Annotated in this window: 73 protein-coding genes, 11 pseudogenes and 3 CRISPR repeat arrays (1 of these 87 running past the window's edge); of the genes and pseudogenes, 36 read left to right on the top strand and 48 right to left on the bottom strand. The window is 70.1% G+C overall.

Going from position 1 to position 83806, the window contains the following annotated elements:
- Window positions 1-228: 228 nt before the first annotated feature.
- Window positions 229-657, bottom strand: a complete 429-nt coding sequence (locus AC068A_RS19400) for an Hsp20/alpha crystallin family protein (RefSeq protein ID WP_478586402.1) — start codon at window positions 655-657, stop codon at window positions 229-231.
- Between the two features lie 170 nt (window positions 658-827).
- On the opposite strand from AC068A_RS19400, the gene AC068A_RS19395 reads away from it, so the two are divergent.
- On the top strand, window positions 828-1484 hold the full coding sequence (locus AC068A_RS19395) for an HSP18 transcriptional regulator (RefSeq protein WP_478586400.1): 657 nt from the start codon (window positions 828-830) through the stop codon (window positions 1482-1484).
- A 49-nt stretch (window positions 1485-1533) separates the two neighbouring features.
- Here AC068A_RS19395 and AC068A_RS19390 read toward each other — a convergent pair whose 3' ends face one another.
- Window positions 1534-1860 carry a MarR family transcriptional regulator gene (locus tag AC068A_RS19390; RefSeq protein WP_478586398.1) on the bottom strand — a complete coding sequence of 109 codons (327 nt, stop codon included), beginning with the start codon at window positions 1858-1860 and terminating at the stop codon, window positions 1534-1536.
- Between the two features lie 125 nt (window positions 1861-1985).
- Here AC068A_RS19390 and AC068A_RS19385 point away from each other — a divergent pair, with 125 nt between their 5' ends.
- From AC068A_RS19385 to AC068A_RS19350, 8 genes and pseudogenes are all read left to right on the top strand, one after another.
- Window positions 1986-2816 carry an STAS domain-containing protein gene (locus AC068A_RS19385; protein WP_478586396.1) on the top strand — a complete coding sequence of 277 codons (831 nt, stop codon included), beginning with the start codon at window positions 1986-1988 and terminating at the stop codon, window positions 2814-2816.
- A 521-nt stretch (window positions 2817-3337) separates the two neighbouring features.
- On the top strand, window positions 3338-3652 hold the full coding sequence (locus AC068A_RS19380) for a trypco2 family protein (protein ID WP_478586394.1): 315 nt from the start codon (window positions 3338-3340) through the stop codon (window positions 3650-3652).
- Window positions 3652-5817 (top strand): VMAP-C domain-containing protein, encoded by a 2166-nt coding sequence (locus AC068A_RS19375; RefSeq protein WP_478586393.1) that lies wholly within the window; start codon window positions 3652-3654, stop codon window positions 5815-5817. The genes AC068A_RS19380 and AC068A_RS19375 overlap by 1 nt, the downstream gene beginning before the upstream one ends.
- Window positions 5814-6809: an AAA family ATPase gene (locus AC068A_RS19370; protein ID WP_478586391.1), complete on the top strand. Its 996-nt coding sequence runs from the start codon at window positions 5814-5816 to the stop codon at window positions 6807-6809. Before AC068A_RS19375 ends, AC068A_RS19370 begins: the two co-directional genes overlap by 4 nt.
- A 4-nt stretch (window positions 6810-6813) precedes the next feature.
- Window positions 6814-8241, top strand: a pseudogene (locus AC068A_RS19365) (SAV_2336 N-terminal domain-related protein); the annotation flags it as partial.
- Between the two features lie 246 nt (window positions 8242-8487).
- Complete coding sequence (locus tag AC068A_RS19360; RefSeq protein ID WP_478586414.1) at window positions 8488-9183, top strand: response regulator; 696 nt, start codon at window positions 8488-8490, stop codon at window positions 9181-9183.
- 267 nt (window positions 9184-9450) lie between these two features.
- Window positions 9451-9729, top strand: a complete 279-nt coding sequence (locus AC068A_RS19355) for a hypothetical protein (RefSeq protein WP_478586389.1) — start codon at window positions 9451-9453, stop codon at window positions 9727-9729.
- Between the two features lie 175 nt (window positions 9730-9904).
- Window positions 9905-10099, top strand: coding sequence for a hypothetical protein (locus AC068A_RS19350; protein WP_478586387.1), 195 nt, complete (start codon window positions 9905-9907; stop codon window positions 10097-10099).
- Window positions 10100-10214: 115 nt separating this feature from the next.
- Here the strand turns inward: AC068A_RS19350 and AC068A_RS19345 are convergent.
- From AC068A_RS19345 to AC068A_RS19295, 11 genes and pseudogenes are all read right to left on the bottom strand, one after another.
- Window positions 10215-10370, bottom strand: a pseudogene (locus AC068A_RS19345) (IS5/IS1182 family transposase); the annotation flags it as partial.
- Window positions 10371-10419: 49 nt separating this feature from the next.
- Window positions 10420-10716 (bottom strand): DUF2087 domain-containing protein, encoded by a 297-nt coding sequence (locus AC068A_RS19340; RefSeq protein ID WP_478586385.1) that lies wholly within the window; start codon window positions 10714-10716, stop codon window positions 10420-10422.
- A 465-nt stretch (window positions 10717-11181) separates the two neighbouring features.
- A complete protein-coding gene (locus AC068A_RS19335) occupies window positions 11182-11745 on the bottom strand; it encodes a dihydrofolate reductase family protein (protein ID WP_478586384.1) in 564 nt (187 codons plus the stop codon).
- 301 nt (window positions 11746-12046) lie between these two features.
- Window positions 12047-12625, bottom strand: coding sequence for a recombinase family protein (locus tag AC068A_RS19330; RefSeq protein ID WP_478586382.1), 579 nt, complete (start codon window positions 12623-12625; stop codon window positions 12047-12049).
- Between the two features lie 101 nt (window positions 12626-12726).
- Window positions 12727-14967, bottom strand: a complete 2241-nt coding sequence (locus AC068A_RS19325) for a tetratricopeptide repeat protein (RefSeq protein WP_478586380.1) — start codon at window positions 14965-14967, stop codon at window positions 12727-12729.
- Between the two features lie 284 nt (window positions 14968-15251).
- Complete coding sequence (locus tag AC068A_RS19320) at window positions 15252-15623, bottom strand: hypothetical protein (protein ID WP_478586378.1); 372 nt, start codon at window positions 15621-15623, stop codon at window positions 15252-15254.
- Between the two features lie 164 nt (window positions 15624-15787).
- Window positions 15788-17440: pseudogene (locus tag AC068A_RS19315) on the bottom strand (Tn3 family transposase); the annotation flags it as partial.
- 45 nt (window positions 17441-17485) lie between these two features.
- Window positions 17486-18811 carry a DUF4158 domain-containing protein gene (locus tag AC068A_RS19310; RefSeq protein ID WP_478586376.1) on the bottom strand — a complete coding sequence of 442 codons (1326 nt, stop codon included), beginning with the start codon at window positions 18809-18811 and terminating at the stop codon, window positions 17486-17488.
- Between the two features lie 25 nt (window positions 18812-18836).
- On the bottom strand, window positions 18837-19118 hold the full coding sequence (locus AC068A_RS19305) for a hypothetical protein (RefSeq protein ID WP_478586374.1): 282 nt from the start codon (window positions 19116-19118) through the stop codon (window positions 18837-18839).
- A gap of 304 nt (window positions 19119-19422) precedes the next feature.
- Window positions 19423-19778 (bottom strand): annotated as a pseudogene (locus tag AC068A_RS19300) (hypothetical protein).
- Between the two features lie 423 nt (window positions 19779-20201).
- A complete protein-coding gene (locus AC068A_RS19295) occupies window positions 20202-21080 on the bottom strand; it encodes a helix-turn-helix domain-containing protein (protein ID WP_478586373.1) in 879 nt (292 codons plus the stop codon).
- 143 nt (window positions 21081-21223) lie between these two features.
- Between AC068A_RS19295 and AC068A_RS19290 the strand changes: the two genes are divergently transcribed.
- Window positions 21224-21988 (top strand): dienelactone hydrolase family protein, encoded by a 765-nt coding sequence (locus AC068A_RS19290; RefSeq protein ID WP_478586371.1) that lies wholly within the window; start codon window positions 21224-21226, stop codon window positions 21986-21988.
- Window positions 21989-22240: 252 nt separating this feature from the next.
- Window positions 22241-22726, top strand: coding sequence for a hypothetical protein (locus AC068A_RS19285; RefSeq protein WP_478586369.1), 486 nt, complete (start codon window positions 22241-22243; stop codon window positions 22724-22726).
- On the opposite strand, the pseudogene AC068A_RS19280 reads toward AC068A_RS19285, so the two are convergent.
- Together AC068A_RS19280 and AC068A_RS19275 are read right to left on the bottom strand one after the other, a co-directional pair.
- A pseudogene (locus AC068A_RS19280) lies at window positions 22719-23062 on the bottom strand (transposase); the annotation flags it as partial. The gene AC068A_RS19285 and the pseudogene AC068A_RS19280 overlap by 8 nt on opposite strands.
- Before the next feature lie 64 nt (window positions 23063-23126).
- Window positions 23127-23531 carry a hypothetical protein gene (locus tag AC068A_RS19275; RefSeq protein ID WP_478586367.1) on the bottom strand — a complete coding sequence of 135 codons (405 nt, stop codon included), beginning with the start codon at window positions 23529-23531 and terminating at the stop codon, window positions 23127-23129.
- A 221-nt stretch (window positions 23532-23752) separates the two neighbouring features.
- Here AC068A_RS19275 and AC068A_RS19270 point away from each other — a divergent pair, with 221 nt between their 5' ends.
- The gene (locus AC068A_RS19270; RefSeq protein ID WP_478586366.1) at window positions 23753-24925 is read left to right on the top strand and encodes a hypothetical protein; all 1173 of its coding nucleotides are present in this window, start codon (window positions 23753-23755) and stop codon (window positions 24923-24925) included.
- Window positions 24926-25023: 98 nt separating this feature from the next.
- Here the strand turns inward: AC068A_RS19270 and AC068A_RS19265 are convergent.
- The 3 genes and pseudogenes from AC068A_RS19265 to AC068A_RS19255 form a co-directional block, all read right to left on the bottom strand.
- Window positions 25024-25329, bottom strand: a pseudogene (locus AC068A_RS19265) (transposase); the annotation flags it as partial.
- 33 nt (window positions 25330-25362) lie between these two features.
- Entirely contained in the window at window positions 25363-25515 is a 153-nt protein-coding gene (locus tag AC068A_RS19260) for a hypothetical protein (protein ID WP_478586416.1), read from the bottom strand.
- An 835-nt stretch (window positions 25516-26350) separates the two neighbouring features.
- Complete coding sequence (locus AC068A_RS19255) at window positions 26351-26824, bottom strand: carboxymuconolactone decarboxylase family protein (protein ID WP_478586364.1); 474 nt, start codon at window positions 26822-26824, stop codon at window positions 26351-26353.
- 152 nt (window positions 26825-26976) lie between these two features.
- Here AC068A_RS19255 and AC068A_RS19250 point away from each other — a divergent pair, with 152 nt between their 5' ends.
- The gene (locus AC068A_RS19250; RefSeq protein WP_478586362.1) at window positions 26977-27327 is read left to right on the top strand and encodes a hypothetical protein; all 351 of its coding nucleotides are present in this window, start codon (window positions 26977-26979) and stop codon (window positions 27325-27327) included.
- On the opposite strand, the gene AC068A_RS19245 is transcribed toward AC068A_RS19250, so the two are convergent.
- The 3 genes from AC068A_RS19245 to AC068A_RS19235 form a co-directional block, all read right to left on the bottom strand.
- Window positions 27305-27541: a hypothetical protein gene (locus AC068A_RS19245; RefSeq protein WP_478586361.1), complete on the bottom strand. Its 237-nt coding sequence runs from the start codon at window positions 27539-27541 to the stop codon at window positions 27305-27307. The genes AC068A_RS19250 and AC068A_RS19245 overlap by 23 nt on opposite strands.
- Window positions 27526-29487 (bottom strand): WD40 repeat domain-containing serine/threonine protein kinase, encoded by a 1962-nt coding sequence (locus AC068A_RS19240; RefSeq protein ID WP_478586360.1) that lies wholly within the window; start codon window positions 29485-29487, stop codon window positions 27526-27528. Before AC068A_RS19240 ends, AC068A_RS19245 begins: the two co-directional genes overlap by 16 nt.
- 73 nt (window positions 29488-29560) lie before the next feature.
- On the bottom strand, window positions 29561-29959 hold the full coding sequence (locus AC068A_RS19235) for a WD40 repeat domain-containing protein (RefSeq protein WP_478586358.1): 399 nt from the start codon (window positions 29957-29959) through the stop codon (window positions 29561-29563).
- Window positions 29960-30100: 141 nt separating this feature from the next.
- Between AC068A_RS19235 and AC068A_RS19230 the strand changes: the two genes are divergently transcribed.
- The 5 genes from AC068A_RS19230 to AC068A_RS19210 all read left to right on the top strand — a co-directional run bounded on the left by AC068A_RS19230 (window position 30101) and on the right by AC068A_RS19210 (window position 35782).
- The gene (locus AC068A_RS19230) at window positions 30101-31195 is read left to right on the top strand and encodes a hypothetical protein (RefSeq protein WP_478586356.1); all 1095 of its coding nucleotides are present in this window, start codon (window positions 30101-30103) and stop codon (window positions 31193-31195) included.
- A gap of 49 nt (window positions 31196-31244) precedes the next feature.
- Entirely contained in the window at window positions 31245-31547 is a 303-nt protein-coding gene (locus tag AC068A_RS19225) for a hypothetical protein (RefSeq protein ID WP_478586354.1), read from the top strand.
- 563 nt (window positions 31548-32110) lie between these two features.
- The gene (locus AC068A_RS19220; RefSeq protein ID WP_478586352.1) at window positions 32111-33565 is read left to right on the top strand and encodes a C40 family peptidase; all 1455 of its coding nucleotides are present in this window, start codon (window positions 32111-32113) and stop codon (window positions 33563-33565) included.
- A 144-nt stretch (window positions 33566-33709) separates the two neighbouring features.
- Window positions 33710-35179: a peptidoglycan DD-metalloendopeptidase family protein gene (locus AC068A_RS19215; RefSeq protein ID WP_478586351.1), complete on the top strand. Its 1470-nt coding sequence runs from the start codon at window positions 33710-33712 to the stop codon at window positions 35177-35179.
- A 279-nt stretch (window positions 35180-35458) separates the two neighbouring features.
- Window positions 35459-35782 carry a hypothetical protein gene (locus AC068A_RS19210; RefSeq protein WP_478586349.1) on the top strand — a complete coding sequence of 108 codons (324 nt, stop codon included), beginning with the start codon at window positions 35459-35461 and terminating at the stop codon, window positions 35780-35782.
- 149 nt (window positions 35783-35931) lie between these two features.
- On the opposite strand, the pseudogene AC068A_RS19205 reads toward AC068A_RS19210, so the two are convergent.
- Window positions 35932-36040 (bottom strand): annotated as a pseudogene (locus AC068A_RS19205) (transposase); the annotation flags it as partial.
- 34 nt (window positions 36041-36074) lie between these two features.
- Here AC068A_RS19205 and AC068A_RS19200 point away from each other — a divergent pair.
- Window positions 36075-36284: pseudogene (locus AC068A_RS19200) on the top strand (IS630 family transposase); the annotation flags it as partial.
- A gap of 5 nt (window positions 36285-36289) precedes the next feature.
- On the opposite strand, the gene AC068A_RS19195 reads toward AC068A_RS19200, so the two are convergent.
- Entirely contained in the window at window positions 36290-39031 is a 2742-nt protein-coding gene (locus AC068A_RS19195) for an NACHT domain-containing protein (protein WP_478586347.1), read from the bottom strand.
- 251 nt (window positions 39032-39282) lie between these two features.
- Here AC068A_RS19195 and AC068A_RS19190 point away from each other — a divergent pair, with 251 nt between their 5' ends.
- Together AC068A_RS19190 and AC068A_RS19185 are read left to right on the top strand one after the other, a co-directional pair.
- On the top strand, window positions 39283-39600 hold the full coding sequence (locus AC068A_RS19190; RefSeq protein ID WP_478586345.1) for a hypothetical protein: 318 nt from the start codon (window positions 39283-39285) through the stop codon (window positions 39598-39600).
- A gap of 270 nt (window positions 39601-39870) precedes the next feature.
- Window positions 39871-40251 (top strand): annotated as a pseudogene (locus AC068A_RS19185) (ATP-binding protein); the annotation flags it as partial.
- A gap of 108 nt (window positions 40252-40359) precedes the next feature.
- Here AC068A_RS19185 and AC068A_RS19180 read toward each other — a convergent pair.
- A complete protein-coding gene (locus AC068A_RS19180) occupies window positions 40360-41577 on the bottom strand; it encodes an MFS transporter (protein WP_478586344.1) in 1218 nt (405 codons plus the stop codon).
- Between the two features lie 5 nt (window positions 41578-41582).
- A complete protein-coding gene (locus AC068A_RS19175) occupies window positions 41583-42932 on the bottom strand; it encodes a preATP grasp domain-containing protein (RefSeq protein ID WP_478586342.1) in 1350 nt (449 codons plus the stop codon).
- Window positions 42933-43159: 227 nt separating this feature from the next.
- On the opposite strand from AC068A_RS19175, the gene AC068A_RS19170 reads away from it, so the two are divergent.
- From AC068A_RS19170 to AC068A_RS19155, 4 genes are all read left to right on the top strand, one after another.
- On the top strand, window positions 43160-44314 hold the full coding sequence (locus AC068A_RS19170; protein ID WP_478586340.1) for an NAD(P)-dependent malic enzyme: 1155 nt from the start codon (window positions 43160-43162) through the stop codon (window positions 44312-44314).
- A gap of 101 nt (window positions 44315-44415) precedes the next feature.
- The gene (locus AC068A_RS19165) at window positions 44416-46881 is read left to right on the top strand and encodes a LuxR C-terminal-related transcriptional regulator (RefSeq protein WP_478586338.1); all 2466 of its coding nucleotides are present in this window, start codon (window positions 44416-44418) and stop codon (window positions 46879-46881) included.
- A 218-nt stretch (window positions 46882-47099) separates the two neighbouring features.
- Window positions 47100-47264 carry a hypothetical protein gene (locus AC068A_RS19160; RefSeq protein ID WP_478586336.1) on the top strand — a complete coding sequence of 55 codons (165 nt, stop codon included), beginning with the start codon at window positions 47100-47102 and terminating at the stop codon, window positions 47262-47264.
- Window positions 47265-47567: 303 nt separating this feature from the next.
- Window positions 47568-47933, top strand: a complete 366-nt coding sequence (locus tag AC068A_RS19155; protein ID WP_478586334.1) for a hypothetical protein — start codon at window positions 47568-47570, stop codon at window positions 47931-47933.
- 136 nt (window positions 47934-48069) lie between these two features.
- On the opposite strand, the gene AC068A_RS19150 is transcribed toward AC068A_RS19155, so the two are convergent.
- Both AC068A_RS19150 and AC068A_RS19145 read right to left on the bottom strand, forming a co-directional pair.
- On the bottom strand, window positions 48070-48840 hold the full coding sequence (locus tag AC068A_RS19150; protein WP_478586333.1) for a hypothetical protein: 771 nt from the start codon (window positions 48838-48840) through the stop codon (window positions 48070-48072).
- Between the two features lie 1156 nt (window positions 48841-49996).
- On the bottom strand, window positions 49997-50395 hold the full coding sequence (locus AC068A_RS19145) for a VOC family protein (RefSeq protein ID WP_478586331.1): 399 nt from the start codon (window positions 50393-50395) through the stop codon (window positions 49997-49999).
- 93 nt (window positions 50396-50488) lie between these two features.
- Here AC068A_RS19145 and AC068A_RS19140 point away from each other — a divergent pair, with 93 nt between their 5' ends.
- Both AC068A_RS19140 and AC068A_RS19135 read left to right on the top strand, forming a co-directional pair.
- Window positions 50489-51478: a helix-turn-helix transcriptional regulator gene (locus tag AC068A_RS19140; protein WP_478586329.1), complete on the top strand. Its 990-nt coding sequence runs from the start codon at window positions 50489-50491 to the stop codon at window positions 51476-51478.
- 737 nt (window positions 51479-52215) lie between these two features.
- The gene (locus AC068A_RS19135) at window positions 52216-52854 is read left to right on the top strand and encodes a hypothetical protein (protein WP_478586328.1); all 639 of its coding nucleotides are present in this window, start codon (window positions 52216-52218) and stop codon (window positions 52852-52854) included.
- Between the two features lie 50 nt (window positions 52855-52904).
- Window positions 52905-53360: direct repeats of the CRISPR family, unit length 29 nt; unit sequence CGAACCACCCCCGCGTCGGCGGGGAGGAC.
- A 20-nt stretch (window positions 53361-53380) separates the two neighbouring features.
- On the opposite strand, the gene cas2e is transcribed toward AC068A_RS19135, so the two are convergent.
- From cas2e to AC068A_RS19085, 10 genes and pseudogenes are all read right to left on the bottom strand, one after another.
- A complete protein-coding gene (cas2e, locus tag AC068A_RS19130; RefSeq protein ID WP_478586327.1) occupies window positions 53381-53704 on the bottom strand; it encodes a type I-E CRISPR-associated endoribonuclease Cas2e in 324 nt (107 codons plus the stop codon).
- Entirely contained in the window at window positions 53704-54630 is a 927-nt protein-coding gene (gene cas1e / locus AC068A_RS19125; protein ID WP_478586325.1) for a type I-E CRISPR-associated endonuclease Cas1e, read from the bottom strand. Before cas1e ends, cas2e begins: the two co-directional genes overlap by 1 nt.
- A gap of 68 nt (window positions 54631-54698) precedes the next feature.
- Window positions 54699-55355 carry a type I-E CRISPR-associated protein Cas6/Cse3/CasE gene (gene cas6e, locus AC068A_RS19120; RefSeq protein WP_478586323.1) on the bottom strand — a complete coding sequence of 219 codons (657 nt, stop codon included), beginning with the start codon at window positions 55353-55355 and terminating at the stop codon, window positions 54699-54701.
- Window positions 55352-56149, bottom strand: coding sequence for a type I-E CRISPR-associated protein Cas5/CasD (gene cas5e / locus AC068A_RS19115; RefSeq protein WP_478586321.1), 798 nt, complete (start codon window positions 56147-56149; stop codon window positions 55352-55354). The genes cas6e and cas5e overlap by 4 nt, the downstream gene beginning before the upstream one ends.
- The gene (gene cas7e, locus AC068A_RS19110) at window positions 56146-57276 is read right to left on the bottom strand and encodes a type I-E CRISPR-associated protein Cas7/Cse4/CasC (RefSeq protein ID WP_478586320.1); all 1131 of its coding nucleotides are present in this window, start codon (window positions 57274-57276) and stop codon (window positions 56146-56148) included. Before cas7e ends, cas5e begins: the two co-directional genes overlap by 4 nt.
- The gene (casB, locus tag AC068A_RS19105) at window positions 57273-57962 is read right to left on the bottom strand and encodes a type I-E CRISPR-associated protein Cse2/CasB (RefSeq protein WP_478586318.1); all 690 of its coding nucleotides are present in this window, start codon (window positions 57960-57962) and stop codon (window positions 57273-57275) included. The genes cas7e and casB overlap by 4 nt, the downstream gene beginning before the upstream one ends.
- Window positions 57959-59572 carry a type I-E CRISPR-associated protein Cse1/CasA gene (gene casA, locus AC068A_RS19100; protein ID WP_478586412.1) on the bottom strand — a complete coding sequence of 538 codons (1614 nt, stop codon included), beginning with the start codon at window positions 59570-59572 and terminating at the stop codon, window positions 57959-57961. Before casA ends, casB begins: the two co-directional genes overlap by 4 nt.
- 859 nt (window positions 59573-60431) lie before the next feature.
- Window positions 60432-60947: a CRISPR direct-repeat array (repeat unit 28 nt; unit sequence GTCCTCCCCGCCGACGTGGGGGTGTTCC).
- Window positions 60948-61486: 539 nt separating this feature from the next.
- A complete protein-coding gene (locus AC068A_RS19095; RefSeq protein ID WP_478586317.1) occupies window positions 61487-61960 on the bottom strand; it encodes a hypothetical protein in 474 nt (157 codons plus the stop codon).
- Window positions 61961-61973: 13 nt separating this feature from the next.
- Window positions 61974-62750 (bottom strand): hypothetical protein, encoded by a 777-nt coding sequence (locus AC068A_RS19090; protein WP_478586410.1) that lies wholly within the window; start codon window positions 62748-62750, stop codon window positions 61974-61976.
- 315 nt (window positions 62751-63065) lie between these two features.
- Window positions 63066-63425: pseudogene (locus AC068A_RS19085) on the bottom strand (helix-turn-helix domain-containing protein); the annotation flags it as partial.
- Window positions 63426-63571: 146 nt separating this feature from the next.
- On the opposite strand from AC068A_RS19085, the gene AC068A_RS19080 reads away from it, so the two are divergent.
- Window positions 63572-63727 (top strand): hypothetical protein, encoded by a 156-nt coding sequence (locus tag AC068A_RS19080; RefSeq protein WP_478586315.1) that lies wholly within the window; start codon window positions 63572-63574, stop codon window positions 63725-63727.
- Window positions 63728-64055: 328 nt separating this feature from the next.
- Window positions 64056-64529 (top strand): glycine-rich domain-containing protein, encoded by a 474-nt coding sequence (locus AC068A_RS19075; protein WP_478586314.1) that lies wholly within the window; start codon window positions 64056-64058, stop codon window positions 64527-64529.
- A gap of 431 nt (window positions 64530-64960) precedes the next feature.
- Window positions 64961-65294: direct repeats of the CRISPR family, unit length 29 nt; unit sequence GTACTCCCCGCCGACGCGGGGGTGGTTCG.
- Between the two features lie 150 nt (window positions 65295-65444).
- Here the strand turns inward: AC068A_RS19075 and cas3 are convergent.
- From cas3 to AC068A_RS19050, 5 genes are all read right to left on the bottom strand, one after another.
- Window positions 65445-68315 carry a CRISPR-associated helicase Cas3' gene (gene cas3 / locus AC068A_RS19070; RefSeq protein WP_478586312.1) on the bottom strand — a complete coding sequence of 957 codons (2871 nt, stop codon included), beginning with the start codon at window positions 68313-68315 and terminating at the stop codon, window positions 65445-65447.
- Window positions 68316-68609: 294 nt separating this feature from the next.
- Window positions 68610-69512: a DciA family protein gene (locus AC068A_RS19065; RefSeq protein WP_478586310.1), complete on the bottom strand. Its 903-nt coding sequence runs from the start codon at window positions 69510-69512 to the stop codon at window positions 68610-68612.
- Window positions 69512-71320 (bottom strand): hypothetical protein, encoded by a 1809-nt coding sequence (locus AC068A_RS19060; RefSeq protein WP_478586309.1) that lies wholly within the window; start codon window positions 71318-71320, stop codon window positions 69512-69514. The genes AC068A_RS19065 and AC068A_RS19060 overlap by 1 nt, the downstream gene beginning before the upstream one ends.
- A gap of 805 nt (window positions 71321-72125) precedes the next feature.
- On the bottom strand, window positions 72126-72395 hold the full coding sequence (locus AC068A_RS19055) for a helix-turn-helix transcriptional regulator (protein WP_478586307.1): 270 nt from the start codon (window positions 72393-72395) through the stop codon (window positions 72126-72128).
- Window positions 72396-72578: 183 nt separating this feature from the next.
- A complete protein-coding gene (locus AC068A_RS19050) occupies window positions 72579-73115 on the bottom strand; it encodes a hypothetical protein (RefSeq protein ID WP_478586305.1) in 537 nt (178 codons plus the stop codon).
- 460 nt (window positions 73116-73575) lie between these two features.
- On the opposite strand from AC068A_RS19050, the gene AC068A_RS19045 reads away from it, so the two are divergent.
- Complete coding sequence (locus tag AC068A_RS19045; RefSeq protein ID WP_478586303.1) at window positions 73576-74451, top strand: hypothetical protein; 876 nt, start codon at window positions 73576-73578, stop codon at window positions 74449-74451.
- A gap of 478 nt (window positions 74452-74929) precedes the next feature.
- Here the strand turns inward: AC068A_RS19045 and AC068A_RS19040 are convergent, their stop codons facing one another.
- Window positions 74930-75262 (bottom strand): hypothetical protein, encoded by a 333-nt coding sequence (locus AC068A_RS19040; RefSeq protein ID WP_478586301.1) that lies wholly within the window; start codon window positions 75260-75262, stop codon window positions 74930-74932.
- Window positions 75263-75339: 77 nt separating this feature from the next.
- Between AC068A_RS19040 and AC068A_RS19035 the strand changes: the two genes are divergently transcribed.
- Both AC068A_RS19035 and AC068A_RS19030 read left to right on the top strand, forming a co-directional pair.
- Entirely contained in the window at window positions 75340-75630 is a 291-nt protein-coding gene (locus AC068A_RS19035; protein WP_478586299.1) for a hypothetical protein, read from the top strand.
- A 58-nt stretch (window positions 75631-75688) separates the two neighbouring features.
- Window positions 75689-76195 carry an Imm21 family immunity protein gene (locus AC068A_RS19030; protein ID WP_478586297.1) on the top strand — a complete coding sequence of 169 codons (507 nt, stop codon included), beginning with the start codon at window positions 75689-75691 and terminating at the stop codon, window positions 76193-76195.
- Between the two features lie 544 nt (window positions 76196-76739).
- Here the strand turns inward: AC068A_RS19030 and AC068A_RS19025 are convergent.
- Both AC068A_RS19025 and AC068A_RS19020 read right to left on the bottom strand, forming a co-directional pair.
- Window positions 76740-77165, bottom strand: coding sequence for a hypothetical protein (locus AC068A_RS19025; protein ID WP_478586295.1), 426 nt, complete (start codon window positions 77163-77165; stop codon window positions 76740-76742).
- Between the two features lie 41 nt (window positions 77166-77206).
- Window positions 77207-77458 carry a hypothetical protein gene (locus AC068A_RS19020; protein ID WP_478586294.1) on the bottom strand — a complete coding sequence of 84 codons (252 nt, stop codon included), beginning with the start codon at window positions 77456-77458 and terminating at the stop codon, window positions 77207-77209.
- Window positions 77459-77741: 283 nt separating this feature from the next.
- Between AC068A_RS19020 and AC068A_RS19015 the strand changes: the two genes are divergently transcribed.
- From AC068A_RS19015 to AC068A_RS19000, 4 genes are all read left to right on the top strand, one after another.
- On the top strand, window positions 77742-78503 hold the full coding sequence (locus AC068A_RS19015) for a ParA family protein (RefSeq protein WP_478586293.1): 762 nt from the start codon (window positions 77742-77744) through the stop codon (window positions 78501-78503).
- Entirely contained in the window at window positions 78504-79610 is a 1107-nt protein-coding gene (locus AC068A_RS19010) for a ParB/RepB/Spo0J family partition protein (protein ID WP_478586291.1), read from the top strand.
- A 575-nt stretch (window positions 79611-80185) separates the two neighbouring features.
- Entirely contained in the window at window positions 80186-80914 is a 729-nt protein-coding gene (locus tag AC068A_RS19005; RefSeq protein ID WP_478586289.1) for an SDR family oxidoreductase, read from the top strand.
- A gap of 210 nt (window positions 80915-81124) precedes the next feature.
- The gene (locus AC068A_RS19000; protein ID WP_478586287.1) at window positions 81125-81406 is read left to right on the top strand and encodes a relaxase domain-containing protein; all 282 of its coding nucleotides are present in this window, start codon (window positions 81125-81127) and stop codon (window positions 81404-81406) included.
- On the opposite strand, the pseudogene AC068A_RS18995 reads toward AC068A_RS19000, so the two are convergent.
- From AC068A_RS18995 to AC068A_RS18985, 3 genes and pseudogenes are all read right to left on the bottom strand, one after another.
- A pseudogene (locus tag AC068A_RS18995) lies at window positions 81399-81701 on the bottom strand (GTP-binding protein); the annotation flags it as partial. The gene AC068A_RS19000 and the pseudogene AC068A_RS18995 sit on opposite strands and share 8 nt — an antisense overlap.
- 126 nt (window positions 81702-81827) lie before the next feature.
- Window positions 81828-82403: a DinB family protein gene (locus tag AC068A_RS18990; protein ID WP_478586285.1), complete on the bottom strand. Its 576-nt coding sequence runs from the start codon at window positions 82401-82403 to the stop codon at window positions 81828-81830.
- A 628-nt stretch (window positions 82404-83031) separates the two neighbouring features.
- On the bottom strand, window positions 83032-83806 hold the 3' portion of the coding sequence (locus AC068A_RS18985) for a phytanoyl-CoA dioxygenase family protein (RefSeq protein WP_478586283.1). 17 nt of this gene lie beyond the right edge of the window; 775 of the gene's 792 nt are visible here — the last part of the coding sequence; its start codon lies off the right edge, out of view; the stop codon is at window positions 83032-83034.

Here is an 83806-nt window from a genome sequence, read left to right as displayed (position 1 = left end):
CCACGGCCCCGGCGTGCGGCGGCGGGGGGGGGGGGGGGGGGGGGGGGGGGGGGGCGGGGGGGGGTGGGGGGGGGGGGGGTGGGGGGGGAGGGGGGGGGGGGGGGTGGGGGGGGGAGGCGGGGGGGGGGGGGGGGGGGGGGGGGGGGGGGGGGGCCTCCCCCCCCCCCCCCCCCGCCGCGGGCACCGCCGCAGGCAGGGGCGCGCAGCGGTGCATCCGGGCCGGCCGGGTCAGCTGCTGAGCTGCTTGCGGCCGCCGTCGCCGATCGCGATCTTCCGGGGCTTGGCGCGCTCGGCGATCGGGATGCGCAGGGTCAGCACGCCCGCCTCGTAGTCGGCGTCGATGTGCTCGGTGTCGAGGGTGTCGGCCAGCATGACCTGCCGGGAGAACACCCCCAGCGGCCGCTCGGAGAGCTCCATCTGTGCCTGGTCCGACCGGGGCGCGGGTCGGCGTTCGGCCTTGACGGTGAGCATGTTGCGCTCGACGTCGATGTCGATGGCGTCCTTGCCGACGCCGGGGATGTCGAAGGCGATCACGTACGCGTCGCCGTCGCGGTAGGCGTCCATCGGCATCGCGGACGGCTTCGACCAGGTACCCGGGCCCAGAAGCTGCTGAGTGAGACGGTCGATCTCACGGAAGGGGTCGGTGCGCATCAGCATGGAAAACACCTCCTGATGTGTCTGCAGTGGGTGCCAGTGCGCGTCAGTTACCTCTCTTGTAACATGTCATCGAGACGATGACAAGTAGCTCATTCACCAGATCGATGACATACAGAATGTCAGCGGACAGGTGACGGAGTCACTTGCCCGGCAGACTGACTGGAGGTGCCATGAACGCTCCTGCGCCCGGCGCCGGGGAGCCCGGGGCGCCGGCGTCCTTCCTGGCCGCCGCAGCCGCTCTGGCGGCCATCGACCACACGCTCGGCACCGCCCACGGACCCTCCAAGGACGCCCCGGACGACCCGCAGGAGGCGCTGGCCGCCCTCCTGCTGCTGCGCGAGGTCCGCCAGCAGCTGGCCGGCTGGGAGTCCGGGCTCATCGAGACCGCCCGGGCGGCCGGCGCCAGCTGGGCAGACCTGGCCGGACCGCTCGGCGTCGCCAGCCGGCAAGCAGCCGAACGCCGCTACCTCAGGCTGCGCCCCGGAACAGCGGGCAGCACCGGCGAGCAGCGGGTCCAGGCCATACGGGACCGGCGTGCCGCCCAGCGCAGCGTCGATGCCTGGGCCCGCGCCCACGCCGCAGACCTGCGCCAGCTCGCCGGCCAGGTCACCGCCCTCGCCGGCCAGGACGCCCTAGGTCGGGCTTCCCTCGACGCGGTCCTCCAGGCGCTCGCCGGCAGCGACCCCGCCGACCTGCTCGCCCCCCTGGCCGCCGCCGAACCCCACGTACGCCCAGCCGATGCCGCCCTCGCGGACCGCATCCGCGCGGTGACCCGGCGCACCGGCCTCCTGCGCCATGAAAGCGACCAGCGGCGGCAGACCACCTGACGGCGTCCGCCCGCCCCTGCGCGGATCCGGCGGCGGGCACCGGCGCGGTTCACGCGACGTGTTTCTCCCTGTCCGCAGGCGCGGCGAAGAGAGCAAGAAGGCCGGCGATCTCGTGATCGGCCTCGGCGGGGTGGCGGAAGGGGGCGTCGGCCGCGATGGCGTAGCGGTTGCGGCGGCCGTCCTCGCCGCGGCCCCGGGCGAGGTACCCGGCCTCTTCCAGGTCCGCGACGATCGCCTGCACGGTCCGCTCGGTCACGCCGCAGGTGAGTGCGACGTCCCGGAGCCGTACACCGGGGTCGCGGGAGATCGCGAGCAGGACACGGGCGTGGTTGGTGAGAAACGTCCACTCCGAACGGCGATCGCGAGCCTCACGCATGGACACCACCCTGCCCGCTCTGTCACTCCGGCCATCACGCGAAGCAAATTTCACGTAACCATTGACGCATAAAGTGCGAAGATTGACAATCTGGACATGAGTCCGATCTGGTCCTGGAGGGTCCCATGTCTCCCTTCCTCGGATCCGCCCGGTTCGCGCCCTCGGAGTTCGAGTGCAGCGACCGCGGCGTCGCTGTAGAGGTGACACCCGGCGATGGGGGCGCGGCAGTCAGCGTCAGCGGTGAAATCGACCTCCACACCGCCACGCACCTGGAGCAGGCCCTCGCCGCCGTCAGGTCGGGCTGCGAGGATCGCGGCCTGATCACCCTGGACATGTCCGCTGTCAGCTTCTGCGACTGCGCCGGACTGAACGTGCTGCTGCGCGCCCGGCGCGAACACCACGGGCTGGTCATCACCGCCGCAAGCCGGCCGGTCAGGCGCCTGCTGGAGCTGACCGGAACAACCACCCTCTTCAGGGGTGGATCGACGGCCGCCGAAATCGTCCCGGCCCGGCACGGTCTCCTTGCTCGGCCGACCGCTGATGAAGACCGGGACGCGGACCCTGCCCGCCCCCGAGAGGGCCGCCGAGGACCCCCGCCGCGCAAGGCACTCGCGCGTCCTGGCGCCGTCGCATGCGGCGTGTGCGGTGACACAGCCCTGCACCACGCACACTTCCCGGACTCCTCCTACATCGACCCTGCCGACCCCCGGCACGACGGCGACCGGCCCATCGCCGGATGCGGCACGGAACACCTGGACCGGCTCGCTGCCGCACTGCGCCAGCGGCCCTTCATCCACGCCGAACTCTGGGCCGGGCGCATTGCCCAGACCTACGCAGCCCACCCGCGCGGCATCAGCCTGCAGGATCTCGCCCGCGAATCCGGGCTCACGATCGTCCAGCTGGAGGAAGCCGCCCTGTGGGCGCGCCACGGCCCCGTCCCCCGGCCCGCCCGCTGACCACGACGACGCCGCCCTGTTGCGCGGCCAGGCCCGGCCTGGCCCATCCCTCCATCACCCGCGAGGCACGATGCCGCTCGCCGTCCACTGCGTGGGCCACGGGGCCAGCGGCACCGGCGGCTGCGTCATGGCTTGCGCTGGCTGGCGGCCGGTGTGCGCAAGGGCGTCGGCGAGCCGGTGCCAAGCCCGAGCGCGGGATTGAGCCCCGCCGGATGTCCGCCGGCTACACCGGTGGGGGGTCGGGGTGGCATGCCAGCCATTGCTGCAGTTCGCGGTGCCGGAATTGGTAGGCGGCGCCCGAGAAGCGCAGCAACCCGGCGGTACAGGACCAATCCAGGAAGACGGAGAGCCTTCTTTGGGGCTCGGTTCGTTGCACAGGAACGTCACGGGACGTCGAGCGTGGACCCGCCACCCACGCGCCGGGCACGCACCCCGACGCGCCCGTTCCCTCGAAGCCCAGACGCCCGGCCCCAAAACCTTGGCAGACTACTCCGCAGGCACAGTGCGCGTTGGGGGTGCAGATGGCGGAGATCGGTCTTGCCGCAGCAATCGAGGAACTGCGGCAGGAGCTCTATCGGGCGCAGGGTCAGGGGGCAGACCAGCAATTCGCGTTCGGCATCGAGGAGGCCGAACTGGAGCTGCAGCTGGAGCTGCGCAACAGCGGCAAGGGGGACGGCAAGGTCAGCTTCGGCGTGGCGACCGTCGGTGCGGGCGGTGAGCACTCCACCGTCCGCACCCACAGACTGACGGTAAAACTTTCGGTCCGGGACCGGGCCCGCGGCGGCTCCAGTCCCGAGATCAGCGACACCGAAACCGGGTCCTGGGACGAGGAGTGATGGACCCGCACAGACTGGTGCTGATCCGCAGCGGGACCACGCGGCAGCGCCATCGCGTCGGCTCCGGCTATCTCGTCGCACCCCGCCTGGTGCTCACCGCCGGACACATCCTCCGGGACGGCGAGAGCGGCGCCTACTGGGAGGAGATCCAGGTCAGAGTGGGACACCCTGGCCGCGGTGAGACGCTACGCACCGGAGCGGAGCTGATCTGGACCCATCCGCAGGACCTGGACGTTGCCCTGCTGCTCACACACGACGAGATCGACGTACCGGGGTCGGTTCGATGGGGCCACCCCGTGGAGACGACCCCGCTGCGCTACGAGGGACTGGGCTTTCCGCTGGCATCCGCGGAAGGTGGTCGTGACGCCGAACACCTCCGAGGCGTCCTGCCTCCGCTGTCCTCCGGGGCTCACGGCCTCTATGTGCTCGACCAGGGGCCCGCACCCGACCTCCGCGACGACGGCCGCAAGGCCTGGGGAGGCGCCTCGGGAACCGCAGTGTTCTGTGAGGACCACCTGGTGGGCGTGGTGATTCGCGACGACCGGTCCTATGGAAACCGCCGCCTGCGGGCCCTCCCGGCGCATTGCTTTGTCCAGGACGACGGCTTCGAGGCACTCCTGCGTCGGTACGCCGGCGGTCCACCCCGCCTGATCGAGATTGGCGCCGCCCTCCCGAGGGCCCAGCCCGAGGCGGAACGCAGCTCGGCCGAGCAGGAGACCGAGCGGCTCCTGTGGTCGGTGCTCGGCGGCCGGATCACCTACGCGGCGCATGCCCGCGCCCTCGTACGGCGGCTCGGATACACCGTCCCCGACAGCCACGAACCGACCATGCCCGACCTCGCGGCACTCGTGGCGGCCCATCCCCGGGCCCTTCCCTCCCTGAGCAGCACCCTGGCCCCGGCCCTCACCAGCGAGGACGAGCGCACCCGCCTGACGGACGTCCTCACCCGCGCCCGTGCCGGCGGACTGTGCCTGCTCCTGTCCTTGGACGAGTGCGAGCACTTACTGGAACTGCTCCGCGGCATCTGCAAGGAGCAGCCCACGCTGATACCTCGCGCGGCCCGCGAGGCCCTGCGCTACGCCTGGCTGCCCGACCCGCTGAACCGCACACACCTCTGCGCCGACGACCTCGAACACGTCGTCGAGCACCTGGAGTCCATCTCCGACAGCGAGCGCGTGCCGGACTGCACACCAGCCGTACCGGCCCTGCTCCGCCTGGTCGAATGCGTGGCCGCTGCTCTGGGAAGGGAAGTGGGCGCTGAGCTGCGCAGCTGGTCCGATCAGGTGGCTGCCCGGACCGGCATACATCCGGCGGCGCTCGCCGAGCGCCGCACCGACGCCGGCCGCTGGGCCGCCCGGCAGACGTCCCCCTTCTCCCGCGTCGTCGTCGAAGTCTCTCGCGCGCGGACCGAACCGCGCGAGAGTTACTACTGCCGCATCCTGCTCGCCCGTGCCGACGGCACGCACACCCCTCTCCACGAGACGGAGAGCGCGCCGAGGACCCCCGAGGAAGTGGCCCGGCGGGTCCGCGACGCCGTCGAGGTCGTCGCGGACGAGCTCGGCCCGACGGCCGCGCCTCACGCGACGGTTCTGGTGGCCCGCGACAGCCTCCATCTGCCCATCGACGAATGGAACCCCGGGGCACCCAACGAGTTCGTTCCCGACCAGCCGATCGGCGCCGAGTTCTGCATCACCCTGAGCTGCCCCGAGATGAGCGACCTGGTGCGCGGCAGAGAACGTGAACACCGGCGGCGCTGGGAAAGCGGACATGCGGCCCCCTTGGTGGTCGACGACGAACGTGTCACTCGGCCACGGCTTAGGCGGCTGCTGCAAAGCACTCACCGTGACGTAACCCAGGTCGTGCTCCACGGTTCCCCGGAACAGCGGGACGCACTGCTTGAACTCTGCCTGGCGCTCGGCGTCCCGGTCGTCCTCTGGGACCGGCGGGCCGACTGCCCTGCGGACGCGGCCGGGCTGCAACAGCTGGACCCCGCCGGCCCGCTCGCCGATCTGCCCGAGCGGGTCCGCGTCTTCCGCGGGACGGCGTTCGACGAGCCGGAGACGCTCCCGGCGCGCCCCGCGCTCGTATGGGAGGAAGACGGCCGGCGACCGCGGCCCGGATCGCTGACCCTGCAAGACCCCCCAGAAGGAGCCAACGCGTCATGACTGCCGCAGAATCCGCTACCACCGACCACCCCACCCCGTCCGGCGACAGGGACTGGCGGCTCTTCCGGGGCGATGGAGCGTCCCGCTCCGTCGTCTTCCCGCCCGCCCCACCATGGCGTCGGCTCCACCCGGAGGATCCCGACGGCTCGCGGACCGCACGCCCCCGCCCGTACCTGATCGACCCCGATGACGCGGACATCGTCAACGCCGCCCTCCACCTGCGCCGGCCTCTGCTGGTCACGGGACACCCCGGTACCGGAAAGTCTTCCCTGGCACACGCGATCGCCCACGAGCTGGTCCTCGGCCGCGTTCTGCACTGGCCAGTCAATAGCCGCTCGACCTTGCAGGACGCCCTCTACCACTACGACGCGATCGGCCGGCTGCGGGAAGCGAACCTCCGCCGGGACACGGACGGCTCCGAACCCGGCATCGGCCAGTACGTCCGGCTCGGCCCCCTGGGCAACGCGCTGCTGGCTCGGGACCGGCCCAGGGTCCTGCTCATCGACGAGCTGGACAAGGGGGACGTCGATCTGCCCAACGACCTGCTCACCGTGTTCGAGGAGGGCGAGTTCGAGATTCCGGAGATCAGCCGCCTCCCCGAGGAACACTCCACGGTCCACGTCCGGACTGACGACCCGGACGCGCCAGCCCCAGTGGTCCGCGGCCGCGTCCGCTGCCGTGAGTTCCCCGTCGTGGTCATCACCAGCAACGGTGAACGCGAGTTCCCGCCCGCCTTCCTCCGACGGTGCGTCCGTCTCGACCTGCCCGAGCCCGACGAGGAGCGGCTGCGGGACATCGTCGCCGCGCACCTCGGCCACGAGGCGCTCCACGACATCGACGACCTGCTGGAGGAATTCCTCGGCCGCCGCGCGCCCGGGGAACTCGCCACCGATCAGCTCCTCAACGCGGTCTTCCTGCGCACGGGCGGCATCGATCTGGACGCCGGCCGACTGCTCGACGCCGTTCTGCACCAACTCGGCGGGGCGGAATAGGGGCATGTTTGGACGTCTAAGAGAGACCCTGGCCAGGAGCGGCGTCGACCTCGCCGACGAGGAACTCCTCGACGTCCTGTGGCTGGCCAGGAACCTGCCGGGCGACGTCCGTCCGTTGGCGCGACGCCCGGCCCCGGCCGCCCCACGGCTGACCGCCAAGCAGGGTGAGCCCCGGGCCCCCGGCGCGGACGATCCCGTGCAACCAGGCGTGCAACCACCGCCGGACGTCGCCCCGCACCGCCTGTTCCCCCTGCACGCGGCCCCGCGGGGGAAGGGGAGCGGCAGGCCGGATCAGGCCCCGCACCGGGCACACGCCGTACGCACCCCGGGCGCCAATGTCCTACCCAGCCGTCATCTCACGCTCGGCAAGGCGTTACGGCCGCTGCGGCAGCGGCTCCCCGACCGGCGTCGTCAGGAACTGGACGTGGCACGGACAGTGGATGCCATGGCCGAGACGGGTCTGCCCGAGACCGTGACGAGTCCCGCTCGTAGCCGCTGGCTCTCCCTCGCCTTGCTGATCGACGACGGCGTGTCCATGTTCCTGTGGAAGCGTCTGGCCTCCGAGATCCGCACACTGATGGAACGGGCCGGGGCCTTCCGCGACGTCCGCGTCTACGGACTGAACACCCGTGGTTCCCACGCCCCATTGCTGAGCAGTCGTCCTTACAGGCAGCAAGGTCCCTACCTTCCGCCAGCCGCACTCTGCGACCCCACCGGCAGCACCCTTGTCCTCGTGGTCAGCGACGGCGTCGGCGACGCCTGGTGGGACGGTCGGATGAGGGAGGCGGCTTCCCTGTGGGCCCGACGGCAACCCACCGCGATCCTGCAGGCGCTGCCCGTCCGGCTCTGGGCGAACTCGGCCATCACGACTCGACCGTGGCACGTCGCCAGTGTCCGCAGGGGCGGTCCCACCACCGCGTGGCACGTCACCGACCCGAGACTGCCGTCGGATCTGGTCGGCTTCGACTCTGTTCCTGTCCCGGTGCTCGAACCCACACCGGCCGCCGTCAGCGACTGGGCCCGGCTGGTCGCCTCGCCAAGCGCGACCGCGGTGCTGCCGCTGTGGGAGATTGGGCGATCCGTCACCCAGCCCTGGCGCGCCGAGACCCGGCAGGGTCCGGACGCCGACGCCGTCTTGCGCTTCCGCGGCGCGGCCAGCCCGGAGGCGTATCGGCTCGCCGCCCACCTTGCGGCCGTGGCGCCCGTCACTCCGCCCGTCATGCGCATGGTTCAGGAGGCCCTGGGCCCTCCGACGGACACCGGGCACCTCGTGGAGGTCTTTCTCGGCGGCCTCATGCACAACGCCGCCGCAGACACCACCGGCCGGTTACCACAGCCGGAGTTCTTCGACTTCTCTGACGACGCACGGCGCATCCTCCTCGGCACACTCCCCGCCCGTGAGTTGCTGCGCACCACACGACTGATCGCCGACCGCCTGGCAGCGTGTGTCCGGCACTCACCGAGCTTCACCGCCTGGGTGGCGCACCCAGGAGGCGCCGCCATCGTCGGCGCACCCGAACGGTCCTTCGCCCTCCTGGAGGAGCGGCTGCTGAAACGCCTCGGCGTCGCCACGCACATCGACGCCCCACCCGCCGAACGGCCTCCCCCAGCCCCGGGACCCCCGGAACCCCGGGAACGGGCCCGGCCACAGCCACATGTGGCTCAGCGGACGGACACCATGCCCCCCGCACAGGCCTCTGCAGCGGACACGAAGGCCAAGATCCTTCTGGTCGACGACCAGCCGGAGAACCTGCTGGCCCTGGAAACCACCCTGGCCGCGCTCGGCCAGACACTCGTCCGCGCATCCTCTGGGGAGGAAGCGCTCAAGGCGCTGAACAACGGCGAATTCGCCCTCGTTCTACTCGCCACCCAGATGTCGGAAATGGACGGCTACGAGACCGCCGCACACATCAAGCGCCGTTCGCGGACCCGCGACATCCCGATCATCTTCGTCAGCGCGTACGAGATGGGTTCGCAGGCCACGTTCCGTGGATATGCGGCCGGTGCCGTGGACCATGTGTCGCGGCCGTACGACCCCTGGGTGCTGCGCGCCAAGGCGGCCGTCTTCATCGAACTGCACCAGAAAAACGCGCAACTGCGCGCACAGGCAACTTTGTTGCGCACCAGGGCCGCGACCGATCTGCTGGCGCAACTGTCCACCCTGATGTCCGACGTCGAGACGCAGGCACGCGACCTGACCGGACAGCTCCAGGCACAGGTATCGAGCGCGACGGTGAGAACCGCGGCCGCCCGCCTGGAGCAAGCGGTCAGGAGCCTGCGCCAGGTGCTGCAGAACGCGTCGGAGCTGCAGGAAGAACCTGGTGCCCTGCCCGACCCGGCTTCCCTGCATTCAGCACGACATCGAGACCAGTGAAGGGAGTGCGGCCGTCCGCTATCGTGCCGCTGTCGCCGCTCCCCGTCCATCTGCCGCGGACCGCTGCGCGAAAAGTGCAAGGCCTCCGGGTAGCGGAGAGGCCGAAGCCAGCAGCGCCCGGACCGAGTCGCGAGTGGCCCCACCTCGACCGGCCGTGCACGATTGTGGGGAAGTCGACCGTCACGGTCGGCACCACCGCCGGGCTCGCCGACCTCGTCGCCGGACCTGGCCGCCGCCCACCTGAAAGCGCTGCACACCTTCGGCACGGTGACCGCCGCCGAGCCGTACACCGCGGTCAACCTGGGCACCGGGCGGGGCACGACGGTCCGGGAACTGATCGCGGCCTTCGAGAAGGTGACCGGAACTCCTCTGCTGACGAAGGATGTAGGGCGGCGCCCAGGCGACTGTGCGGGAGCATATGCCGGGAACAAGCGCGCAGCCCAGTTCCTCGGATGGGAACCGGAGCTGAGCGTTGAAGACGGCATCCGCGACGCCCTGTGCTGGTCACAGCGCCGCGACGGGGTCCTGGACCCGAGCCAGCCTTGACAGACAGTTCATGAACGACCAGTCGCCGAAACGGGAGGGGGCGCGGCACCAGCCGCGGACCCCTGCGATCCGTACCGAAGGGCTCTTGCGCCGGACCGCCGCCCTTCGAGTGCCAAGGCAGCCGACCCAGGCAGGCCCCGGTGTCGCCGCCAGGCGAGGTACCTTCCACTGCCTCATGAGTACGGATGCTCATGCGGCAGCGGAGCTGTGTCTGCAGGCTGAGCTCATGCATCAACGCGAATGGAAGCCAGCCCACCACCGCCGCGGCGTTGAGCGTGTCGGCATTGCCGTACTGGCGGTGACCGCGGCGATCTTTGCTGCGGTAGCCATCCCTACCGTCATCGTGGTCGTCGGCTACGCCCTGGCCTGAGGCGATTCCAACTGCGGGTGGAGCTGGGGGCAATGGCCGGACTCGGGTGTTCCAGGCGGGGTGTGCTCAGGCGTTCGCAAGGTCGTGGGTGGTGCGGGGGTTCGCGCCGTCCACGCATCACCCAGCGGTGCGTCCCAGTCGCTTCGCTGGACTCGATTCCCCTGCGGGCGATGCGGTGGCGGATGGCTCTCTTGCGGAGCCATCGGCGCAGGCGGTCGTAGTCGTAGCCCTTGTCGGCGTGGAGCTTGGCCGGACGCCGGCGGCGCGGGCCGTACGGATGCGGACTGGGATGCCCGCGCACCGACTGTGGGCGAAGGCGCTCAGGCGTGGGGTGCTGGCGCGAGCGTCGCGACTTGGTAGCTGGTGCCGTCCTTGTCGCGGACCAGCAGACCGGCGATCACCATGTAGCGGCGCAGGGCGGCGTAGTCGTCGTGCACGGTCAACAGGGCCTGGTTGACCTCTCGTTCCTCGTACGAGTGCGTCGGCTCGAAAAGCGTCTGCGTGAGGTGCACGAGCAGTTGCTCACGCCGGGCTGCCTTTCGGGGGATCGCCGTCAGGCGTCCGTTCCGGAAGAGGTTGGCGACGCCCCGCGCGCTGTTTGATCCAGGTTCGAACATGATCCGTAGTCTCCCTGCAGCCCGGCGCGTCGGCAATCCATTTGCACTGGCGATGGATTCGCCAGGATTCGGGTTCTTCCGGGATTCCTCAGGTTGAGGGGCTCCTCTCGCAGGTGCGGCGTCCCGAGATGTCGCACTCGCCAGTGTCCGATTATCGATGTCGGGTGATCGGTTCAGGATGTTGGTGATTGCTGTTGCACACGACAGGGGTGCGGGATGCGGTGCGTCGCGGTACGGAGTGTCCTGCATTTTGGTCACTGGCGGGTCGTTGCCTGTGGGGCGGGGGGTACGCGATGGACAGTGTCCGTGGTGGAGGGGCGGGCCCGCAAGCACATCCCGGATGACATCTTGACCACTGAGGGTCCGGTAGCGGTGGATGTGAAGCCGCACTGCCGGCTGTCCACCCCAGTGGTGGCGTTCACGTTCGCGTGGACCCGGCAGGCGGTCGAGTCGCGTGACGGGCGCTCAGCGCCTCGTCTCGTACCTGGTCAGGATCACGCCGCAGGGAAGTGTCCGCGTCTCCACCAGGTTCAGGTTCACCCAGCTGTCCAGCGCGGTGAAGAACGGCGTGCCGCCGCCCACCAGGACCGGCGCGGTGGCCAGCACGTACTCGTCAATCAGCCCGGCCCGCATGGCCGCCCCGGCGAGCGTCGCGCCGCCGATGTCCATCGGGCCGCCGCCCTCGGCCTTGAGCCGGGTGATCTCGGCGACCGCGTCGCCGGTGACCAGGCGGGTGTTCCAGTCGACCTTGTCGATCGTCGAGGAGAACACCACCTTCGACATGTCCCGCCAGCGGCGCGCGAACTCGATCTCCGCCGGGGTGGCGTTGGGCTGCTGGTCGCCGGTCGGCCAGTAGGAGCTCATCGTCTGCCACAGCTTGCGCCCGTACAGCGACAGGTCGGTCGCCTGCAACTGGTCGGACCAAAACTGGAACAGCTCGTCGCTCGGCACGCTCCAGCCGATGTCGTCGCCGGGCGCGGCGATGTAGCCGTCCAGGGTCAGGTTCATGCCGTAGATCAGTTTCCGCATGGCGCCAGCATTCCGTGAGTCGGTCTCACGCGTACGGACCGGCGCGGCGCGGGAAACTCATCGGTGCGCGATCTGAGCTCGCATGCAGTCCTCGCTCGGTGGCTCAGCCGCCGACTCATCGTTCCGCCGAGGAAATGGCATCGATCTGAGACTGATCTTGGGTGACATCGCGGTGAGACAACAGAGAACCAGCAGGCCACAGAAGATCGACATGTCATCGGCGGCGAGACCCTACACGGGGTCTCAGTAGTACTCGCCGAAAAAACAACGGAGTAGCCCCTGAGCTGCGATGATCCGGGGACTACGGGGTGTTCGCGGACTGTGGGGGTAGGGCTTTGTTCAGGTGGCGGTAGATGGTGGGGCGGGCGACGCCGAACTCGTCGGCGATCTGCTGGACGGTGTAGTCGCCGGAGTCGTACATCTCCCGGGCGAGCTTCACCTGGCGGGGGCCGAGCTTGGGTTTCTGGCCGCCGGTGCGCCCCCGGGCGCGGGCGGACTCCAGGCCGTCGATCGTCCGTTCCGACATCAAGGCGTGCTCGAACTCGGCTACCGCGCCAAGGATCTGGAAGAACATCCGCCCGACCGCGGTGGAGGTGTCGATGCCCTGATCCAGGACGACCAGGTCGACGCCGCGGGACTGAAGGTCCTTGGACAGGTCGATCAGGTTCTCCAGCGAGCGGCCGAGGCGGTCGAGTTTGGTCACGACGAGCTGGTCGCCTTCGCGGGCGACGAGGAGGGCCTTGTCGAGTTCGGGGCGGCGGGCGAGCTTGCCGGATGCCTTGTCGGTGAAGACTTTCTCGCAGCCGGCCGCCCGGAGTGCGTCCTGCTGGGCTTCGGGGTGCTGGTCCCTGGTCGATACGCGGGCGACGCCGATTCTCATGTCCGGACCGTATCGCGAACGGGGTAAGACGTTACATAGACGCGTACACGGGAAGCGTTACAGTCGCGACCTGGGGGGAACGTCATGTCGATCTTCGTGTCTCACGAACGATCGTTGCCGTTCCCCGTCTCATCGCCCGCCCGCCCCCGCCAGTGGGCGAGGTTGTACCGGGTGGCGAGGGTGTCGGGGTGGTCCGGGCCCAGCACCCGTAGGCAGTCCTCCAGCACGGAGGCGGTCGCCTCCGCGGCCCCGGCCGCGTCCCCCGCCTCCCCCCGCCAGTGGGCGAGGTTGTACCGGGTGGCGAGGGTGTCGGGGTGGTCCGGGCCCAGCACCCCCACCTGGTCGTCCAGCAGGGCGCCGAACGCCTCCGCGGCCCCGGCCGCGTCCCCCGCCAGCCCCCGCCAGCCGGCGAGGTTGTTCCGGGTGGCGAGGGTGCTGGGGTGGTCCGGGCCCAGCACCCGTAGGAACTCCTCCAGCACGGCCCCGGCCGCCTCCGCGGCCCCGGCCGCGTCCCCCGCCCGCCCCCGCCAGTAGGTGAGGTTGTGCCGGGCGGCGAGGGTGTCGGGGTGGTCCGGGCCCAGCACCCCCACCCGGTCGTCCAGCAGGGCGCCGAACGCCTCCACCGCCCCCGCCGCGTCCCCCGCCTCCCCCCGCCACCAGGCGAGGTTGTTCCGGGTGGCGAGGGTGTCGGGGTGGTCCGGGCCCAGCACCCGTAGGCAGTCCTCCAGCACGGAGGCAGTTGCCTCCGCGGCCCCCGCCGCGTCCCCCGCCTCCCCCCGCCAGTGGGCGAGGCGGTACCGGGTGGCGAGGGTGTCGGGGTGGTCCGGGCCCAGCACCCCCACCTGGTCGTCCAGCAGGGCGCCGAACGCCTCCGCCGCCCCCGCCGCGTCCCCCGCCCGCCCCCGCCACCAGGCGAGGTCGTGTCGGGCGGCAAAGGTGTCGGGGTGGTCCGGGCCCAGGTGGTGGTCGGTGGTGTCGGTGAGGTGGTGGAAGTGTTGGATGGCGGCGGCCACTTGGCCTGCTTCGCCGAGGCTTCGGCCGGTGCGGAACAGCACGACATGGGCGTCAGGTCGGTACAGGGCGTCTTCGGCGCACGTGGTCAGGGCGGTGGTGTTGGCGCGCAGGGCCCGGGCGAGGTCGGTGTCACGTTCGACCTCGGGCCAGGCGGCGGTCAGGGATTCGGCGGCGGTGCGCGCGAGCTGGTCGTTCGTGTCGGGGGCGAGCGGGTCGCGGATGGCGCGCTGGATGAGCTGGTGGACGCGCACGGCCTGGTGCGGAGTGTCGGGGGTGTGGTCGACCAGGCTCAAGCGGTGCAGGGCCCGCAGCGCGCCGACCGCCTCCTCAGCGGTGACGGAGGGGTGCTCCGGAGCGGTACTGCCACCGCCCGGGGTGGCCCGGTGTGCCGTGAGGTGAGCAAGGGCTGGGTCGCTGGTGAGGACCTCGTCGGGGATGCCGTTGGGGTCGAGCATCGCGGCGAGCTGGAGCATGGGACAGGCCAGGCCGACTGGCCGGAGCTGGTTGGCGCGGTCCAGGGACAGAGACCAGGCAGCGGCCACGGTGGCCGGCTGGTCATCGGGCAGGGTCCCTGGCTCGGGGAGCAGGTCGGGCAGTTGGCGGGCCCGGTCGGCGAGGCGGCTGCGATAGGTGGCGGCGTCCAGGTGGGTATCGATGAGGTAGGCGGCGGCCTGGGACAGCGCGAGCGGCAGATGTCCGAGGTCGTCGGCGAGGGCGGCGAGGTCCCTGGCGCTTTCGCGGCGCCCGTGCGCGGCCAGGGCCTGCTGGAGGTATGCGGTGGCCTCGTCCTGGGTGAACAGGCCCACCGGGACCAGGCGGCCGTGGTTAGCGAGGCCGGCGTCACGGCGGCGGGTGGTGACCAGGGTCCGGCCGTGGGCGTGGACGGGCGGCCACAGGCCGTTCAGGTCGCCCGGGTCGGCGACGTCGTCCAGGACGATCAGCCAGCGATGCGCTTGCGGTGCGGATTTGGGTTCCAGCCAGGCCAGAAACTCCGCCACGGCACGTTCCGAGTCAGCGGGGTCGGCGGCAAGGACGTCCATGGCGGCCTGGGTGTAGGCGTCGATGACGGCGTGGCGGGTGGCCGCGGTGACCCACACCAGGAGGTCGACTTCGTCGTTGCTCCAGGCGTGGCGGGCGTGGTCGGCGGCGAGCTGGGTCTTGCCGACCCCGCCCATCCCCGTCAGTACGAGGCACACCACCGCTTCCCTCAGCGCCGCCACCGCGGCACGGTCCTGGAAGAAGCCGGCCCGGCCGGGCAGCACGCCGACCTGGTGCGGGAACGCCACCCGTTCCCGCCGCGGCAGCACCTGGGTCAGGCTGCCGCTCACCGCGAGCGCGCCGGGCCCAGACGCGGTGGCGGCCCCGGTTCGCGAGATCTGTCCCGGCCCCGTTCCTGTTGCCGGGACCGGGGTCGGGCGCGCCGGGGCACCGTATCCGGTCACCGCGGTGCCCTCCTTTTCGGCGCGGGCGTTGCCCGTATTGCTCACCGCCACCACCGCCGGTTCCGGTTCAAGCTCGGGCTCCGGCGTGACGGGCTGCGGGGCGAATGTGATCCTGCGCCTCCACCACTTCTTCATGAACGGCAGCCCCCTTCCCCTCTGTGTGGCGTGGTTCAGCTGTAGTCGATGCCGGTATTGGCACTGCTGCCGGTGCCGTCCGCAGTCGCGTCCCCGGTCCGCTCCGCAGTTGCCGATGCGCTCCCCGCGCCCCCGGGGCGCCGTACGCCGGTGTTAGCGCTGCCTCCCCCTGTGGCCTCGGCTTTCCCCGTGTCGACGGCCACGTCCACCGGGCCTGGGGCTGGCGCCGGCCCGGAGGCCGGGTGCTGGAACAGCGCCCACACCAGGGCGCCGGTGGCTACCGCTGCCTGGACCGAGGCCCCGACCATCTGGCCGGTGTCCGGACTGTTCAGCAGCCAGAAGAGCGGTGTCGAGACGATGCCAGCCACCGCCGCCACCACGACCGTGATCTTCCAACCTGGCGACATGTCCACCCCTCCCCGAACCCAGCCACCGCCGGAAACTGGCGGCCCCTCCACTGATAGCAGCAACACGCCCGGGCCACCACGGGTTCCCTGGGTCCCGGGCCCCGGTTGGACGCCCAAGGCGCCGGTGTGTGCCGCCCGGCCCCTGCCCGGACACCTGCCAGCCACTACAACTCCTTGCCCGCCCCGTCCCCGGAGGTGGACCGGAGCGGCCGGTGCCCCTGCTCATCGAGCTGGGCGAGCTCGCGCTCGTAGTCGACGGTGATCGAACCGTAGTAGTTGACCACCGAGCTGCGGGCGGGGGAGATGTGCGCCAGCACTTCGGCGTCCACCTCGCGGCCGGCGCTGCGCAGTTCACCGACGGCGAGGCCCATGTACTCGGTGTGCCAGCAGACCACCGCGTTCGTGACGACGGTCAGGCACCACGCCTGCTCGTTCTGCTGCTCGGGCTGGCGCCGGGTGACCTTGCCCTCGCGGGCGTAGTGCAGCTGGCGGCGCAGCGCGTGGAGGGACTCGCCCTTGTTCAGCTGACGGGCGATCTTGCGCCGGTAGCCCTCGTCGGACAGGTACTTCGCCGCGTAGATCGTGCGCCGGATCGCCCCGTATTCCTTCAGCGCGGCCGCGAGCGCGTTCTGCCGGGAGGACGCGGAGAGCTTGCCCACGATAAGGGAGGCGGTGGCATGCCCGTACTTCAGCGACCCCGCCAGCCGCAGCAGGTCGTCCCAGTGGTCCGCCACCAGGTCCAGGTTGGCCTTCTTCGTCAGCAGCGGCCCCGCCTTCGGAAACCGCTCCTCGTACTCCGCCTTCCCGCCGATCCGGTACAGCGTGATCTTTCCCAGGTCGCGGATGCGGGGCGAGAGCTGCTTGCCCACCAGATCGAACAGGGCGAAGTTGACCAAGGTCACCCCGTGCGTATCGGTCGCGTGCTCGGTGATCGGCAAATCGGTGGCGTTGCCAAGGATTTCATCCAGTACGTAGTGGGCCTCGCGGTGGGTGGCCACGATGACCTTGGTGCCGAAGGTGGAGTGCTGGTCGGAGACGTGGGTGTAGGTGGAGATGCCCTCGGAGACGAAGTACTTGTTCAGGTGCCGGCTGGTGATCGACTTGCCCCGGGTGGGGAACCGCTGACCGTCCGAGGAGGACAGCGTGCCCGACCCGAACATGGCCGTCATCGGCAGCCTGTGGTGGTAGTTGACCAGCACGATGTTCGCCTCGCGCAGCGTCTCCTCCCTGATGTACCACTCCGCGGTCCACGCCAGCACGTCGTACGGGATACCGCACGAGGCGGCCATCCCGTGCAGTCCTAGGTTCGTGGACAGCCCGATCAGGCAGGCGATCAGGTTCCGCTTGAGCTGCGGGGAACGGGCCTGCTTGCCGCCGGCATGGGTGAAGCAGTCCAGGAAGCCGGTGTGCCGGTCCATCTCCACCAGCAGTGAGGCGATCGGCACATTCGGCAGCATCCGCTCCAGCTCGGCATGCAGCTCCTCGGCCTCACTGGGGATGTCCTCCGCCGTCAGCGGGGAGATGACCAGCTCCCCGGCGTCGTTGAGGCGGACCGGGCCGTCACCGCGCCCCAGGACCGCCTGCAGATCGGTGAGGGCCTCGTCGAGTTCGTCCATCACCAGCGGCAGGGCCTCGGAGAAGTCGGGACTCTTGCCGACCAGGCGGCAGAACTCCACCCGGTACTCCTCCCACTGGGCGGGCTTGAACAGGTAGGCGGCCGGGTTGTCGTAGCGGCGCGAGCCCGGCACGTACACGTCCCCACTGCGCAGGCCGTCGCGCAGCGCGAGCAGTGTGCACAGCTCCCAGAAGTGCCGGTACGCGGTCGCATCTCCCTTCGCCGCGGCCTCATCGAGGTAGCCCTGTCATTGGGTCGGCACGAACAGCGTCGGGGCATTGTCGGGGACGTTGCGGGCGCCGGTGGCGTTCAGCTCCCGCAGGATCCCAAGCGCCTCGATCAGGGGCTTCGCCTCGGTGCCGCCCTTGAACCGCACCGCCTCCAACACCTTCGGCGCGAATTGCCGGATGTAGGTGTAGGACCCCTCCAGCAGCCGCAGATGCCCGTGGTCGCGGGGCAGCCGCACGGTGGCCCCGGCGTGCGCGGTCCGCAGCCGGGACATGCCGATCTTCCCGCGCAGCAGCGTCCCGACCGCCTCGTCCGGGATACCCGCATCGGCCAGCACGGGCAGGATCTCATTCAGCAGCGCGAGCCGGTCCTCCGACAGCTTGGCCCGCTCGGCGAGCTCGTCGCGCAGCTTGATCCGCGCCCGCGACTCCGAGCCGGAAAGGGTCTGGTCGAAGAGCTGGACCACCGAGTCGAGGACGTCGACCGACGACTGGGCCAGCAGCGTGAGCAGGATCGGGTGGCGCCGGTTCGGTTCCCGCCGCACCAGGGCCTGCGAGGTCAGGCGGCGCCCGATCTGGGCCAGGAAGCGGCGCCGTTCGGCGGGCAGGGCCGACATGTCCAGCGCGTCGGCGCCAAGTCCCCGCAGGAACTTCAGCTTCTCCACCTCGCCGCCCACACTCGCCGGCGACGCCTGCACCGGGCCGGTGACCAGCCAGTTAAGCCGCGAGGACCGCAGCTTCGGATCGAAGACCAGCAGTCCGTCCAGCCCGCGGGCCCGCTCGGGGTTCAGCAGGTGGGCCACGCGGGCGTGGGTCTCCCGCTCAGCCGCCGCACGGGCGGTGGCGACCTTCTCCAGCAGCGTGACCACTCCCGGCCGGATCACCTTCGCCGAGCGCAGGTACTCACACCCCAGCCGGAACAACAGACTCGGGGAGTCGTGCTCCATCGCCCGCGCCAGCAAGAACTCGTCCAGCTCCTTCAGCTCCAGCGACTTCGCCGCACGCCACCCCAGGTACTTCGTGACCTGCCGCAGATGGTCCGTACGCGTCTGCTCCCGGGACGCCCCGTAGCCACGCAGCACCTCGACGGGTAACCCAAGCTGCCGAGCCAAACGGCCCGCCACCGCCGGCGGGGCAGCGGGCACCTCGTCCGGCACGAAGCCCAACCACGGCAGCGTGCACAACTGCACCGCGACACCCAGAACCGTCTGCGGACGCAGGAACTTCCGCAGGAACGCCTCATCGGCCGGAGTGAGCGTGAAATAGCGGATCAGCTCGTCCTTAGCGATCGCCGGGAATGACCGCAGAGCCTCCAACTCCTCGCCGGAAAACACCCTCGTGGCCATCTGCCCACCCCTCCCGTCGCCGGAGTCACCCAGTCAGCCCAACGAGCCAACCGACACCACGGCAACGGGCCAGGTCAGGGGCCACTCCGTTGTTTTCTCGGCGAGTACTACCGAGACCCCTACACCAGTCGAAGAGGGCCTCGTCGGTGAGGTCGACGTCCTCGGCATCGGCCATGCCCGCCCGGTAGAGGAACTCCCGGACGTCCAGCTCGCTGGTCGCGCGGCCGAGCTCCTCGCGCCGGTAGGTCACCAGGCGGCGCCCCCAGTCGTCGGGAGGGTGGATGGTCACTTTGGACTCGTCGGCCATGGCTCCAGGCGCGGCCGGGGCCCGGGGCCGCACTCAGGCAGTGTCCGGTAAGGCCCGTGTGCCGGGCTGGGGGGAATCAGCGTGCGTCGGGGCGCTGGCCGACCAGCTGCGTGAGCTGCTCGATGGTCTCGGCCTGGTTCCGATCGATCTTCTGGGTGAGGGCTTCCACATGCTCCCGGAGTCATCCACATCCATCCACATCCGTCCACATCCTGCTCAAGGCCGGCGAGCTCCTGGCGGATGGTGGCCAGGCCGGTGCTGATGCCTTCGTGATAGGACTCCACCAAGGGGTGCGCCCGGCCGTTCACGGGGTGAGGTCCAGGACCCGGACCGGCTGCCCTTCCCAGCGCTTCGGCACGGTGGTGGCCACGATCGCGCCTTCGGGTCGGTCTGGGGTGGGCTGGGCGGCGTGCTGGCTGTGGGCGGCCGCCCATGTCTCCTGCTGCGCGACTGCGAGGGCGGCGGGTAGGTCCAGTCCAGGACGGTGATGCCGGGCAGGGCGGCCAGGTGCTCAGCGGTCCCGGGGCGGGCACGGTCGGCTTCGACGAGCGCACACGTGGGCGTGTAGAGGAACCAGCCGGTCTCGGCGTGCGCGCGGTGGATGAGCCGGGAGGCGAGCACGTTGCCGTGTCGCCGCTTGGCGGGCGTGCGGATGATCAAGAGCCCGGCGTGCCATTGGAAGGAGCATGCGGCGCTACGCCGCCTCTGCTGCCGCATCGCCGGACGGGGCCGCCGCCTCTTCAGCTAACCCGGCCGAATGGCTGCCGTCGGGCTCGCGCTCTCCTGGTCGCGGCCGAGCACTTCGCCTTCTGCCCCGACAACATCTGGCAGGGCAGCCACCGTACACGCTGACCGCCTACGCCGAGCGGATCATCGGAGCCCACAGCTGGGACTTCTGGTGGGACTGATCCATCCCCGCTTGGGAAACGATCACCCGCCTCGCGGGAAGCGATCTTCAAGCGCTTCGTGAGCCCCTGGTCAGCGGCACTCGTGAACAGCCCGGGACGGGCACGCATCCACACCTCGCGTCCTGCGTCAGACAAGCATCAGCAGGTGAACCACACCACCGTTTGAAGACGGGCGCTAGACGTCTACGCACGGGCGGGCGGTCGGGATTGGTGCGTCGGCCGCCCACGTGGCGAGCAGGTGCAGTGCGGCCTCGGTCGGGCCGTCAGGGACCGGGGTGAGGGTGACGATTCGTCGGCGTTCGTCTCCGGCGAGAGGCAGGGTCTCGTAGGTGAACGTGATGGTGCCCACGGCCGGGTGACGGAAGCTCTTGGTGCCGTGCGTGCGGACCTCGACGTCCGCCCGCGTCCACAGCGTGCGGAAGGCGTCGCTCTCCGCACGGAGTCGGGCGATCAGCTTCTGCAGTTCCGTGTCGTCGGGGTGGCGGCCGGCGATTGCGCGGAGCTGGCCGACCGTATCCGCCGCGATGACGTCCCACTCGACGTAGAACTCCCGCCCTGCCTGGGTGAGGAAGAGGAACGCCGCCAGGTTCCACGTGCCCGGCCGGGCGGCAGCGCCGTGGACGAAGAGCCGTTTCGCGAGCGCGTTCAGGGCGAGGACGTCCATGCGGTCGGTCAGCACCATGGCCGGGACCGTCACGCGTTCCAGCAGGCGCAGCAGCTCCGGACGGAGCGCCGGATCGTCCGGAGCCGGGGCGGTGGGGGTGGAGCCGCGCCGTCGGGCGGGTCGGGCGAGGACGTGCAGGTGTTCGCGCTCCAACGTGTCCAGGCGGAGCACCTCGGCGAGCGCGTCCAGGACCTCGTCGGACGGGTGGTTCGCCCGGCCCTGCTCCAGCCGCTGGTAGTACTCGACGCTGATCCCCGCGAGCTGCGCCAGTTCCTCGCGCCGCAGGCCCGGCACACGTCGGCGGCCTCCGCCGCGCAGTCCGGCGCTCTCCGGGGTGATCAGAGCACGGCGGGCCTGCAGGAACTCCCCCAGGTCCTGTTGATCTCGCATGTCGGCCAGTATGCCCTGCGGCAAAGGTGGCCCTGGCAGTACCCGTAACCGCAGGGGTCTGGGTCCGCCGGACCGGCCCACGCAGGCTGGAACACGTTCACAGGACATTACGTCCGCCCGCGAGAACGTTCGAAGGATTCGCCATGTGCCACCCCACCGACAGCCGCCCGCCCGCCGCTCCCGTCATCACGGGCTCGGTCGCGCAGGAGGGCCGACTGGAGATCACCGCCGCCGACGGGAACCGGTTCAACGCCTTCCGTGCCGCTCCGACCGTCCCCAACGGCCGCAGCGTCCTGCTGCTGCCCGACCGGCGCGGCCTGCACCCGTTCTACGAGGACCTCGCCCGGCGGTTCGCCGAAGCCGGCTTCCACACCCTGACCTTCGACTTCTACGGTCGCACGGCGGGCCTCGGCCCCCGGGACGCCGCCTTCGACTGGGCAACGCACATGCCGCTGCTGGAGCCCGCCCACGTCGAGGCCGACGCGGCGGCGGCCCTGTCCAAGCTGCGGGAGTGGGACAGCGGTGCGGTGTTCAGCGTCGGCTTCTGCCTGGGCGGCTCGTACTCGTGGCGGCTGGCGTCCGTCGGCCTGGGCCTGGCCGGGGCGGCTGGCTTCTACGGCGTCCCGCGGTTCTTCGGCGACCGGGCGGAGCAGCTGTCCGCGCCGCTGCTGATGCTGCTGGCAGGGGAGGACGTGGTCACCACGAAGGAGGAGTTCGATGCCTTCGCCGGCGGTCTCGACCGGGCGGGAAAGGAGTACGAGATGCACGTCTACGAGGGCGCCCCCCACTCGTTCTTCGACGACACCTTCGCGGACTGGCAGGACGCCTGCACCGACGCCTGGCACCGACTGCTCGCCTTCACCACAGGCGACGGGCGTGGGGCGGGCGACTCGGTGAGCGAGCGGTAGGAGCGGGGCCGGCCCGTCGAGTCGTTCCCGACGGGCCAAGCGGCACTCCTCCGGCTTCTGGTGCCTGTGCGGGACGAGTGCGGCACCTTCGGGTGGAAGCGCAGACCAGCCGGTTTAGCCCAGGTTTAGCCCAGGTTTAGCCCCCCCCAGCTGTTCAGCATCGCCTCCAGCACGGCCGTCTTGGGGCCCCCTATGTCGTTGGTCAAGGGAAACGGGGGTGCGTTGGGTCGGCGAGCCGGGCAGCATGGCGGGGTGGCTGATCTGTTGTGGGATGACGTGGGTTCCTTCTTCGACCCGGATTTGATGGGGTCGTTGCCGGACATGCGTGTCCCGGATGCCTCGGTGGAGGACTGGCAGGCGGTCCTCGATCTTGTCGCGGAGAAGGGCTGGAAGTGCCGGTACTCCGAGGGAGAGACGGTGCTTCCGGTGCCTCGGGCGGAGGCCGTGCTGTCCCGCCCGGCGGGTGCCGAGTGCCCAGACCTGCGAGTCTGGCCGACTGCCGATGTGCTGGCGATCTTCCGCTTCCATGCCGCCGATGAAGTCGACTTCGACGTCGACCTGCGGGAGTTGCAGGGCCAGGATCGACTTGATGTGTTCTGCGGCTTCCTCCGGGAGATCGGGCGGCGGCTAGGCAAGCCCGTGCTGATGGACCCGGAAGGCGACCATGGCCATCCGGTGCTCGGCTTCGATGTCGAGGCCGATCGAGTCGTTCTCCTCGCAGACCCGCAGGTCAGGTGACTGCGGCCGACGGCTGCGGTTCGTAGAGGGTTCCGTCGCGGAGCATCGCGAACAGGACGTCGGCCCGTCGTCGGGCGAGGCAGAGCAGGGCCTGGGTGTGGTGCTTGCCCTGGGCGATCTTCTTGTCGTAGTAGGCCGGGACGCGGGGTCGCCCAAGGCGGCGAATGCGGAGAGGAAGAAAGTCCGTTTGAGCTGCTTGTTTCCTCTCCTGGAGGGCTGTTCGCCGCGGACCGGGGAGCCCGAGCTCCGGGTCGCCGGGGCGAGTCCGGCCTAGGCGGCGAGGTGGCCGGCGGTCGGGAAGGTGCTGCCGCCACCGACTTCGATCAGGATCCGGGCTCCGGGTACGACCTGACCAGACGCACCGGCGGCAGCCGCTCGAACAGCAACGTCCAGCAGGCCGTCAACGCCTCGCGACGGGGAACGGATCCTCATCCACGTACGCGACGTCGAAGTCAGCCTGCCCCGGTTCCTCGACACCCACCGACCCTCCCGAAGCGAGCTCGTACTGATCCGAGCAAGCCACACCCGACAGCCGCCACCAGGCTGAACGCCCGTAAACCGCCCGTGGGAGGTAAACCCGCTGTCCTGTCTCACGTAAGTCGGGGGAGAGCACGGCTTTGACATGAGGTGCCCGAGATTGGTTGAGACGAGGGTCGTCGTTCGTCTCAACGATCTCGGGGCACGGCAGCACGAGCGTGGTGATGGGGTGCAGCCGCAGCGGACATCGAACCCGGCTCAGCCGCCCGGTCAACCGCTGCCCGAGACGCAGGCCTTGCCGGATGCGGTCCCACTCCTCGTCGCTCACCACAGGGCGCATCCTCGCAGCCGGGTCGAGCCGGGGTGCTGTGTGCGGCGCGGGAGGCGTTCGGTGCGGCTCCCCGCTCGTGGATTCAGGACGAAAGCATGTCCATCATGACAGGTCAGCGCCGTTTTTCGTAGGACGGAACGCACAGTTCGCGAGGCTTGTCCGGTCCGTTCCCCGCCTCTCAGAATCTCCTTCGTGCGTCATCCGGAGACAAAGGGGGAATGGTGACGATCGATCACGACGCGGTGCTTCGGGCCCGCGTGCTGCTGCTGGGGTCCGGCCGGCCGAGTCGGGCCGAACTGGTCGGCGCGTACCGGGTTCTGGCCGAGGTGAGTCCGAAGGCGTACGTTCCGAAGCTGGTCGACGCCCTGCTCGCGCTGCGCCACGAGAGCCGGGATCCGAAGGTGGACGTCGCGCTGGCCGCCGAGGCTTCCCGGGCCGCTCGCAGGATAGAGATCGGGGCGCCGAACCGGGCGGAGCGGTTGCGCCGGGCCTTGGACGCCTACCAGGCTTCCTTGTTCGCCCTCGGGCGCAGGGCGGAAGGACGCGCGATCTGTGAGGAGCTGGCCGAGGCCGGCCGAAGCGAGCCCCTGGCGAGCGTTCTGGCCGAGGAGGGGCGCTTCAGGGAGGCCGCGGAGCTCGACGAAGAGGCCGCCCGGAACGGGATCCCGGAGCACTCCTTCTGGAACATGGTGCGGTGGGCGGCGAACCTGGAGGGCGCCGGCCTGCACGACGCCGCGGCGACCGTCTTCCGCGAGCTCCTTGAGGAGACCCGGCGCGAGGCAGCCGAACAGCGCACCGCTCTGGCGATACTCACCTGGGAGTTGGTTCACTTCTCCCGGATGCGGGAGACCGTCGGGGATGGGGCGGGTGCCGCGGCCGCCCGGCGAGAGGCCCTGAGTGTCCTGGAGGAGCTCGCGAGCACGGGCGAGCCGAAGAACTGGAGTTGCATCCTCGGGTGGTGGAGGACGCTCTTCGTCCTGTCGGGGCGGGCAGCCGAACCCGCCGCGAGCCCCGAGTCCCCGATGCCGCCGTTCGGCACGGAGCTCGGCTGGTCGCGCGACGTGCGGGACGGTTTTCTCGGCATGCTGCCGGGCCTCGAAGCGGAGGCGGCGAGACTGCGCGAGGCCGACCGGCTGCCCGAGCTGGTCGACGTCCAACGCAGAATCGGCATCCGCGCGGCCGTCCGCGAAGGCGACCGCCCCTACCTGTTCGAGGAGCGGTTCACACCATACTTCGACGAGGGTGTGACGCTCGCCCGCCGCCTGCCCGACAACCCCGCACGCCTCGCCCGCGCCCTCACCGACCGGTCGATGTTCCTCGTCGCGGCACGATCCTTCGAACCCGCGCATGCCGACTTCGCCGAAGCGGTCGGCCTTCTCCACGATCGCTGATCGCGCCGCCCGGTCGCCGCGTCCCCGTGCTGGGCACGAGGACGCGGGCCAGGCCGTCGCGGTGCCACCGGTACCGGGCCCCGGACTAAGACGTCATCTCACTTGGCGGGCCTTCGGTAGCAGATGAGGGTGCAGGCGATGCCGGTGAAGGCGAGGAAGTGTTCGGCTTTGCGTTCGTAGCGACGGTGGAGGCGGCGGCAGCCGGCGAGCCAGGCCATGGTGCGCTCAATGGTCCAGCGATGACGGCCCAGTCGCTGCGATGACTCGATTCCCCTCCTGGCGATGCGGTGGGTGATGCCGCGTTCGCGTAACCTCGTCCTTCTCCGTCGGGGACGCCATCGAGCACCTGCTCGTGGACGAGTCCGGCCATATCTGGGTCGGGCACTTCGACGAGAACCCTGCCGGAATCCCCGAACTCGGCCCGACGGATAACAACGTCACTCCGGTTCCACGGCGAATGTGCCCGACTCCATGAGCACCGGGAGCTGGATCCCGTTCCCGTACTTCTGATGGGCATGGGCCGGCAGCGCGACCGGGGACAGCGGGATGGTCAGCTCGGCGCCACATCCCGCACACACGAAAACGAACAAATGTCCTCCGCGAAGAAAGCAGGGGCATCGTCGCAGCTCTGTGGCGGACCGTCCAACGTGTTTTTCATCCGCGGCGCGGGACTGTGCACCGCCACGGTGTGTAACGCAACCGTTCGAATCCCCGACGTGCCGGGTGCCTCCCGAAGTGGTGAACATCCGCTGTCGGTTCTCGGTTCTCGTGAACAAAGCCAGGCGGGACTGGCTCAGCCTTGGCCCGGCGACGACGTGTGACAGGCGCTGGCTCTGGGGCAGGTGCCGCGTTGGCCTGGGGTGATCGCTCCCAGTTGGGCTGATTCTGCCCAACTGAGCAGGAGAGGCGCAGTTGGATCTTCGTCTCGCTGGTGTCGTCGTCGAGTGACACCCGAAGGGTGTGGGACCCGCCCACCGCCATCGGGCCGATATCCAGCTGCTGGACCGTTTCGTAGTCGAACGTCCACGTCCTCGACCTGTCGGTCGCAGCGGTACGCGGCCGGGTCCGCGGGTCTCACCGATGCCCCGGTGCCGCGCGGGTCCAGCAGGATCAGGCGGCGGTGCGCGGACAGCCCGCCGAGGCTGCCGAAGCAGGCGGAGTCCGGCATTGGGCCGCCGGGCAGGCAGATCAGGTCGGGCCCCGCCGCCGCGGGGTCTCCGCAGATGCGGTAGCCGAGTCGGGTCACCTCGTGTGAGGTGAAGGTAGGCATGAGGGCGACGCTCGCAGCCGGGCCGCCGGCAGCGCAACGGGTTTCGGCCGCCGCCCGGCCGGCGCAACACGTTTCCGCAGCCGCCCCGGCCGGGCGACCGGGTCCTGGGCGGACCCGGTCGCCTCCGACGCGCCGAAGCGCCGAAGCGCTCCTGCTCAGCCGAACTGGCCGGGCTGGTAGTCGCCGGCGGGCATCTGGAGCATCACGTTCCCGCGGTTGAAGGCGTTGATGAGGGTGATGACACCGACCAGCGCGCCGAGCTGGTCCTCGTCGTAGTGCTCGGCGGCCTTCGCCCAGACCTCGTCCGGGACGCCGCCCGCCGCATCGGCGATGCGGGTGGCCTCTTCCGCGAGCTCCAGCGCCGCGCGCTCGGCCTCGGTGAACACCGTGGCCTCCCGCCAGGCCGCGACCAGGTTGAGGCGTTCCGGGGACTCGCCGGCGTGCACGGCGTCCTTGAAGTGCATGTCGGTGCAGAAGCCGCAGCCGTTGATCTGGCTGGCGCGGAGCTTCACCAGCTCCTGCGTCGAGGCCGGCAGGGTCGAGTCCTCGAGCGCCTTGCTCGCGGTGATGATGTGCTTGAAGACCTTGCCCAGGACCGGGTTGGTGAAGGGGTTGAGGCGTGCTTCCATGATTCGCTCCGTTGCCGTTGTCTGGCGGTTACACACCTTTGACAAGACAGCGCGGCGAGCCATGACACCGATTCGGGTGACCTGCGTCACTCCTGTGGTGCTGCGTCCGCAGAGTCCCGTGCCGAGCCGGGCCAGCGATCACTCGGGGCTCGATGCGGCGGGGCGCCGCCCGTACCGGCATGCAGCAGGTCGTCGAAGCTGGCGGCCGCCTCGCCCCCAAGGCCCGCCGCGGCCCGGCCAACCTGGCCCGCTTGGCCGCCACCATCGGCCGGCTGCGCGTGCTCACCGCCGCCGGCGACTTCGCCTACTTCACCGACATCGCCCACTTCGGCCGGCCTCCCCCTGCTGGAGCCCTCGACCACCCGCTGGACCAGGAGCACAGACGACGTCCGCTCGGAAGTCATGCTGCACAGGGGTCTGGGGGTGGCACGCTGTTCGCTGCGGTTCAGGAGTCGATGAAGCCGAGGTCGCTTTTCCGGACTACCGGGGGAACTTGGCAGTGACCAGGGCGAGGGCTGCGGCTGCGGTGTTGGTCAGGGTGGTGCACACCGGTACGCCGTGGCTTTGGGCTACGTAGATCAGGTAGCGGTTGCGCTCGGGGTTGGGGCAGTCGGGCGGACAGCCCAGCACGGCCCGGCCCGGCCCGTCGCGACGTCCAGGCCGAACTCCACGTTCGTGGCATCCGGCCATCTTCGCCGCCGTCAGGACAGCTTCCACACCCGGATGGTGGAGTCGTCGCTCCCGCTGGCGAGGGTGTCGCCCTTCGGGCTGAACGCGACCGAGGTCACGGCGCTGGTGTGTCCGTTGAGGGTCGCGCGGTGGACGCGGGAAGCGACGTCCCACAGCCGGACGGTACGGCCGCCGCCGCTGGCGAGGGTCCTGCCGTCCGGGCTGAACGCCACCGACCGGATGCTGCTGTTGTGCCCGGTCAGGTTGCCGGCGGTGGCGCCGGTGCGGGTGGCCGCGTCCCAGAGGCGGATGGTGCCGTCGGCGCTGCCGCTCGCCAGGATCTTGCCGTCGGGGCTGAACGCCACCGAGGCGACGGCCTTGGTGTGACCGGTGAGGGTGGCGGTGGTGGAGCGGTTGCCGAGGTCCCAGAGGCGGATGGTGCCGTCGGCGCTGCCGCTGGCGAGGGTGCCGTCGGGGCTGAACGCCAGGGACAGCACCGGCTTGGTGTGGCCGGTGAGGGAGGCGACGGCGACGGGGGAGCGGGTCACCACGTCCCAGAGACGGACGGTGCCGTCGTCGGACCCACTGGCCACGGTCTTGCCGTCCGGGCCGAACGCCACGGCGCGCACCTGCCCCGTGTGTCCCGCCAGGACGCCGACGGACTCCAGGCTGAAGACGTCGTACAGGCGGAGGGCCCTGTCGCTCCCGCCGACGAGGACCGAGCCGTCGAGGCTGTAGGCCACGCAGGTCACGGCGGCGTCGTGGCCGGGGAAGGGGCTGAGGCCGGTCTCGCCGAGGAAGTTCCACAACCGGACGCTGCGGTCGTTGCCGCCGCTGGCGAGGAACCTGCTGTCCGGGCTGAACGCCACCGACTCCACCGAGCCGGCGTGCTTCTTGATCTCGTACGCCGTGCGCACCCCGCCCGTGCCGGGCCCGCCGCTCCCGTCTCCGGAGTCGCCGCCGCCGATCTTGTCGCCTGCCTTCTTGTCGCCCGCGCCGCCGTCCTTCTCGCCGCCGGTCAGCCGCACGACGGCGTACGTCCCGCCCGAGATCCCCGCCAGCGCGCCGAGCGCCCCGAGCAGGACGTTCCGGCGGCTGGGCCCCGGGTCGGCCGGGGCCGCGCGGGCGGTCGCCCCCAGGTCCATGGTGGGTACGTCGCGCACGGCGGGCTCCCGCAGCAGCGCGCGCAGCCGCTCCGCGACGGCGGTGGCGTCGGGCCGGTCGGCCGGCCCCTTGGCCAGCATCGACGCCACCAGCTCCACCAGCGCGGGCGGCAGGTCCGCCCGTACGGAGCTCAGGGCGGGCGGCTCCTCCTCCAGGTGCATCCGCATCAGCACCCAGGGCTGCGTGACCCCGGCGAAGGGGGAAGCACCGGTCAGCAGCACATACAGCACGCACCCCAGGGCGTACACGTCGCAGCGCCCGTCCACGGACTCGCCCCGCCACTGCTCGGGGGCCATGTAGGGCGGGGTCCCGAAGGGCTTGCTGGTGGCGGTCAGCCCGGTCGTGGAGTCGGCGGCGCGGGCGATGCCGAAGTCGCAGATCTTGAGGCGGCCGTCGGTGAGGAGGAAGAGGTTCCCGGGCTTCAGGTCCCGGTGCACCACCTTCTGCGCGTGCGCGGCGGCCAGCGCCTCGGCCGTCTGGAGGGCGAGATCGAGCGCCCGGGGCAGGGGGAGGCCGTCGCCGGGCGAGTCGGCCAGCAGGTCCGAGAGGTCCCGGCCCTCCAGCAGCTCCATCACGATGAAGAGCCGGTCGTCGTGGTGGCCGATGTCGTGGACGACGGTGATGCCGGGGTGTTGGAGCCGGGCCCCGATGGCGGCCTCGCGGCGGAACCGGCCGAGCTGCTCCTCCGACGCGTCGAACTCCAGCAGCACCTTCACGGCCACGGCCCGGCCCAGCTCGACGTCATGGGCCCGCCACACCTCGCCCATGCCGCCGTGCCCGAGCCGCACGTCCAGCCGGTACCGCCCGGCCAGTTGCTCCCCCGACTGCATCCCGCCCCCTGGCCGCCCCTGTCAACTACTGCGTGTGCAAGGGGTCATTGTGCCGCAAGCTCGTCGATGTCCATCAGGTGATCTTCCACAGGCGGATGGTGCCGTCCTCGGCGGCGCTGGCGAGGAGCCGGCCGTCGCGGCTGAACGCGATGGACCGCACGGGGGCGGTGCGGCCGGCAGCGGGGGAGGGGGTGCGGTCGCCGCCGAGGTTCCACAGGCGGACGGCGTTGTCCGCGCCGCCGCTGGCGAGGGTCGCCTTGCCGCCGGGCCGGTAGGCGATCGCGGTGGGCCGGTGGGTGAGCCCCTCCTGGACGATGGTCCCCGTCTGCGTGGGGATGTTCCAGGTGCGGATGTCCCCGCGCTGGCTGGTGCCGGCTCCCGAGGGCTGGCACGTGTGAGGCGACGGTCTTGCCGTCGGGGCTGAACGCCACGCCCGACACGTCGTCGTAGGGCCCGGTGCGCCTGACCCCACGTGGGCTGGGGCAGCCCGGCCACGGCGAGGGCCAGGGCCCCGCAACACCTGCGATCAGCGCGGTCGCCGCGGCGACACCCAGGCCCGAATGACCGGCAAGATGAAGAACCCGGCGACGGCCATGGAATACCTGGGAGTGACGTGACGAGCGGACGTTCCGACCTCGACGTGGTGGCAGCGGCGCTCGCCGCCCTGCCGCCCGTCGGGTACGGCTGGACGGACGAGATGCACGACCTGTACGAACGCTTCCAGCGAGAGCCGGACCCAGCGCTCCCGCAGGAGTACCGGCAGAAGTTCGAAAGCCAGCGGGAGTGGCAGCGGTTGTCCGCCTCCGCCCATGAAGCGTGGTGGTCTCTCAAGAAGCGAAGGGAAGCCGGCGGTCTGGGCCGGGCCGAGCGGGCCGAGGCCGCTGAGCTGGCGGAGCGCTGCGTACACGCCGGACTCGTGGCGTACGAGGCGGTGCATTTTCTGCACGGACTCGGTCGTCCGGAAGGCGAGGAGGTCCTGCTGCGGTTGGTGACCGACCTGTCGGTGGACAAGTACGTCAGGGCCGAGGCACGCGGATGGCTGATCCGCCTGCGCAGGCCGGACTACGACGCCCGCGCCCGGGCGTCGGTCGAGGGTGAGGAGCCGCTACTGCCGGAGGCGGTGCGGGTTCTGCCTGTCTCCGGGCCGACGGGCTGGGGGTGGGACGGCGTTCAGGAGACGCCGGAGAACATCGACCGCGCGCGACGGGTACTGGAGGCGCTCCTGCCCGCCGAGCGACTGACGTGGCCCGAGCCGCCGCCCGAGTGGAGCGGGAGGGACGACGAGGACGATGCCGAGGAACCGGAATGGCTCACCGTCCGCATCGTGCAGCGGGACCTGATGCCGTACCCGCGCCTGGTCACCCGGGAGCGGATGACCGAACTGCGGCGTGAGTGCGAGCTGCTCGGACTCGACGTGAGCGCCGAGGGCTTCGTCGAGCGGTGGGTCACGCGGATCGGGATGTGGATCGCCGGCGGCACCCTCGACTGGATCGCTCGCCTTGACGTCGAACGGACGGCGGACGTCACGCCCTGGGCCATGGACCTCGCCGCGCTGTACGTGGAGCGGGACGCCGGGGCCGAGGACGCGGTGAAGCTGCTGAGCTTCATGGACGACGAGCCACACAGCCGCGAGGTCCTGACCCGCCTCGCCGGGGACACCTCGCTGCGGCCCGAGGTACGAACCTGGGTGAAGAACGCCCTGCACTGAGCCGTGGGCCCGGGCAGCGAAGCCACGAGACGACCTCGCCGACCAGTGTGTGGCGTTCGCCGCGCAGGTGTTCGCCGACTTCCGCCTGGACCCCGGCGACGTCGTCGAAGTCCAGCTGCCGCCGTACCGCGAGCACGACGATCAGGAACCGGAGGAACGGGGCCGGGCCGACTGGCGGGCGGAGATCGCCTCCTGGATGTACTGGCACGCCCGGAACAAGCACCAACTGGAGCGGCCGTACGCGTCTTTCCCCGGCTTCTCGGCTGCTCGAACCAGGGGCACGGCTGCCCGTTGCGGGGCAGGCCGCCAGCGGGCGTTCGAACACACCGTGCGGCCGACGACGGCCCGCTGAGCGCCCGGACGGCCGGCGCGGGGCCCGAGGTGGCCTGGTTGGTCCAAGGCCGCTTCAGGCCCGCCGATCTCCCTTCCCAGGCCGCTGGCCAGCGACGAAGCTGATCTCTGTCAGCGAGGGAGACCTCGGGGACACCGCCTCGAAGGCTTCTGGAACGTCACCGCGGGACGTGTTCAGGGCAGTCCGGTCGTACGGACGTCAGACGGGCACCGACACAACCTGTTCGAAAGGAACCACGACCGCCATGCCCACCGGAACCCCGCGGACCGCCGCCCCCATCTCCGCGGCCAGATAGCCCAGCTGACAACTCCCTCATCGCGCGCCGACCCGAAGCAACCCCTGCGCCTCGGGAGTTCCACGCGACGCAGGACGGACCGCTGTACCTGCAGGACAGCCGTCCGACCGCGTTCCCCCTCCGCAGCACCCGCGGCACACCGCCGCACGGCACCCGCGGCACACCTGCCGCACCGCCGCACCACCACCCACGACATCCGCGACCACTGGTCGAGCCCCGTCGGCTCCCGGCGCACCGCGAACCTTCACACACGAACCGGAGTACACCCATGTCCCGCAACGGAAAGTCCTTCCGCCGCACCGGAATCGCCGCCCTGCTCGCCATCGCCGCCGCGAGCGGCACCATCGTCGCCGTCAACGGCACCGCGGTCGCCGACCCGGCGCCCCCGGCCGCAACGGGGGACGCCCCCGTGACCGGCGCCCCGAACCCCGACTTCGGAAGCACGGGCCAGGGCGCCGAGGTGCCCGTCTCCACGGAGGTGAGGGGAACGCCGTTCGCGGCAGCCGGGGCGGCCACGAAGATATCCCGCGAGACCGTCATCGAGCGGGCCAAGAGCTGGGTCGGCATCGGCCTCGACTACGACTGGGGCGGCCGCCACGGCGGTTACCGCACCGACTGCTCCGGCTACGTGTCGATGGCCTGGGACCTGGACTCCTCGCTGACCACGGACACCTTCGAGCCGCGCGGCGTCGTCTACAAGATCGGCAAGTCTGACCTCAAGGCGGGTGACGCCCTGCTCGACAACGACGGCGGCGCGGGCGGCCACGTCGTCCTCTTCGAGCGGTGGGCCAACAGCGACCACACCAAGTACTGGGGCTTCGACTTCACCCCGAGCGGCGTGCACCACCGGATCTACGACTACCCGTACTACCCGGGCTACGGCCCGTACTACCCGGTCCGCTACAAGAACATCGCCGACGACGCGGCCCCCAAGCCGCAGCCGGCCGCGGGCATGACGGACCTGGTCGCCGCCAACATCAACGGGGACGGCGTCGACGACGTGGTGGGCGTGGAGGCCTCCACCGGCAAGCTGTGGCTCTACAAGGGCAACAGCAACGGCACGATCGCCGGCGGCTCGGGCCGCATCGAGATCGGGGCGGGCGGCTGGAACGGCATGTCCAACCTGGCTGCCGCCGACTTCAACGGCGACGGCAAGGACGACATCGTCGCCACCCAGGAGTCCACCGGCAAGCTCTACCTCTACCCCGGCACGGGCTCGGGCCTGGGCGCCCGCAAGGAGATCGGCTCCGGCGGCTGGAACGGCATGCACGACCTCATCGGCGGCGACTTCACCGGCGACGGCAAGGCCGACGTCGCGGGCGTCGAGCGGTCCACCGGCAAGCTGTGGCTCTACAAGGGCAACGGCACCGGCGCCATCAGCGGCGGCAGCACCCGCGTGCTGATCGGCACGGGCGGCTGGAACGGCATGCACGACCTCATCGGCATGGACGTCGACAACGACGGCAAGACGGACGTGGTCGGCGCGGAGTCCTCCAGCGGAAAGCTCTTCTTCTACAAGAGCAACGGCTCCGGCCTGGAGACCCGCAAGGAGATCGGCTCCGCCGGCTGGAACGGCATGAACGACCTCATCGGCGGCGACTTCACCTCGAACGGCTACGACGACCTGGTGGGCGTCGAGAAGTCCACCGGCAAGCTCTACCTCTACCCCGGCACGGGTTCGGGCCTCGGGGACCGCAAGGTGATCGGCTCGGGCGGCTGGTAGCAGCCCGCAGGAGGGTGCCGGGAGCGTGACGCTCCCGCCCCGGCACCCCCCCGCCCTTCCCCGCCGCTCCCCTCCCCTCCCCTCCCTTCCCCACACCTCAACTGACCACTGTTGGCACCCTCGTGCCGGTTTGGAACTGCCATCATGCTCAAGAAGTTCACGTCGAAGCGCGTACGGATCGCCACGGGCCTGCTGTGCGCCACGATCGCCGCCACCACGCTGACCACGGGCGGCGCGCACGCCGCCGACGAGACGGACCTGCACGGTGAACTCCCCGCCCTGACCCTGGAGGACATGGGCCTGCCTGGCGACTACGGCGTCACGCCGATGGCGGCCGCCGCGTCCACCGGCCGCCCCACGTTCCAGATGCCGTTCAAGTGCGGCGAGACCTGGCACGGCGACTCCCGCTCGTACCACAGCCCCTCCCCCCACGCCATCGACTGGACGCAGGGCGGCTCCACGGTGAACTCCCCCGTCGTGGCCAGCGCCGGCGGCATCGCGCACATCAAGGACAAGGGCGCGAGGAGCTACGGCAAGTTCGTGGTCATCGACCACGGCAACGGCTGGAGCACCCTGTACGCGCACCTCAACGGCTTCAACGTGCGCGAGGGCCAGCGGGTGACCACCGGCCAGCAGATCGGCATCGTGGGCAGCACCGGCGGATCCAGCGGCCCCCACCTGCACTACGAGCAGCGGTACTACGGCGACTACCAGCGCACCGTCTTCAACGGCACCGCCTTCTACCCGGACGGCAGCCTGAAGAGCAAGAACTGCGCGACGACGACCCCGGACCCGAAGCCCCAGGGCCCCGGCGAACCGGCGGAGCCCAGCGACAAGGGCATGAACGACCTGGCGTCCGCGGACCTCAACGGCGACAACGTCCTCGACGTCATCGCGGTGGAGACCGCGACCGGCAAGCTGTGGATGTACAAGGGCAACGGCAACGGCACCATCGCCAGTGGCTCGTCCCGCGTCCTGATCGGCTCCGCCGGCTGGAACGGCATGTCGAACCTGACCGGCGGCGACTTCAACAAGGACGGCAAGGACGACCTGGTGGCCGTCGAGGAGTCCACCGGCAAGCTGTGGCTCTACAAGGGCCACGACAACTCGACCATCGCGGGCGGCTCCGACCGCGTCCTGATCGGCGCGGGCGGCTGGAACGGCATGTCCAACCTGACCGCACTCAACCTCAACGGCGACGGCGTCGCCGACCTCGCGGCGGTGGAGAAGTCGTCGGGCAAGCTGTTCCTCTACCCGGGCACCGGCTCGGGCCTGGGCACCCGCAAGGAGATCGGCTCCGGCGGCTGGAACGGCATGTCGAACCTGACCGGCATGGACCTGAACAACAGCGGCCGCCAGGACCTCGTCGCGGTCGAGAAGTCGACCGGCAAGCTCTTCCTCTACCCGGGCGACAGGGGCTACCTGAGCCCGCGCATCGAGATCGGCTCGGGCGGCTGGAACGGGATGTCCGACCTGATAGGCGGCGACCTGTTCAACAACAGCCCGTCGGACGACCTGGTCGCGGTCCAGAACTCCACCGGCAAGCTCTTCCTCTACCCGGGCACCGGCTCGGGCCTGGGCGAGCGCAAGGAGATCGGAAACAGCGGCTGGTAATCGCGATCGCGGGTCCGACCGCGTGAGCAGGGCCGAGAAGTGGTGAGAGGTGGCCCGTCCCTCCGGGGGCGGGCTACTGCCGTTTCACCCTGGTGGCCGACGCGCGGGCGGCCTGCGCCCTGCCCCTCCACCTCGACGAACGCCACCCGCTGCTCTTAGCTCTGACCGATGGGGCAGGCCCCTGCGCCGTGTGCTCGCCCTGGGAGGTGGCCTGCCCAGGACCGCGCTCGGCACGCACATCTATGTTCTTCTGGCAGCGTTCATGGAAGGCTGGAGGCCATGACCTCAGCAGCCAGACGGAACACCCCCGGGCAGGACCTCTTAGCGAGTCTCTTCTTCCTTGCCCTCGGCGCGGCGATTGTCTTCGTCGGATTCCAGGTCAAGGGTTCGTCTGCCGACTGCGGCGGCGAGACGATGTCGGCGGGCGACACCTGCGTCAGCTACTCAGGCGGCCACCAGACCGGGAGTAAGAACCTGGACGAGCAGAAATCCAGCAATTCGACCAGCGCAAACGTGGCGTTCGTCATCGGAGGGCTCGTGATGCTCGGCAGCGCCTGGTCAAGCGTCAGGTCCCTCGGACGCTTGAGCGGTTCGGCTCGCTGACTGTCCACTTGCCTCGGCAGTGGATCAATGCGCGCACCGCCCGCGCGCTGATGTGCGCGCACGATGGTGGAGTCCACCAAGATGCCCCGGTCGGTCTCACTGGCAGCGTCGGCTGTGGCCTGGACCTGTTGCAGCAGGCGTTCCCTCGGCGCCGCCGGCAGACCAGAGCCGGTGGCGCTCATAGACGGTCTTCCAGGGCCCGAACCGCTCCGGCAGATCGCGCCAGTGCACCCCGGTACGCACTCGATGCCGGATCCCGTCGACTACCGGGACTTGCTCGTCCGTGCCCACATCCAGCTTTCGGCTGCCCGCGTACCTGAATCCCGTCGAGGCCGTCTGGTCACTCGTGCGCAGAGCGATGGCCAACACCGCTTTCGGCACACCCGACGACCTCGACCGCATACGTCGCAGCGAATTACGCAGAATCCAGCTCCGGCCCCACCTGATCGACGGCTGCCTCACCGCCACCGGCCTGACCCTCACACCACCGACCCCACCCTGAAAATCTCAGTAGGAGGCGGGCCGAGCCGGCCGGTCGGGGCAGATCCGGGGCAGGAGTTCCTCGACCGTTGTGTTCAGATGGAGTTGGAGCAGGCGGTGGGGGAAGAAGTAGCCGCTGTCCGTGCGGTGGAGGAGGACGCGTTCTTCCGCCGTGTGCAGGAAGCGGCGGTACCGGTAGGGCGTGCGGCCCCTGTATGCCAGGACCGCGCGGATCGTCCAGTGGCGTACGACGGCCAGGCCCCCGTACCGGAAGCCCCGGACCACGGCGAACAGCACGGCGAGCAGGGCTGCGACGAATCCGGCCCGGTGCAGGTCCTGTTCAGGTGCGGCCAGGCCGATCAGAAGGAGCAGGCCGAGGCCACCCACGGTCAGTCCCGCGAATCCGTGGACCAGGGAGAAGCGCATCGACCGGCGGATCCCCTCGTTCGGGCGGGGGCGGCGGTCCTGCAACGAGGGCTCGAACTGGTTGCCGAAGACGTAGGCCAGGCCGAGGAACGTGGTCGCGGCCGGGGCGATCCACGAGGGCTCCGGGCACAGCAGGTGGATGACGTACCCGAGCAGGCCGATGAGCGCGCCCCACATGACCACCGACAGCGCGCCGCGCACGATGTGGAACTTGACCGGCGAGGAGTAGATCATCATCTCCCGCCGCCGCCAGGTCCACCGCATCCGTTCCACCGGCTCGAAGATGCGGGTGAAGGAGGCTTCCATCTGGGTGATCGCGACCCAGGCGTAGGCGAGGCCCACCACCATGCATCCGGGTGACGTCAGGTCCGCCTCCACCACGTACACCAGCAGGAACAGGATGATCATCATCGTGGGCATGTTGCTGATCATGGGGATGGCGAGCGCCCCGCTCTCCTTCCCGCCGCCCTCCTCCCCGCTCCTGCCGTCCCCGGGGCTTCCGCTGCCCTCCCTGCCGGTCCTCAGGAAGTGTTTCTCCGACTGGTACGCCTGCGCGCCGACGTTCACCGTCATGGCCAGGGCGAGGGCTGCGGCGTCCCGCAGGCCGGTGTGCACCACCCCGGCCCGGACGGCCACGGCCAGCCACAGCAGGGGCACGCCCATGGAGAAGACGGCCATGGTCACCGTCGGGACGATGCGCGGAAGCATCCCCTCGGCTCGGGACAGCCAGCTCAGGTCCAGCCGGTCCAGGTACAGCACGTGCTCCTTGCGCTCGGTGAGCATCCGGGCGAGCGAGGTCAGCCAGGTGAGGGTCCGTTCGGGGGCGGCATCCGGCCTCGGGCGGTCCTCCCGCAGCAGGCACTCGCGCGTGTAGGCGTCGAAGATCCGCTTGCGGCGCTCGGTGAGGCTGCCCGGAACGCGGAAGTCGTCCGCCGGCCTGTTGCGGTAGGTGAGGCGGATGAAGTTGAGCATCATCGGCGACTCGAACAGCTGCCACAGGTCCGGATCCTTCTGCAGCGCGGCGTGTACGTCCGCGAGCGCCCCCCGGTCGGCTTCGAGGAACTCCTGGACGTCCCGTCGCCACGGGGGCTGGATCTCGACGTAGCGGTGCGCGCGGAGGTCCTGGGCGAGGCGGCGCAGGTCGGCCTCGTCTGTGCGGCAGCCGACGGCCATGCCAGGGCAGTCGCGGCGCAGGCGTCGGAGTTCCGTGACGCATTTGCGCCGGTCGTTCTCCGGCACCTCGTCCAGGCCGTCCAGCACCGGGAGCAGCCGGTGCTCACTCAGCCAGGTGCGCACCAGCACGCCCGCGACCTGGTAATCGTGGGCGATGACGGAGGCCAGCCAGTCCTCGATGGGTTCGCCCCGGTAGGTGTCCAGTCGCAGGTAGACCGGGATGTACGGGGGTTCCCTGTCGTCCGGGGTGTCCAGCACCTCCACGGCCAGCCGGTGGGCGAGCCGGGCAAGCTGGGTGGTCTTCCCCATGCCCGGCCGGGCCAGCACCACCAGGTCGTCGGTCTCCTCGTACAGCGCACGGATGCTGGTCACCGGGGTCGGCACCGGTACCCGCTCGGCCCGCCAGGCCTTCCGGCCCCGGCGTCCGCGTCCGGAGCGGTCCTCCAGCGGTTGCGGCTTCGTGAGGATCGCGAACCGCGGTGTGAGGTAGTGGTGGGCCTCGGCCCGCCCGAGATCGGTGGCCGTCCTCCTCCTCACGTTCTTGACCAGCTTGCGGTGCATCCGTATCGCGTGCTTGTCCCGGCGGGCGCGTACCGGCCAGGTGACGGCCGTGACCACCCAGGCCACGACGGTCCGGACGAGCCGGCGGAGGGGGTACCGGCGGAGGTCCATGCCGGGGGTGTCCGCGCCCGGGGTGTCCGCGCCCGGGGTGTCCGCGCCGGCGGCGTCGGTGCCGGGGGCGCCCCGGTGGGGCGCGGGTACGCCCGCGTCGGGCTCCGGCTCCGGGCTCTCGTCCTCGACCCCGGGCAGCGGCGGCTGCTCCTCCTCGTCGGCCTCTTCCCGCTGTGCGGCCGAGGTCTGCTCCGCCCAGGCCTTGTGCCACCGTGGCTCCCACTCGCCGGGATCCCCACCCAGGGCCGTGACCATGGACAGGAACGGCTCCAGCCGCGGGCGTCTCTTGCCGGAGAAGCATTGGGAGACATAGGGCGTGCTGACGTAGGAGGCCTTGGCCAGCGCGGTGACCGTCGGGCGCGCGACCGGATCCAGACCTTGGTAGAGCTCGTCGTAGACCCGGCGCATGAGCGCCGCCCAGGGCCGGAACTCCGGTTTGGCCGCCGCCGGATCCGGGCGCTGCGGCCCATACGGCCGGAAGCCGGCGCGTTCTGCCATCCGCTTTCCTCGTTCCTGAAGTTCACGAACCGTTTATTGCCGTTCACTCGTTTACGGCTGCCCGAAGTGCCTGGTCAGCGAGGTGCGGCGGGCCGTAGAACGGTGGTTGCCGGGGCTCGCCGCCGTGTTCGCGGCGAGCCGCACCGGGGCCGTTGTGCCCACCCCGGCTCCATTCATCTTGGCCAGCGGAGCGCCGTTTGTACGGCCAATGGCCAGGTTCGGAAAATTCGTTGTCTTCGAGGAGTCCGCGCATGAACGTTTCACGCCTGCTCCCTGCCCTCAGCGGCCTGGTGACGGCCGGGCTGGGGGCGATGGCCGAGGCGCCCTGGTGGCTGGTCGGGACCCTGGCCTTCGCCGCGCTTCTGGTCCTGCGGGCCGAGACACTGGTCAACGCCCGCAACGAAGCACGCCGCGGGAGCCACGAGAGCCGGCTCCTGGGCATCGTCCCCCGACGGCAGGCCCTGGACTATCTGCGGGAGGTCAGGCAGGCCCAGGCCGGCTCGCCGCCGTTGCAGCCCGAGCCGCCGACCGGTGCAGAGGCGGACCCGGCTCAGCGCCCGTGCCGGTGACTCAGGTTGCTTCCGGCCCGGGGTGGACGGGCAGGCCGGGCCGGTCACTGAGATTTTCAGGGTGGGCGGTCGAGGTCGTCGGGTGTGCCGAAAGCGTGTCGGCCATCACTCTGCGCACGAGTGACCAGACGGCCTCGACGCGCAGGCGATAGGAAATCCGCCAGGCGCGACCACACCGACACGGCACCCCTGCTGCGCCCTCGGCGCCGACGCATCTCCCCGTTGAAGGCCAGCAGGACGCCGGTGTCCCGGTCCAGATAGGGGCCGGGCATGGCCTGCGGGTCGACGATCAGCAGCGTGGGAAGCGGCGCGGGGCCGCCGGGGCGACCGGGTCCCGGTCGATGTGGACATCGCCAGCGGGGCCACGGTCCGCGGCAGCTCCCTGCGGCTCTCCCGGCTCGTCACCAACCTGCTGGACAACGCCCAACGCCACGCCGACCGGCAGGTCTGCCTCCCCTCCACGTGGAGGACGAGGCCGGGGGCACGGCCGTCCTGGAAGTGCGTGACGACGAGCCGGGCATCCCGGCAGCCGCCCGGGAGCGGGTCTTCGAGCGGTTCACCCGTCTCGACGACGCCCGCAGCCGCGACCAGGGAGGCTTCGGCCCGGGTCTGGCCATAGCCCGCGACATCGCCACCCGCCTGGGCGGCTCCCTCACCGCCGGACGATCACCGCTCGGCGGCGCCCGCCTGGTGGCCCGGCTCCCGCTGGACACCGCCGGAACGATGCGGGCCGCGGATCCGGGCCGGAGCGGCGGCGTCTCACACGGGCGCGTCCTGCCTTGCCCCGAGGGGCCGCCCCACGCGGGCGGGCCCCCGCTCGGCCAGCGCGCTCACCGCGGTGATCACCACGGCGACCACCACCCCGCCCAGGATGGCGGTGGACGCGTCGGCCACCCGCAGTACCAGCGCCGACAGCGAGGCCGTCAGGCTGTATCCGGCGCCCTGGACCGCGTACATCATCGAATACCCGGCGGCGTGGGCGTGTTCGGGCAGGCGGTCGCGCAGGCTGAGGCTGCGCGACACCATCACCCCGGACTGGAACACCCCCGCCGCTGCGAGGGCGACCGCGATCCCGGGGAGCCCCGGCAGCACCGTCACCAGGGCGACGCAGCCCGCCGTCGCGGCGAGCAGCACCAGACTCTGCACCCGTACCGCGCCGGGCCAGGTGCGCAACCCGTAGCAGAACGCCCCGAGTGCGCTGGCCAGCGCGAACCCGGCGAGCAGGATCCCCGACCAGCCGAGGGCGATGCCGCGGTCCTCCAGCAGGGCGGGCAGGACCAGTTCGGCGGTGGCCAGCATCGCCATCGCGGCTGCGCTCGTCAGGTAGACCGGCCAGCCCGCCAGCAGGGTCCGCGTCATCGGGCGGCCGGTGTGCCCCTTCCCGGGCGCGGCGGCCGCGGGCTCCGGCAGCAGCAGGAGCAGGGTGCACGCTGCCGCGGCGAGCACCGCGGCCAGGACCAGCGGTGCCCCGGGGAAGACCCGCAGGGCGAGGAGCACCACCACGGCCGGCGCCGCCGCCCAGGTGATCTGGGTGAGTACGGCCTCAGCGCTGAGCGCGCGCGGTACGGACTCCTCCGGGACCAGACGCGTCAGCAGCGACCGGACACCGCCGGGGCAGGCGGCCGGGGCTCCGCCCGCGAGGAACGCGAGGGCGAGCAGGACGGGGGCGGGGGCGTCCCCGGCCAGCGGCAGCGCGGCGAAGGCAGCGGCCCCCACCAGCAGTCCCGCGCTCAGCTCCCGGCGCATCGGCCTGTGCGCGAGGCGGGCGCCGAGCAGCGGCGCGCACACCACCTCCCCCAGGACGTAGGCGGAGGCCAGCGTGGCGCCGAGCGCGTAGCCCCCCGAACTCCCGCGGCTGAAGAAGACCAGCGCCAGGGGAGCCATGGCCACGGGGGCCTTGCTGGCCAGTGCGACCAGCGACCAGAGCAGCAGGTCCCGGGTCACGAGCGCCCGGTAGCCGGACCGTTCGGCGGCCATGGCGCTCAGCCCTCCGCGCCCAGGCCGGCGAACAGCCGCGCCACCCGCTCTTCGAGCTCCTCGGCGTGCGCCAGGGTCTCCCCGACCACGCAGTACTCGCCGAAGCCGCCGCTCGGGCTGTTGTCGTCCACCGTGATCAGTACGCCGGTACGGGTGGCCGGGTCGTAGCCGAGTCCGGCCTCCTCCAGCGAGCGCACCGTCTGCGCGAAGGGCGGGAAGGTGCAGCGCCGGAGCTCGACCAGCACCCGGTCGGTGAAGTAGTCGCCGCCCACCACGCGTTCGCCGATCCGGTGGATGTGCGTGGACCCGCCGGTGCGGCAGTTGAACTCGTTGACGAGGATGTCCCGGTCCGGCGTGACGATGGCGTCCACGCTGACGATGCCCCGGTAGCCCATGGCGTGCAGCGGCTCGCACATCCGGGCCGCCGCCTCCAGAAAGCCGGTGAAGTCCACCGCGTCGGCCGAGGCCGAAGGGGCGGGCACGATCAGCCCGTTGAGGACGGGCTTCATCCGCATCTCGCCGTGCCCGGTGAACTCCACCCCCTGCTCCTCCACGCGCAGTTCCGCGTAGACCGGCACCGATTCGGGGACGTAGTGCTCGATGACGACGCTGCCCCGGCCCCCGTCAGTCAGCCACGGCCAGCGGTCGGTCAGATACTTCTCCAGCTCCTCGCGGTCGGCGGCGACCACGGTCCGCTGCGCGCCGAGCGGATCCACCCCGGCGACCGGGCTGACGATCTCGTTGCCGAAGCCGGCCACGTGGAAGTCCTGCTTGAGGATGGCGGGCAGTCCGCGGGACAGGAACCGCTCCCACAGGAACCGGGCCGCGTCCTCCTGGGCGGTGAACACCCCGCCCTCCGGCACCGGGGCGCCGACGCCTCCGGCAATGGCCCGGAAGGTGGCCTTGCTGTTGAGGAGGCGGCCGCCGCTCTGGTCCAGGAAGCCGAAGCCGGCCGTGACGCTGTCCAGGCCCAGGGCGCGCACCAGGACGGCCACCGAGCTGTCGAAGTGGAACGGCAGGACCTGGTCGACCCCGTGTGCGGCGACCGCCTCGCGCAGCTCCCCTGTGAACGCCTCCCCGCACAGCCGGTCGCGGGAGAGCACGCCCTCACCGTACCGCCCCGGCGGGGGCACGAGCACACGTACCGCATCCCGGTCGATGCCCAGCTGCCCGGTCACATGGCGCAGGAACTCCTCGTCCGGGGCCGTCGGCAGGACGAGGACGTCCCCCTCGCTCAGGCACCAGGCCATCCGCTGGGCCTGGTTGCCGACGTAGCGGCGGTATTCCGGCGTGAGCGAATCGAGGTCTCCGACCATTTCTTCGGTGCGCTGGTTGCTGATGATCAGGGTTGCCATGGTGGGATCTCTTATTTCCTCGGGGGGCGGATATCGATGGGAAGGCGGCGGGGTGAAAGGCCCCGCGGGGCCGGGCCGTACGGGCCCGGGCCCTCACCATGCTGGTGTCGGCGTCCTTCGGCGGCCACTACCCGACCGAGTAGGAAAGGGGCCGTGGGCAGGACTACCCGGGTGGGTAGTCCCCCTTTCGCGGTCCGCTGCCTAGCCTTTTCCGCATGATCACTACGATGACTGAAAAGCCCGTTACGGATGCCGAGATATTCGCCGCCCACACCGGCGGAAAACTGGCCGTGGAGGTCACCACCGAATTCGGCGACGCGCGGTCCCTTTCCCTTGCCTACACCCCGGGCGTGGCCAGGATGAGCGAAGCGATCGCGACCGATGCCGCACTCGCCGCCCGCTATACCTGGGCCGGACGCCTCGTGGCCGTGGTCACCGACGGCACCGCCGTACTCGGCCTCGGCGACGTCGGCCCGCTCGCGGCGCTGCCGGTGATGGAGGGCAAGGCGGCGGCGCTCAAGAAGTTCGCCGGTCTCAACGCCATCCCCCTCGTGCTGTCCACGACGGACGTGGACGAGATCGTGGACACCGTGGTCAGGCTGCGCCACTCGTTCGGGGCGGTCAGCCTGGAGGACATCGCGGCGCCCCGCTGCTTCGAGGTGGAGGCGCGGCTCACCAAGGCGCTGGACTGCCCGGTGATGCACGACGACCAGCACGGCACCGCCATCGCCGTACTCGCCGCCCTGCGGGGGGCCGCCACCGTCCTGGGGCGGCCCTTGCACACCCGCCGGGTGGTGGTGTACGGATCCGGGGCCGCAGGCGTGGCCTGCGCCCGGATCCTGCTGAGCGCGGGAGTCACGGATGTCACGGTGCTCGACTCCCGGGGCATCCTCGTCCCCGGCCGCGCGGGCATGAACCTGGTCAAGACGGAGCTCGCCGCGCTGACCAATCCCCGGCGGCTGCACGGCGGCCCGGCCGAGGCGCTGCGCGGAGCCGACGTGTTCGTCGGCGTCTCCGGGGCGCGTGTCGCGCCCGAGTGGATCGCCTCCATGGCCCCGGATCCGGTGGTCCTCGCGCTGTCCAGCCCCGAACCGGAGATCCACCCCCAGCTGGCGGCCCGTCACGCCGCGGTGGTCGCCACCGGCGGCAGCGACCACCCCAACCAGGTCATCAACACCCTCGCCTCGCCGGGCATCTACCTCGGGGCGCTGGACGCTGGAGCCACCCGCATCACCGAGCGCATGAAGCTCGCCGCTGCCGAGGCGATCGCCGCGGTCGCCGCCCCCGACCTGGCCGCGGACCGGATCGTCCCGCACTCCCTGGACCCGCGCGTGACACCGGCCGTCGCCGCCGCGGTCCGCGCCGCGGCCCAGGGGAGTTGATACTTCCGCCCGCACGACCTGACGTTCTCCGTCTCCACCGTGGTGCAATACCGGTCGGTCGACCGGAAGGCGGTGGGCCGGGGTGCTCAGGGAGAGAACGTATGTCTGCGCTGACGGCCTTGTACGGACGTGAGAGGGAACTCCGGCGGCTGGGCGGCTTCCTGGACAGAGCGGCGCACGGACACCCCGAACTCCTCGTGGTCGGTGGACAGGCCGGCGTCGGCAAGAGCCGGCTCCTGCTCGACGCGGCACACCACGCACGCCGCCGGGGGTTCACCGTCCACCAGCACCACGCCTCGGAGCTGCGCGGCAGTGCCGGTGCCGCCCTGCGCGAGGCGGTGGGGTCGGCCGGCCCCCCGCCGCTGATCGTGGTCGACGACGTGGAGCCGGGATCCGCCGACACCCTGTTCGACCTCATCCGCTCCACAGGCCGGGCGGCCCGGCCCCCCGTCTCCGTCCTGCTGGCGCGCAGCGCGAGCACCGGGGGGCTCGACCCGGCGGGGGAGACCTCCTGGGAGGGCGCCGGCGGGCCGCCGATCGCCGGTCTGGAGCTGGCGCCGCTGGAGGAGGAGGCGGTACGTGAACTCGTCGCTGACCTCCTCGCCGTGGCGCCGCAGCAGGCTCTGCTGGACGTGGCGGCCTGCGCCAACGGCAATCCGAGGCTGATCGTCGAACTGCTGGAGGGCCTGCGCGAGGAGGGCCGGATCAGCCCCGACGGGGAGCTGGTGCGGCTGACACCGGGCAGGCTGCCGTCCCGGGTCCAGGCGGCGGTGGCCGGCCTGCTGCGCCAGCTGTCCCGGGAATCCGCCCAACTCCTGCGGGTCGGCACCGTGCTGGGCCGCACGTTCCAGCTCTCCCAGGCCGCCGCCATGCTGGGCACCAGTACCGCGGCCCTGCTCCCCGCCCTCGACGAAACCCTCACCACGGGAGTCCTGCGGCTCACCGACGAAGGAGTCACCTTCCAGCAGCCGCTGCTGTGGCGTGCCGTGTTCGAGGCGATCCCGCCCAGCGTGCGCTCCACCCTGCACGAGGAGGCACGCCGGCTCGCCCCGGGGCACGACCTCCCCGCCCGTGACCTCGCCTCGCTCGGCCGTCAGGGCGCCGCGCGGGCCAAGTCGGGGAGCCCGGCGGACGACGGGGCGGGCGTGACGGGCGCCCTGGCGACGCTGCTGGGCTCGGGATACGTCGAGTCCGCCCTACTGCTCGCCCGCAGCGCACTGAACGGGCCACTGCCCCGCAGCGGGGTGACCACGCTGCGCCGGGTGGTCCTGGACCTGGTGATGGTGGGTACGGGCGGTGCCCCGGGCGGCTTCGGCCCGGTCGGCGCCGAGCAGGCCCGGGCGGCGATCGACCGCCTCCACGACGGCGGTCCCGAGGCCCGCCGCGCCGCCGCCACCGCCCTGGCCGGACTGCGCTGGAGCGAGGGCAAGGTGAGCGAGGCGCTGCGCTCGGGCGCGGCGGCGGTCGAGCAGCCCATCACCCCCGACACCGCCGCCGAGCGCGCGTACCCGCGGGTGGCGCACGCCCGGCGGCTGATCTGCGCGGGTGAGCCGGACGCCGCCCGCGCGCTGATCGCCCGCGTCCTCGCGGACACGCCCGCTGGTCCCCTCGCCGTCTTCCGGCCCGCGGCCGATCTCGTACGGGCCGAGGCCCACGACCGTGCCGGGGAGTTCGCCGAGGCCGAACACGCCGCCCTCGACGTCCTCGACGCCTTGGAGGCGGCCGCAACCGGGGGGCCAGCGACCCTGCAGGCCTGGGCCCGGTCCACCCTGTGCCGGGTGGCGCTGCGCCGCGGTGACGCCGCAGGCGCCGCGGTACAGCTCGCGCGGCTGCGGGAGTTCGGGCCGGAGGTGACGGAGCTGGCACCCGTACCGGCCGCGTGGCTGGAGCTCATCGTGGCGCACGCACAGGGCGAACACCTGGCCGCGACGGCTCTGCTGACCGGTTCCGGGCGGCACCTGCCGTCGCTGCGCCCGCTCCACCTGGCGGAACCGGGTGCAGCCGCCTGGTTCGTCCGCTTCTCCCGTACGGCCGGGAACCCGGAGCCGGGCCGGGCCGCCCTGCGTACCGCCGAACTCCTGGCTGCGGCCGACCCCGACGCCCCCTCCTTGCAGACGGCGGCCCTGCACGCCCGGGCCCTGTTCGAATGCGACCCGGACGGTCTGACCCGGGCCGCCGCCGAGCACACCGACGCCTGGGCCGGCGCCTGCGCGGACTCGGACCTGCGGACCCTGCTCGGGGCGCGCGGCACGTCCGCCACGGGGCGCAGCCGGTCCTGGCTGGTGAGGGAGCACGCTGGCCGCTATGCCGTGGTCGACACCGCCCCCGAGCCGGCCCGTGCGGACGCGGCGGTGGCCGCCTGGGAGGAACTCGGCGGAACCGAGCGCACGATCGCCGCGCTCGTGGCGGACGGCCTGACCAACGGCGAGGTGGCCAGCGCGGTCCATCTCTCCCCGCACACCGTGAACTACTACCTGCGCAGGATCTACGCAAAGCTGGGCATCCACTCCCGCGTCGAACTGGCCAGACTCGCCCTGTCTGCACCTCGCCGCCTGTTCTCTCCCTGAAAGGCAGTCAAGCCTTCGGATCGAAGGGGGATGGAGGATTACACCAATGGAACGTCTGCTACTGCGCCCGCTCCTGGATGTTCATCCACCCACGGGGCGACTGAGGACGCGATCGAGGCGGTCGCCGCCGAGTACTGCCGTCGCCTGGCCCAGCGCACGGGCATGCTCGTGCAGTCGCTTCCGGTGTCGCCCTCACCGCCTCACCGCGCAAGCGAGCGGTGTATCAGCTGGAGATCTTCGGATCCTTCTTTGGGCAGGTCACCGAGCCGGCGGTGCGCAAGGCCGTGCAGCTCCTGCACGGGCAGGGCAAGACGCCCAGCAACGGCGTGGGCGTACGCCGGACCCGGGAGATCACCCTCCACCCCGGTCACCGCGCGGCCTGATCAACGCGGCCTCGTACGAAGAGCCCCGTGGCAGTGGACGGTCCCGGTCAGGCCGGGAGGCGGCCGGTGGCGCGCAGGCCGATGACGTCGGCGGCGTGCTGCTGGGCGGCCAGCATCCGGTCGGCGGTAGTGGGGGCGGGGGGCTCGAACACGGCGGGTCCTGCCTCGGGTGGGAGACGGCGGCCGCGTCCTTGGATACCAGCTCCGCGGGGCTCCTGATCTTGCCGGATACTCATTCCTTCCCTGGCATCCCGACTACGCTTGCCATGGTCACGGCCAAGATCGAACGAGGGGGGTACACCCATGCCGTACGAGACCGGCGCGAAGGTGAAGCTGACCAGGGATGTGCAGGTCACCGCAAACGACACGGCGGCCAGGATCGGCTTCCCCGGTCCGCTGTGCCTGGCCGAGGGCTTGGAGGGCATCGTCACGGCCTCGGCAAAGGAAGCCGGCGGCGTGGCCCAGGACGGGCTCGCGGAATTCGAACGGCGAATCCGCGGCGTCCAGCTCGATGGCTACACGGCCGGCCTAATCGACAACCTCCGTCAGCAGATCATCGGGCACGGAGGGTTCGACGCCGGAGTCGGCTCTCAGATCAGATACAGGGTGCGCTTCGAGAACGGGTTTGTTCTGGGCGGTCTTGAAGAAGGCTGGCTGACCGAAGCCTGAGTACCTGCCACGGCGCCCCCGCTGGCCGGCGGGGGCGTCGCGGTTTCGTGTCACCAGTTCTCACCGGCCTCGCCCGAAATGGCGGACGGGAGCCGGCGAAGAAGCCTCACCGGCCACCGCGCCGGTGCGGTCCTCCTCAGCCCGGGTAAACGATCGAGCCCAGCGGCGGACAGGGGATGAGCATGGTGCCGGCGCCGGGGCGTTCGACGAAAGCCCGGGCCTCGGCGGCCCGCAGGCGCTGGGAATCCAACTCTTCGGCGTGCCAGGCGTCACGCCTGGCACGGGAGTAGTCCCACGAGTCGTCGATGAGACTGAGGCTGGTATTGCCGGAGCTGCGCTGGAAGTCCAACTTCAAGGCGGCCTGTTGGAGTGCGGTCTGGGTCGCGGCGAGATCGATGCGGGTGATCAGGACGCCGAGGGTGTTCGATTCCCGGGTCGGCATGGGAGCCTGCGGAAGCAGCGACACCCCGGTGTCGAGGCGGCCGATGTTGTCAACGGCCGCTGTCTGGGCGTCCCGCGACATGAGCTGCATTTCCTGGTGCAGCCAGAAGAACTCGTCGAGGTCCGCCTCGGTGATGCGCATCCGCTGATACAGGGCCCGGAAGCGGGGATCGTCGTGCAACGAACGTAGAGGGGCGACGTGGAGCGCCACGCAGTCGTTGTAACCGGCTGCCACCGCGGCGTCGAGGTGGAAGATCCCCTGGTTCGCCTCTCCGCGTAGGACGGCCAGGACGCCGAGGCTCGCGTGGCCCGCGGCGGCGAGCCACGTGCCGTCGGGGCCGAGCGCCGTGGCGCGCGCGACGACGTCGTGGAAGCCCGCGGTGCCCACCGCGGCGGGACCATTGGTCAGGACCTCCACCAGCAGTTCGTGAACACGGGCGGCCAGTGAGTTGACGGTGTCGACCATGGATCTCCTCGGACCTCGGCGGTGAAGAGCGTAAAGGGGGTTGAGTCTCTGGCAACCCCCATGTAGATGACGGAAGGACGGGGTGAGCGGTTCCTGCTCGGGCCGGGCCGTGATCACGAGTGGCATCGGCTTCTGGGCCTGCTCGACCGCCGGGTGGGTCTTGGCAGACAGTCGAGTCCACGCTCACGTCCAGCAGGTCAGTCCATCTCGTCGCCCCCGGCGGTCAGCAGCAGTCGCATCGGGGTCGCGCAGGACCTGCAGTCGATGGCCATCGGCCCTGCGCTCCAGACCGTGGGTGAACGGGCAGCGGAAGAGCTGCACCAGGTCTGCACCGTCGGGCCCGGACGGCAGGCCCGGGACGTCCCGGCAGAAGAACTGGGCGAGACCCACGAAAGGCACCGGTCCATCCTCCTGGGGTGGGCTGGCGTCGGGCCGCGGCCGGCTCCGCGGCCATTCGCCCGCGGTCCGGGCGATGCGGATCTCGTCCGGCGCGTAACCCTCAGTCTCGCGCTGGTGGGCTCGTGGCAGACCGGCCACATGTCGCTGTCCGGCCACAGCATTGGCCCGCCGACATGGCTGTCCCGCATGCCGGGCCGCCCCGGCCTGGGGTGCAGCCGCGTGGTCCGGCCCCGATGAGCGGCCAGTTCCGGGAACACCGCCTCCACGGATATCGGTCTGGCTTGTCCTGGTCATGTGCAGACCGTGGTCGGGCGATGCCACGCGAACGGATTGCCGCGGGCTCTTTCGGCGGTGTCGCGCGGCGCCCGGTCACATCAGACGAGTAGGGGCGCTCCAGCATGAACCACGACCAGCTCGCCGACGCCCTCGCCCGCGCGAACCGCGACTGAAGGCGTCGCACGCGGGAGCGCCGTTCGGGAGAGCGGCCCCCTCATCTGCTAGGTGTGGTGTCTCAGGACGTTGTTTCCACGGCGTCCTCGAAGGTGAGCTGCTGCGGGATCGTTTCGAGCGGCTTCGGTGGCTGGTCGAACACGATGCGGTAGTCGCTGCCGGAGGTCCGGCTGACGGGTGGCCGGCCTCCGAGCGCTGAGTGCGGGGGCTCGTGGTTGTCGTAGTTGAGGAAGTCCGCGAGCGCGGCCCTGCGTTCTTGCTCGGAGGTGTGATCTCGGGGCTCCCGCGTGAGCGGCTGTGCGTGGCGTCAGCGTGCGAACTTTTCGATGGCCTCCGGGGTGACGGGGGTGAAGAAGTTGACGAGGTTGCCGTCGGGGTCGCGGAACAACAGCGACCGGTTGCCCCAGGGCATCGTGGTGGGCTCGTTGACGAAGTCGGTGACGAAGCCGGTCAGGTTCTGGTGAACGCGGTCCACGTCGTCGACAAGGAACTCGGTGATCACGCTGTGGTTGTCCGCCGGGCGGGCAGAGGCCGGGGCGAACAGCGGGACGGTGCGGGTGCTGGCGATCGCGAGGGTTGCGCCCGCGGTCTTGAGTTCGGCGAAGTCCTCGGTGGCCCGTATCGCCTGCATCCCTGTAGCTCGCTCGTAGAACTCGACGAGGCGTGCGACGTCGCTGGTGATGATGCGGATCGAGACGAAGTCCATGGGAATCTCCTTGGCTGTGCTGGAGGCGTGCACGTCGCAGGCTAGGAGAAATAGTGGACAGAATCGGTCCTGTATTCGCGTTAGGCTGCGAACATGCCACGACCCACCGGCCGCGTGCTGACACTCCTGGAGCTGCTGCAGTCGGGCGGCACCCGGACTGTGGCCGAGCTCGCCGACCGTCTCGGCGTCGAAGGGCGCACTGTGCGGCGGTATGTGGACCAGCTGATCGACCTGGACGTGCCCGTGGAGTCGGTGCGCGGCCGCTACGGCGGGTACCGGCTGGCTCCCGGGTACCGCTTGCCTCCGCTCATGCTCAGCGACGACGAGGCGCTGGCCGTGCTGCTCGGCCTGGTCGCCGGCCGCCGGGCAGGGCTGACGACGACGGAGCGCACGGCAAACGAGACGGCGTCAGCGAAGATCCGGCGGGTGCTGCCCAAGCACATCGCCCGCCGGCTCGACACACTCCTGGAAGCTCTCGCCTTCACGGATCAGCCCGGCGAGTTGGACCACCCCGACGCCGGGCTCCTGCTCACCATCGCCGATGCGGTGCGCCACCGCCGACCGGTCTCGATCCGCTACACCGACCGCGACGGACGGCGCAGCGAACGCACACTGCACGCGTACGGGATCGTCGCCCATGCGGGCCGGTGGTACGTGACGGGCAAAGACGCCCAGGTCGGCGAGGACCGAACCTTCCGGCTCGATCGCATCGCAGCCGCGAGGGCCCTGCCCGGCTCATTTGAAGCGTCCGTGGGTCCCGGTCCGGCACAGCGCGTGTTGTCAGGATTCGCCACGGCCGAGTACCGGCATGAGGTGACCTTGCGGATCCACGGGACAGTTGAGCAGATCCGCGCGCACCTCCCCGCCAGCGTCGCGAGCCTTGAGGAGCACGAGCCCGCGGCCGGCCAGGACCCGGCGGCCGAGCACTGGCTGCGCGTCGAGCTACGGGCGCAGCAGCTCGACTGGTTGCCTCGGATACTCGCCTCACTCGACCGGCCGTTCGTCATCGAGCGCCCCGATGAACTACGCGACCTCGTCATCGCGCTCGCCGATCGCCTCACGTCCTACGCCCGCCAAGCCTGACAGCGAGGAACCAATGTCATGAGACGGCACACTAGGCGGCGGCGCCGGTACGGCCTACGTAGACGATCACCATGGTGTCGGGGGTCTCGGTGATCTCGCACAGGACACGGTATCGCCCCACATGCATCCGGCGCGGATCCGAAGAACCGCCATTGACCCCGAATCGCGGCCGAGCAGGCAGGGGAGACCGTAGAGAAGGCCGAGCCCGCTGCGAAGCCCCCGGCGCTGTCGAGCTCATGGAGCCCTGCGCACGTCCGTTGGGCGGGCCCGGAGCCCCAAGGGCCCTGGAGAGAAGGGTCAGCATCTGCAAGTCCCGACGGCGGCAGGGAAGAAGCCAGCTCCGCAGAAACCACCACATCGACGGCTGGTCCCTCCGGTCCCTCATGAAGGCCGGGCTGTACGAGAAGGCCACCAAGGCCTGGCCGACTGGTATCGCCGTTCGGCACCATCAAGCGGAACAGCCGACGTCACCTCATGTTCGTCCACCGGCCGAGGCCCGCGCACGCCTGGACCGGACCTGCCGTCGGCTGCGGCGCCCGCGGCCACGGGAGCGTTGAAACACCCGGGCTGACCGCCGGCACCGCGTCGAAGCGACATACTCTGGCCCCACACCGAGCTGGATCAGGCTTGCTGCGCCGTACGCCGCCACCCGCGACCAAGTCGAGCAGCACGGTGTCGCCGGGGAACGGGACACCAGGCGTGATCGGTTACGCACCGCCAAAAAAGAAGGAGTCTGTGTGATACGCCGTACCGTCCCAGTCGCCGTCCTTGCCGCCGCGGCCTGCCTCTTCGCGCTTGCCGGGTGCGGCACCACCCGGGCGGGCGCTGGTATCGGCGTCGGCGCGTCGGTGTCCGCCTCCGCTTCCGCCACGCCCGAATGGGTGAAGGCAGCGGAGGCGGCGGCTGCGGCGGAACAGCAGCAGCACGACCAGCAGTTCCCGGAGATCGCCGCCCGTTGCGCGGACGCTGTCGCTGCCACATCGAGTAGCGAGCCGAGTGCCTCGCAGGACCCTCAGGCGGCCAAGTACGCCGAGAACCACGCTTACAAGATCAAGGGAAGGCTGAGTGCCCGGGCCGAGTGTATGGGGCGGGCACACGCGGCCCGGATCACCCAGGCCTTCACCATGGCTGGCAAACCCCCGTCCACGACTGGCCCCGCGCTGAAGAAGACCTTGGCCGAGCTCGGCTACCCGACTACGGAGGCTGAGATCAACGCCCCGGGTCTCATCCTGGAGTTCGCCTTCATGGTCAAGGGCACCGGCGCCTGCGTCAGGGGCACCCTGGCCATCCCTGGGCAGCCCGGCTCCGTGACCCGAGTCGAGGCACATGGCCCGTACATGGAGGGCGGCTGCATCGAGCCGCGCGGCGGCCACTGACCTGCACGGGTCCCCAAGGAATCGACTGTGCCCGCAACAAGCCGCGCCCGCGAACCACCCCCGCGTCGGCGGGGAGGACAGCAGCAGCGTGCGCAGCGCGATGGACTGGGCCGAACCACCCCCGCGTCGGCGGGGAGGACTCAAGGATCTGGCCAAGTTCCTCATTGACCAGAGAACCACCCCCGCGTCGGCGGGGAGGACGCCTAGAGCGGCAAACGGCCCCGACCCGCGGGCGAACCACCCCCGCGTCGGCGGGGAGGACGGCCACCTGGCGATCACCGGCGACATGGAGAGCGAACCACCCCCGCGTCGGCGGGGAGGACGACCGCGCATCGGCCAGCCCCGGCCACGCGGCCGAACCACCCCCGCGTCGGCGGGGAGGACTCGGCGAGGATGGCCACGACACGAAGACGCTGCGAACCACCCCCGCGTCGGCGGGGAGGACTGCCGGATCCGGCTGGCCTCCTCGAGGAAGCCCGAACCACCCCCGCGTCGGCGGGGAGGACCCTTTCTGACCTGCCCCGTTCTAGGGGTATTGCATTTTCTTTACCTTTGGCTGCGACTCGATCCCTGTCATACGGATCAGAGTGAGACCATCGAAGTCCATCGGCACGCGGCGTCTCGTGCCAGCTGTGCGCAGTGCATACCCCTGTTCGGTCGGCGCCGGGTGGATCAGAAGGGCTTGGCCGTCGCCGACTATGTCAGCGACCGCATTCCACAGCTCATCGCGCACGCGTGCAGAGATGGTGCCGACGAAGATTCCGGGCACGACCTCGGTTGTCCAGCGGCTGAGCGCGCCTCGAAGGTGGTCCGGGACCGCTGTTGTGGCGATGATGGCCATCGACGGCATCAGTCGGCCTCCCCCGCGTAGTTGACGCCCGCGGGCAGCGCACCCGCTTTGGGGTCCCATAGGTGGACCATGTCCACGTCCTGCCGTTCGGGGCGGGACCCAGTCATCGTGGCTTCCGGGGAGAGGAGGCTTTGGACATCCTGAACGATCCGCGGCAGCAGTCGCAGCAGGCGCAGGTCATCACGGAACTTGCGGCGCACCTCCCGTTCGGGATCCGTTGAGGCGTGGAGCGAGAAGGCGGCCGGCAGCGTGGTCTCGGCCTTGTACAGGTCGGCGACGTCGTACACGAACGCATGCTGGGTGCCTGCGTGCACGAAGCCGAGGGCAGGCGAGCAGCCCAGGGCGAGGAGGGCAGCGTGGGCGATGCCGTACAGACAGGTGTTGGCGGCGGACAGGGCGAGATTGACCGGGTCCTGTGCCTGCCACTGGTCCGGCTGATAGGCGCGGCGGAAGCGTCCGATGCCGTGCTGCTGGGCCAGCAGACGGTAGAACGCCTTCATCCGCTGCCCTTCCATCCCCCGCAGCTGGTTGAGGCTGACCCCTGTCGGCACGTCGTCGTCGAAGCGCATGCGGTACATGCGGATGGCGACTGCGAGGCGTCGTTCAGGATCGGAGTAGGCGTGTACCTGCTGCTCGAGCCAGTGGGTGGTGAGGGAGTCGGGCAGGACTGATGCGTAGGCGCGGACCCCGCCGGCGCCGGTGACGACCACGCTCGTGCCGTGGCGGGCGAGCGTGGCCATGGCACGGGTGGTGATGGACACGCCCGGTCCGAGTAGCAGGCATGACAGGGCCGCCGTGGGGATGTAGACGAGGTCGGTGCGCTGCTCGTCGACCTTGATCTGGGCGCAGACGCCTGTGTCGTCCTGTACGACGCGCACCATGTCGAGGTACAGGAAGGAGAGGGAGTCGGCCACGCGTGGCAGCATGGCCAGGGTGGGGGCTGCCAGGTGGCGCCTCGCCTGAGATCCCCTCCCTTGCCTTCCTTTCGTGCTGGTCACGCTGCTGGGGCGAGGGTGAGCAGCCCGGCGCCGTAGGGTTTGCCCCTGCCGATGCCGGCCAGGAGGGCTGCGCGCAAGGCCTGGGGATCGTTCACCGTGGCGGTGCCGTCGTAGCGGACAAGGGTGTGCCGCAGGGGCGGCGCGTTCTTGGCCGTCCGGCGGGCGGGCTCCATCGGCGTGGGCAGCACGGAGTTGAGTTGAAGCCCTGCACCCTCTGCCCTTCGCGTCCACCACTGGTCTGCTTCCGGCCCGGTGAGGGGTATGACCCGTCCGCGTTGGTGCTTCAGCTCCAGCCCGAGTCGTTCCCGCTTGGCCGGGTTGACGACGATCCGGTACCGCACGCCCAGCCCTGTCCGCAGCGCTGCGAACATGGGCGACAGGTCCTTGACCTCGATGCGTCCGTAGCCGGCGGGCAGGTTGCTCTCGTCGATAGGTGCTGTGGCCTGGACCAGCACGGTGGTCTCCGACTCGATGGCGTCGACCCGGTAGAGGAGGCCGCTGTGCAGGCGGGGGCTGTCCCCGAGCCCGTCCGGAACCAGCCGCATCAATGTCCGGTGCATTTGCGTGGCATCCCGAAGATCCCGCTGTACTGCACGGCTGCCGGGATTGAGCCGGATCCGGGCGAGGACTGCCGTGGGGGTGGTGGTGATCATGAGACCGTCTCCGTGAGTGTCTCGCCCTGTACGGCGTAGTCGATCAGTCGCTCGTGAAGCGTGCCTGGCTGGCCTGGCAGGAGCGAGGCGGGAAGCGTCTCCACCGTCCGGTGAATGTGGCGCTTGCCGTGCTCGCGGCCGTGCTGCGCAAACGTGACCGGTCGGTCGTGGGATGTCAGCAGGACGGCATCAGACCTTCCCGCAGGCAGCTGCTCCCAGAGGAAGTCCACCTGCACACTGTCGTCCGGTCGGATCCGCCGGCCGCGCCGTTCGTCGATGTACGGGCTACTCAGCGGAACGCGCTCCAGCAGCTCCCCCACCGGGTCGGCCACATGTGGCCGCAGCAGGAACGGCTCGTCCGGCACACAGGAGCGCCGCCCGAGATACGGCGCCCAGTGCGGACGGGCGAGGGCTGCGGCGAGCCGGTCGATGTCGGCTCGGGGCCCTTGCACCGCGACGACGAACACGGCGTCGGCAAGGTAATGCCGCCGGGTGATCACAGCATCGCCCTTGTGCTTGCCGCCGCTGGTCGCGGCGGTGAGGTGGTCGGGCTGTCCGCCGCCGACGGTGTGGTAGTCGCTGAGCAGCACGCCGGGCCGGTCCACCCGCACGGTGAACTCCAAAGGCTCGTACCGCTCAAGGGACGCGCCACGTACCAGCCCCTCCGCTGCTGCCAGCATGCCAACCAGCCCCGAGCGGGTGGGGAACGGCGCGGTGTCGCGGACGGCGGAGAACACCGAGCGCTCCCCCCACGACTGCAAGGGGCCTGCCAGGCGGAGCAGAAGTCCCGTCACCGCCCGCCGTCCCCGGCCTCGGGAAGTGCCGCCTCGACTGCGGCAGCGATCAGCTCCGGGAAGGAGGAGTGAACCTGGCCGAGGTGCTCGTACGTGTCGGAACCGACCGCGGTGTGGCCGTGGAAGATGCGGTTGCGGTGCCCGGTGAGACGGTTGACCTCCCCCGCATACGCTGCCAGGGCGGCACGCGAGGGCCCCGAGAAACCCCCGGCGCGGTCTGCGGTCACCGGCGTCTCGAAGGCAGCGGCGAGGGACAGCGGCCGCTGGGACCGTACAGCGGCGTAGGCAAGATCGGGGATGGTATGCGGCGCCGTGCTGTTCCTCTTTGCCTGCGGCAAAGACATCAGGAAGTGGTCCGCGAACGATCCCAGCACGGAACGCGCCGTCTTCGCATCGCCCTCGAGGTTGGTCAGCAGATCGGTGACATTGACCGACGCGAAGCGGTAGAACACCCCAGCGCTGAACTCCGCAGTGTCGAGGTGACCGCTGCCGGTGTCGGCCTCGCCAAGCCAGTCGTCGACCGCGGTGAAATAGTCCCGCTGCGGTTCGCTGGCGTGCGTGGTGAAGGCATGCGCGACCTGAGCAGCCCCGTCGACATTCGCCCCAGGCAGTTCAGCGAGCATACGACCGAGCAGACTGATGGACGCGGTGCGGCTCTTGAGAATCGCCTCGATCCGATCGGCCGGCAGCAGCGCCCCCGGCTTGGCCTTGCCGACGCCCGCCTCCAGCACCGAGCGGTGCTCCATGCAGACGGCTACCAGGTCGTCGATGCCGGCCTCGGGCAGGAACAGCAGCACGGAGGTGTGACCCGCTTTCTCGGTGCCCAGCCCCTTCTTCCCCGCGCTGGCCGCAACCTGGGCGCCGGCGAACGCCGCGAGGTCCTCGGGCCAGCCGTCAGCGACGAGGGCCTGCTTGACCTTCACCGGGACTTGGCGAGTGCGGGCGGCGTTCTCCCCGAGATCGCTCTCGACGCCCTGCCGGATCACGCGCTTCCACGACTGGCTGGAGACACGGATGCGGGAGGTGTTGCCATACCGCACGCTCTTGGGAGAACCAAGATCGTCCCGGTTCAAGTTGGCGACCGGCACCGACTGGATGGCGTTGAGGTCCAGAAAGAGGGACGTCACGAGTTCTCCTCGGCAGATTCATTGTCCGTGTGCTGCGTGCGTGCGGCGCCCACAGCGGGCGGCGTGTCGTCTTCGGCGCTGCGGATGCGGAAATAGCTCTCGAGCCAACGGGTCGCAATGCGGTCCCTGCCCCGGTCCCACCACACGAGGTCCTCGAGCAGCACGGCCCAGTCCAGGTACACACCCCGGCCGGAGAGCTGGCGAGTGAGGGACGGCAGCCTGCCGTGGACCGAATCACTGCTGATCCGCGCCATCAAATGCAGGTCGGATTCGGCAGAGCCGGCTTTGAGGACGCCCCGGTTGACAGCATCCGCCAGCGAAGCGCCGAAGTTCGGCCGATCCCACCATCCGAGAGCAGGCGCCACCAAAGTACGATCCCCGTCCGCAGCCCGCTCGACGCTGCGCTCTTCCTCACGCGCAGCACGCGGGCGCGCCGCGATCAACGCCGCCACCGCGTAGTACGCCCGGCGCGCATCGTGGTGCAAACCCTCGGGAAGCCGACGCGTGAGGTGCCGGTGCAGGCGGTGACAGCGGTCGTAGGACTGCCCGACACCGCTGCGCAGATCAGCCTGGGCTCCCTTGTCCTTCCCGCACAGCTTGAGAACCTCGGCGACGAACTTCTCGGAACTGCGCAACGCCGCCGGATCCGCTGGCCCCAACGGCCCCGAATACTGCGTCGTGGTCATACCCCGCCCCCTCGAGACGCTGCAACGGTGGATCGGATACCCGGCGCCGACGGACGGAGCACCGAGCGGATGGCGGACCGAGCGCTTACCCGCGCCCGAGCCACCCGTACATCTGCGCTACTGGCCCCGAGCACGGCGTCCAGTGCCCCCATGGCCGCCTCAACGAAAGGCGGGCGCGGCGGATCCGCGAGCCGGTCAGCGCCCACCAACTGCCAGAACAGGCGCTCGGCCTGAGGCCAGTAGCGGGTGAGGGCAGCCTGCGCCCACGGCCCGGGCTTCCTCGCATCCAGCTTCACCTTCGTCGTCGGCTCGGCCGGGGGATCAGTGGCCAGCCTCCAAGCCAGCCTGGCCGCGTAGTGCAGCATGCCGCCCACCTCTTCGGCAGCCTCGCGGCAGTGCCCGACACGCATCGCCATCTCCGGCTCGGGACCGTCCTCCTGCCACCCCAACACAGGCGGAGTCATCGCCTCGAACCAGATGCTGTCGCGCTGCTGACCGTCCTGGTCGAAACCGTAGGCACGCACACGCAGCGTCGGCGCCAGATCAGGAGGCAGTTCATCGAAAGCCGCCGGGCGCCTGCTTTGGCCACCGCCCTTCAGCAGCAACGCATCCAGGTCACGCCAAAGGGCCCGGCTGCCGTCTGCCGACCGGGCATAGGGCTGACCCCCGCCCGCCTTGGGCATGTCGAGGATCACGTACGGGTCCCGGGCAGCCCGAGCCGGCTCGTGAGTGGACCAGGTGAGATAGGCATCCGTCACCACCGACTGATCCGCCGAGGGCACCAGGAGCGCGGCGTGGCGCGCACGGCCGGTCAGGAGCCGGGCGGGCCAGCTCAGCCGCGGCGAGGGACCCAAGGGGTCCGGCAGGTCGGCTTCCTCCCAAGGGCATGCGTCCCCCGGCCCCGGTTCGGCACCGCTGCCGGGTGCCGGCACGGCCAAGACGAGCGTCGTGAACAGATCACCCGCCCAGGGATGGTAGGAGACGGTCTTGCGGAGCGGCCCGGCGTCCCCGTTGCCCGGCTTCACGCTGGTGATCCGCCGCGGCGTGCACTGCCCGGACGGCCCGTAGTACAACTGGGCGATCAAATGCCAAGCCGCCTCGGCCGGAGGAACCGGCACAGGCGCGGTGTCAGTGAAATGCCCAAAAAGAACAGCCCCGTTGACACCGGTCGGACGACCGAGGACCAGCTTGTTGACACCCGAAGGGTTCGGCTGGCCCGCAGCGTCAACACACTCCACACGCAATCGCGGATCCTGAAGAAACGGCCGCACAGAGTCGAAAAGATCGAAACGCCCTTCAGGTACTTCCCTGTCGAGATAGTCGTCGACCGCACCGCGATCGAACCGGCCCAAAGCCAGGACCCGGCCCCGCAACCCGAACCAGTCATCTGCATCCTCGGCCAGACCCCGGTCATCCAGCCTCACTCCGCCGGCATCACGCGCAATACGCGCGGTCATGGCGGCAAGGATGCGCAGTAGCCCGGATGCCGCAGGCGGCACAGGAAGCTCCAGGTCCGCGATCTCATGAGCACGCCCAAACAGCCCCCGCAACCCCACACGCGCCGCCGAACCATCCCTAAACCGCACAGGAACCCACGGCTCATCCCGCACATCGAACCCGGCAACCAACGGTCCCTCCCCTCCCGTTCCATCACCTGCCACGCATCACTCGGGGGCATCGGGCGGCTGCCCCGCGCAGCACCACCCGCCAGACGCAGACAGTGAAACACCCCCCACTGACAGCAACCGCGCCCAGTAGAGCAGCCGAGACATGCAGGCGTACTCAGAACACCCAAAGAAGTGCGAAGGAGCGGGAACCACTGGCGATCTAGGGGGAGCCTCCTCTAACCTCCGACGCGCGGCCGCTGGCATCAGCTGCACCCAGCACCATGGCGAATCCGAGCCCCCTTGCTTCATCACGCCCGCCACAGCGCTCGCCGTGATCACCACCGTGTTCGACCTCGCACCCAGGAGCGACCTGCAACACAGTTGCTCATAACGGCTGCCGAGTCCTCCGCCATCTCGGCGGAGGCAACTGACCCCCACCACCACCTTCGACGGAACCCGTCGCCCTGGGGACCGCAACAAACAAACGGCGATGAAATCCTCACCAATGTGAGGGTGTGCCGTGCGACGGAGCAGGGAGTGCCCCTGACGCGCTGCTCTCCCCACCGATGTGGGGGCGCCCAGCACCACACATCCCCCAGCACACATCAGCCCCGCCGGAGACCGAGCCACTCACCCAGCATGTCGCAGGCATACCGCCCACACACCACGGCGCGTACCAGAAGCAAGCAGAAACATCTTCGGCCCCCTCAGCCAGGTGAACGGCATCCGTGTGCTGTTCTGGGCTTTGCATCCTGCGCGCTGGCCCCATCGGCCCTTAGGCTTCCGCCATGACAACGCCCCCTTATCCCCACCAGACGGCAAAGAACGTGCAAAGCGCTTAGGAACCTGCAGGTCACGAAGGGTCCTCCCCGCCGACGTGGGGGTGTTCCGACGCGCGTAACGAGCACACATGAAAGCGGCCCGTCCTCCCCGCCGACGTGGGGGTGTTCCCTACAAGGTCGATATCGAGGCCAGCCCTCGTCTGTCCTCCCCGCCGACGTGGGGGTGTTCCGGATGCTCTGGACGATCGGAGCTGCCTCGTTCGGTCCTCCCCGCCGACGCGGGGGTGTTCCGCGTCTTCCACGCGGACGCCCCGATCCAGCCCGGTCCTCCCCGCCGACGCGGGGGTGTTCCGGCTTGCCGCATCCGCTCGAAGATCCAGCCGTCGTCCTCCCCGCCGACGCGGGGGTGTTCCGTCGCTGCGTGGGGTTGGCTGCACGGGCTGTGAGTCCTCCCCGCCGACGCGGGGGTGTTCCTCGAACATAGACGCCTTCCATCGCCCTAGACTCGTCCTCCCCGCCGACGTGGGGGTGTTCCGTCGGTCATCCGGTGAATCTCATATTCGGGCATGTCCTCCCCGCCGACGTGGGGGTGTTCCGCCGGCCGCCGATGGCGGCGGGGATTCCGCCGAGTCCTCCCCGCCGACGCGGGGTGTTCCGACCGCGGACGAGCAGGTCGTCAGCAGTACCGCGCTCCAGGACGATGACCACCTCGCACTGTCCGTGGTCGCTGGCGGCTGGTACGCGGTCGAGGCGTACCTCGATGTCGAGGGCGACCCGGCCGGGGACCTGACGATCGGCTGGTCGGTGCCGGCCGGGGCCACGATGTCGTGAACGGAGGCCGGTGTCTCGGCGGGCAACACGAACAACATCGGGTCGATCAAGCTCCAGCGGAACGACGCGGCGACGACGTCCGGGGTGGGCATCATCGCCGCGGGTTCGTCGGTGTGTCCGGTGGGCCGCCTGACCGTGGGCGGTACGGCCGGGACGCTCCAGCTGCGATGGGCACAGACGGCATCGAGCGCCACCCCCACGGTCATCAAGACCGGGTCTTGGCTCCGGCTGACGCGGATCGTCTGAAATGCCCCCTCTCCGGCCTGCGGGCCGCGGGAGGGGGCGCTTTCGTGCGTCCGGCACGTCAGCGGGTTGCGCCCTCCGGCCAGAGGATCCGCACTGGGACACCCGTGCGCTCGGCATACGCCACCACGTCGGCAGTGCCGCCGTACCCCCATGCAGGCTTCCCGTCCCAGATGGCCAGCAGCTCGTCGACCAGGCCCACGAGGATCTCGCTGCCGGCCATGTGCGCTGCCGAATCGGAGGCAGCCATCCCTGTGCAGTGCACCTCGGAGGCCCGGCTCCTCAGATCGTCGTACACCGGCCAGTGCTCTTCCGGCAGGCCCTCGCGGTACTGCTCGGCGGGGAGCACCACCTCCAGGCGGCCGCCGTGGGCGAGAACGGACTCCGCGAACCACGCGTCGGGGCCGTCGGCGATGCAGGAGACGCCGACCAGGTCGGTGCCGTCGTGTTCCCGCACTGCGGCTTCGAGGAGGTCGCGCACCTTTCGCTCCACCTCGGCGTTCAGTCCACGGTGACCGGTGATCCCTACGCGCATCGCGTGTGCTCCCCTACAAGTAGATGTCGTGCAGCCGCTCGTCGAAGTCACGGACCACCTTGGGCGGCGACCCGGTTCGATACGAGCGCCGGACCGCGCGGGCACGGTCGACGATCCTCCCGGAACGGTACTGGAGGCCGGTCTCCAGCGCGCGGGAAGCCAACGCGAACGCGGCCTCCACCCGCCCGGCGGCGAGATGCCCGGCGGCGATGTCCAACACCAGAAGAGCCCGCTGTTTGGCGTGGCCGGTGGCCAAGGCCTCGGTGTCCGCCTCCAGCACCCACGACGGCAGCCCGAGCCGGGCCCCGCACGTGACTCGGACCGCCGCCACCTTGTTCTCGTTGAAGGTGAACACCCACGGCCACGGCGGAGGTTCCTCCGAACCCAGCTGCGCGGCCAAAGTCCGACTCATGGTCAGTGCCCGGTCCGCGGCCCGCTCGTCCCCCGCGGCAGCGTGCGCCAACGCCTCGACCGACGACAGCCACGCGTCCGCCACCGCTGGCCTGCGCGCATCCAGGTACTTGCGGGCCGTCCGCGTCCAGTTCAGTGCCTGTACTCCGTTGCCGGAGTCCGCCTCGAACTGTGCCATACTCCCGGCCTGGTAGGCGGCAAGCAGGGGATCCCCGGCCGTGCGAGCAGCCTTGATCGCCGAGCCGTACCACGTACGCGTCGAGCCGTGGTCTCCCATGTCCCAGGACAGCCAGCCCACGAGGCTTGCTGCCTCACTGCCCACGGCCGCCAGCCGGCCCCGCTGCTGGTCGTCGCTGGCCGCCCGGGTCACGTTCTGCACGAGTCGGAGGTGGGACTGGACTGCCTCGGCCAGTTCCCGGGAGGGCGTCGACCCGTCCAGGCGCCGGTATGAGGCGGTGCCCAGCCTCAAGGTCGCGGCCTGCGCTGTGTCACCCGGATCGGGGAGGGCGGACAGAACTGGGGCGACGGCGGCCGCGCCCATTCCGCCCAGAAAGTTGCGTCTTTCCACGTGCTCGTACCCGTCTCGTACTGCTGCATCCGCGATGCCCACGAGCGGCCCTGGAATGCCCAGGTGGACGGCTACGGCCGCCAGGACATCCGTTACGTACGCCCCGGGGCCGCGTTTCTCCAACCGGGAGATGGCTGATTGGGACAGCCCGCACGCCTGCCCTAACTGGGCCTGTGTCATGCGCGCGTCCTTACGGGCCAGCGCGATGACCTTGCCGTAGTCCTTGGTCCGGGATGCTTCTCTGACCGCTGGCGAGATGCTCAACGTTCCCCCCACATTTGCGCTTCGGTCCCTGGCAGCACGTGCGCGTACCCGCTGCGCGCATACGGGTATGCGCGTCCCGCATCGGAGATAGTCCCACGCCGACGCTGCCCCGTTGACTGGTCTCACCAACCCGCTGACGACGGTAGGGAGCACCGCTGTGGCTGATGGAACCGACTGGTGTGACTGGCATGGAGGGCCGTCCGAGAGCCCGGTCAGGGCCATGCTGGGCCCCTCCAACTCGGGCCCGGACGCCCACACGTTCGCGTGCGATCCGTGCCGGGTGCGGCGTGGCCTGACGCCCGTCGAGGACGAGCAGTGACCAGCATGGGCACCTCCTGCGCCGACACCCCCTGCCGGAGCTTTCGGAGTTGTCGAAGGAGCAGGCCCACGGCCGGGCGTGTCTGGCCTGCGGCAAGCCGCTGCGAGGAAGCGGCATCTACCGTGGCACGATCACGGGCGGCTACGGCGCGATCATGGTCACCGCGAACGTACGGTCCTGCCCGCCGCCGGGGTCCGGCCGGTGACCGCGGCCCGAATCTGCGCGCGCTGCCAGCGGCCCCTCGGCGCCCGGTACGAAACGATCACCGCCGACTCGGCAAGCGGCGCCCGCCCGGATCAGCACGCCCACCACCTCGGCGACCCAGCGTGCCGCCCGATCAGGGCGGCCGAGAGGTGACCGAGCGGACCCGCCAGGCCCTGTACGTACTGATCGTCGTCGGCATCCTCGGCGCGCTCGCCGTCGGCGTAGCGCGCACCTGACCTCTGCCCCCCCGCTGGTTCCATCCAATGCGGCGGGACAGACCGTCCCCCGCGGGACGTGCCCAGCACTCCATCACCGAAAGGAACGTCGAGATGGCAACTCCCACCCTGGCACCCTCCGCCCGACACCTGCTGTCCGCCGAGGGGTTCACCCGCGTGGTGAGCCTGGTGCAGCGTGACAACGACGGCGTCGAGAAGGCACTGGCCACCCGCATCGTCGACGAGTCGCTGAAGTTCGTCGCCGCCGCGGGCCAGTCCACCGGCCGGCACCTGCGGCCCTCGAAGGCCGTGGACATGGGTTGGCACGCGCTCATCCTCCACACGGCCATGTACCGGGAACTGTGCAGCGCCCTGGGCCGCTTCATCGACCATCGGCCGGAGGGCCCGGAGACACTGCGGCGCGACGCCGACACCCTCGACCGCACCATGGAGGCGATCCGCGAAGCGGGCTACGAGCCGGACGCGTACCTGTGGGGGCCGCTGGCGGACACCGAGATCCAGGCCGGCGACTGCATGCACAGCGAGTGCACCGAGGGTGGCTCCGCTTGCGCCGCCCCGCCCGCCTGATTCGGCGAGGGGCAAACCGGACGTCAAGCCGCTGTCGCCCCGCTACAGTCGACGGCATTCCGTCCGGAGGGAGTTACTGGTGAGCGAAGAGGCCGACGAACGAGGACGGTGGGCTGACCCTCGGTTCCGCGAGGTAGTGGCGACCTGGGATACGACGCGGGTCGAGCGACGACCTGGGAGGCGGCCTCGCCGGGTCTGCCCGCACGGGGCGGGGGTGACTCTTATGGTCGACCCCGAAACCCGCACTCCGAGCAATGTCCAGTGCGGAGACTGTCTGTCCGAAGCCTAAGCACGGGAATCGCCCCGGCCGGATCGCTCTCGCCCCGGCCGGGGCTACTCGCGTACGAGCTCGGCGAGCGGGACACCGATCGCGTCGGCGATCAGGATGAGGGAGTCAAGCAGGGGAGAGGCTTGGCCCTGCTCGATCCGGAGTACTCCCCGCCGACGCGGGGGTGGTTCGGCCGACGAGATGCTGCCCTTCCGGATGGCGCCGTACTCCCCGCCGACGCGGGGGTGGTTCGCCGGGACATCCGCCCACAGCCTCAGCGCCTCCGTACTCCCCGCCGACGCGGGGGTGGTTCGCCATGGGCATGGACGAGGCCGCCGGCCTCGCCGTACTCCCCGCCGACGCGGGGGTGGTTCGATGAACATCGCGAACTAGGAGCAGCAGATCGCGTACTCCCCGCCGACGCGGGGGTGGTTCGCCGGACGGCCCGGCCGGTAAGGACTGGGAAGTGTGCTCCTCGCCGACGCGGCGGTGTTTCGTGCAGGTCCGGATCGGTGCCCGGGGTGCGGGCGTGGTTCGCGCCGATGCAGGGGCTTCCAGCGCTGGTGGCAGGTTTGATGCCTGCCGAGGGTGTTCCCAGCTACCCCGCGGATATGGGGCCGACCAGCACTATTCGGTGATGGTCGGCCTCATTCACGGCTGAGGCCGAGTCGTTCGTCCAGCCACAGGCGCTGTCCCCCTAGCTTCACGGGCTCGGGGCGGTTCGCCCTCATCGCCTGTCGTAGGAGCACCAGGTCAGCCAGCATGGGATGGCCGGCCCAGTCGGCGGGCGGAGCAATAGCATCTGCGTCTGCATCGCGGAACCAGGCTGCGTTCACTGGAATCGTTCGCGCCATTACCGTGCGTACGTCGGGCACCGAAACTCGTCCGTCTGTGTCGGCAGTCGGCAGTGGCTTAAGACCTTGCGGGTCGAGCGTTTCCCGCCCGTCCTCGTGCACGTACACGCACAGCAGGCGCACCGAGTCCGCGCCGAGCCGGGTGGCTGCCTCCCATTCGTCCTCGCTCCCGGGTAGGTGGTGCAGGGCACTCAGGCTGCTCAGGAGTCTGGCCTTGCGGATGACGACCATCTCTCCCACGCTGCGCTGTGCCGATTCCTCTCCCAGGAAGGCCGTCCAGGCGGCCGACTCGACCGGGCTGTCCCAGTCGTAGCGATCCGTACGATCGCCGTGAACCCTCTCGACCAGGCCCTGGACGTCGTCGGGGATGGCGATCCGCTGCCCGTTCCGTTCGGCCAGCAGTTGAGATGTCGCCCTGAGCAGTGCTTCGTGGTAGACGGTGCCCCACTGCTTCGGCACGTCTCCCCCGTCGGTCAGCGGATCGAGGACGATGAGTTGGGGCCCGGCATCCTGAGTCCACGGGGGCCTGGCGCGACCACCCGGCCTGCCGTTCTTGGCCCACCACGTCTCATGTCGCCAGCACCTTCCTGCCCGCTGCAGGAGCAGCGAGATAGGGGCGAGGTCGCTGATGACGACGTCGGCATCCAGATCGAGTGATTGCTCGACTACTTGTGTGGCCACGATGATGCGACGGATTGGGCGCGGTCCGATGCGACCCATTCCGATCGTGACGGCCTGCGTCCGTCTCTCGCGCTCGTCTGCGGGGAACCGGGCATGCAGCAACTGCACATCTTCGGTTGTGGTTGCCGGCGTTGCCCTGGCGAGCCAGCCGCTGAGGTGCTCGTATGTTTGCTGGGCGTCCGCGACGGTGTTGCAGACGACCAGAGCGCAGCCTTCGCCGTCTTGCACGATCGGCTGCAGAAGACGTTCGATCACTGCCAGGCGCGCCCTTTCGCCGGCGGCCGCGTTGTGGTCGACGGGTTCCACCTGTATCGCCAGCTGCATCCAGCGTTCGGCTGCCTGTTGCTTGCGGTCTGCTTCCTCGATCTGTGTGAGTCGGCCACTGGCGGCGTCGACGTGGAGCCATCCCGGGTATGGGACGGGAAAAGCACGGCTCTCCAAGTCTGTGGGACTGTGTCCGGCGCCCTGCAGATACTCCTTGATCAGTCGGTCGCTTACGGAGGCCGGCAGCGTCGCCGAGAGCAGGACGACAGGAACCCCGTAGGCTCCGAGCCAGTTCAGCAGGCGGCCGAGCAGGACCTGCATGTACGGGTCGTACGCATGGGCCTCGTCGACGATGAAGGTCTTGCCGGACAGTGCGAGCAGCCGCAAGGCGTTGTGACGCACCGGAAGGACAGCCATCAGAGCCTGGTCGATCGTGCCGACGGCGTACTGGGCGAGCAGGGCCCGTTTGGCGCCACGCAGCCACTGGGCGGGCCGCATGCACGCAGTGTGCCGGTAGCTTCCCCCACTGGGATGTTCGTGCTCGTCGTCGCACAGCAGCACGAGGTCACCCTGGTCAAGGTCACCGTCGGCGTAGGCGCTGCTCAGCCAGGCCATGCTGTGCGTCAGGGTCAGACCAGCGCCGATCCCACTCTGGCGGACCAGCATCCCTGCCACACGGGAGTGCATCTGATCGCTGGTGGCCATCGTCGGCAGGAGAAACGCGAACCCTCTCGTACCGCACATCGTGGAGAGCACCCGCTCGGCTTCAAAAGCCGCCTCGCTCTTACCGTCACCTGGAGCCGCAGTGACCACGAGAATGCCGGCACCAGGCGCCGAGTCTCCTTCCTCCTTAGTCCGCCTCAACGCAGCCGACAAACCGGCAGCCACCGAACGCTGCAGAGGATTGGCATCCCCCTCGATGCCATACGCCTCAGCGAAACCCCTACGTTCCAGCTCGACAGTGAGCAGCCCCGCTTCCCGCACCAGGGCCCCGGCACTCGCACAGGAATCAGCGAAGTGCTGCTCCAGACAGCGGGACAGACCACGTTGGCGCCGCTTGAGGTAGCTCTCCTGGCTGACGAGCCAGTCAGCAAGCATCACGACACCCGTGACAAGCACCGCCGCCGACGCCTTGAACACAGTGGGCGGCTGCGGAGCACCCACCAACTCATGAACAAGTGAGGCATGCGCAATACGCTCCCGCTCCCAGGCGGGCCCGCCCAGCAGGGCTTGGTAGGCCGCGCTCCGTGCGCGTGTCCAGTCGAACGCGTGAAAGCGCCCGTGGTGCCCGCCAATGACCTCGGCGATGCGCTGGACCGCCTTGTCCGCGGCTGCGACATCGGCAAGCCCGAGCGCTGAGAGGAGCACGGGAGCCGCCTCCATGCCTGCCACATCGTGGCGCATCCACTCAGAGCCGATCTTCCCTGTGTCGCCTCGCAGCTCCTCACTCAGACGGGCATAGGCGTGGGCATCGCAGAGCTGGAACCCTGAGATTTTTCCGATGTCGTGAAGGCCCGCGCAGAGTCCGACCAAAGCGCGTGCCTGCTCAGGGCCCTCCTGCAATCCGGCAGCGATGGCACGCCGCTGGTTCTCCGAGAGATACCGATCCCATAGGAACAGAGCCGTGGCTGCAGCATCGAGCAGGTGCCGGACGAGCGGATACGGCTCATCAAGCCCGCGAGCCTTGCCGAACACAGACTCATCGACCGGCTTTCTCATCACGACTGGCTCCCCGGGACAGGGCGACGGGCTACTCCGACCCAATCAGATCGCACTGACAGTGCCCTTGTCCCCGAAACGGTAACGTTCTGCCATGACCCGCCTTGCGACATTCAAGAAACTGCAAAGCCCTCTCTAGCATGCAGGTCAGAAAGGGTGTTCCCCGCCGACGCGGGGGTGGTTCGGTGTCGACCGCGCCCATGACGAGCGTTGTCTCGTGTTCCCCGCCGACGCGGGGGTGGTTCGGCGACAGGCGTCGGTTGAACCGTGACCCAGTTTGGCAGGCGGCCGCGCCTACAACGCGGTTCTCCTCGTCGGTGCGGTCGTGACTGGCGTTCGCGTTGACGCGGGTGAGCAGCTCGGCAGCTCAGCCGGTCTGATCCAGTGAGCAGGTTGTCTTCTGGACCTGGGCGGGCAGCTGGGCGAGTCCGGCGCTTTCGGATCGGGCCCGGTGCAGTGCTCGCAGGCGTACGGCTTCAGCGTCACGCGCCGCTGGACGAGGGAGACGTCGATCGGCGCCGGCTGATCATCGCGGGCCGTCTCCGGCTCCGGAAACGCGCGACGGCTTGCCTCCCGAAGGACCCGGTTCTGCCGCTCGACAGCAGCCGCGATGGCCGGGTCCGGCTGTCGCCGTGTGTGGGCTTGCTGGTGGGCTTCGAGTGCACGGCGGTAGCCGGCCGCTGCCGTCTCGCGCGTACGTATCGGGCCCTGTGGGGCTGGATTCCGCATCGGGCTCGGCTCGGCGGCTGCGCTGGATGCTGGCAAGGGTCCGGGTGACAGTACGCGGACCTTACGGACCGCGTCGGTGCGCGCGGACCGGTTGGCATCGGTGATGATCCGCGACGTCTCCAGCCGGGCCTTCGTCGCCCAGGTCGGGGAGTCCGGGCGCAGCGTCAGCTCCCCGCGCTCGGCGTCGTAGCCCACCGCCGCGATGTGTTCGGCGAGGTCGGGGGCGAGGGCCGCCCACCGCTCGCACAGCCCGGCGCCGGCCGTCGGGATCTCCCAGCCGCGCTCGGCCATGAGCGCGGTGAACGCCTCGCCGAGGCCCATGGGGGCGCGGCCGTCGCGCCGGACCGTCCGGGTGCCCCGCGGCTTGCTCTTCGCCGTGCGGGCGCCGGTCTTCTTGGCGGCCTCCCGCGCGGCCCGCAGGGCGACACGGGCCAGGTCCATGCCGCTGAGCTCAGCGCTCTGGCTCATCAAGCCACTTCCCCGGCGAGCTCCTGGGATCGGTGGGTGAGGCAGACGCTGCGGGTCGGCAGGGCCCTGCGGGTGCAGGGCACTTCACCGTCGCGGCCGGAGCAGGTCCCCGGGACCGACGGCGTAACGGGCGCGGCAGGCGCGGCGACGGTCAGGGCGTCGGCCTCCTCGCGGCAGAGCTTGCACAGACCGGTGTCGACGGCCCGCCCGGTCAGGAAGATCACGCAGCCACAGCCGCCGCACGAGGCGCGCTGCGGGCCTTCGGGCTCCCGAGGTGCCGGGACCCGCGCCGGGCGCCGGATGGCGGCGTCCAGCTCACAGTCGAAGCAGCGCCCGGACAAGCCGGGGCGGGTACCGTGCCGGGGGCACAGGCCCTGCTCCAGGCGCTGTTCGACCTGGCGGGCGGCGCGCTGGTCCTGGACGGTCTCGGCGCACAGCTCGCAGGCCGCGCCGGTCCGCCAGATGATCCCGGCCTCGCAGTCCTGGTAGCCGCAGCCCCAGCGGGGCAGGGCCACCCCCAGCAGCCACCGGCCCGGGTCGCGGATGTCCGAGAGCGCCACCTGGGCCAGGCGGGCTGTGAGCCGGTGCCGGAGACGGTCTGGGGCCGTGCCCTCGCGCAGCTGACGGCCCACCTCACGGGCGATCTTCCGGGCAACGAAGCTGCTGGTGACCTGCTTCAGCAGCACGTGGACAGGCTCCAGCACGGCATAGATCTCCGGGCTCATGGCCAGCTGCGGTCCGGCGTACGACGACCGGGACGACCCCACGCCCTTGCTGCTGCGTTTTTCGCTGTTCGGCTTCGAGGAGGGCTGGCTGGTCTCACCCGCGCGCAGCGCGACACCACCCACGCCTTCCGAACGCGCCGCCGCGTCAGCCAGGCTTTCCACAGCCCCAGCAACCCTGACTACCGGTACCTCGCCTACGGCGGGTGAGATGGGTGCACGCTCGTCATCAGGTGAGTCAGTCCTAGGTGATTCCTTATACGCGAGGGATCCCTCACCAACCAACGGACCCGATCCCTCACCAACCAGCGAACTACCCGAGCCCTCCGCAGCGCCGCCCACGGGCTCCTGGGGGTACTCCTGGACCGCTGTCGGCACGGTGTCCTCGACCGGATCGCCGATCCGGACAGCGTCCGTCGGGGCGATGTCGTGGGCGACGAACCGGTGACGGCCCTGCACGCCCGCACGCCGCTGCACCGTCACCCACAGCGCCGCCTCCAGGCCGTCGACGACCTCACCGGCCGCCGCCGCGGTGATGGGCTGGCCGGCCCTCTTTCCCGAGTGGTGCCGCAGGTGTCCCGCCAGCTCCCCCTCGGTCAGCGCGATGCCCATCTGCTCCGCGAACGCGATCACTGCGTACGCACGTAACTGCCTCGGCGTGAGGTCCTCTGAGGCAGCCACCGGCAACCACACGAACTTCTCCGTCCGCGTCATCGACCGCACCGACCGCAGAGCGGACTCGCCCCTGCCACCGGGCAGGGTCCGACGGGTCGACCACAGCTCCACGACCCCGTCCGGCCCAGGACGGGTCAACTGCGTCATCCCCCGCTCCACCGACGCCACCGACAACCCCAGGTACGAGGCGATCGTCGCCGACCGCGCCTGACACCCCTCCGGACGCGCGGCCAGCGCCTTCACCTTCACGTACACCGCCAGCGCCACATCTGCGTAGAACGGCGACGACACCAGCCGCATGGGCACCTTCACCCGCTGCTGGCGCACCGGGACGGCAGCAGCGACCGGCGACGACATGGACGAGTGCGGAGCGGGGATCACCGCAGCGGCCGACGCCGCCACGGCGCTCACCGGCCCACCCGGAACTGCGAGATGAAGATCATCTCGGCAGCCTTGCGCAGGACCCCTGTGGACAAGGACCGAGAAGCGGCAAGCACCCCGCTCGGTCCCGTTCGGCAGGCAGAAATCTTGGATCCCGTCCCGCCCCGCGGGACGGAGCGCCGGATCGTCACGACGGCCGGCGCCGCCGGAAGGACATGGGTCCCCCGCTTTGTATAGGTGTCGCGGACGGGGGTTGGTGTGACAGTCAGACCCCAGGAATCTTCGTGATTAATGCCGCGAACAGGGCAAACGAGGTGTGATCGTCCCGTCATACGGGAAGCCCGTCGAGCCTGAAACGTGACGAAACGGACAAGGGTAAGCTGACAAGGGCCACCACTCTGGTGCACTATGAGAAACGACCTGCTCTCCATATAGCTGGACGACCGAGCCCTCCGGGCTGGACGACCGGGTGTGCGGATGTGACGGGATGCCCCCCCTTCGTGAGAAGCGGGGCAGACACCGATCGGGCGGGGGGAGATTTCTCCTCCCCTCCCGGTCCTGCTGAACCGCGACGCCCCTGTGGTGGGGGCCCGCGGGTAAGGCAACTGCTAGCTACAGCTGTGGTGGCCGTGGTTAGTGGCCGGAGAAAAACGAGCGGCTCGGTGAGCCGCAGCTCAGGACCAGCTGTGAACTGGGACCTGAGCGAGACGGGCCGCGCGAGGCCGGCGGGTGGTTAATCCGCTCTCGGCGCGCGGCCGATGGCCGTTAGGTCATCCCGACCCCCTCGAAACCGAAGGCGGCGTCGGCGACCCCGAAAACGGCCCGGACCGTGAGGTCACCCCTCATCAGACGCCCCCTCGGTGGCGGCGTCCGGGTGCTTCGCGGCCAGCCGGCGGAGAAGGTGGGCGTACTTCAGGCGATTACCGCGGTGAGGCTGGGTCAGTCCCGCCTCCCACCGTGCGACGGCGAGGCGTTGTACGCCGATGGCGTCGGCGACCTCGGCCTGGGTGAGACCCGCGGCGACGCGCAGCTGCTGTCGAATGCGGGGCGCGGGGAGGGTGTCGGCATCCACCAGGGCATCAATTCGCAGCAGCGGATCCGACATTGCAACCCCCACCCTAGATAACGTTTCCTGAAAAGATACACGGCCCCGGCGGTCTTCGGTACCGAGAACGAGCTTGTTGTCGCGCGGGATACCGACCACTGCCCGCCCTTCCCCGATGCCTTGGTGGCGACGGTGCGCGAGGTCTCCGGGGTCGCCGTCCTTGGAGCTGCCCGTCCATTGGCATCAAGGGGCAGAGTTGTCGACGATCGCCGTCAGATCGCCTGCTGATTCGGGAGTCAGGCGGTAGAAGCCCTGAAGACTGACCGCGCGCTCCAGGCGGCCATCCACCACGTACTTCAGGCCACGGGTCTTTCCGCGAGCGTTGCGCCAGGTAAGGCGCCCCAGAAGGCCGCCGGGTATCGGCATGTCGAACCGCACAGGCGTGGCATCCACGTGCACCCCCACGGCCCCGCAGCCGTCGGCGCCGAGTGCCGACCAGTCACTGTGCCCAGGGAACGCAGGGTCCTGCCAGGTCGCGGGGGCGGCCCCGCAGCAGTCGCGCCTGTCCATGTCGACCACCCGCATCCGGCTCACCACGAACACTTCACCCCGGTTCACATGGAGCGCATACACCTCGTCCCCAGTACGGATGCCCGACCAGGCGGGAAGAGAGGAATGGGCACCGCTGAAGGCGACAGGGGGCCGCTCGCCCACGCGGCCAGCCTTGCGGAGGGCACGGCAGGTTTCATGGGTCCACAAAACGGTGTAGGCGTCAGACATGCCGCGATCCTACGAACGGGGACTGACAGGCTGGAACAGCCTCTTGAATTGCCCGAACAGGCCCACGCGCCACTGGAGCCGACCGGTAGCTGGTGGTCAAGGTCCGGTGAGACTGGTCAAGTTGAGTGAGACCGGACAGCTCCGGCGAGCACGGCTCTCCTGCCGACTGGACGCCCAGCGGCACGCGGCCAAGGAAGCGTCCGTGGCCTTCGTCGCCGCGGCCGCGACGCTGCTGAGCCCCAACAACCGGTCGTTTCGGCTCCCGTCGGTCGCATCCGCACCTGCCGGACCGGCGCGGCCCACATGGCTGGTGAGAGTTCAAGCAGGGCATGTCTTCTATCGGAGTCACGACTCACGAGGGGGCGGACTGATGACGGTCAACACCGGACTCGGGCATGGACGTACGGGAAGGGGCGCCGGCGCCATACTGCGACTGGCTTCGGTGGCTGCCGGTGTGGCGGTGGCCGCACTCTTGGTCGTGGACTTCCGGCTGACCGGTTCGGCAGGCCAGCAGGTACTCGTGGTGGCGCTGATGGCCGCCTTCGTGAGCGCAGCCGTATGGGCGGCGTCGAGCCTGACGGCTCTCCTGATGCAGCCGTCCCTGCGACGGGCCCAAGGGCTCCTCGCGGAGGAGCCCGACCTCTGGGGTTCTGACCGGGAGTTCTTTGCCCCGGTGCGTCGTCTGATGTTCCTCGGCATGCTGCAGACCCTGGTCAACCTGCTGGTCCTGCTCACCGTGTATCCGCTCGCCCTCTGGGCTGGCGTACGGATCTGCGGCGCCGGGGGTCTGGCGGCGCGCCTGACCGGACTGTGGCCGGTCTTCGTCTCGGGGCTGTTGGTGGCGGCCGTCGCCACGACGGTCGGGACCTTCTTCGCCCTGTTCCGCCGCCGCACCGCCCACGCGGCCGCGCGCTCGCTGGCCGCCGTACTGCTCAATGCCGCCGGACTCGCGCTCGCCTCGCTCGTACTGGACGGCGTCCGGCTCGACTCTGCGCCGGGGTGGCGGCAGGCGCTCGCCCTGTGTGCAGTGGCGTCCCTCTTCATGCTGCCGCGCATCACGCTGTCCCTGCCCGTACCGGGAATCGCCTCGATCGTCCTCGTCTTCTACCACTGCCTGGTGTTGTGGCTGATCTGCGCGGCCTTCGCGTTCGTGGACCCCCGTCTTCACGCCGACGGCTTCTGGCCGCTGGCGGGGGCCACCGCGATCATGTGGGCGGCGGAGTGGCCCGCGCGCCTGGCCGTCGAGCGCGCGCAGGGAGCCGCCGCTCAGCCGGCTCCCTTCCTGCCCGATCCGTTCCCGCCGGATCACGGGTTTCCCTCCGGCCCGCTGTACTGAGGTCTCCGGCCTGTCGCGTCGTCGGCCCCATGCCCCCGAGCGCGCTGCACCCGTACCTCGAGCCCGGCCCGTAGGGCCTTGCGCTGCTGGTGCACCCACCCCCCCCGAGAGGGAAGTCCTTGGTGACGCCGACCTCGGTCTCGGTGTCGTAGGAGACGGCGTGCAGGCGCTTCAACACGGTGCCCCTGCGTGAACGACCCCTCCACGTGCATCACTCACCACTTCGACGACTGGTCCCCCGCACCCAGGAGGACTTGGTGCTGAGTTAGACGAAACCGGCTCTGCCGTACATCTGCCTCTCGACCGGTTTGGCCTCCGTGTTCACGCCCTCAATGCCTACGTTGTGATATTCGCTGGTCGCCGCCGATCCCGGCGTCTCGGTCTTGGACGAGTCCGCGGTTGAGGGCGCGGAGGTGGCGCAGCTCGTCGGCGCGGGCACGATGCGGTTCGCAGCGGAGCGATCGAGGCGCCTTGCAGATCAGCCGTGGTCCTCCCATTCCACCTTGCAGAACCGGGCCTCACTCACCACGGTGTCCCCGGCTCTGGTGGCCCGTACGTACATGTTGAGACCGTCCACCCCCAGATCGCCGCCACAGCCGACCACCAAGCCCAGATCGTCTCGCTCTTCGATGTGCTGGATCAGGGCTGTGTCAACGGCCGAGACCGTCATGCCGATCAGCCGGATGCCCGCGAACTCGACCTGAGGCCCGGTCCGTCCGTGAATGGTGACAGCGCCGAGGGTGGGGGGCCGGTTATGGCCACAGGCGTAGTGAGCGGTCACGCCCACGCGGTCGAAGCGGTCCTCCTCCAAGATCCACTGCCCCACTGGTCGGTGTTGAGGGTGCCTCGGGCGTCGATGATCTTGGGGTCGGTGGTGCGGGTGGCGAAGTGGCCACGTCGTTCTGGAGTTTCGTGAACCGCCGCGACTTCCTGACCGGATCCGGCTTCGCCGTGTCCGCGTTCACCACCCCCGTGACCCGCTGGCTGGTCACCCCCGCCGACGAGGCCGCTGACATGGCCGGCGGCGGGAAGGTCGGCTGCGCTGACCTGGAAGAACAAGGTTCACCGGCTTGGCGTCTGCCTGCCGAGAAGGCTCAGTTGTCGGCATCGAGCGGTGCGCTCGTCCTCGTGACGGCTCCACGAAGCCACGGGCCGAGTCGCACTGTCGGTGGCCGGTGATACCTGTAGGCGTGAAAGGACGCAGACCTGCGTCCGGATGTCATAACGGAGGACTTGGGTGTATTCGCGCAATTCGGTCAACTGGCTCGATGGGACGGACTTCGGCTACTACGCACTGTGTCCCGCGAGCTATCTCGAGGATTGGGACGGCACCGAGGCGAACGAGGTGTCCCAGGCCTACATCAGCAAGATCGCACTCCCTGATCACGGGGAGGTCCTCACCATCGGCGGCCAAGCTCTGCCCGTGACCTACCTGCCGCAGAGCATGACCTTCGTTCAGAACGTCGGCTCCGACGAGGGGGTCGACGTCCCCAAGGAGGTGGAGCGGGCCATGGACGCACAGGGATGGCAGGACGCCGTTGAGATCGCCTTGGACGGTCGCTACTTCCTCATCGATTCCGTTGTGCCCGGTGCGGACACAGAAGAGGAGTACATGATCCAGGTCGACATCCCCCACGGCCGCTACCAGGTTCAGTCACTCTTCATCGACCTCCCGCTGGGCGAGTTCTACCTCCATCGGCTGAGGCCCAGCGATTCACCGCCCCTTGGCCACGGAACCCGCTAGCTGCTGTGACCGCATGGGTTCGCCGGGTTGGTCAGGGCAGCGTTCACCGCCACGCTCACCGCCCGCGGGAGGCCGGCCCCCTGGACCGGCCGCGGCGACGTCGCCGTACGGATCGGCGACCGCGGCCTGGAACACGGCCGCCCGCTTCCCGAGCAGCAGCCCGACGCCGACCCCGTCGCCCTGGTCCTCATCACCCCGACACCGAGACCGCCCTCACCGGCACGCTCCACTGCGCGAGGGCCCGCACCCACAGCGCTTGGACGACGTCGTACCGCCTCCTCACCCACACTCTCGCCGACAGCGACCTCCCACCCGACATCGACCTGCGCTCCTGAGCACACGAAGCGGCCCCCGCCATCCGGACCTTGATCCGAGCGGCGGGGGCCGCTTTTGCGGTCCTGGAGCGGTCAGCTCTCGGGGAGTTTTACGGCCGTAAAACTCGCTGCGCTGCTGCCCCGTCTCGACGGAGTCTGACCAGTCTCACCGAGGTTTGATCGCCGCGCGGTGGCTGTTCCGAGGATCAATGAAGTTGGGCGAAGGGGAGTCACCCCCTACCGGCCTCGGGGCCGACGCCGACGTCCCCTGCTCGCACAGCGGCCGCCGCCTCCAGCAGGAGCCAGCCGTCGACCTCCACCGCCCGCCGCTCCGCCGACTGCCACCCACGAGCCAGCGCCACGTCGAGCAAGGCCCGCACGGCGCCCGGCTCGTGCAGATTCAGGTCTGCACCCTGAGTGAAGCCCACGTCCCCGGAGCCGAAGGGAGCCCCGCCCGGGACGTACCGGCCGGGCCCGTCGGCAAAGATAATGCGCAGCGGGCCGCCGGTGCCGGCCGGCTGCGGGGACAGGGTGAGGATCTGACGGCAGTCCACGGACCGGCCATCGTCGTCCCTTCGATGGCTGTGGCGCATCGTCCACATGTACACCCGCTCGTGGGCGACCAGTCGGCGAGGCTTCTTTGAATGGCGAGGCATGCAGCCGAGGCTACGCGGCCTGATCCGCTGCCCTCCTTTCATCAGCGCAGGCGTGAAAGTCGCAACAGGGCCTCGTTGCGGACGTCGGGGTCTGCATCTGACGTCAGTGTTCGGAGTTGCGTGATCAGCTCGACGCCGTCCTCTTCGGTCGTCCAGCGTGGGTCACAGTCAAGTTCCGCCTCGAGCTGATCGGCCGTTCCCTCGTCAGACGCGACTGCACGCGCCCGGAGCACGGCACGTAGGCCGGCCAGATCCCTCCGAGCCAGCAGGGCCGTCGCGATATCGGAGGTCACTCCGGCGGGACATCTCGATCAAGCTTCGTTGAGACAACACCCCAGCAGTCGATCTTGGGTAAGAACGGTCCACCTTCGCTGAGACAGGACATCAGGGTCTGATGAGACAGGACACAGCGGGGACTGCTCGATGCGGCAGCCGGCTCGCCTGACTCACTCGGTTTTACGGCCGTAAAACCACGGCGCTCCGCACGCCTCGCCTGGTCCCTTTCCGATCATCTGCGAGGATGCTTCCCGTCCATCCGAAGTACCGGGTTCCCGGGAAGTAGTCGGAGAGCAGTACATGCCCTACATCACCGTGCTCTTAAACCGTAAGGGCGGGGTCGGCAAGTCACTCTTGTCGGTCAACCTCGCTGCGGTCTACGCAGAAATCCTCGGCTGCGATGGCGTCGGCGCCGAGACCGCAGGGGACGGCCCGTCCGTGGCGGTCGTCTCAATAGACCCCCAAGGCACCAGCATCGAACATGCCGAGAAGGTGAGGAAGGCCGGCAGGCCGGTCCCCTTCCGCGTGGTCGACGCAAGCCAGAGCCTCGACAAGCTGCGTCGTCTGCGCAGCGCCAAGGCCGACATCGTCATCGTCGACACCCCGGGCTTCATGCCGCTGAAGGCAGAAGACGACGAAGACGAGTCCATCGATCCTCTGGGTGACGGAACTACTGGAGACGCGCTCCGGGCGGTCCTCGATGTTGCCGACGACGTCATCGTCCCCCTTGAAGCAGAGGGGTCGGCCTTCACCCCGACCAGGGTCACCGTTGAGCGGGTCCTTGTTCCCCGCCAGATCCCCTACGGGGTCGTCGTCAACAACTGGGATCCCCGCGACGGCACTGCGGACCGCGACCGCACCATCAGCCTCGTCCAGCGAAGAGGCTGGGAGCTCTACAACGCCACCGTCCGTCACTACAAGCCGCACACCCGCGGCATCACCAACGGGCGATTTTGCACCCAGTACGAGTCCAACCACATCGCCACCAAGGCCAAGCAGGACTTCGTGTCTCTCGCCTTGGAGCACCAGCTCCGCCGCCAGAAGTACGCAGGGGGCCGATAGATGGCCAAGCACGATGAGTTCGACGACTTCTTCGGCGATGACGATAAGACGCCAGCCGTCGACACCCGAGCCGACGGCCGCCTGCTCCGCGTCCCGCTCGGCCGGCTCTGCGCCAACCTGGTCAATCCCCGTACCGAGTTCGGCACCGAAGACGAGCTGGTCGACCTCGGGAACAGCCTGCGACGCCGCCAGATTCAGGCATGCCCTGCCGTGAGCCGCAGCGCGTACCTGAAACTGTGGCCCGACCATGCGCAGCAGGTCGGTGACGTCGACTACGTCCTCGTCGCCGGGGAGCGCCGATACCGCGGCGCCACAGCTGTCGGCAACCCCACCCTGAACTGTGTTGTCGACGACGGCTTGGCCAAGGACCGCAAGACGTTCATGGAGGCCGTGGTCTCCGAGAACGTCGACCGGCAGAACCTCAACCCCATCGAAGAGGCATACGCCGTCCGATCCCTCGTTGCCGAGTTCGGCTCCAACCGCGCCGTGGCCCAGCATTTCGAGCGGGTCGACGGGTGGGTCACCCAGCGCATCCTGCTCACCCACCTGGCCCCTGAGGTTCAGAACCTGGTGCGGAAGAAGGCCATGCCGCTCGACGCCGCGCGATCGCTGGGGAAGCTGGCCCGGGACAACGAATGGGGCGGCACGGAACAGTTGGCATGGTGGCAAGACGAGCAAAGGCAGCGGACGGCAGCGTCTGCTGAGCGGTCGGCCGCCAAGAAGGCCGCCAAAAGGGCCGCTGAGGTGCCTGTCGTTCCCGAGCCGCTGCCTGCACAGCCGCCTGCCGGGCCTGAGCGGCAGGGAGCCGATCCGTTTTACGGCCGTAAAACGGCCCCGGCCGACTCGGCATCGGGCGAGCCGGCTGTCACGGAGCAAGAGGAGCCTGCCGACTCAGCGAGGGAGAATGCGCCATCGGTCCCCGGACAGGCCAACCCAGCCGTAGCCACGACTGGGGGAGGGGGCCAGCCGCTCAAGCCGTTCCCCTACGAGGATGGTGTCGAAGCGGCGCAATGCCTGATCCTCAAGATGCCGACCGACGAGTTCAACACGATGCTGGACCTGCTCAACAAGCACAGGGAACGTCAGGCTGTGGCTGCCGGACGGTGAAGCCCTGAGACGGCAAGGCCGGCGGCGCCGAACCGAACCGGGCCGGGGGATGGGTACGGCCCCCGGCCGACGGTGCACGTGGGTGAGGTAGTCGTAGGGGCGCCGTTGTCGGCTGCCGGCCCGAGTATCAGGGCGTGAGTGGGGGTGCGCCAGATGCGGCGTGTCAGTGCGGGCCCGGTCACCACGGTCGCAGAGGACAAGATCGTTCGCTCAGGGGGCGCGCCGAGGTGTTCGGTCACCGCCTGCGCGGCCTGCGCGGGGCCACGCGATTATCGGGGCCCTGGCCCCCTCGCCCTGGCTCTTCCCCGGCGGCCGGCCCGGACGGCCGATCAGCAGCACACAGCCGACACAGCGCCTGAACCAGCTCGGGATCCGACCCAACCAGGCCCGCAGCACCGCTCTCTCCCAGCTCACCACCGAGATCCCGCCGCGATCCACGCCCGCACCCTGGGCATCCACACCCACGTCGCCTTCGCCTGGCAACGTCTCTCCACAGGCGACTGGGCCACCTACGCTGCCGCAGTCAGCCGCCGCACCTCACCGCAACATCCGACCCATCCACCAGGAGCACCGACATGAGACTCGACAACCACCGCGTCGTCATCACCGCCGCCGGCCGCGATTTCGGCCGCACCCTGGCCATCCGGCTCGCGGACCTCGGCGCCGAGATATTTCTCTCCGCCCGCCGCCTCGCCGCCGCTGAGCGCGTCCGCGATGAGATCCGCGACCGAGGACACGAGCAGGTCCACGCCTTCGCCTGCGACCTGACAGACCCCGCCGCGATCCGCGACTTCGCTGCCGGCGTCGCCCGGCACACCGACCGCATCGACGTGCTGATCAACAACGGCTCCAGCTACCTCGAAGGCCCAGACCTCCAATCCGCCTCCGACGCCGACGTCGTCGACACCATCGCATCCGGCGCCACCGGCACCGTTCTGACCGTGAAGAACTTCCTCCCTCTCCTGCTCAACTCGGACAAGCCCGATGTGGTGACCATGATCTCCGCCTGCGGAGCAGCCGGCCATCACCGCTCGGACGCACACGACGCCTTCTACGCGGCCAAGAGCGCCCAGGCAGGTTTCGCCGAGATCCTCTCCAAGCGCCTGCGCCCCCAGGGGGTCCGCGTGATCTCCCTCTACCCGCCCGACTTCGACAACCCCGACCCGCTCTCCGAGGAGTGGGAGAACACACCGCGCGAGGCCAAGGACGCCCTCACCGCGCAGTCACTCGTGGACTGCATCCTCTTCGCAGTCGCCCAGCCCCGCGACTGCTTCATCAAGGCGTTCCACTTCGAACAGGTCTGACCGATCCCGGGCACATCCACGCACTGCTGCTGTCACCGGGTCCGGGGCCGGCACGGGGTCCCGGACCACAGGCATTCGGACGTTCCGGGCGCCGTCGACGACGCAGCCCGTGTGTCCGCTGACCGATGACCCCACCTGGGTGCTGGAACTGTGCCAGGACATCGCCCGGGACAAGCCGCCGGCGTCGTTGGAGCCGGTCGCGGAGATCCGATGGGGGAGCGGCGGCCGCCACCGGCCCTGGTGAAGGACGGGCTGATCGTCGCGGTGTTCCAGTACCGCGAGGCGAGATCGGGCCAGCCCCTGCTCCACGACCACGCTGTTGTGTCGATACGGGCGCGGCGGCCGGACGGCAAGTGGGGCAACCTGGAGGTTCGGCCCACACACGTTCCATGGGACCACGGCCCGCACCCCAGGTCAGGTAGGCGAGGGTACGGGCCTTTCCGCGTAGGCGGTCGTGACGTGCACGCCAGTGGTGACCTGCCCGTCAGGTGATGACGCTCTGGCACCGTTCGGCAGCCTGCGCCATCGCGTGCCGCACGACCGCGATAAGGAGCTCCTTGACGGACACCCTCCGCCGCGCGTCACACAGGACGACCGGCACAGCGGGGTCGAGGTCCAGGGCCTGGCGAACCGCGTCGGCGGGGTAATGGACAGCGCCGGCGAAGCAGTTGACGCCGACCACGAACGGGATGGATCGCCGCTCGAAGTAGTCGACAGCGGCGAAGCAGTCCTCCAGGCGGCGGGTGTCGGCGAGCACGATGGCACCCAGGGCACCGGCGGCAAGCTCATGGAGGTCGCGGAGGCCCGCAGCGACCACATTGAAGGTGATGCCACGCGGGTGGCCCCACCTGATCGACGGCTGCCTCACCGCCACAGGCCTGACCCTCACACCACCGACCCCACCCTGAAAACCTCATTGGCCTACTCGGCCGTCGATCCTCTCGCGCAGCAGGTCCGCGTGGCCGCAGTGCCGCGCGTACTCGGCGATCTGCGCCACCAGGATCTCGCGCAGCGGCGCCTCCCCGGTCCGTGTGCCGAGGTCGGCGAAGCCGGCGATGAAACGGTCGGTCACCTCGCTCTCGGCCCGCCACTGCCGCCAGGCGTCCGCCACGACCGCCGGGTCGGCGATCGCGCCGTTCCAGTCGCCGTCACGGTCTTCGGCGGTGCGGTAGATCCTGGGCGAGTCCTCGCCGGCCATCCGGCGGAAGTGCCGCTCGTCCTCGGCCATGTGCCGCACCAGCCCGAGCAGGGACATCGTGGACGGCGGCACGGAGCGCCGGGCCATCTGCTCGGCGTCCAGGCCCGCACACTTCATCTCGACGGTCAGGCGGAAGTAGCGCAGACTCTCCAGCAGCGTGCCGCGTTCGTCGACCGTCTCGGCCTCGGTCTCGCGCGGGTCGTCGTCCGGGTCGACCCACATGTCGGGGTAGATGGTGGAGGGGGTCCACCGAGTCGCCGGTGCCTCGTTGTTGCGCTCGCCTGAGTCCATAATCGCATCGTGGTGCGCATCGACTCCCGCCGCCACTGATTATCGCATCCGGGTCGGCCTGCAGCCGACCGACCGCGTCCCGCTTCCGTGGCGTCCAGTCCGCCAAGTCACTGCTGCTCCAGCCCCCTTGACCAGGTCCGCCACCCGACGCGTTGCCCCTTGACCGCACCCGCTGGGACAGCCGATCAGACCGTGGTCAAGGGGGTCTGTGATAGAGGCGCTCGCCTCCCTGCGGTGCGCACCTGATGCGCGCGGTGCGCACCATCGCCGTCTCCGGTGCGCACTGCACGGCGGTCAGGCGCACCAGGTGTGCATCGGCCGGTGTGGGGTGCGCGTCGAGGGCCGGGCCCACTCCGACCGCCTCCAGCTGGCGCAGGACATCGGCGACGTCCTCGTGGTCCTCGGTGAGGAACTGCAGGGCGAACTCGACGATGACCGCGAGGGCGATGCCCTCCGCCGCATCCGGCCCGGTCTGCGCCCATGTCTGCAGGACGTACGGGCCGCCGCGCTGTTCGCGACGACCTCAACGAGAGCCTGCGGCCTTGACACTGTGGACGGAGTCCGCCGTCGGACGGGGGTGAAATCTCGCCCCGCTCCGTTGACCTCTCGCAGTGAAGACTGAGGATTCTCAGCGAAGGCTGGTGACCGGGGTGTCCTGTCCGAGGCCCCGACGGATCGCGATCTCCACGGGTGAGTACGCGCCGTCGGCCCGCTCCAGTTCGTACGGCGCGGCCGGCATCAGCGGCGGCTGGGCCATGAAGCGCGGTCGCACCCCATGGTGCGGCTGCGCCGCGTGCACCAGGAACGGATGGCACAGGAAGACGTCGCCCGGGGACCCGGTGGCGAGGGCGAGCGGCCGGTGGTCGGACGCCGCCACCAGATCGGACGCAAGAGCCAGCCCGCTCGCCCCGTCCTCCCCGTACTTCTCCAGCACCTTCGGCACGTCGAGGTGTGAGCCGACCCGGATCCGGGTCGGGGCGTCCTCCTCACCGACCTCGCTGAACAGGAGCAGCATCAGCAACGCCCGGCCCCGGGAGCGCAGGTTTGTGAAGTACCAGCGCTCGCCCTCCGGCAGATAGCTCCCCTCGATGTGCCAGCCTGCATCGTCCGGCTCCTCCTCGTGCGGGAAGCGCAGCGGGAACGAGCCCAGCGAGTAGCGCGGCTCCCAGCGACCCGCGCCGACGAGCAGGTCGTACGCGTGATGCAGGGAAGGGGAGTTGGGTGCGGCGGCGAACGGCCCCTGCGCCATGCCGGCCACCCAGTGCACGGGCTGCGTCCACGTCGCAGGATCGTCCGGGTCGCAGCCCGTCTCTCGCCACAGCAGCCGCGCGCAGTCCGCGGCCACGCGCGGCGCGACGGCGCCCTCCAACTTCACGAAGCCGTCGCGGAGGAAGCGGGATACC

Source organism: Streptomyces sp. NPDC043854 (assembly GCF_056436005.1).
The sequence above is the reverse complement of the archived record's forward strand: the minus strand, read 5'-3'. Positions and strand labels throughout refer to the sequence as shown.

What these genes read in the sequence shown, in the direction of transcription:
- AC068A_RS19400 (WP_478586402.1), bottom strand. Translation starts at nt 657, where the DNA reads ATGCTGATGCGCACCGACCCCTTCCGTGAGATCGACCGTCTCACTCAG.
- AC068A_RS19395 (WP_478586400.1), top strand. Translation starts at nt 828, where the DNA reads ATGAACGCTCCTGCGCCCGGCGCCGGGGAGCCCGGGGCGCCGGCGTCC.
- AC068A_RS19390 (WP_478586398.1), bottom strand. Translation starts at nt 1,860, where the DNA reads ATGCGTGAGGCTCGCGATCGCCGTTCGGAGTGGACGTTTCTCACCAAC.
- AC068A_RS19385 (WP_478586396.1), top strand. Translation starts at nt 1,986, where the DNA reads ATGTCTCCCTTCCTCGGATCCGCCCGGTTCGCGCCCTCGGAGTTCGAG.
- AC068A_RS19380 (WP_478586394.1), top strand. Translation starts at nt 3,338, where the DNA reads ATGGCGGAGATCGGTCTTGCCGCAGCAATCGAGGAACTGCGGCAGGAG.
- AC068A_RS19375 (WP_478586393.1), top strand. Translation starts at nt 3,652, where the DNA reads ATGGACCCGCACAGACTGGTGCTGATCCGCAGCGGGACCACGCGGCAG.
- AC068A_RS19370 (WP_478586391.1), top strand. Translation starts at nt 5,814, where the DNA reads ATGACTGCCGCAGAATCCGCTACCACCGACCACCCCACCCCGTCCGGC.
- AC068A_RS19360 (WP_478586414.1), top strand. Translation starts at nt 8,488, where the DNA reads ATGCCCCCCGCACAGGCCTCTGCAGCGGACACGAAGGCCAAGATCCTT.
- AC068A_RS19350 (WP_478586387.1), top strand. Translation starts at nt 9,905, where the DNA reads ATGAGTACGGATGCTCATGCGGCAGCGGAGCTGTGTCTGCAGGCTGAG.
- AC068A_RS19340 (WP_478586385.1), bottom strand. Translation starts at nt 10,716, where the DNA reads ATGTTCGAACCTGGATCAAACAGCGCGCGGGGCGTCGCCAACCTCTTC.
- AC068A_RS19335 (WP_478586384.1), bottom strand. Translation starts at nt 11,745, where the DNA reads ATGCGGAAACTGATCTACGGCATGAACCTGACCCTGGACGGCTACATC.
- AC068A_RS19330 (WP_478586382.1), bottom strand. Translation starts at nt 12,625, where the DNA reads ATGAGAATCGGCGTCGCCCGCGTATCGACCAGGGACCAGCACCCCGAA.
- AC068A_RS19320 (WP_478586378.1), bottom strand. Translation starts at nt 15,623, where the DNA reads ATGTCGCCAGGTTGGAAGATCACGGTCGTGGTGGCGGCGGTGGCTGGC.
- AC068A_RS19310 (WP_478586376.1), bottom strand. Translation starts at nt 18,811, where the DNA reads ATGGCCACGAGGGTGTTTTCCGGCGAGGAGTTGGAGGCTCTGCGGTCA.
- AC068A_RS19305 (WP_478586374.1), bottom strand. Translation starts at nt 19,118, where the DNA reads ATGGCCGACGAGTCCAAAGTGACCATCCACCCTCCCGACGACTGGGGG.
- AC068A_RS19295 (WP_478586373.1), bottom strand. Translation starts at nt 21,080, where the DNA reads ATGCGAGATCAACAGGACCTGGGGGAGTTCCTGCAGGCCCGCCGTGCT.
- AC068A_RS19290 (WP_478586371.1), top strand. Translation starts at nt 21,224, where the DNA reads ATGTGCCACCCCACCGACAGCCGCCCGCCCGCCGCTCCCGTCATCACG.
- AC068A_RS19270 (WP_478586366.1), top strand. Translation starts at nt 23,753, where the DNA reads ATGGTGACGATCGATCACGACGCGGTGCTTCGGGCCCGCGTGCTGCTG.
- AC068A_RS19255 (WP_478586364.1), bottom strand. Translation starts at nt 26,824, where the DNA reads ATGGAAGCACGCCTCAACCCCTTCACCAACCCGGTCCTGGGCAAGGTC.
- AC068A_RS19250 (WP_478586362.1), top strand. Translation starts at nt 26,977, where the DNA reads ATGCGGCGGGGCGCCGCCCGTACCGGCATGCAGCAGGTCGTCGAAGCT.
- AC068A_RS19240 (WP_478586360.1), bottom strand. Translation starts at nt 29,487, where the DNA reads ATGCAGTCGGGGGAGCAACTGGCCGGGCGGTACCGGCTGGACGTGCGG.
- AC068A_RS19220 (WP_478586352.1), top strand. Translation starts at nt 32,111, where the DNA reads ATGTCCCGCAACGGAAAGTCCTTCCGCCGCACCGGAATCGCCGCCCTG.
- AC068A_RS19215 (WP_478586351.1), top strand. Translation starts at nt 33,710, where the DNA reads ATGCTCAAGAAGTTCACGTCGAAGCGCGTACGGATCGCCACGGGCCTG.
- AC068A_RS19210 (WP_478586349.1), top strand. Translation starts at nt 35,459, where the DNA reads ATGACCTCAGCAGCCAGACGGAACACCCCCGGGCAGGACCTCTTAGCG.
- AC068A_RS19195 (WP_478586347.1), bottom strand. Translation starts at nt 39,031, where the DNA reads ATGGCAGAACGCGCCGGCTTCCGGCCGTATGGGCCGCAGCGCCCGGAT.
- AC068A_RS19190 (WP_478586345.1), top strand. Translation starts at nt 39,283, where the DNA reads ATGAACGTTTCACGCCTGCTCCCTGCCCTCAGCGGCCTGGTGACGGCC.
- AC068A_RS19180 (WP_478586344.1), bottom strand. Translation starts at nt 41,577, where the DNA reads ATGGCCGCCGAACGGTCCGGCTACCGGGCGCTCGTGACCCGGGACCTG.
- AC068A_RS19175 (WP_478586342.1), bottom strand. Translation starts at nt 42,932, where the DNA reads ATGGCAACCCTGATCATCAGCAACCAGCGCACCGAAGAAATGGTCGGA.
- AC068A_RS19170 (WP_478586340.1), top strand. Translation starts at nt 43,160, where the DNA reads ATGACTGAAAAGCCCGTTACGGATGCCGAGATATTCGCCGCCCACACC.
- AC068A_RS19165 (WP_478586338.1), top strand. Translation starts at nt 44,416, where the DNA reads ATGTCTGCGCTGACGGCCTTGTACGGACGTGAGAGGGAACTCCGGCGG.
- AC068A_RS19155 (WP_478586334.1), top strand. Translation starts at nt 47,568, where the DNA reads ATGCCGTACGAGACCGGCGCGAAGGTGAAGCTGACCAGGGATGTGCAG.
- AC068A_RS19150 (WP_478586333.1), bottom strand. Translation starts at nt 48,840, where the DNA reads ATGGTCGACACCGTCAACTCACTGGCCGCCCGTGTTCACGAACTGCTG.
- AC068A_RS19145 (WP_478586331.1), bottom strand. Translation starts at nt 50,395, where the DNA reads ATGGACTTCGTCTCGATCCGCATCATCACCAGCGACGTCGCACGCCTC.
- AC068A_RS19140 (WP_478586329.1), top strand. Translation starts at nt 50,489, where the DNA reads ATGCCACGACCCACCGGCCGCGTGCTGACACTCCTGGAGCTGCTGCAG.
- cas2e (WP_478586327.1), bottom strand. Translation starts at nt 53,704, where the DNA reads ATGCCGTCGATGGCCATCATCGCCACAACAGCGGTCCCGGACCACCTT.
- cas1e (WP_478586325.1), bottom strand. Translation starts at nt 54,630, where the DNA reads ATGCTGCCACGCGTGGCCGACTCCCTCTCCTTCCTGTACCTCGACATG.
- cas6e (WP_478586323.1), bottom strand. Translation starts at nt 55,355, where the DNA reads ATGATCACCACCACCCCCACGGCAGTCCTCGCCCGGATCCGGCTCAAT.
- casB (WP_478586318.1), bottom strand. Translation starts at nt 57,962, where the DNA reads ATGACCACGACGCAGTATTCGGGGCCGTTGGGGCCAGCGGATCCGGCG.
- AC068A_RS19095 (WP_478586317.1), bottom strand. Translation starts at nt 61,960, where the DNA reads ATGCGCGTAGGGATCACCGGTCACCGTGGACTGAACGCCGAGGTGGAG.
- AC068A_RS19075 (WP_478586314.1), top strand. Translation starts at nt 64,056, where the DNA reads ATGGCAACTCCCACCCTGGCACCCTCCGCCCGACACCTGCTGTCCGCC.
- cas3 (WP_478586312.1), bottom strand. Translation starts at nt 68,315, where the DNA reads ATGAGAAAGCCGGTCGATGAGTCTGTGTTCGGCAAGGCTCGCGGGCTT.
- AC068A_RS19065 (WP_478586310.1), bottom strand. Translation starts at nt 69,512, where the DNA reads ATGAGCCAGAGCGCTGAGCTCAGCGGCATGGACCTGGCCCGTGTCGCC.
- AC068A_RS19055 (WP_478586307.1), bottom strand. Translation starts at nt 72,395, where the DNA reads ATGTCGGATCCGCTGCTGCGAATTGATGCCCTGGTGGATGCCGACACC.
- AC068A_RS19050 (WP_478586305.1), bottom strand. Translation starts at nt 73,115, where the DNA reads ATGTCTGACGCCTACACCGTTTTGTGGACCCATGAAACCTGCCGTGCC.
- AC068A_RS19025 (WP_478586295.1), bottom strand. Translation starts at nt 77,165, where the DNA reads ATGCCTCGCCATTCAAAGAAGCCTCGCCGACTGGTCGCCCACGAGCGG.
- AC068A_RS19015 (WP_478586293.1), top strand. Translation starts at nt 77,742, where the DNA reads ATGCCCTACATCACCGTGCTCTTAAACCGTAAGGGCGGGGTCGGCAAG.
- AC068A_RS19010 (WP_478586291.1), top strand. Translation starts at nt 78,504, where the DNA reads ATGGCCAAGCACGATGAGTTCGACGACTTCTTCGGCGATGACGATAAG.
- AC068A_RS19005 (WP_478586289.1), top strand. Translation starts at nt 80,186, where the DNA reads ATGAGACTCGACAACCACCGCGTCGTCATCACCGCCGCCGGCCGCGAT.
- AC068A_RS19000 (WP_478586287.1), top strand. Translation starts at nt 81,125, where the DNA reads ATGGGGGAGCGGCGGCCGCCACCGGCCCTGGTGAAGGACGGGCTGATC.
- AC068A_RS18990 (WP_478586285.1), bottom strand. Translation starts at nt 82,403, where the DNA reads ATGGACTCAGGCGAGCGCAACAACGAGGCACCGGCGACTCGGTGGACC.